The sequence below is a fragment of the Moritella dasanensis ArB 0140 genome (assembly GCF_000276805.1).
Taxonomy (GTDB): Bacteria; Pseudomonadota; Gammaproteobacteria; order Enterobacterales; family Moritellaceae; genus Moritella; species Moritella dasanensis.
This window is the reverse complement of sequence record NZ_AKXQ01000007.1, coordinates 1-115,343: the sequence shown is the minus strand read 5'-3', so window position 1 is coordinate 115,343 and position 115,343 is coordinate 1. Positions and strand designations below refer to the sequence as shown.

The 115,343-nt window shown below is 38.2% G+C and carries 88 protein-coding genes, 2 tRNA genes and 7 pseudogenes (1 of these 97 running past the window's edge); 10 read left to right on the top strand and 87 right to left on the bottom strand.

Going from position 1 to position 115,343, the window contains the following annotated elements; genetic code table 11:
* Positions 1–878, top strand: the 3' portion of a protein-coding gene (locus A923_RS22105; RefSeq protein ID WP_017221084.1) for a glycosyltransferase family 52. The gene continues 196 nt to the left of window position 1, outside the view; only the last 878 of its 1,074 coding nucleotides appear in the window; the start codon falls outside the window, past its left edge; it ends in the stop codon at positions 876–878.
* A gap of 80 nt (positions 879–958) precedes the next feature.
* Here A923_RS22105 and pseI read toward each other — a convergent pair whose 3' ends face one another.
* From pseI to pseF, 9 genes are all read right to left on the bottom strand, one after another.
* Positions 959–2,008 carry a pseudaminic acid synthase gene (gene pseI / locus A923_RS0107670; protein ID WP_017221083.1) on the bottom strand — a complete coding sequence of 350 codons (1,050 nt, stop codon included), beginning with the start codon at positions 2,006–2,008 and terminating at the stop codon, positions 959–961.
* A gap of 14 nt (positions 2,009–2,022) precedes the next feature.
* The gene (gene pseG, locus A923_RS0107665) at positions 2,023–3,540 is read right to left on the bottom strand and encodes a UDP-2,4-diacetamido-2,4,6-trideoxy-beta-L-altropyranose hydrolase (RefSeq protein ID WP_017221082.1); all 1,518 of its coding nucleotides are present in this window, start codon (positions 3,538–3,540) and stop codon (positions 2,023–2,025) included.
* A gap of 62 nt (positions 3,541–3,602) precedes the next feature.
* Positions 3,603–4,889, bottom strand: coding sequence for an aminotransferase class III-fold pyridoxal phosphate-dependent enzyme (locus A923_RS0107660; protein ID WP_017221081.1), 1,287 nt, complete (start codon positions 4,887–4,889; stop codon positions 3,603–3,605).
* A gap of 22 nt (positions 4,890–4,911) precedes the next feature.
* Positions 4,912–5,652 carry a cytidylyltransferase domain-containing protein gene (locus A923_RS0107655; protein WP_017221080.1) on the bottom strand — a complete coding sequence of 247 codons (741 nt, stop codon included), beginning with the start codon at positions 5,650–5,652 and terminating at the stop codon, positions 4,912–4,914.
* 4 nt (positions 5,653–5,656) lie between these two features.
* On the bottom strand, positions 5,657–6,541 hold the full coding sequence (locus tag A923_RS0107650) for an aldo/keto reductase (protein WP_017221079.1): 885 nt from the start codon (positions 6,539–6,541) through the stop codon (positions 5,657–5,659).
* A 130-nt stretch (positions 6,542–6,671) separates the two neighbouring features.
* Complete coding sequence (pseC, locus tag A923_RS0107645; RefSeq protein ID WP_017221078.1) at positions 6,672–7,832, bottom strand: UDP-4-amino-4,6-dideoxy-N-acetyl-beta-L-altrosamine transaminase; 1,161 nt, start codon at positions 7,830–7,832, stop codon at positions 6,672–6,674.
* Positions 7,833–7,839: 7 nt separating this feature from the next.
* Complete coding sequence (pseB, locus tag A923_RS0107640; RefSeq protein WP_017221077.1) at positions 7,840–8,853, bottom strand: UDP-N-acetylglucosamine 4,6-dehydratase (inverting); 1,014 nt, start codon at positions 8,851–8,853, stop codon at positions 7,840–7,842.
* Positions 8,854–9,038: 185 nt separating this feature from the next.
* Positions 9,039–10,061, bottom strand: a complete 1,023-nt coding sequence (locus A923_RS22625) for a FemAB family protein (RefSeq protein WP_017221076.1) — start codon at positions 10,059–10,061, stop codon at positions 9,039–9,041.
* Positions 10,062–10,177: 116 nt separating this feature from the next.
* Positions 10,178–10,858 (bottom strand): pseudaminic acid cytidylyltransferase, encoded by a 681-nt coding sequence (pseF, locus tag A923_RS0107630; RefSeq protein WP_017221075.1) that lies wholly within the window; start codon positions 10,856–10,858, stop codon positions 10,178–10,180.
* 273 nt (positions 10,859–11,131) lie between these two features.
* On the opposite strand from pseF, the gene A923_RS0107625 reads away from it, so the two are divergent.
* Positions 11,132–12,385: an O-antigen ligase family protein gene (locus A923_RS0107625; RefSeq protein ID WP_083849966.1), complete on the top strand. Its 1,254-nt coding sequence runs from the start codon at positions 11,132–11,134 to the stop codon at positions 12,383–12,385.
* Positions 12,386–12,468: 83 nt separating this feature from the next.
* Here A923_RS0107625 and A923_RS0107620 read toward each other — a convergent pair whose 3' ends face one another.
* The 17 genes and pseudogenes from A923_RS0107620 to A923_RS23220 all read right to left on the bottom strand — a co-directional run.
* Positions 12,469–14,412, bottom strand: coding sequence for an acyltransferase family protein (locus A923_RS0107620; RefSeq protein WP_017221073.1), 1,944 nt, complete (start codon positions 14,410–14,412; stop codon positions 12,469–12,471).
* A 117-nt stretch (positions 14,413–14,529) separates the two neighbouring features.
* On the bottom strand, positions 14,530–15,957 hold the full coding sequence (locus A923_RS0107615) for an MBL fold metallo-hydrolase RNA specificity domain-containing protein (protein ID WP_017221072.1): 1,428 nt from the start codon (positions 15,955–15,957) through the stop codon (positions 14,530–14,532).
* Positions 15,958–16,085: 128 nt separating this feature from the next.
* Positions 16,086–17,080, bottom strand: a pseudogene (gene galE, locus A923_RS22510) (UDP-glucose 4-epimerase GalE).
* A 90-nt stretch (positions 17,081–17,170) separates the two neighbouring features.
* Positions 17,171–17,566, bottom strand: coding sequence for a hypothetical protein (locus tag A923_RS0107605; protein WP_017221071.1), 396 nt, complete (start codon positions 17,564–17,566; stop codon positions 17,171–17,173).
* Positions 17,567–17,594: 28 nt separating this feature from the next.
* Positions 17,595–18,551: a hypothetical protein gene (locus A923_RS0107600; protein ID WP_017221070.1), complete on the bottom strand. Its 957-nt coding sequence runs from the start codon at positions 18,549–18,551 to the stop codon at positions 17,595–17,597.
* A gap of 165 nt (positions 18,552–18,716) precedes the next feature.
* Positions 18,717–20,126 carry a sulfate adenylyltransferase subunit CysN gene (gene cysN, locus A923_RS0107595; protein ID WP_017221069.1) on the bottom strand — a complete coding sequence of 470 codons (1,410 nt, stop codon included), beginning with the start codon at positions 20,124–20,126 and terminating at the stop codon, positions 18,717–18,719.
* Positions 20,127–20,138: 12 nt separating this feature from the next.
* Positions 20,139–20,768, bottom strand: a complete 630-nt coding sequence (cysC, locus tag A923_RS0107590) for an adenylyl-sulfate kinase (RefSeq protein ID WP_017221068.1) — start codon at positions 20,766–20,768, stop codon at positions 20,139–20,141.
* A 19-nt stretch (positions 20,769–20,787) separates the two neighbouring features.
* Positions 20,788–21,702: a sulfate adenylyltransferase subunit CysD gene (gene cysD / locus A923_RS0107585; RefSeq protein WP_017221067.1), complete on the bottom strand. Its 915-nt coding sequence runs from the start codon at positions 21,700–21,702 to the stop codon at positions 20,788–20,790.
* A 123-nt stretch (positions 21,703–21,825) separates the two neighbouring features.
* Positions 21,826–23,541 carry an SLC13 family permease gene (locus A923_RS0107580; protein WP_017221066.1) on the bottom strand — a complete coding sequence of 572 codons (1,716 nt, stop codon included), beginning with the start codon at positions 23,539–23,541 and terminating at the stop codon, positions 21,826–21,828.
* A gap of 310 nt (positions 23,542–23,851) precedes the next feature.
* Positions 23,852–25,294 carry an MBL fold metallo-hydrolase RNA specificity domain-containing protein gene (locus A923_RS0107575; protein WP_017221065.1) on the bottom strand — a complete coding sequence of 481 codons (1,443 nt, stop codon included), beginning with the start codon at positions 25,292–25,294 and terminating at the stop codon, positions 23,852–23,854.
* A gap of 151 nt (positions 25,295–25,445) precedes the next feature.
* Positions 25,446–26,453 carry a UDP-glucose 4-epimerase GalE gene (gene galE / locus A923_RS0107570; RefSeq protein ID WP_017221064.1) on the bottom strand — a complete coding sequence of 336 codons (1,008 nt, stop codon included), beginning with the start codon at positions 26,451–26,453 and terminating at the stop codon, positions 25,446–25,448.
* Between the two features lie 52 nt (positions 26,454–26,505).
* Positions 26,506–27,576 carry a UDP-N-acetylglucosamine--undecaprenyl-phosphate N-acetylglucosaminephosphotransferase gene (wecA, locus tag A923_RS0107565; RefSeq protein ID WP_017221063.1) on the bottom strand — a complete coding sequence of 357 codons (1,071 nt, stop codon included), beginning with the start codon at positions 27,574–27,576 and terminating at the stop codon, positions 26,506–26,508.
* 156 nt (positions 27,577–27,732) lie between these two features.
* Entirely contained in the window at positions 27,733–28,605 is an 873-nt protein-coding gene (gene galU, locus A923_RS0107560) for a UTP--glucose-1-phosphate uridylyltransferase GalU (protein ID WP_017221062.1), read from the bottom strand.
* A gap of 37 nt (positions 28,606–28,642) precedes the next feature.
* Positions 28,643–29,650, bottom strand: coding sequence for an NAD-dependent epimerase (locus A923_RS0107555; RefSeq protein WP_017221061.1), 1,008 nt, complete (start codon positions 29,648–29,650; stop codon positions 28,643–28,645).
* 136 nt (positions 29,651–29,786) lie between these two features.
* Positions 29,787–30,953 (bottom strand): nucleotide sugar dehydrogenase, encoded by a 1,167-nt coding sequence (locus A923_RS0107550; RefSeq protein ID WP_017221060.1) that lies wholly within the window; start codon positions 30,951–30,953, stop codon positions 29,787–29,789.
* A 114-nt stretch (positions 30,954–31,067) separates the two neighbouring features.
* Positions 31,068–31,248: pseudogene (locus A923_RS22965) on the bottom strand (IS5-like element ISVa1 family transposase); the annotation flags it as partial.
* A gap of 21 nt (positions 31,249–31,269) precedes the next feature.
* Positions 31,270–31,467 (bottom strand): annotated as a pseudogene (locus A923_RS23220) (transposase); the annotation flags it as partial.
* A gap of 103 nt (positions 31,468–31,570) precedes the next feature.
* Here A923_RS23220 and tnpC point away from each other — a divergent pair.
* A pseudogene (gene tnpC / locus A923_RS22505) lies at positions 31,571–32,997 on the top strand (IS66 family transposase).
* 28 nt (positions 32,998–33,025) lie between these two features.
* Here the strand turns inward: tnpC and A923_RS0107530 are convergent.
* From A923_RS0107530 to A923_RS0107465, 14 genes and pseudogenes are all read right to left on the bottom strand, one after another.
* A complete protein-coding gene (locus A923_RS0107530; protein ID WP_017221055.1) occupies positions 33,026–34,294 on the bottom strand; it encodes an O-antigen ligase family protein in 1,269 nt (422 codons plus the stop codon).
* The gene (locus tag A923_RS0107525) at positions 34,295–35,347 is read right to left on the bottom strand and encodes a glycosyltransferase family 4 protein (protein WP_017221054.1); all 1,053 of its coding nucleotides are present in this window, start codon (positions 35,345–35,347) and stop codon (positions 34,295–34,297) included.
* The gene (locus tag A923_RS0107520) at positions 35,322–36,341 is read right to left on the bottom strand and encodes an ATP-grasp domain-containing protein (RefSeq protein WP_017221053.1); all 1,020 of its coding nucleotides are present in this window, start codon (positions 36,339–36,341) and stop codon (positions 35,322–35,324) included. Before A923_RS0107520 ends, A923_RS0107525 begins: the two co-directional genes overlap by 26 nt.
* Positions 36,313–37,527 carry a lipopolysaccharide biosynthesis protein gene (locus A923_RS0107515; RefSeq protein WP_017221052.1) on the bottom strand — a complete coding sequence of 405 codons (1,215 nt, stop codon included), beginning with the start codon at positions 37,525–37,527 and terminating at the stop codon, positions 36,313–36,315. Before A923_RS0107515 ends, A923_RS0107520 begins: the two co-directional genes overlap by 29 nt.
* The gene (locus A923_RS0107510) at positions 37,499–38,287 is read right to left on the bottom strand and encodes a glycosyltransferase family protein (RefSeq protein ID WP_017221051.1); all 789 of its coding nucleotides are present in this window, start codon (positions 38,285–38,287) and stop codon (positions 37,499–37,501) included. The genes A923_RS0107515 and A923_RS0107510 overlap by 29 nt, the downstream gene beginning before the upstream one ends.
* Positions 38,280–39,329 carry a glycosyltransferase gene (locus A923_RS0107505; protein ID WP_017221050.1) on the bottom strand — a complete coding sequence of 350 codons (1,050 nt, stop codon included), beginning with the start codon at positions 39,327–39,329 and terminating at the stop codon, positions 38,280–38,282. The genes A923_RS0107510 and A923_RS0107505 overlap by 8 nt, the downstream gene beginning before the upstream one ends.
* Before the next feature lie 13 nt (positions 39,330–39,342).
* The gene (locus A923_RS22085) at positions 39,343–40,254 is read right to left on the bottom strand and encodes a glycosyltransferase family 2 protein (protein WP_017221049.1); all 912 of its coding nucleotides are present in this window, start codon (positions 40,252–40,254) and stop codon (positions 39,343–39,345) included.
* Complete coding sequence (gene rfbC / locus A923_RS0107495; RefSeq protein ID WP_017221048.1) at positions 40,251–40,793, bottom strand: dTDP-4-dehydrorhamnose 3,5-epimerase; 543 nt, start codon at positions 40,791–40,793, stop codon at positions 40,251–40,253. The genes A923_RS22085 and rfbC (A923_RS0107495) overlap by 4 nt, the downstream gene beginning before the upstream one ends.
* A 24-nt stretch (positions 40,794–40,817) precedes the next feature.
* Entirely contained in the window at positions 40,818–41,696 is an 879-nt protein-coding gene (rfbD, locus tag A923_RS0107490; RefSeq protein WP_017221047.1) for a dTDP-4-dehydrorhamnose reductase, read from the bottom strand.
* An 18-nt stretch (positions 41,697–41,714) separates the two neighbouring features.
* A pseudogene (gene rfbA, locus A923_RS22500) lies at positions 41,715–42,594 on the bottom strand (glucose-1-phosphate thymidylyltransferase RfbA).
* 1 nt (position 42,595) lies between these two features.
* A complete protein-coding gene (gene rfbB / locus A923_RS0107480; RefSeq protein WP_017221045.1) occupies positions 42,596–43,675 on the bottom strand; it encodes a dTDP-glucose 4,6-dehydratase in 1,080 nt (359 codons plus the stop codon).
* 212 nt (positions 43,676–43,887) lie between these two features.
* Positions 43,888–46,095 (bottom strand): polysaccharide biosynthesis tyrosine autokinase, encoded by a 2,208-nt coding sequence (locus A923_RS0107475; protein ID WP_017221044.1) that lies wholly within the window; start codon positions 46,093–46,095, stop codon positions 43,888–43,890.
* A gap of 102 nt (positions 46,096–46,197) precedes the next feature.
* Complete coding sequence (locus A923_RS0107470) at positions 46,198–46,629, bottom strand: arsenate reductase/protein-tyrosine-phosphatase family protein (RefSeq protein WP_017221043.1); 432 nt, start codon at positions 46,627–46,629, stop codon at positions 46,198–46,200.
* A gap of 56 nt (positions 46,630–46,685) precedes the next feature.
* The gene (locus tag A923_RS0107465) at positions 46,686–47,870 is read right to left on the bottom strand and encodes a polysaccharide export protein (RefSeq protein WP_017221042.1); all 1,185 of its coding nucleotides are present in this window, start codon (positions 47,868–47,870) and stop codon (positions 46,686–46,688) included.
* A 204-nt stretch (positions 47,871–48,074) separates the two neighbouring features.
* Between A923_RS0107465 and A923_RS22960 the strand changes: the two genes are divergently transcribed.
* The gene (locus tag A923_RS22960; protein WP_033197568.1) at positions 48,075–48,290 is read left to right on the top strand and encodes a hypothetical protein; all 216 of its coding nucleotides are present in this window, start codon (positions 48,075–48,077) and stop codon (positions 48,288–48,290) included.
* A gap of 483 nt (positions 48,291–48,773) precedes the next feature.
* Here the strand turns inward: A923_RS22960 and trmB are convergent, their stop codons facing one another.
* The 4 genes from trmB to hpt form a co-directional block, all read right to left on the bottom strand.
* On the bottom strand, positions 48,774–49,463 hold the full coding sequence (gene trmB, locus A923_RS0107455; RefSeq protein ID WP_017221040.1) for a tRNA (guanine(46)-N(7))-methyltransferase TrmB: 690 nt from the start codon (positions 49,461–49,463) through the stop codon (positions 48,774–48,776).
* 125 nt (positions 49,464–49,588) lie between these two features.
* Positions 49,589–50,359 (bottom strand): ABC transporter permease, encoded by a 771-nt coding sequence (locus A923_RS0107450; protein WP_017221039.1) that lies wholly within the window; start codon positions 50,357–50,359, stop codon positions 49,589–49,591.
* Positions 50,360–50,549: 190 nt separating this feature from the next.
* Positions 50,550–51,476 carry an ABC transporter ATP-binding protein gene (locus A923_RS0107445; RefSeq protein WP_017221038.1) on the bottom strand — a complete coding sequence of 309 codons (927 nt, stop codon included), beginning with the start codon at positions 51,474–51,476 and terminating at the stop codon, positions 50,550–50,552.
* 253 nt (positions 51,477–51,729) lie between these two features.
* Positions 51,730–52,263 (bottom strand): hypoxanthine phosphoribosyltransferase, encoded by a 534-nt coding sequence (gene hpt, locus A923_RS0107440; protein ID WP_017221037.1) that lies wholly within the window; start codon positions 52,261–52,263, stop codon positions 51,730–51,732.
* A gap of 286 nt (positions 52,264–52,549) precedes the next feature.
* Here hpt and A923_RS0107435 point away from each other — a divergent pair, with 286 nt between their 5' ends.
* Positions 52,550–53,197: a TetR/AcrR family transcriptional regulator gene (locus A923_RS0107435; protein WP_017221036.1), complete on the top strand. Its 648-nt coding sequence runs from the start codon at positions 52,550–52,552 to the stop codon at positions 53,195–53,197.
* A 178-nt stretch (positions 53,198–53,375) separates the two neighbouring features.
* Here A923_RS0107435 and A923_RS0107430 read toward each other — a convergent pair whose 3' ends face one another.
* The 3 genes from A923_RS0107430 to A923_RS0107420 all read right to left on the bottom strand — a co-directional run bounded on the left by A923_RS0107430 (position 53,376) and on the right by A923_RS0107420 (position 56,208).
* Complete coding sequence (locus A923_RS0107430) at positions 53,376–54,014, bottom strand: flavin prenyltransferase UbiX (RefSeq protein ID WP_017221035.1); 639 nt, start codon at positions 54,012–54,014, stop codon at positions 53,376–53,378.
* 66 nt (positions 54,015–54,080) lie between these two features.
* Positions 54,081–55,484, bottom strand: coding sequence for a UDP-N-acetylmuramate:L-alanyl-gamma-D-glutamyl-meso-diaminopimelate ligase (mpl, locus tag A923_RS0107425; protein WP_017221034.1), 1,404 nt, complete (start codon positions 55,482–55,484; stop codon positions 54,081–54,083).
* A gap of 4 nt (positions 55,485–55,488) precedes the next feature.
* Positions 55,489–56,208, bottom strand: coding sequence for a hypothetical protein (locus tag A923_RS0107420; protein WP_237716188.1), 720 nt, complete (start codon positions 56,206–56,208; stop codon positions 55,489–55,491).
* A 111-nt stretch (positions 56,209–56,319) separates the two neighbouring features.
* On the opposite strand from A923_RS0107420, the gene serB reads away from it, so the two are divergent.
* Entirely contained in the window at positions 56,320–57,522 is a 1,203-nt protein-coding gene (gene serB / locus A923_RS0107415) for a phosphoserine phosphatase SerB (protein ID WP_017221032.1), read from the top strand.
* A 79-nt stretch (positions 57,523–57,601) separates the two neighbouring features.
* Here the strand turns inward: serB and A923_RS0107410 are convergent, their stop codons facing one another.
* From A923_RS0107410 to A923_RS0107385, 5 genes are all read right to left on the bottom strand, one after another.
* Positions 57,602–59,962, bottom strand: a complete 2,361-nt coding sequence (locus A923_RS0107410; protein WP_017221031.1) for a PilZ domain-containing protein — start codon at positions 59,960–59,962, stop codon at positions 57,602–57,604.
* Positions 59,963–60,107: 145 nt separating this feature from the next.
* Positions 60,108–61,703 carry a GGDEF domain-containing protein gene (locus tag A923_RS0107405; RefSeq protein WP_017221030.1) on the bottom strand — a complete coding sequence of 532 codons (1,596 nt, stop codon included), beginning with the start codon at positions 61,701–61,703 and terminating at the stop codon, positions 60,108–60,110.
* Between the two features lie 180 nt (positions 61,704–61,883).
* Positions 61,884–63,554, bottom strand: a complete 1,671-nt coding sequence (gene ettA, locus A923_RS0107400) for an energy-dependent translational throttle protein EttA (protein ID WP_017221029.1) — start codon at positions 63,552–63,554, stop codon at positions 61,884–61,886.
* A gap of 166 nt (positions 63,555–63,720) precedes the next feature.
* Entirely contained in the window at positions 63,721–64,269 is a 549-nt protein-coding gene (locus A923_RS0107390; protein ID WP_017221027.1) for a sugar transferase, read from the bottom strand.
* Entirely contained in the window at positions 64,262–65,230 is a 969-nt protein-coding gene (locus tag A923_RS0107385; protein ID WP_026006130.1) for a UDP-glucose 4-epimerase family protein, read from the bottom strand. The genes A923_RS0107390 and A923_RS0107385 overlap by 8 nt, the downstream gene beginning before the upstream one ends.
* Before the next feature lie 295 nt (positions 65,231–65,525).
* Here A923_RS0107385 and A923_RS0107380 point away from each other — a divergent pair, with 295 nt between their 5' ends.
* Positions 65,526–67,394, top strand: coding sequence for a polysaccharide biosynthesis protein (locus A923_RS0107380; protein WP_017221025.1), 1,869 nt, complete (start codon positions 65,526–65,528; stop codon positions 67,392–67,394).
* Here A923_RS0107380 and A923_RS0107375 read toward each other — a convergent pair.
* The gene (locus A923_RS0107375; RefSeq protein WP_033197571.1) at positions 67,391–68,521 is read right to left on the bottom strand and encodes a glycosyltransferase family 4 protein; all 1,131 of its coding nucleotides are present in this window, start codon (positions 68,519–68,521) and stop codon (positions 67,391–67,393) included. The genes A923_RS0107380 and A923_RS0107375 overlap by 4 nt on opposite strands.
* A complete protein-coding gene (locus A923_RS0107370; RefSeq protein WP_017221023.1) occupies positions 68,514–69,419 on the bottom strand; it encodes a glycosyltransferase family 2 protein in 906 nt (301 codons plus the stop codon). Before A923_RS0107370 ends, A923_RS0107375 begins: the two co-directional genes overlap by 8 nt.
* Before the next feature lie 173 nt (positions 69,420–69,592).
* Between A923_RS0107370 and A923_RS22495 the strand changes: the two are divergent.
* Positions 69,593–70,302, top strand: a pseudogene (locus A923_RS22495) (IS5 family transposase).
* Positions 70,303–70,336: 34 nt separating this feature from the next.
* Here A923_RS22495 and A923_RS23215 read toward each other — a convergent pair.
* The 24 genes and pseudogenes from A923_RS23215 to A923_RS0107245 all read right to left on the bottom strand — a co-directional run.
* Positions 70,337–71,118: pseudogene (locus A923_RS23215) on the bottom strand (IS5 family transposase); the annotation flags it as partial.
* A gap of 119 nt (positions 71,119–71,237) precedes the next feature.
* Positions 71,238–73,703, bottom strand: a complete 2,466-nt coding sequence (locus A923_RS0107355; protein ID WP_017221022.1) for a hypothetical protein — start codon at positions 73,701–73,703, stop codon at positions 71,238–71,240.
* Positions 73,704–73,789: 86 nt separating this feature from the next.
* Positions 73,790–76,414, bottom strand: coding sequence for a hypothetical protein (locus A923_RS0107350; RefSeq protein ID WP_017221021.1), 2,625 nt, complete (start codon positions 76,412–76,414; stop codon positions 73,790–73,792).
* Complete coding sequence (locus tag A923_RS0107345) at positions 76,404–77,192, bottom strand: glycosyltransferase family 2 protein (protein ID WP_017221020.1); 789 nt, start codon at positions 77,190–77,192, stop codon at positions 76,404–76,406. The genes A923_RS0107350 and A923_RS0107345 overlap by 11 nt, the downstream gene beginning before the upstream one ends.
* Entirely contained in the window at positions 77,189–78,193 is a 1,005-nt protein-coding gene (locus tag A923_RS0107340) for a glycosyltransferase (protein ID WP_017221019.1), read from the bottom strand. Before A923_RS0107340 ends, A923_RS0107345 begins: the two co-directional genes overlap by 4 nt.
* The gene (locus tag A923_RS0107335; RefSeq protein ID WP_017221018.1) at positions 78,190–79,314 is read right to left on the bottom strand and encodes an FAD-dependent oxidoreductase; all 1,125 of its coding nucleotides are present in this window, start codon (positions 79,312–79,314) and stop codon (positions 78,190–78,192) included. The genes A923_RS0107340 and A923_RS0107335 overlap by 4 nt, the downstream gene beginning before the upstream one ends.
* 8 nt (positions 79,315–79,322) lie before the next feature.
* On the bottom strand, positions 79,323–79,673 hold the full coding sequence (locus A923_RS0107330; protein WP_017221017.1) for a DMT family transporter: 351 nt from the start codon (positions 79,671–79,673) through the stop codon (positions 79,323–79,325).
* Positions 79,670–80,497, bottom strand: a complete 828-nt coding sequence (locus tag A923_RS0107325; protein WP_017221016.1) for a sugar phosphate isomerase/epimerase family protein — start codon at positions 80,495–80,497, stop codon at positions 79,670–79,672. The genes A923_RS0107330 and A923_RS0107325 overlap by 4 nt, the downstream gene beginning before the upstream one ends.
* Positions 80,494–81,273, bottom strand: a complete 780-nt coding sequence (locus A923_RS0107320) for an NAD-dependent epimerase/dehydratase family protein (RefSeq protein ID WP_017221015.1) — start codon at positions 81,271–81,273, stop codon at positions 80,494–80,496. Before A923_RS0107320 ends, A923_RS0107325 begins: the two co-directional genes overlap by 4 nt.
* A gap of 141 nt (positions 81,274–81,414) precedes the next feature.
* Positions 81,415–83,199, bottom strand: a complete 1,785-nt coding sequence (locus A923_RS22060) for an HAD family hydrolase (RefSeq protein WP_017221014.1) — start codon at positions 83,197–83,199, stop codon at positions 81,415–81,417.
* Positions 83,200–83,213: 14 nt separating this feature from the next.
* A complete protein-coding gene (locus A923_RS22620; RefSeq protein ID WP_017221013.1) occupies positions 83,214–86,273 on the bottom strand; it encodes a glycosyltransferase in 3,060 nt (1,019 codons plus the stop codon).
* A 111-nt stretch (positions 86,274–86,384) separates the two neighbouring features.
* Complete coding sequence (locus A923_RS0107305) at positions 86,385–87,698, bottom strand: ABC transporter ATP-binding protein (RefSeq protein ID WP_017221012.1); 1,314 nt, start codon at positions 87,696–87,698, stop codon at positions 86,385–86,387.
* Positions 87,699–87,708: 10 nt separating this feature from the next.
* Positions 87,709–88,455 (bottom strand): ABC transporter permease, encoded by a 747-nt coding sequence (locus tag A923_RS0107300; protein WP_157532785.1) that lies wholly within the window; start codon positions 88,453–88,455, stop codon positions 87,709–87,711.
* A 151-nt stretch (positions 88,456–88,606) separates the two neighbouring features.
* Positions 88,607–89,155 (bottom strand): dTDP-4-dehydrorhamnose 3,5-epimerase, encoded by a 549-nt coding sequence (gene rfbC, locus A923_RS0107295; RefSeq protein ID WP_017221010.1) that lies wholly within the window; start codon positions 89,153–89,155, stop codon positions 88,607–88,609.
* A 14-nt stretch (positions 89,156–89,169) separates the two neighbouring features.
* Positions 89,170–90,042, bottom strand: coding sequence for a dTDP-4-dehydrorhamnose reductase (rfbD, locus tag A923_RS0107290; protein WP_017221009.1), 873 nt, complete (start codon positions 90,040–90,042; stop codon positions 89,170–89,172).
* Positions 90,042–90,926: a glucose-1-phosphate thymidylyltransferase RfbA gene (gene rfbA / locus A923_RS0107285; RefSeq protein ID WP_017221008.1), complete on the bottom strand. Its 885-nt coding sequence runs from the start codon at positions 90,924–90,926 to the stop codon at positions 90,042–90,044. Before rfbA (A923_RS0107285) ends, rfbD (A923_RS0107290) begins: the two co-directional genes overlap by 1 nt.
* The gene (rfbB, locus tag A923_RS0107280; RefSeq protein ID WP_017221007.1) at positions 90,927–92,006 is read right to left on the bottom strand and encodes a dTDP-glucose 4,6-dehydratase; all 1,080 of its coding nucleotides are present in this window, start codon (positions 92,004–92,006) and stop codon (positions 90,927–90,929) included.
* A gap of 366 nt (positions 92,007–92,372) precedes the next feature.
* The gene (deoD, locus tag A923_RS0107275) at positions 92,373–93,086 is read right to left on the bottom strand and encodes a purine-nucleoside phosphorylase (RefSeq protein ID WP_017221006.1); all 714 of its coding nucleotides are present in this window, start codon (positions 93,084–93,086) and stop codon (positions 92,373–92,375) included.
* A 114-nt stretch (positions 93,087–93,200) separates the two neighbouring features.
* A complete protein-coding gene (locus A923_RS0107270; RefSeq protein WP_017221005.1) occupies positions 93,201–94,415 on the bottom strand; it encodes a phosphopentomutase in 1,215 nt (404 codons plus the stop codon).
* A 115-nt stretch (positions 94,416–94,530) separates the two neighbouring features.
* Entirely contained in the window at positions 94,531–95,862 is a 1,332-nt protein-coding gene (gene deoA, locus A923_RS0107265) for a thymidine phosphorylase (RefSeq protein ID WP_026006128.1), read from the bottom strand.
* Positions 95,863–96,051: 189 nt separating this feature from the next.
* Positions 96,052–96,825 carry a deoxyribose-phosphate aldolase gene (deoC, locus tag A923_RS0107260; RefSeq protein ID WP_017221003.1) on the bottom strand — a complete coding sequence of 258 codons (774 nt, stop codon included), beginning with the start codon at positions 96,823–96,825 and terminating at the stop codon, positions 96,052–96,054.
* Positions 96,826–97,426: 601 nt separating this feature from the next.
* Positions 97,427–98,650: a NupC/NupG family nucleoside CNT transporter gene (locus A923_RS0107255; RefSeq protein WP_017221002.1), complete on the bottom strand. Its 1,224-nt coding sequence runs from the start codon at positions 98,648–98,650 to the stop codon at positions 97,427–97,429.
* A 760-nt stretch (positions 98,651–99,410) separates the two neighbouring features.
* Positions 99,411–100,634 carry a NupC/NupG family nucleoside CNT transporter gene (locus A923_RS0107250; protein ID WP_017221001.1) on the bottom strand — a complete coding sequence of 408 codons (1,224 nt, stop codon included), beginning with the start codon at positions 100,632–100,634 and terminating at the stop codon, positions 99,411–99,413.
* A 219-nt stretch (positions 100,635–100,853) separates the two neighbouring features.
* A complete protein-coding gene (locus tag A923_RS0107245) occupies positions 100,854–101,621 on the bottom strand; it encodes a TatD family hydrolase (RefSeq protein WP_017221000.1) in 768 nt (255 codons plus the stop codon).
* 145 nt (positions 101,622–101,766) lie between these two features.
* Here A923_RS0107245 and A923_RS0107240 point away from each other — a divergent pair, with 145 nt between their 5' ends.
* Positions 101,767–102,798 (top strand): GGDEF domain-containing protein, encoded by a 1,032-nt coding sequence (locus tag A923_RS0107240; protein WP_017220999.1) that lies wholly within the window; start codon positions 101,767–101,769, stop codon positions 102,796–102,798.
* 66 nt (positions 102,799–102,864) lie between these two features.
* Here A923_RS0107240 and A923_RS0107235 read toward each other — a convergent pair whose 3' ends face one another.
* The 4 genes from A923_RS0107235 to dauA all read right to left on the bottom strand — a co-directional run bounded on the left by A923_RS0107235 (position 102,865) and on the right by dauA (position 110,747).
* Entirely contained in the window at positions 102,865–104,931 is a 2,067-nt protein-coding gene (locus A923_RS0107235) for a S9 family peptidase (protein WP_017220998.1), read from the bottom strand.
* A gap of 202 nt (positions 104,932–105,133) precedes the next feature.
* Entirely contained in the window at positions 105,134–107,011 is a 1,878-nt protein-coding gene (locus A923_RS0107230) for a DEAD/DEAH box helicase (RefSeq protein ID WP_017220997.1), read from the bottom strand.
* Positions 107,012–107,355: 344 nt separating this feature from the next.
* Positions 107,356–108,942, bottom strand: coding sequence for a peptide chain release factor 3 (gene prfC / locus A923_RS0107225; protein ID WP_017220996.1), 1,587 nt, complete (start codon positions 108,940–108,942; stop codon positions 107,356–107,358).
* Positions 108,943–109,022: 80 nt separating this feature from the next.
* Positions 109,023–110,747, bottom strand: coding sequence for a C4-dicarboxylic acid transporter DauA (gene dauA, locus A923_RS0107220; RefSeq protein ID WP_017220995.1), 1,725 nt, complete (start codon positions 110,745–110,747; stop codon positions 109,023–109,025).
* A gap of 317 nt (positions 110,748–111,064) precedes the next feature.
* Between dauA and A923_RS0107215 the strand changes: the two genes are divergently transcribed.
* Complete coding sequence (locus tag A923_RS0107215; RefSeq protein WP_017220994.1) at positions 111,065–111,982, top strand: manganese-dependent inorganic pyrophosphatase; 918 nt, start codon at positions 111,065–111,067, stop codon at positions 111,980–111,982.
* A gap of 137 nt (positions 111,983–112,119) precedes the next feature.
* Here the strand turns inward: A923_RS0107215 and A923_RS0107210 are convergent, their stop codons facing one another.
* From A923_RS0107210 to A923_RS0107190, 5 genes are all read right to left on the bottom strand, one after another.
* Complete coding sequence (locus A923_RS0107210) at positions 112,120–113,907, bottom strand: AMP-dependent synthetase/ligase (RefSeq protein ID WP_017220993.1); 1,788 nt, start codon at positions 113,905–113,907, stop codon at positions 112,120–112,122.
* Between the two features lie 168 nt (positions 113,908–114,075).
* Positions 114,076–114,516, bottom strand: coding sequence for a ribosomal protein S18-alanine N-acetyltransferase (gene rimI, locus A923_RS0107205; RefSeq protein WP_017220992.1), 441 nt, complete (start codon positions 114,514–114,516; stop codon positions 114,076–114,078).
* Positions 114,517–114,540: 24 nt separating this feature from the next.
* On the bottom strand, positions 114,541–114,939 hold the full coding sequence (locus tag A923_RS0107200) for a DNA polymerase III subunit psi (protein WP_017220991.1): 399 nt from the start codon (positions 114,937–114,939) through the stop codon (positions 114,541–114,543).
* Positions 114,940–114,974: 35 nt separating this feature from the next.
* Positions 114,975–115,050: transfer RNA gene (locus tag A923_RS0107195), tRNA-Trp, on the bottom strand.
* Between the two features lie 77 nt (positions 115,051–115,127).
* A tRNA-Trp gene (locus tag A923_RS0107190) sits at positions 115,128–115,203 on the bottom strand.
* Positions 115,204–115,343: the final 140 nt, after the last annotated feature.

Sequence of the window (115,343 nt, the reverse complement as noted above, 5' to 3'; positions counted from 1 at the left end):
TTTATAAAGGTTTCTTTGGTAGCGTAATGAAATTAATGGCGACCAGAAATGTTAAGACTTCGCCTACGATACAAAGATATATACACAATGCTTTATTCAACAGAGTGTTAGGTTTAGATATTAAATTTTCATCACAAAATACATTATTTCTTTATAATGAAAGAAATAAAATGTCGCGATTATTTCGTCTTGCCTTTGCCAACTACTCGATAATAGAAGAAGGTGTCGGTAACTATGGCAGCGTTAAGCTGAAACCTGCAGAACAATTCATGAATATACTCACAGGTAGCAAACGTCAATTCCGACACTTTGGAGATGATTCTCGTTGTACAAACATATATCTACTAAATCCGGATAAAGGGCCTAGCGCAATTCAACATAAAATCAAAGCAATTGACTTTGTGGATGATAAAATAATTACTCAATATGGTTACAAATTCTTTAAATATGATGCCCAGCATAAATACAATGTCATTATTGCAACTCAACCCCATGTAATTGAAGAGTTTGATTTAGTTATCTACAAAAAATTCATACAAGCATTAAATGACAACAAAATTCCATTTGCAATCAAAGTACACCCTAGAGAAGATGTTGAATATTATAAGCAAGTATTTCCCGGTGTCGAATTGATCGATAGCAAAATACCACTTGAATTAATTATATTTGGTTCGTTGGATAAATGTCGGATACTCTCAATTTGCACATCGGCAGGTACCGGATTTGAAAAATACTGCACAAGACTTAATTTATTGAAAGATAACGAACTGGATTCGTTATATGAAATATTTGATGATTTAGTTAAAAATAATAACTTAATTGATCAACGTATTAGAGGGTTATTCTCGAACGATCCTATCCTTAACCCAAAAAGCTAATCGAAAGTATATAGCAACGTAAAGTATCTGAATGCGATAGCTAATCGAATAGCGCCTTACTTTACGTTACTAATTCATTGTTATTTTATTAGCTCAAAACTCAACGCTGTACCTTTGGGGATTGCTCGCTTTGATGTTTTGCCTAATACCGTTTCATAGTGCTTAGGTGCCAAACCAAAACCGGGACGAATACTTCTCACATTAGCAGCTGTAAGCTCTTCTCCTTCCGCAATATCTTTAGTCACATACAGCGAACGTCTAAATTTAACATTGCCTTGCTCTGCTTCCGTTCTTTCATAGTTAACTTGCCCCATAGCGAGCCAAGCTGTTTTTGCATCGGCACATAGTTGGGCAAGTTCTAGTGGTTCCAATGAAAAACTATCATCAGCACCACCGCCATTACGATCTAAAGTAACGTGTTTTTCAATCAAGCACGCACCCAAAGCGACAGCTGCCACTGACGTCGCATTATCGATAGTATGATCTGATAACCCAGAAAGAACATCAAAACGCTGTGCTATATCTGCGATTGTTCTTAAATTATATTGCTCTGCTGGTGCAGGGTAACCACTAACACAATGCAACACGACCAATTCCTCACAGCCATTCTCTCGAGCGGTTGTGATAGCATCTTGGATCTCTGCTTTATTCGCCATGCCAGTTGAAATAATCATCGGTTTACCCGTTTGTGCTACACGTTTTATCAACGGTAAATCAATCACTTCAAATGAAGCTATTTTATAAGCCGGTGCATCTAGTTTTTCCAGTAAATCAACAGCGGAAAAATCAAACGGAGAGCTAAATATCGTGATATCGAGTTGTCTTGCTTTTTCAAACAACTTTTGATGCCACTCCCAAGGCATATGTGCGCCTTTATATAACTCATATAATGTTTGCCCATCCCATAGTCCACCATGGATTTGAAATTCTTCTGAATCACAATCCATCGTGATTGTGTCGTGGGTATATGTTTGTAATTTTATTGCATCAGCGCCCGCTTTCTTTGCTTCTTCCATAATTTTAAACGCACGATTAATGTCACCGTTATGATTTGCTGAAAGTTCAGCAATAATATAAGGAGGATGTTCAGAGCCAATTTTACGGCCATTTATGGTGATATATGATTTCATTATAATCTCAATGTTCAAATAATAGGATGACGAACAAAGCTATCCGCGGCAACACGCTGATAATTTGCTGTAATAAATAGTTTTTGAGAGGCGACATTAGCCTCAAGTACTGTTGCATGGATCATAATATTAGGGTGTATAAAGTCAATATAGGCCAGAGCTTGTGTTGCAATCCCTTTACCGTAATGAACTGGATCAATAAAAATAGAAATGAGATATTCACTCTGCTTAATACGATCAAGTCTAACAACTCCGACACGATCCAACGTTACAGGGCACTCTATAATATAAAAATAATCCTGATAACGATCTAATTTTTTATGCATCCAAAGCTGATGATTTTTCCATGTTGGTACATCCGTATTTAAAGCATACTGGCGGGTTTCTTGATGACACTGCCATTCATATACTTTATCTACATCTAGAGACGTTGCTCGACGCATACCGACTCTAACAAGATCAGCATCAAACAATGACTGGATATGGTACAGGATCCTCTGCAGTCCCAATCCGTCACACAATGCTAAGTTAGTATCTCTAAATGTATGCCATTGCGAAAGTAAAGTATTGTATGACACCAACAGTTTCGATGATATATCATTTATATTCACTCTAATAGCAGCTTCGGCGGTAACCAAATTTTGACTGATTTCATGCTGATTTTCAGCTAAAGGAACAATAATACTCGGAATTCCAAGGCAAGCACGTTCCCAAGAAGTAGTACCAGGTGCGCCAATCGCAATACTCTGCTCTAGCATCAATTCAGCCATATTATCAACAAAATCAATATGGTGAATCCAATGAGAGTTGACAACACAAAACGCTTTAACCTTCACATAATGAGGGGCTTTAGGTCCAAGTAATACAGTAACATGAGGTCTTGCCGAGGGGTGTGCAGATAGTGCCTCTAATACGCGTAATGTCGCGTTCGGTTGATCAATGCCCCCCATCGAGATCAATACCTTTACTTCCTTTGGTAATGAATCACAATCCAAAGCTTGTTCACGATAACGTGAAAAAAAAGGATTCAACAAGGCGAACTCACAACCTGCTAGTATTTTCGCCGATGGGTTATTGACTTGATACTCGCTGGCCGAACGCATTAATGTTTGATCTAAAATCAAATCAGCTGAATGAGTACGAACTAAATCATCAATAGCGAATATTTTACAGGCTAATTGATCTTTAACTACCGTTTGCCAGTCTTTATTCAAAGCATAATGATCAACTATCAATAAATCTGCATGACGTACCTGCGCTAAGAAACTTTGAGCATCAACAGTCCATGGAACCTGCAACCAAGCTTGATAATCACCACTGTCTTTAGGCTCAATTGCTATCTTAGCTTTAATCAATTCGTAAACATGAAAACCTTTATTACGTACAAATTGAATAAGATCACCTGTTTGCGGGCGACAAGCAAAGCTAACCTCATGCCCTTTTGATGCAAGAGCCTGCGCAAGCACTAAGCAACGCATTACATGACCGCTGCCAATATGAATAGATGCGTCTGTACGAATAACGATTTTCATTAGTTCACCTTAACTGATTTTATCGAGTTGCAACCTCTAGCATGCTCGGCTTAGCTAACCGTCTAGCGAACTTTAAATAAAGGCACTAAAGGTTCACATTCTAATTTTGATAATAAGTCTTTATTTTCTAACGCCACTTTCAAAATAGGTAACACTTCTTTATAACAGTTAATTAAAGTATCTATATCTTTCCGGCTATGTGAATAACTAATGTTATGAGTACCCAAAGTCAATATTCCGCGCTTCAACATTTCTTGCATAAAGAGTGTTTTTATCTCATAGCTGGTATAATTAGCTGCATCCGCGATGAGTAAAAATGACCAAGAAGGATGCCCTGCTGTAGATAAAAAGAATTCACATGCTAATTCTTTAATCAAAGCATTTAATTCCTCTAAGAGATATTCACCAGTTGCAGACAATACTGCCGGTACATTTAGTTTATCAACCTTATCCAATACAACTTTTGCCGCAGCTAAAGACGCAGTCTCACCACCAAAAGTGCCTGAAAAGAAAATGTCTTCCATCAGGTCCATAATTTCCGTTTTACCGACGACGGCAGATAAAGGAAAACCATTTGCAAGACCTTTACCAAATGTTGCTAGGTCAGGTGTTATACCAAAATATTCTTGTGCGCCACCTTTGGCGAATCGACAACCAGTAATAGTCTCATCAAAAATAAAGACAGCACCTTCTTCTTTCGCTATCTGTTGTACAGCTTTTAAATAACCAGGAGCCGGGAATGCAACGTTCATTGGTTCCATAATAATGGCAGCGATCTTTCCTTGATGCGCTTTAACCAAATCAGACAAAGAATCTATATCATTATATTTAAAGACTTTGGTTAATTCTGCTGTTGATTTTGGCACACCTAAACTACGTGTTGTCGAACCTATATACCAATCCTGCCACCCATGGTAACCACAAACCAAAACCATATCTTTGTTGGTATAAGCTCGCGCTAAACGTATAGCGGCAGAGGTAGCATCACTGCCATTTTTACCAAACCTTACTTTTTCAGCACATGGGATCAAATCAACTAATTGTTCTGCAACTTCCATTTCCAGTCGGTGTGGTAATGAAAAGCTAACACCTGTCTTAATTTGATCACATACAGCGTTGGTCACATCTTCATCCGCATAACCAATTGACACACATAATAATGCGCTCATAAAATCTAAGTATTCATTACCATCAACATCCCAAACTTTAGAGCCTGCACCTTTTTCTAAAAATAAAGGCGCAGCACCGACTGGAAATTGCACGGTACTCTTAGAGAAGGTCTGTGAAGCGAGTGGAATTGTTTCTAGCGCTCTTGCAAGTAATTGTTCCGAAACCTTATAACGTGTCATTCTATTCTTCCTATAATATGGTTCACAACTCAGATTTTATAAAACCTTCGTTGCGTTGAATACCTGTATTTATCTCTTGCAATGCAGGTTGCGCTAAAAGCAATTTGTAAATTGCATTTGCATCAAAGTATTGCTCTTCGGCACCTAGAATTGAATATATTTTTGTTACAAATTCAAAATCTTGAGGCTCATCAACAGTCCAGCGATAAGCTGAATAATCAATATCAGAAACAACAGCCCCTTTAACCAGTGTTGCTTGATTGCGAATATAAGGTGTTACGTGTTCCAAATCTGTTTTTGATTCAGCATTTAGCCAAGCGTTTTGTAACGCGCTAAAACTCATCACTTCAACATCAAGGCCATCAGGAAAAGTCTCTGGATCAACGTTTGAGGTATAGTCATTATTGCCAGAGATATGTTTTGCAATTACGCTATCAATAATAGCAGGATCGCAAAGGGGACAGTCACCCGTTAAACGCACAACAATATCGGCATTCGCTTGCAAAGCGGCTTGATAAAAACGGTCGAGTACATTGTCTAGATCGCCAGCAAAACATGGAATATTGATTGATTCACATAACTGTATAAGCGCAGTATCACTACTTTGATTCGATGTCGCGACAACGAGTTCATTAATAAGCTTACTGTGTAATGTTCTTTCTATCTGTCTTTGTAGCATCGGCTTACCTAAAATAGGTAAAAGTACTTTGTTAGGCAGTCGACGAGAGCTGCACCTTGCTTGTAAAATAGCGACCACTTTCATAATGTTATTTCCATAACGACGGGTTAATTAACTGATCAGATGACGACGCCAGTCCGCTTAAATCTAATTGTTCTTTGAACTTTTGGCTATTTAACATTTTCTGCACGTAATTATAGGCTTTGGTAATCTCAATAAGTTGATGAGGATTTACACATCCAACAACACCGTAGTCCATTGATTTATTACTGATTAAATACAGTAAAGCTAACTGCAATGGTTCCAAATTCAATTCTTTAGCCATGTTAAAATAAGACGCTAACTCAGGTTTAAATGGCTGTAAACATAGCGGTAATCTAGCATTTTCTTTTAACAGCAATCCCTGTAAAAATAGCGAGCGAACATGAATTTCAACACCTCTACTTTTCGCTTCATCTAATAAACCAGACTGCTCAAAACGTTGATCTAAGCAATTTGCTGGGATTTGAATAATATCAAGGTTATGCAGAGAGAGTGCAGATTCAAGAGCTTCAGGGGTATAAAAAGACGCGCCTATTTTAGCTACTTTTTGCTCGTCTTTAAGTTGTGCCAATATAGCCATGTTTTGTCGAGACTGAGCATTGGTTATGTCGTGCTGGTCATGGAACAAAATAGCGTGTAGCTTATCCACTTGTAATCGATTTAAAGAATCATTAACTGAAGTCTTTATATCCATAACATGTGTTTTTGAAGAAGGGATTTTTGAAATAATAGCAAATTCATTGCGGCTGTGACAAAGCCTGCCTAATACAGCTTCACTATCGCCATACGCAGCAGCAGTATCCAATAGGTGTATATTAGCCTGATTTGCAACGTCAAGAATATCGAGAGCTGTTGCCGTATTTACTTTACCGTTGTCATTAGTAATACCATAATCCAGACCAAACTGAACAGTACCTAATATTAAATTCATGATTTTTTACTTAATCTAATGTTTTAAATAAATATAAGCCATAAAAAATAACAACTAGCGAAGTTTGAGAGGGTTAAAAATATACCCTCTCAAACTATAGATGTGCATTTATAAAATCAAATGAGCAACACTAAGCTATTATTTTTGTAATCGAATCTACAACTTGTAACTGCTGTGATTCCGTCATATGGTGATAAAGAGGGATACTAATCGCTTGGGTATAATAAGATTCAGACTCAACAAATTGGCCTTTCCTAAAACCTAAATCCTGATAATAAGGTTGTAGGTGTACCGGAATATAATGTAAATTAACACCAATCCCCGCCTCTCTCAATGCAGTGAAAACTTCACTGTGCGTCAACGTTATATCATCCAGTTTTAATCGAATAACATACAAGTGACGTCCAGAATAGGATGCCTCAATCTGCTTTGGCAGAATTAAAGGCAAATCACGCAATAACTCATCATATCGTGCTGCAAGTGCATTACGTTTGGCGACAAAATCAGCCAACCGCGTCATTTGGCTTACACCTAATGCAGCCTGCATCTCGGTCATGCGGTAATTGTAACCCAAGGCTATTTGCTGATAATACCAATCACCATGTGCAGGCTCGGTCATTAGCGCTGCGTCACGCGTAATACCATGGCTGCGTAATAGCGCCATCTTATCCGCTAATTTAGTATTATTCGTGGTCGCTGCGCCACCTTCTGCTGTCGTCACAATTTTAACCGGGTGAAAACTAAATACAGTAATATCACTGTATTTACAGTTCCCTATTGGTTGATCTTGGTAGCGCCCGCCAATTGCATGCGAAGCATCTTCAATAATGGCAAAACCATACTCGACGCTAAGACGATGAATCTCTTCCATCTCACACGGTTGACCGCATAAATGCACAGGGATCACAACCTTAGGTAAAGGTAAACCATGATTTTTTGCGTGAGCCAACTTATCCGCTAATTTTGATGGACTTAAATTATAAGTCTCAGGATCAATATCAACAAAATCAATCTCTGCACCGCAATAAAGTGCACAGTTTGATGACGCCACAAACGTAATTGGCGTAGTCCAGACGACATCGCCGTGACCAACCCCAAGGGCTAAGCAAGCTAAATGTAATGCTGACGTTGCTGAATTAACCGCTAACGCATAACTTGCACTAGTCGCATCCTTGATTGCAGCCTCAAATAATGGGACTTGAGGACCTTGCGTCAAAAAATCAGATTGTAATACATTCACTACAGCATCAATATCCTGCGGTGTTATCTCTTGCTTGCCGTAGGGGATCATATGCTACTCACACTTCAAAGTTAGCATCAACATGCTCTTTAATTAAGTCACGTAAACTCTCAACCGTTTCCCACTCTGTATTAGTACCAGAAGTGTATTTAAACCCGAATGGTACTTTTTCAGCTTTGTGATGAGAAAGATAATCTTGTTCAGTATAAGTAAATGACACTGAAGGTAAAATGGCGTAATAAGGGCCAAGATCAATGGTATTCAAAGAGTCGGTATCAGTCAGCATTTCCTCATGTAGTTTTTCACCAGGACGAATACCAACAATTCTCGTTGTACATTCAGGTGCAATTGCTTTTGCCACATCAAGAATTTTATAAGATGGGATTTTTGGAATAAAAATTTCACCACCAAGATGATTTGCCAATGCAAACATCACTAAATTCACACCATCTTGCAAAGAAATATTAAAACGAGTCATCTCTTCATGCGTGATCGGTAATACACCGTCTTTTTTCTTAGCCATGAAAAATGGGATAACCGAGCCGCGAGATCCCATCACATTACCGTAACGCACAACACTGAATTTAATATCTTTAGAACCGCGGATATTATTTGCAGCAGCAAACAGTTTATCTGATGTTAACTTGGTCGCGCCGTATAAATTAATCGGTGCACAAGCTTTATCAGTAGAAAGCGCAACAACGTCTTTAACGCCGCAAGCTAATGCTGCATGGATAACATTTTCTGCACCATCAACATTCGTTCTAATGCATTCAGTCGGATTATATTCAGCGGTATCGACTTGCTTAATAGCGGCTGCATGAATAATAATATCAACACCTTCACATGCTTGTGTTAAACGCGCTTTATCTCGAACATCACCAATAAAAAAGCGTAGTTGTGGATAATCAAAATCTGGGTATTGTTGTTTAATAACCGACTGCTTTAATTCATCACGAGAATAAATGATGATTTTCTTTACGTCTGGGTAACGATCTAAGATCGTCTCGATAAATTGTTTACCAAATGATCCTGTGCCGCCAGTGATAAGAACTGATTTATTATTAAACATTATTTCACCATGTTTTATTTAAATTATAACCATTTTAATTATAACTATTTAAAATTATTGAGTTAAACACGAACTAAGCATCATGTTTAAGCAAGGTATTATTATATATATCCACATTTTATACGATCATTATATTCTTCTCGACCATAAAAAAATAGTGCAGATAAATCAAATCTTAACTCCATCTATTCACCAAAGATAAATGCAGGGTACATATGGGTTGCAAACCCTTCTTTAAAGTAACCGATTTGAACTTCTTTATCTGTAGGTTGACTGTATTCGTGTGAATAAGGTCTCTGACCAATGCAATAGGTTGTCAAACCTAGCGACTTCATATGTTCGATTGCTTTATATTGCACCGCATGTCCTAAGGGTTGATCAAATAGCTCTCGCTTATATACCCCGACGCCATATAGCGCTTGCTGTTGATTAACTAAAAAATAGCCAGCGCCAACTAACGCTTGCTCATCATCTCTAAGCGTAACAAGGAAAGCATGGCCTGTTTCTATCGCTGCATACTGCTTATCCCAGCTAGATTTAGGACGAGTCTCACGCCCGGCAACCGCTATATGCAACAGTCTCACTTCTTCAAAGACAGCCGCGCAATCTTCAGTGATGACTTCAATATCCCAACTACGCAGCCCTTTCGTTACTAATGGTCGAAAACTTTTTCTGAACCCGCCTTTAATAACGTCTAAATCTAATCTTAAATCGATATACAGATAATGCGTCACATCAAGCAACTTATGTTTTTCTTGTAACGATTTATACCACGGTGAGCAGCCACTACTAAGCATGTTACATTTAAACGTGCAGCTAGCAGAGGTCGCACTTTTAATATCATCCAATATGGCGTGGGCAGCACTAATGACTTTTTTAGTTACTTTTTCAGCTAAATTAGGCAGTAATAATGGGGGTAATAATTCAGTACCATTACTTCCTATACTCACCTTACTGTTTACTTGAGAAGTGCTCAATGGCCATACTGCAACCGGCTTACCACTGGCATAAAAAATAATGGATTGTTGCTTAAATTCAAGCGCAGACGAAAAATATAAATCATGATAGTCGATGGTATCAAGATCATAATCAACCATATAATCTTGCACTGTGGATAAAACACTATTCCAATCATCTCGAGACTCGTGAATATGTTTAACCGTCAATCCACTCTTTTCAATTAACACTTTAAATCTATCAATATTCATATATTTTTTAACCTAATTAAATATAAATTTTAGAGCTATCTTACACTTTATGAATCATTACTTTTAAGACACAACGTAATATCATTTACCTTGTATACAGCTCTATTGAAGTCGCGCTATCGCTGTAATAGTTCATACAAAAATTCAGCTTTATTCCAATCATCTAATGTATCAATATCCTGCACTTGAGATGCATTTAAGACAACCGGTTTTACATTGTTTGAGAATATAACTTTACCTGAAGAGAATGCCTGACAAGTCCCCCAATAAAATTGCCCTGCATCATGATAAGCCGGTTCAAGATCTTGAGATCGCACCTTATAATTCTCAGGCTGAAACATTTCAACTCGCCCTGTATCATTAAGTCTAAAAGCCCGTTGAATTGGAAAACTAAATTCGGTCGCACTAAAACAATAATCGAGATTCTCGGCCACTAACATTTCACGACCGACAGCTAGACTTGTAGATGTAACAAAAGGCGCAGTCGCATAAATACAGCAAATTAACGTCGGCTCTTCTAATGACAACGCCATTATAGCATGCTGTACTACTTCGATCGTCGTCGCAAAGTCACCTGCTATATGCGCTGGGCGTAAAAAAGGAACTTCAGCACCGTATTTCAACGCTATATCAGCGATCTCTTGGTTATCTGTCGAAACGATTACTCGATCAAAGCACCCGCTTGTTAAAGCCGCTTCAATTGAATATGCAATGATCGGTTTACCACAAAATATTTTAATATTCTTTTGTGGTATTCTTTTACTGCCGCCGCGAGCTGGAATGATAGCTATATTCATACTTAAAGCTCCTTTAATATCAGTCAATTAAAAATCCAGACACTGTTATGGTACATTACTATGAAAGCCCTTAAGCATAAAATGTTAAGATTGACACTTAGAATCAGGCGGACCCGTAAAAAGTGTTATTACTTTAACTCAGTTCGAGTTTACTTTCATATCCGAGAGTGTGAAAATAAACAGTTCAAAACGTAATCTAAAAACGAGGTTAAGAATTTTTCCATCTTAGCTAATAGATTACTCCTAACTAAATTAATATAAAAGTAAAGCATAATGAGCTCTAGTTTAAAAAGCACCCAAAATAATGTTACACAAGATATATCATCAAGATGGATAACAGTATCCACAATTGGCGTTATGTTCTATGCGATTCTTCTTTTTTTATATCCGAAAGGATATATTTTAGGTAGTGTCATATTACTCGTGCTATCCATTGCTGCAGGATGGTGTAAAAAATTAACTTGGCATAAAAACCTAACATTATTAGCGATTGCCTTTGTCATGTTTACAATACCGCATATTATCAGTTTCTTGCAAGAAACTGGGGATATGTCCAGCATAAAAAAGGCCGCTAGAGGTATCCCCTTGTTATTGGCCGCTGCATTATTAATCCGTTTCAAGCCAAAACAGCAAGCCATCTACGCTAGCTTTGCCATCAGTCTTATTATTGCTTTCATAATCATGATTAATGAACAGGTTATAGGGTTTGAGCGCGGTGATTATGCTGGGTTTAATCTAAACCCTCTCATGACTGCCATCGTTGCTGTCATTGCTTTTATTTTACCAAGTATCCATACCAACAGTATTAAGCTACGTATTTTAGCTTACACAGGAATATGCTTAGGTGTTTTAACCGTAATAATGTCAGGCTCTAAAGGGCCATTTTTAGGGCTGTTAATCGTAATTTTAGTTTTTATCTTTATGCCCTCAAGAGATAAGCCATCTTCAAATAAAAAGTATATTCGTTTTATTATATTATCATTGATGGGGCTGATAATGGTTGCATCTATGGGGACTAATAACGAGCTATTTTCAAGAACATCGATGGCAATACATAATTTAACATCTCATTTTGAAAACCCAAGCTCAGAAAGCCAAATATCCTCAACCGCAATACGTCTCGAACTATGGAAGGGTGCCTTAGTATTAGCTACTGAAAAACCTATTTTTGGCTACGGCATGACTCAAGCACAAGAACGAATGGGTGAGCTATACGAACAGGGTTATTTAGCTAAATACATGGGTACGTTTACTAAAACGCACTTCCATTCTATGTACTTTCAAGCACTCGGAAACCGAGGCTTATTTGGTCTATTTACAGTATTATTTTTATTAATAATTCCAACCTATATTCTATTAAAAAATAAATTGGTAAATCCTACCTACTCACTCAGTGGTTTACTCGTAATAATCAGTTATATAATAACCGGTATTGCTGATGTATCTCTTTCTAGTACTTTAGCTTCTAGTACTTATTTTATATTAATCATTATAGGCGTGTCACAAGTCTCAATTTATAAAAAATAACAATGATTAATTAGTCTACGGGTAAAATCTATGAACGACAGGATTAATTACATCAACATGTAACTAATTCTGTCGTTCATAGATTAAAAATTTACTGCATTTATTAACTGCGGTAGTAAATACATGGCACCAGACTCTGCGAGATGATCTTTATCAAAGTAGTATGAAACAGTGGCGGTTCCCACGATACAAGACTTTCTATTACAAAACGTATCCACGGGATCGACAATCGTTAACGCATAATCATCACTCTCAGCAAGCTCCTTAAATACGTTATTAACCCGTTGTTGTAATGCACGATGATCTTGAATGGAAATACTATTTTTAGCCAATGAATGTAACGGGATATCTTGTAAATAAGCCGTATAATATAATTTTTCTGGTCTCAATTTCTGCTGGGGCACTTGCAATATCACAACAGGAGATACGCCTATATCATTATAACGTTTTATAGTTTCTTTCACGCCGGTCTGGAAGGTTTCAAAAGAGTTACGTTGATCTTTACGTCCCACTTTTTTAGCGCTTAAATAAACCATATCACCAGTCCCGTTATAACCAAACTCAGTATAGTAAGACCATCTTGCCGATAGGAATACGCGATTTATGGCGTTATCTTTTACATAATCATATAATTTATTATTAAGTTTAAAGCAATTTTTTTCCACTTGATCTGAGCGCTGAGGATAAACGCCAAGTAAAGGAGGACACCCAGAAAAACCAGTATATTGGCCTTTTAAATGATACCGACTTGCTAAGGCATTAAAAGCGGGGAGTTGCGAATACATGTGTGAATCGCCCATCACAATAAAGCGAGTATCAGACGCACTGTCATCACCCAAAGAGCATAGCCATGTTTGACTTGTTAATGCGTCTTTGTTATCAAAGCAAGCTGCAGGGGCTCTCTTAATTGATGCTTTGACACTATTAGGGATAGAAAAATTTATTTCATTGGCTAAATACTTACTGCTAATTGAAGAAAAGGTGATACTAAAAACACCTAGGTATAATAAAATGAACACTACATTCATTCCTTTATACTTAGCAGCACGCTTCTCAATCAGGGTGTAAGATAACCACCCCATGAATATTGATGCACTGATACCGGAAGCAATATGTAATAGTGAAAGTTCAATATAGTAATAACTCAACGCAACAAATATTGGCCAATGCCATAAGTAAGTCGAGTAAGAGGTACGGCCTAACAATTGCACAGTCGAATTATTGCTTAATAAATTATTGCCTTGATTTGCCATAATAACAGCTATCGTGCCTAATACCGGCACAGCAGCAAGGTAACCCGGCCACATGTTAGCGCTATCTAGCAGGATATAACTAGCGATGATCATCATAATACCGATTCGAAATAGCCATTTCTGCGAGTTGGCTGATAATTTTCTCGGATATAAAAAGGCAAGACCACCTAATAACATTTCCCATGCTCGAGTCGGCAATAAATAAAAGGCTGAATTTGGCCAATACCAAGACACATAAACACAAGCGATAAAACTAATCGCGCTGCAAGCTATAATAACGCGAGGAATAAGGATATTTTTGACAAGCTGCTTAACCATTAACAATAGTAATGGATAAACAATATAAAATTGCCATTCGACCGATAATGACCAAGTATGTAGCAACCATTTTAGCTCTGCGTCGACATCAAAATACCCACTTTCTTGCCAATACGTTATATTAGATAAAAAATTTAAACTCTTATGTACATGTTTAGTTAGCGCTTGAAAGTCTGGTGGAATAACAAACATCCAACCAAATAATAACAGTGCACAACACAATATGAGCAGTGGCGGAATAATACGTTTTGCACGGGCGAGATAAAATACAGGTAACGAGAAGATATCATTAGTTAAGTCACGAAAAATAATACTTGTCATTAAAAAACCAGATATAACAAAAAAAACATCTACACCAGCAAAGCCTCCTGGTAAAATATTCGCATTAAAGTGATACAGAATAACGCCAATTACAGCAATTGCCCTTAACCCGTTAATATCTCTTCGGAAGTCCATATAAAAATAACAGCCTATTAGTATTGAGCACAAAATATAAAATTGTAACAATATAAATTGATTCTGCCTAGGTGCAATCCACCTATAACTTAAACTCCAAAGATCAACACCTTAAATTTATTTAGTTGGCCGCAGTATCCGCGCCCCCAACCCTAACTCCCCTAACTTATCAGCAAACGCCGCTTTAGCCCCCTCATCGCCATGCACAATACGTATTTCGCGTGGCTGATGTTTGATGTGTTTAACAAAGTTAAGTAAATCTTGCTGATCAGCATGGGCTGAATAACCACTGATGGTATGAATACCCGCATTAATACTAATACGTTTACCATTCAATTCAACATAACCTCCCCTTGGTCCATACTGCTGAATATCTCGACCAGGTGTTCCCTTGGCCTGATAACCAACAAAAATCACATCGGCTTTACTATCCGGTAGAAATTCGGTGAGGTAATTGACGATACGTCCACCGCTACACATGCCACTGGCGGCGATGACAATAGCGGGTTTGTTGCGTTTAGATAAGTATTTAACCACGCTAAGGTGATCTTGATGGCTATCGATGGTGTGCAGTTGCTCGAAATCCAGCGGGTGACGACCTTGTTTTAATATACCCTGCGCCTCTTTATCCCAGAGTTCTTTAAAGTCGCGGTACTTAGTGGTGAAATTAGCGGCCATGGGTGAGTCGACGATTATTTCGATGTTTTTCCATAAACTGCCTTCTGGTGCAGCGTGAATAAACTGTTCGATTTCGTAGAGTAACTCTTGGGTACGACCAATGCTGAATGCTGGGATCAAGACCACGCCATTATCGCTGACTGCGTGTTCAATCACGCCTTGTAACTTTTGACTACGTTGGTTGCGGTGTTCGTGACGTTTATCACCATAGGTACTTTCGATAATTAGGGTGTCAGCACGATACGGTGCACGAGGGGCGGATAATAACGGACTGTAAGACGCACCAAGATCACCGGAGAAAACCAGTCTATGGCGATGAATGGGTTTATCGGTGGCGAGTTCAATTTCGACATAAGCAGAGCCAAGGATATGCCCTGCGGGACAAAAACGGATCTTTTGGCGTTGATAGCAGATCTCCCCTTCACTTATATCTTCCTGCGGTATTTGCAGCACATCAATCGTACGCCATTTATGATAAGGCACAGGTATTAGTTGGTTGTTTAATAATGATAGGCAAGCTTGGATAAGTTTATGATCGCGGGTGACGCCAACTTTAAGGGCATCTTCAATAACTAGGGGGAGTAATGCTGCGGTGGCCTGGGTCGCGTATATTGGTCCGGTATAACCAGCGGCTAATAAATAGGGGATGCGACCAACGTGGTCAATATGGCAGTGGGTGATGATGAGCGCTTTAATGGTGCGGACATTAAAGTCGATAGAGAGTTGGTCTTTATTACTGTTATTACTGTTAGCTTCAGTGCCTTGAAATAGACCGCAATCAATTAATACTGAGTTGTAGTCATTCATATACAATTGATGGCAAGAGCCAGTCACGCCATTAACAGCACCGTGATGTAATATACGCATTGTTCCGTCCTTGGAAAGCAAGTTAAACGATTAATAGATCTATTTACACTCTATTTATACATAGGGCTATTAGTTTAAAGCTTGAGTCCAAGGAAGGTAATAGGTCAATACGCTTATTTTAGTACGGCTTAATAACCATATGGGTTATTTGCTTGCCAGCGGTCATATCGCTAATACTACGCTCAGCTTTCCAACCTAATTCACGTTCTGCTAGATCTGTAGCAGCGTAACACTGGGCAATATCACCTTCACGACGTGGAGCGATTTGATAAGCGACAGGTTTTCCTGATGCGAGTTCAAAGGCTTTCACCATCTCTAAGACACTGTAACCTTGGCCTGTGCCTAAGTTATACGTGACTAAGCCAGGATTAGTCATTAGCTTGTCTAAGGCTTTTAAATGGCCTAGGGCTAAGTCAACCACGTGGATGTAATCACGTACGCCTGTACCATCAACTGTTGCGTAGTCATCACCAAATACATTCAGTTGCTTTAACTTACCAACAGCTACTTGTGAGATGTAAGGCATTAAGTTATTAGGAATATCATTTGGATCTTCACCAATCAAACCACTCTCGTGTGAGCCGACTGGATTGAAGTAACGTAAACGGGCAATGTTCCAGCTGTTGTCGGATTTATATAAGTCAGCAAGAATTTCTTCGACCATTAACTTAGAACGACCATAAGGGTTAGTCGCAGATGTAGGGAAGCTTTCATCAATCGGCACAGATGCCGGATCGCCATACACAGTAGCAGATGAGCTAAATACAAAGTTCTTTACATTGTGTACTGTCATCGCTTCTAACACATTAACCGTAGCAGCAATATTATTACGATAATACGTTAACGGGATCTGATTAGACTCACCCACCGCTTTTAAACCCGCAAAGTGGATCACCGCTTTAATCGCATGCGTGGTAAAAATCTGCGTAAGTAATTCGCTATCGAGTACATCACCTTGATGAAACATCACTGACTTACCAGTGATCGATTTAACACGCGTTAATGATTCTTCACTTGAGTTACATAAATTATCAATCACAACCACGTCTTGATTGTGGTTTAATAATTCTAAGACGGTGTGGCTACCGATATAACCGGCACCGCCGGTGACTAAAATTGTTATGCTATTTTCCTGTGCTGTGCTTTTAATTACATTACATTTAATTTATTAATACTAATTAGCACTTAGTTAAAATCATTAATACTGTATTTGCTACACGCGGCAATTATCTTTAGAATAAAATGAAGTGCCATTTTCACAGATTAATTTGAAATCTGACGTTTGTTGACCCCCAGCCATCAGCTCAAGCGTACAAGTGAACGAGTTATTAACTTCGTCCTGCAGATTAAATGCTAGCCGCCAATATAACGCACATCGAGATATTTGCTCAGCTGTCATCACGTAACCAATGTTAGCCGTCATAGGAAAGGCAAAATCTATATGACAGAGCTCTATCATTAGATTATCAATGAAATCTTGATAAAACGTGACAGGGAGCACTTTATGATGAGCTTGTATTTCAATGCTTTGCTGATAATAATACTGATAATGCGTGCTAATTAAATCTATCAATATTTGTGTTTGGTCTGCTATAGGGTTGTTATTCATCACGTCAATTCGCTCTGGTACTGCTGCATTAGCTATATTTTTGTATTAATAGGTCAACAAATTGATTGATTTCATTTTCAGGTAATTGATTAATACCTGCAGCGGCTTTACGACCACCACCAGTAGCAAATTGCACACATACTTCGTCAGCGCCTGTACGATTATTTAATGGCGCGCGAACACTGACCATATAACTGCAGTCGCTATTTAATGTTAAAACTGCATGGGCTTTATTTGGGTTACGGTTCGCTAATTCATTACCAAATACACCACTGATTCGTCTTGCCCAAGCTTCGCAAGGTAACAAGTATATTTCACAAATATCATTGTTGATATATGGCACTAATTCGGTGACATTCAGATGATCAGCTTGGTAACCTGTTTGCAATGTATAGAATACTGAGTTTTTATCGGATTCCACATCAAAAGGGCTATTATAAGCTAATAATGCTTGATACAAGACAGCAGGATCAAAATGTAAATCATTAAGTGATGCGCCATAACCGTTATAATTGATTAGTGTACCTAGTTCACATAAAAATTCACGTTGTGGTTTAGTCAAACCTTGCTTTAATGCTAATTCATTCGCAGTGCTTACTAGGTTATCACCATAAGCAGCAGTAATTGCCCAATCAATGTATTTGTTATCAAGTAAGCCATTAATCAATAAACTGGTACATACTTCTGGTGATGTATCAACGAGTACGGTTAGCTTACCCGACTGTGGCACGTCACCGGTTCTATGGTGATCACAATAAAATACCTCAATACCATTCGCTAATATCGCAGTCAATGCGGCTGTATTTTTTTCCATGGAAATATCAAGCGCAACAACTGATGCTGCTTTTTCAATATCAACATGCTTAAGTAAGTTATTGTCACGTTTAACACCTGTAACCAACAACGCCGATTTAGGTTCATTTAAGCGTAATTGCAATAGTGCCATAATGCCATCGGCATCACCGTTAAAAACATCGTAGTTCATGATAATCCTTGTAAGAATGAACACTTAGTCCTGTCGTTAATCAGACTTGATTTAAGGTCAGGTTCAGATATAAAAAAAGCTAAGATTAAATAAACCTTAGCTTTTAGTTTCAAATGTAATTGTAAATTTATTAACGCATTATAAATAGCATACTAACGCTATAAATTAAACCCTTGCACAACCCCATTCAGGGAAGTGTTTACGTACGTAAGCATTTAGCTCTTTTTCAGCTTCAGAGTAGCTACGTGCAACATTATCGTCACCGGAATGCACATGGCTAACCATACCAGCACCAACAGTTACGTTAGTATGGCGGTCAATCACGACAAAAGCACCGGTTTGCGGTAGTGCTTGGTATTCATCAATTACCACTTTTTCAGCTAGACTGATGGTCGCCGAAGCGATCTCATTCAATGCTAGCGCATCACTATTTTCAGCGTGTTGTTGCAGCGTATTCACATCTACTTTATGCAGAATGGCTGATACTTTACCAATTGACGACTTAGTCGCAAATTTAAAGGTATACTCTTTGTGTGTTCGTAATGGGTTTTCATCCATCCATACAATATGCGCATCAAGTTTATTTGTTGTGCTTGGCTCTAGGCCTTTATGCACTAACATATCACCACGAGATACATCAATTTCATCTTCAAGGGTGATCGTAATAGCTTGGCCAGGCTGGGCAGTATCCAAGTCACCATCAAACGTATAAATTGATTTTATTTTCGATGATTTACCTGAAGGTAATGCCGTTACTTCATCACCCACTTGTACAATGCCTGACGCTAACGTCCCACAGAAACCACGGAAATCTAAATTTGGACGATTCACATATTGCACCGGGAATCTCATATGTTCTAGGTCTTTATCTTGATCAATTTTAACCGTTTCTAACAACTTCATTAACGTCGCGCCAGGGTACCAATCCATCGTTTCACTTTGCTTAACAACATTGTCGCCATTAAGTGCTGAAATCGGCACAAAGCGAATATCATCAATGTTTAAGTGAGTTGCTAGTTCACGATAATCAGCTTTAATCTGTTGATATACTTCTTGGCTGTAATCCACAAGATCCATTTTGTTAATAGCAACAATTACATGCTTAATACCTAGCAGGCTACAGATATAACTGTGACGACGAGTTTGGGTTTGAATACCGCGACGCGCATCAATCATAACAATGGCTAAATCACACGTTGAAGCACCCGTTACCATGTTACGCGTGTACTGCTCATGCCCTGGTGTATCACCAATAATGAATTTACGTTTATCTGTCGAGAAATATCGGTAAGCAACATCAATGGTGATGCCTTGCTCACGTTCAGATTGCAAACCATCAACCAGCAGCGCTAAATCGAAATCACCATCTGTGGTATTAAATTTTTGTGAATCTTTTTCAATTGCAGCCATTTGATCTTCATAGATCAATTTACTATCAAACAGTAAACGACCGATTAAGGTAGATTTACCATCATCCACGTTACCGCAAGTTAAAAAACGTAATAGATCTTTATTTTCATGTACTTTTAAATACGCTTCGATATCCGTTGCGATCAATTCAGAACTATGAGACATAATTCAATATCCTTAAATATATTCTTTGTTGATTAATGCGCTGACAATCTGTTCAGCACATTGATCTATTGAGTAGTTTGCCGTAGCCACGTGAATATCCGGATTAATTGGCGCTTGATATTCAGAGTCTATACCAGTGAAATGCTTGATCTCACCCGCGCGCGCTTTTTTGTATAAGCCTTTCGGATCACGTTGCTCACACACTGCAAGTGGCGTATCAATAAAGACTTCTAAAAATTGACCGTCAGCCAATAATTCACGCACTTGTATTCGGTCGACAATAAAAGGCGAAATAAACGCGGTTAATACAATCGACCCCGCATCCACAAACAACTTAGCGACTTCACCGATGCGACGAATATTTTCAATACGATCGTTATCACTGAAACCTAAATCTTTATTTAAGCCATGACGAACATTGTCACCATCAAGTAAATAACTGTGCTTACCTAAACTTAATAGCTTACTTTCAACTGCATTCGCAACTGTTGATTTACCCGAACCACTCAGGCCAGTAAACCAAAGCACCACAGGTTTTTGATTTTTCTGTTTTATCCGATCATCATGGGTCACAGTAGAATTGTGCCACACTACATCATTGCTGACCGAGTCATTCTCTTTGTTCACATAAGGAGAATTCATACGTCAAATCCTCATTTATTTAGAAATAGCCTTCACGTTTCTTCTTCTCCATCGAACCAGAACTATCATGGTCGATAGCACGGCCTTGACGTTCAGAAGTCGTGGTTAGCAACATTTCTTGAATTATTTCCGGTAACGTCGTCGCTTCAGATTCAACAGCGCCCGTTAATGGATAACAACCAAGCGTACGGAAACGAACCATTTTATGCTCTAACACTTCGCCTTCTTTAAGCTTCATACGCTCGTCATCAGCCATGATCAGCATACCGTCACGTTCAACAACAGGGCGAAGCTTAGATAAATACAGTTCTGGGATCTCGATGCTTTCTAAATAAATGTACTGCCAAATATCCAGTTCCGTCCAGTTTGATAATGGGAACACACGAATACTTTCGCCTTTGTTCACTTTACCGTTATAAATATTCCATAACTCAGGACGTTGGTTTTTCGGATCCCAACGATGATGTTCATCACGGAAGGAATATACGCGTTCTTTAGCACGCGATTTTTCTTCATCACGGCGAGCGCCGCCAAAAGCTGCATCAAAGCCATGCATATCTAAGGCTTGCTTCAGACCTTGGGTTTTCATCATATCGGTATGCTTAGCACTGCCATGTACGAATGGGTCAATGCCCATAGCCACACCTTCAGGATTTTTATGCACAATTAAATTCATACCGACTTTCTTCGCCATGTAATCACGAAACTCAATCATTTCTTTAAATTTCCATGTGGTATCAACATGCATTAAAGAAAATGGTGGAATTCCCGGTGCAAAGGCTTTTTTAGCCAAGTGCAGCATCACCGACGAATCTTTACCTACTGAATACAGCATTACTGGATTATCAAATTCAGCGACGACTTCACGCATAATGTGAATAGATTCAGCTTCTAACTGTTTCAGGTGCGTTAAACGCTCTGGAGAGATACTCATATAACTTCATCCTGTAATTACAATTTTGTGGTTTAGCTATTTTTTAACTATGGCTTAAATTCTTATATAAACTTTTACTTAAATTGTTATTTTAACTACTAATGTTATTTTTAAAGCATTAATTTACAAACCGAATACGACGATAATTGCACTTAACGCCACGACTCCATAAACGATACTGATCGGTAAACCAATCTTAATAAAGTCTGTTAAACGATAACGACCGGCATTAAATACCATCAAATTAGTCTGATAACCATAAGGGCTCACAAAGCTAGCACTGGCGCCAAAAGCAACGGCCATCACAAACGCCATTGGGTTTGCCTCTAGACTCGTTGCCAAGCCAAACGCTACCGGAAATAATAACGCCGCCGCAGCATTATTGGTCACTAACTCCGTTAACCACCACGTCAGTACATAAACAATAATCAATGCTAACAAAGGTGATAACCCTTGATCAAATAAATTGTTGAGTTGATCTAAATACAACATTAAACCGCTGTTGGTTAATCCATGGGATAACAATAACGCCGAGGCAATAATAAGCCACAAATTAGTCGGAAGACGGCGGATCACTTCACTACTGCTTAAACACCCTGTCAGTAACAAACCGCCAAACAGTAATACCAAGCCTTTAAATAACGATACAATGCCTAAGGCGGATAACAAAATAGTACCGAAGAAACCAAGCACGGATAGCCACTCTTTATAACCAGACAACATAACATCGGGTTCGACACCGCTTAATATAATGAAGTTTTTACTAATGTTTTTTCGGTTTTTAAAGTCTTCACCTACGGCGAGTACTAAACTGTCACCCGCTTGAATTTGGGCGTCGCCTAATTTACCCGAAATCGGCGCACCATCACGTTTGATTGCCACTACAGCAGCATCGAATAAGGCACGAAACCCGGTATTTTTTAAGGTTTGATTTAATAACATGCTTTCAGACCGCACAATCACTTCGGTTAAGTTATCTAACGGTAAACCATTTTCATGGGCAAACAGCGACAAACCATCAAAATGATTAAGTTGCATCACTTTAGCTATATCACCACTAAAGATTAGTCGGTCATGCGCGCGGATCATTTCTGTTGGGGCTACCGGGGTTAATAATTGGCCATCGCGCAATATTTCTACCAAGAACAAAGATTCTAAATGTCGCAAGCCATTTTGATCAATGGACTTACCTATTAATGACGAGCCTGATTGTACCTTGGTATCAATCAAGTATTGCTGTGCATTTTCGACTTCAACGTCATGTTCGGGTAACCAGCGACAAAGTATAAACAGCGTGACTCCACAAGCTAATACCACGCACATACCCACCAAGGTAAAATCAAAAAAGGCTAATGCTGGAAGCCCTGCGCCTACCACTAAACTATTCACGATCAAGTTAGTTGATGTACCAACGAGCGTTAATGTGCCGCCCAGAATAGCGGCATACGAAAGCGGTAATAATAATTTACTGGCGGCGTGATGGGGGTTGTTACGAATAGGGGCTAACATGGTCGATACCACGGCGGTATTATTTAAAAAAGCCGAGGATAATACCGTAAACCCAAATAAGCGTAACCAGGTGGAAATGTAACTTTCTTTGATCACTAAAGTCGCCACAATACGCAATAATCGGGTTTTTTCTAACGCTAACGAACACAGCATGAGTAGTATTAGAGTTAACAATCCCTCGTTAGCAACACTGTTAATCAATTGATCTGTCGATACGAACGAAAAACCATACAGTAATAATAGTGTCACACCAAACACATACGCGGGACGATTTTGAAAACAGATCAAACCAGTAATGGTAAACACAAAAATAGCCAGAACAAACCACATAAAAAACCTATGTCATTAATTTAATCAGAGCTGAACAGGCTTCGAGTATACACTTTATCTACGACATCCCCCAACTCAATTACCATATGGTTCGACACGACAATATTTGATGCTGTTTTACATTAATGTAAATATTTCATAGCCACTAAGGGAAAAATTCAAGCTAGTTAAGTACGGCTCATAAATTACAACGTCCACACTTCAGGCGGTCAATAATACCTTTAAATTCAATCATTACAGTTGAAGTCCCTTATTCATCAGCCTTACTGATGCGCTATCATCATTTTTAATTTAGCGTCAGTAATCACAACTACTCACTCGGCCTTAATATCCGCGCATCCGGCACTAACTCCCCTAACTTTTCAGCAAACGCCGCTTTAGCCCCCTCATCGCCATGCACTATACGTATTTCTTGTGGTTTATGTTTGATGTGCTTGACAAAGTTAAGCAGATCTTGCTGATCAGCATGAGCTGAATAGCCACTGATGGTATGAATACTGGCATTAATGCTAATCCGTTGACCATTCAATTCAACATAACCTCCCCTTGGCCCATATTTCTGAATATCTCGACCAGGTGTTCCTTTAGCCTGATAACCAACAAAAATCACATCGGCTTTGCTATCCGGTAGAAACGCGGTGAGGTAATTGACGATGCGTCCACCGCTGCACATGCCACTGGCGGCGATGACGATAGCGGGTTTATTGCGTTTAGATAAGTATTTCACTACGCTAAGGTGGTCTTGATGGCTATCGATGGTGTGCAGTTGCTCGAAGTTAAGCGGATGACGGCCTTGTTTTAATATACCCTGCGCCTCTCTATCCCAGAGTTCTTTAAAGTCGCGGTACTTAGTGGTGAAATTAGCGGCCATGGGTGAGTCGACGATGATTTCGATGTTTTTCCATAAGCTGTCTTCTGGTGCAGCGTGAATAAACTGTTCGATTTCGTAGAGTAACTCTTGGGTACGACCAATGCTGAATGCTGGGATCAAGACCACGCCATTATCGCTGACTGCGTGTTCAATCACGCCTTGTAGCTTTTGACTACGTTGGTTGCGGTGTTCGTGACGTTTATCACCATAGGTACTTTCGATAATCAGGGTGTCAGCACGATACGGTGCACGAGGGGCGGATAATAACGGACTGTAAGACGCACCAAGATCACCGGAGAAAACCAGTCTATGGCGATGAATGGGTTTATCGGTGGCTAGTTCAATTTCGACATAAGCAGAGCCAAGGATATGCCCTGCGGGACAAAAACGGATCTTTTGACGTTGATAGCAGATCTCCCCTTCACTTATATCTTCCTGCGGTATTTGCAGCACATCAATAAAGCACCATTTATGATAAGGCACAGGAATAAGTTGGTTGTTTAATAATGATAGGCAAGCTTGGATGAGTTTGTGATCGCGGGTGACGCCAACTTTAAGGGCATCTTCAATTACCAGGGGGAGTAATGCTGCGGTAGCTTCAGTCGCGTATATTGGACCGGTATAACCTGCGGCTAATAAATAGGGGATGCGACCAACATGGTCGATATGGCAGTGGGTGATGATGAGCGCTTTAATGGTGCGGACATTAAAGTCGATAGAGAGTTGGTCTTTATTACTGTTATTACCAATATTTTTATTATTAGCAGCTTCAGAGCCTTGAAATAGACCGCAATCAATTAATACTGAGTTGTAGTCATTCATATACAATTGATGGCAAGAGCCAGTCACGCCATTAACAGCACCGTGATGTAATATACGCATTGTTCCGTCCTTGGAAAGCAAGTTAAACGATTAATAGATCTATTTACACTCTATTTATACATAGGGCTATTAGTTTAAAGCTTGAGTCCAAGGAAGGTAATAGGTCAATACGCTTATTTTAGTACGGTTAAACGCTAAAATACGCTTATGCTTAATAACCATCCGGGTTATTTGCTTGCCAGCGCCAAGTATCAGCCGTCATATCGCTAATACTACGTTGTGCTTTCCAGCCTAACTCGCGCTCAGCTAAATCAGTTGCAGCATAACACTGGGCAATATCACCGTCACGACGTGGGGCGATTTGATAAGCAACTGTTTTACCTGATGCGAGTTCAAAGGCTTTCACCATTTCTAGTACACTGTAACCTTGGCCTGTGCCTAAGTTATAGGTTACTAAGCCAGGGTTAGTCATTAGCTTGTCTAAGGCTTTTAAATGGCCTAAGGCTAAATCAACGACGTGGATGTAATCACGTACACCAGTGCCATCCACAGTTGCATAATCATCACCAAATACACTCAGTTGCTTTAGTTTACCCACAGCCACTTGTGAGATGTATGGCATGAGGTTATTTGGAATGTCATTCGGATCTTCACCAATCAAGCCACTTTCGTGTGAACCCACTGGATTGAAGTAGCGTAAACGGGCAATGTTCCAGCTATTGTCAGATTTGTACAGATCGGCAAGGATTTCTTCGACCATTAGCTTAGAACGACCATAAGGGTTAGTCGCAGATGTAGGGAAGCTTTCATCAATCGGCACAGACGCCGGATCGCCATACACAGTAGCTGACGAACTAAACACAAAGTTCTTCACATTGTGCACTGTCATCGCTTCTAAGATGTTTATCGTCGTGGCAATGTTATTACGGTAATACGTTAGCGGGATCTGATTCGACTCCCCTACCGCTTTTAAACCAGCAAAGTGGATCACAGCATCAATCGCATGTGTGGTAAATATTTGCGTGAGTAATGCACTATCGAGTACGTCACCTTGATAAAACGTCACTGACTTACCAGTGATCGATTTAACACGCGTTAATGATTCTTCACTTGAGTTACATAAATTATCAATCACAACCACATCTTGATTGCTGTTTAATAATTCTAATACGGTGTGGCTACCGATATAACCCGCACCGCCTGTGACTAAAATTGTCATGGTATTTTCCTGTAAGTAGTCCTTTAAATTATCTTGTAAATAGTCCTGTAAATTATTCCTGTAATCTATTTTCTTTTGACTCTATACGCCAAGCGCGGATCTTAGCCGTGATCACCCATACTTTAGATAACAATAACTGGTAGATAAAGAAACACAGCAAGAATAATGCAAGCATGATGTATTCTGGGATCTCGACTATTTCAGCATAGATACCAAAAGCAGCGTAGGCGATGGCAATAGAACAGATTGCACATAGATTTTGGGTATTGTTCAGCCCTAAGCGTTGGAAAATATGGTGTAAATGTTCACGATCGGGTTTAAACGGTGAGTCACCGCGACGAATACGACGGATCATGATCGCGGCCATGTCCATTAACGGCACGGCTATTAACCAAAGTGCAGTGACAGGACGTAATAGCGCCTCACCTTTTTGTGACGATAATAATAAGAACCAGATCACGGTAAAGCCGATTAACATACTACCGGCATCACCCATAAATACTTTACGCTCACGACCTAATAAGCCAAGATTGAAGAGTACATAAGGTAAGATGATGACGATTAGCACCAGGCATAAGTAAGCCAAATTAGCTTGCGCATCAATACTCAACACAAAACCTAAACCACCTAGGGTAACGATGGATAGACCACCAAGCAGTCCATCAATACCATCAACCATATTAAATGCGTTAATTGCACCGACCACGGCTAGTACTGTAATTAAGTAACCTACCAAGCCTAAGCTAATATCACCAAAGCCAAGCATGTTGCCTAACGTATGTAACTGGATATCAGCAACAAGCATCATGACAATAGATAAACCAGCTTGTACCACGAAGCGGATTTTAAAGCTCAAGTCATATTTATCATCCAATGCACCGACCACGGTGAGGATAAAAATAGACAGCATGAACAAACGGTAGTTCGGTAACAATTCGGGATTATTGAATAAGAAGTACATAAACGAAATACAAATCGTGATACCACCGACTAATGGAATTGCGCCACTGTGGTGTTTACGTGCATTTGGTTTATCAACTAAACCGATATTTTTCGCTATTTTACGCATGGTAAATAGCGTCACTAAAGAGAAAAAGAAAACAAAACCGAGTTCAATGAGCATACTAATTATAACCTTGATTAGTTTAGAGTTTATTGGATTAGCTTGATGAATATAAAGGGATTAATCTAGACGTGAAGATAACATATTAATTTACAATTAAATAACCAAAACTGAACTATTTAGCTACAGCTCAGATTTATAGCCAAGAGGAAGAGATTAAGCTGATTTATTTTCTGTTTTAGCTTTATCTAATTCTGCTTTGTAGTCTTTTAAATAGACATTGTCGTAACAGTAGTTGATCGCATCGATATAACCTTCTACCGAACCACAGTCAAAACGTTTACCTTTAAATTTATAAGCAATAACACAACCTTGTTGCGCTTGTTTTAACAAGGCATCGGTAATTTGGATCTCGCCGCCTTTACCTGGTGCTGTGTTTTCGATAAATTCAAAAATATCAGGGGTTAAGATATAACGGCCAATAATAGCAAGGTTACTTGGTTCAGTACCCGGCGCTGGTTTTTCTACCATGTTAGTCACACGGAATAGATCATCACGGATTTCATCACCGGCGATCACACCGTATTTATGGGTTTCACCTGCAGGCACTTCTTCAACGGCTACGATAGAACAACGGAACTGGTTGTATAAAGCAACCATTTGCTCAAGTACGCCTTTTTCTTCGTTAACACACAAGTCATCAGCAAGCACGACTGCAAATGGTTCATCACCGACTAACTCACGACCGGTTAGAATTGCATGGCCTAGACCTTTCATTTCACGTTGGCGAATATAAGTAAACTGCGCTGCATCGATAATACTACGGATATCATCTAACAAGTCTTCTTTGTTAGTACCTTGAATTTGATCTTCAAGTTCGTAGTTTTTATCAAAGTGATCCATTAGCGAGTGCTTACCACGACCAGTAACAATACACATACCGGTCATACCTGCACTGATTGCTTCTTCAACACCGTATTCAATCAACGGTTTGTTTACCACTGGCATCATTTCTTTTGGCATAGATTTAGTTGCAGGTAGAAAACGCGTACCGTAACCAGCTGCAGGGAATAGACATTTTTTAATCATTGGTATTACCTAATTTGTTAAATTGCTATTTATTATACTACTTGTTGTAAAAGGCTTTATACCAATCAACAAATGCTTTCACACCTTCTTTAACGCCTACTTTTGCTTTATAGCCAGTCGCTGCAAATAAATCACTTGTATCGGCATATGTTTTGTATACGTCACCAGCTTGCATTTCACGGAAATTCTTCTTCGCTTCAATGCCTAAAGCTTCTTCAATCGCTCCAATGAAATCCATTAAGCTAATCGGGCTACCGTGGCCGATGTTATAGACACTGTATGGTGCTGAGCTTGTTGCTGGTGAACCAGTTTCAACTTTCCAATCTGCATCGACAGTTGGAATAACATCTTGAATACGAATGATACCTTCAACAATATCGTCAATATAAGTGAAGTCACGCCACATATCACCGTTGTTATTAATATCGATAGTTTCGCCATCTAATATCTTTTTAGTAAAGATAAAGGGGGCCATATCAGGACGACCAGCAGGACCATACACAGTGAAGAAACGTAAACCAGTGGTTGGCATATTGTATAAATGAGAATAAGAATGTGCCATCAACTCATTTGATTTTTTCGTAGCTGCATATAAAGACACAGGGTGATCAACACTGTCACTGGTTTCAAATGGTGTTTTGCTGTTTAAGCCATAAACAGAGCTTGATGATGCATAGACAAGGTGTTTAACCTTATTATGGCGGCAACCTTCTAAAATGGTTAGATGACCAATAAGATTAGAGTCAGCGTATGCCATCGGATTTTCGATAGAGTAACGTACTCCAGCTTGTGCTGCTAAGTGAATCACTTTATCAAATTGTTGTTCTTTAAATAATGCAGCAATACCATCACGGTCCGCTAAATCCATTTCGATAAATTGAAATGTTGTTAGTGGTTTAATTTCATCTAAACGCGCTAGTTTTAAATTAACATCGTAATAATCATTCAGGTTATCAATACCGATGACTTGATGACCTAAAGCGCACAAACGAACTGCCACTTGCGAACCAATAAAACCAGCAACGCCGGTAACTAAATATTTCATGATGATAACCTTAAAAGATTGAAAAGAGATGCGCTATTGTAGAAATAAGAATGACAAATTTGCAAAACACTAAAGGACTTCTTTAGTGCTTTGTAGAAACGTAAAGTAGACTACTTAAAGATCCAGTTAAAGGTAATTAATCAGAATTAAATAAGTCGCGGGTATAAACCTTATCTACAACTGATATTAACGCATCTTCCATACGGTTCGACACAATCACATCTGACATCTGCTTAAATTCTTCGAAGTCAGTTATTACACGAGAGTTAAAGAATGACTCTTCTTTTAACACTGGCTCATAAATAACGACTTCAATACCCTTGGCTTTGATACGCTTCATGATTCCTTGGATAGACGATGCACGGAAGTTATCAGAGCCCGTTTTCATGATCAAACGATAGATACCAACCACTTTAGGCTGTCTATTGATGATCGAGAATGCAATATGATCTTTACGTACCGTATTCGAATCAACAATAGAGCTGATTAACGAGTTAGGTACATCTTCGAAGTTGGCACGTAATTGTTTGGTGTCTTTTGGTAAGCAATAGCCACCATAACCAAATGAAGGGTTATTGTAATGACTGCCAATACGCGGGTCTAGTCCTACACCTTCGATGATTTGACGAGAATCTAAACCATGCGTTTCAGCATATGTATCCAATTCATTAAAATAAGATACACGCATAGCAAGGTAAGTATTTGAGAATAACTTAACCGCTTCTGCTTCTGTTGAATCTGTAAATAAAATATCAATGTTTTCTTTAATCGCACCTTGTGCTAATAAATTAGCGAATACTTTTGCTCGCTCCGATTTTTCACCAACAATAATACGTGAAGGATGTAAGTTATCGTATAGCGCCTTACCTTCACGTAAAAACTCCGGTGAGAATATAATATTACTACAGCATAATTTTTGCTTGATACGCTTAGTATAACCGACAGGTACTGTCGACTTAATCACCATTACTGCAGTAGGGTTAATTTCCATAACATCTTTAATCACAGCTTCCACAGATGATGTATTAAAGTAGTTATTAACACTATCGTAATCTGTTGGTGTTGCGATAATAACAAAGTCAGCATCTTTATATGCCGATACTTTATCAAGTGTCGCTATAAAATTTAATTCTTTATTTTGTAAAAAATCTTCAATCTCAGTATCTGAAATTGGTGAGATACATTTGTTTAATTGATTTATTTTTTCTTCGATGATATCAAACGCAATTACTTCATTATGTTGCGCAAGAAGCATTGCATTTGATAGACCCACATAGCCAGTTCCGGCGATTGCTATTTTCATTTATATTTTACCTGATATTTTTATAAGCGATTCTAAATGATATTAAAAATTATTAATAACAACGTTATTGATCAAGTCAGTTAGAGGTTTGATCATCCCCTTTGTTATAAAATTCTAAATACTTGTGTTTCTTTCAGGCATACCTAGTCTAATGACTTTATTGATCGCTTTAACATTGGCATAGACTTCACCGACTTGAGCATTGTGATAGCGTTCCGCTTGTGAGCGTTTTATATCGATACATCGCCGTTTCCGATAACGATCTATAGTGATAACCAGTATCAACTTTCCACTCACGGAAAAATCATGAAGAACCCTATGTACTAAGGCTTGCGAGAACAACTAAAAGATAGCTTTCATTCATCGCACACTTCATTCTTTTTCTTTTCACGCTCGCTTTAAAACTTTTTTCATTTTTTAGCAGGTTTAAACTCATTTGCCTGATCCTTGCAAAACTTTCTGCTCGTTCATCTATTCTTATTCGTGAATTATCTTATCTAAATGCTGTATCCAACGTAAGCGTTCACCAGACCCCACTTGAAAAATAAAATGAGACGATCATCTCTTGATCCGTGTTTAGCATTTGCATGATTGTTTTTATCACTGATAATTCAGATATGAAAAATAAAACATATCAAACAGAGCCGCCTGAAGTCGTTAACCTTAACGAGGCTAATAAATTAATTCAGGAATTATGGCAACAGCTAAGAGAATATGAAGACAGGTTGGCGACATCCTCACGGAACTCATCGTTATCACCGTCATCGGACACTCCCCCGGCAAAGGCCGAGCGAAAAAGGCTCAAGCGCCTCGTAGTGGAAATAAGATTGGCGCTCAGCCAAACCACACGAGGCATAAGCGACCAATAACAGAGCTTAAAGCGTCTGATATTGTTGTATCTTGCACACCTGAAACTCAGTGTAAAAGCTGTGCTTGTACCGTTGAATCTTACGAAAAACCGAGTTATAGACATCAAGTGTTCGAGTTACCAAGACAAGCTCTCGATATTACTGACTATCAAATTTATCATGGAAAATGCACTGGTTGTGGCTCCGTGAGTAAAGGAAAACTCCCTGTCACCGCATCTGCGAGTCAAATGGGACCTAATTTACTCAGTTACATCAGCGTATTGACTGGCCAATATCACCTTAGTATCCGAAAAGTTCAAAGCTTGTTGAAATCTCAATTTTGTACTACATTTTTAACCGCTGCAATATCTGAGGAGCAAGGCCGAGTCAGTAATATGCTCACACCACTGCATCAAGCATTACATGGCGCCATCAAATAATCGCCGATTGTGCATGTTGATGAAACATCACATCACCGAAATACATTAGAACAAACGCAGTGGCTCTGGCTTGCATCAGGTGATGATGTTGTATTCCAAAAAATAATGAGTTCACGCCGACAATAATGTGCTCAATATATATTAGGCCAAAAATTTAAAGGTATTATGATAACAGACCAGTGTGCTAGTTATAATTGGATCGATAATCAGAAGCATCAATTTTGTTGGGCGCACATTGTGCGTAATCTTCAAAAAATGGCAGACTACAGTGGTAAAGGGCTGACGGCTCACATTGGTCAGAAATTAGTGTTAACTTGCCAAAGTGTTTTTAGAACTCAGCATCGATATGAAGATAATCAGTTAGCTGCCCATCAATATCAAAAACTAATGCGTAGATTACGGCAAAGTTTCAATTTGTTATTACAAAAAGGAATGAGAACACCTTGTAAACGTTACGTTGGTCGATGTAAATTCATCTTAAAACATGAGCCTAGTTTATGGGTGTTTTTATCATCACCAGGCATACCACTCACAAATAATGAAGCTGAGCGGTGTATTCGAGGTAGCGTTATTTTACGTAAAATTAGTTACGGCACGAGTTCTGAGCGCGGCGACCAATTTCGTTCGCGTGTATTAACAGTTGTAGAAACCTGCAAGAAGCGAAAGCTGTCGGCATTAAGCGTGATCTCAACGATCGTGGGTGCAGTCATACGACGAGAACTTTATCCTGATGTCTTCGATTTTGCTAAAACCTAAATACAACCTACCTCTGGTGAACGCTTACTTAGCGAATAGGGTTCTTCATGATTTGTCCGCGGGTTCGGTGGTAATCAGATACCTCTATGTAAAAATAAAAATACCAAAAATAGAAACTAAATGGCATATTTCGATGAAAGTCATTACCCATAGAAAAACACAAAAAAGTTAACAAAAAAGCCAATAAAGATAGATCGCCACTACTGCGATAAAACCTAAACGATAGGAAAAAAAACCTTAAAAAAATACATAAGTAAATTAAAAGACCAAATAAACCTAAGTCAATAAATATGGAAGTAAAGGTGTTTTCTACAATAATAGAACCTAAATTTTCCATATACTCTTTAGAGGGGTTAGATGAACCAAAACCTAGCCCAAATAAAATTAAAAATAAAGAATCCATTCTATCAAAGGCAGAAAACCAATTTAAAACTCTAGTATTCTCTTCATAGGTAGACACGTTAAATATACTTAACATTCTAGACATATAATCTAAATTTACATCTACATAAGACAACGAAAAAAACAAAAAAATAATAATAAAGAAAGATAAACATAAGAATAAAACTAAGTTTTTATTATAAAAAATAAAGCTTAAAATTAACAAAAAAACAATAATTGACAATCTACTAAGCGTAAAAAAAACAACAAATGTACAGACTAATATTAGAATACATTTTTTCAAGTTGTCACCGCTAGCAATAAACCAACTTGATTTAAAGGCTAAAGATACAACAACAAATGCCCCTAGATTTATGGGATTTCCAATTAAAGAAATAAGTCTCTGCGCAGAGAAATAGCTTATATGTTGAATCTCATCCAATGGCATATTATATATAATAGTTAATATACTTTGATTGAAATACTCAACAACACCAAAAAAAAGCACTAAAAGAAGCTGAAAATTAAAAATACGCTTCAGTACAGCCAAGTTCAAAAATACATTTTCTTTAGAAACTAGAGCCAAAAAAAAGCAATAAATAAAAATAATAAGCTGTAACTTTACAGCATCTAGCTTTAAAGTTATGTCATTAGAGCTTAACAATAGAGAGAATACACATAGTAATAAAAATATAAGAGGAAAAATAAAATAAAATCTTTTAATTACCCTTCCTTTTTGAAGGGCTAAGATAATCGACAAAAATATGAAAGTAAACATGACCTCATATCTAATAGGCCCTACAATATAAAAAAGACTCATTGTAAATCTTGTAAAAAATGGTACAAAAACATCATAAAATGGTAAAATTAAAAATAAAAAATACGAAGATATTTTTATAGAATGACTTACTTTCATTTACGATTTACCTGCTAAGTTTTTGTAGATCAAAAGAGTCTTATGTGCAACTACACTAAAGCTTTTATTTAATCTAACTTCATTATACCCTTGAATATTAAATCCTTTATAGTCATCAATAAAAAAATTTTTATTTGAATCTATATTGAAGCCACTAATACCATCAATAAACAACTCTTCAGCTAGTGAATCCATGTCCCTTGTGATAGGGTAGCACCCATAAGATAAAGCTTCTAAGACAATATTTGGCATCCCTTCAGATTCTGACAAGTGTATAAGAAACTGAGTCTGCCTAAGATAAATTTCAACGTCAGAAAAATCAACCTCACCTAAATATGAGATGTCATTTGTTAACTTAGCCTTGAACATCTGGTGGTATTTCTTATCAAACCCCGATAATGAAGAATCGTTAGGTCCAATAACTATCAGTTTGTAACCTTGATCTTGTAAGTTATCAACAAAAAAGTTTATTCCCTCTATTACTCTTTTTCTTGGGATAATTGCTGATACTATCAAAGCTATCTTTTTTTTATCAGCAAATGGTATCTCTGGTATATTAACGCCATTAGGTATAGTGACTAACTTTTTTTCTTTTAAAAATTGGCTATTAACTTTTCTCATTTGCAATGTTAGAGTGTTATTTTTATCAATTAGTTTAATTATAAGCTTCTTTAACCAGCCATTTTTTATTGAAACCAATGATAATAAGTCATCAGATTTATATAAAGTACTTTTCCAATATACTTTTGCTCCATAACTCTTAGCAAGCAATAATAATAAAAAGTCTGCACCATGAAAATGAATAATATCTGGCTTTACTTTTAATAGAGTTCTATAAAAAGTAACAAATCGACTACGAAAGCCTGTACGACAACTATAAATTAAGAAATTGTCCTTTTCATGGACGAATTGATTAGAATTAGAAAAAGTGAAAAAACTTTGAGTTAAATCATTGTCTTTGTACTCCCTACGAATAGCCATAGCTAAGCTATATGCTTGCTTAGAAGCTCCACTGAAACCAAAAAAGCTATGAACTACATGTAAGACTATCATTTAGGTACCTAATTAATGAAGTGGAAAACTCAGTTTCTAAATTAGCTGTAGCATAATGTTTTACCCACTCATTATCAGAGAAAGAGAAATGGTACTCAGAGTCAATGAGTGTAATAGGACCGACATGTGTAAACTGAAATTCAATAACATGAACTTGATCATTATAAATACATAAATCTAAAGAATATATATGCGATTTAAATTTATTTTTTATTTCTTTAGCTTTATCTAGTATTTTTACAGCATCATCAAAACAAATATCTCTAGAATGAATCCCACTACCACTAGCTCTGAAATCATTCTTTTGCGTGTATCTTTTTAGTAAGTAATACTTGTCTCCAAAAATAAGTACTTTAAAATCACTATCCATACCGGGTAAAAATTTCTGAAGGACAAATCGAGAAGGGGCAAAAGAAATGTATTCTTCCCACTTATGGTTATATCTAGATTTTAGAAAGTATTTTTTTACATTTTTTTTCAAAAAATCCTTATCTATTTTCCAATTACTCGTAACTATTTTTTTAATATCCTCTATATTTTTAACAATTTCAACACCAATTGAAGATGCTCCATTTGCTGGTTTATAAACACATGGAAAAACTTGAGAATCAGCATTAACTTCTGAAACATCACAGTAATATTGACTTTCAATCAAACCAAGATCATATTTATAATTAAACAGAACTTGATAGCCTTTATTATCATGTGCTTTGAGAGATTCTAAATTAGGGATCAATATATTATCTTCATCAAAAAAAGATATTAAGTCAGAAATATAATTTTTATGTTCATTTCTTTGTGAACTAGTATAAATAATAATAGAATTTCGAAGTGTATTAATATTATCTTCAAGGAATTTAAATGTCACTATCCGGACTTCAAAATTGTATTTCATTAAATTTTTTTTTATTTCTTGAATATTCATTGAACTCCAAGGCATAACTCCCTGAGCAAAAAATCCATTTTCAGTTGTTACTATATAAACTATTTTCATTTTTAACCAACCATACAGCATAAATTATTATAAATAAATTAAAAAGCATTCCAGATAAGGCATAATACTTAAGAAATAACCAAAATTCTATATTAAAAATATATGACGAGATTGCAATAAATACTCTTACTATAAGTAGAACGCCATCATAGAAAAGAAGTTCTTTAAACTTGGCATACACAGTCATATAGCAAGTTGCAATTAAATTAGAAAACGCAGTAAAAATCCAGATTGATAAAATGGATGCGATTTCACCAGATATGCGCCACTCTTCTCCAGCATAAATAGTAAAAAATGCTTCTGCGAAAAGATTAATAAAGACACAACCAATACCAGCAAGAACTAAGAGACCTAAGCTGCCTAGCATTAATATTTTTTCTGTTCTAGCTCTATCAACTTTATTTCTGTTAAGTTCCCCTAAAACAAACGGCCTTAAAGCATTTGAAAAAAAAGTAATTGGGATGTATGTTAGGCGCAATGCCATACTATAGTAACCCATCATTTCAAAGCCAAATTTAATAGGTATAAATAAAGTCGGTATTTGTGATGAAAATGAGTTGAAAAATGACTGCAATGAACTCAATAAAGCATTTTTTCTATTTATATTCGAAAAATTAAGTTCAAATCGTGTCCATCTATATGTAATTACCGCCATATAACAGACTTGAGTAAGTTGCCCAAGGCAAAGACCTATAATTAGAGCATGATTAGTTGATAAATAACCTAACGTATATTGACATGAAAATACTGTCACAACTTTAATTATTATGCTATAAGTTATATGAGTATATTTATTGTAAACACTTAAAATAGAGCTATACAATTGACATAGTGAGAATGAGAGGAATATTAAAGGAAATAAATAAAATCCTGAATATAGATCGTATTTTTCAATACCTATAATACAAATAAATAGAGCAAGAAAACTATTTATTACTGTAGATAAAAGACCCGCGGAATAGCATTTATTCCAATCACTTTTATTATCATAGTTAAAAATTAACTGATCATACCTAAAACAACCTACAACACCAAAAATCAATAATACACCATTGATCATGCCTAGTTGACCAAAGTCTATCGGACTATATACCCTTGTTAATATTGGCAATGTTAATATTACAAATATTTGAGCAAAAGCATTACCTGATAGAATCTTAATCAATAATTTTTTTCTTGAAGTCATTGAATGCCTTATAGAAGATAAATCTCATTGCACTTTTTATATGCCAGAAAAAATGTTTTGAACACAGTTTTCTATTTTCATGTTTAGCTAGATGTATTGCCTTCACATCAGGATAGTAAACTAGTGAATGTCCTACTATATAAGATCTATAACAGATATCAATATCTTCACAATACATAAAGTACTTTTCATTAAAACCCTTTAACAATTTGTAATGTGAAGTTCTAAATGCTAAAAAAGAACCGGCACCCCACTCAACATCACTCCTATTATTAATATCTAACTTATTATAAGTTGTATTATTTTTAGAAAATACCAACGATGAAAAAAAACTGTAAAAAGAAGGAAACTTCCTTATTGAGTTATCATATGTTTTTTCTTCAAAATCTTTAAAAAGGTTTATTGCTACAAATTTATCATTAAAAAAAATCATTTTATCAACAAGAGATTTTAAAGAATGCTCTGTAATATATACATCAGGGTTTAGAACAATGAAAATATCATCATTCATCATATTTAATTTGTCAATGCAATAATTAAATATGATATTATTGTTCTCACCAAACCCTTTACCAAGTAGATCTGAATTATTAATGTAATTTACTGATATTGACTTGTAGTACGCATAATTATCATCTCTAGTATTTTCTTTAACTACAATTTCTATACTTTTATCGTTTGATAGTTGCTTTAAACAATTTAGCTTTTTAATTATTTCAATATGATTATGTGATACAATTGATATGAAAATTTTATTCATCACTTAATATTACCTTATAGAAATTTATATGGGATATTGCCATAGCATCAAGGCTAAAATGATTACAGAAAGTTATTTCAGAACCTTTTTTATATTTATTTTCATGCAATTTAACGTCTTCAAAACTAGAGACCAAACTCGGAATATCATCTAACTCAAAACTAACGATATATTCTTCTTTAAAATACTCTCTGTAAATTGGCAAGTTGCAACATACAAGAGGAATATTTAGAGATAATGCATCTAACATTGCTAATCCAAAGCCTTCGGAATATGAGGCCATACAATAACAATCAAAATACTGATAGTATTTCTTAGAATTCTGCTGAAAACCCAAAAATAAAACTCTATCCGATACGCCTTCATTTATGGCTAATTTTTTTAAATCTTCAAGTTCACTCCCACTTCCAATTAAAACCAAAGCATGATTGGGAAGTTCCTTCAAAGCATATATAATTTGCTTAAAACCTTTCCTTTTTATTAAAAGTCCGACTGCACCAATTATAAAATATTTTTCAGCCAAACTTTTCAATTCCACTTCATAATTAATAAAACCGAGAACACTATTTTCCTTTGGGACACCATAAGGAATTACTTTGTATTTATTTACTAGCAGTTTAGATTGATAATATTGAGTCATATCATTTGAAGAGAAAACAATACCATCAAATAATTTCAAAGAAAATAGCCAAACACTGGATATCAATGAACCTTTAAATCCGCCATAATTATATACCATATCTTCTTTTATATAATTATGGATTCCACATACTATTTTGGTATCTTTAAGCTTCCATTTATTGAGTGCTAACATAACATCAGGTCGAAACATTGTAGAATGCACAATATCATACTTACTAAAATCGATATCTGAAACACTATTAATGAGGTGAGTGTCACAATTAAACTCTAACTCTCTCTTATCATCAAGGAAATAAACTTTAATATCTAACCCATTATTTATTAAACCTTCTACTAAGTTTTTAGTGAATACATTGGGACCTCTATTTAGCATTGAGGGGATTAAAAATGCAATTTTCATAAATTATTGCTCTTTATTTTATTTTATTTTTATATAGTGAAAGTTTTAAACGACGATATAGATAGCGAAATTGGTATGTTGATAAAAGGGAGGAAATAATAAATAGAATTCCAGCCTGAATCTTATAGCCTTTCTTTAACTTTAAGCTTCCTATCATCATGATTTTATATGACTTGGTATATAAAGAAGCTTGTACTAGCGAGATAAACCTATCTTCTTTAAGGCTAGGTAATTCTTTACCTGTTTGAAAATTAGCATATGAAGCTTCAAATGCTTTTAGCTGTTTATAACCATAAAGATCTACAGTATTTCCACTTCTTAATCTAACTTTATAAAGCTTATCGTTTAAATTTCCTAGTCTATACCCTTTTTTAATACATCGAAGTAGAAAATCATAATCTTCAACAGGAGGGTATCTATAGTTCCCAACCTTTTCATATAGTTCTTTCTTACAAATCCAAATATGCAGTAGTGGTGAACTAAGACCAATGGTAGCAACTAGGTCATCATGTTCAACAATTGTTTCATATGAACCAATTTCATCGCCATTTTCATTAATTGTAATAGTAGAAGTACCTAATATATCAATATCTGAATCATTAATTTTTGTTAATAACAATTCAAATCTATTTGGTAGTGAAATATCATCAGAATCCATCCTGATGATATACTTCCCAGATGCCATCTTTAAGGCTTTATTAAGAGTTTCCGCAATACCCAAATTTTCAGAGTTACAATGAAATTGAATTCGATTATCAATATTTTTCTTTTTGATAATTTCTTTTCGTGTGTTATCAGTGGAACAATCATCAATAATAATTAATTCAAAGTCTGTAAACGTTTGTGAAAGTACACTGTCAATAGCTTCACCAATAAATTTATCGACATTATAAGCTGGCATTATCACACTGACTTGAGGATTCATAAGTTTACCTCATGAAAAGCTATCCCTTTACTATCACGAGGTGAAGTGATTACATTTTTATTATCAGGCCATTTTATATTTAAAATCTCATCATCCCATTTAATAGTAATTTCTGCGGTAGGGTTATAATAATCTGTACATTTATATACAAACTCAGCTTCTTCACTTGTCACATAAAAGCCATGCGCAAATCCTTCTGGAATCCAAAGTTGCCTTTTATTTACAGCTGAAAGGTAAACTCCAACCCATTGACCAAATGTAGGTGAATCTTTACGTACATCAACAGCTACATCAAATACTTCACCCGATACAACACGCACTAACTTACCTTGTGTGTTTTCTGTTTGATAATGTAAACCACGCAAAATTCCTTTTGAAGATTTTGAATGGTTATCTTGTACAAATTGAGTAGGTTTACCAGTCACTAATTCTTCAAATTTCTTTTGCTGCCAGGTTTCCATAAAAAAACCTCGTTCATCACCAAATACACTTGGCTCAATTATTTTCACATCAGGAATATTGGTTTCAATTACATTCATTTTAGCTACTCTCAAAAATTATAATTACGCGTAGTACTTAACGTCATTTAATGCAGTTTTCCAGTCACTTGCAGTAATACCAAAATTATCCATAATCTTATCTGTGGATAACTTTGAATTCGCGGGACGTTTAGCCGGTGTTGGATAATCACTGGTAGGAATGCAATTTAAAACTGGAACATTATTCAATACCTGTTGCGTTTTTGCTTCACTAAAAATAGATTCTGCAAATTCAAACCAACTGACATGTGGAAATCCAGAAAAGTGGTAAATACCATACTCGATATTCTTACCGATCTCGATTTGAATTGCGATCTCAATTAAGGCCGTGGCAATATCTCCCGCATAGGTAGGTCCACCAAATTGGTCACCAACAATACTTAATGAATCTCTACTTTTCCCAAGACGTAGCATTGTTTTTACAAAGTTATTACCATGTTCACCAAATACCCAAGCCGTTCTTAGGATTATATGTTTATCACAGGCTGCTATTACAGCCAGTTCACCTGCAAGTTTACTTTCTCCGTAAACACCCTGTGGCATGGTTAGATCTTCTGGATGGTACTGACCATCTTTATCTCCAGAAAACACATAATCTGTCGAAATATGTAACATAGCAGCATCGATCTTGTTCGCGGCTTCAGCAAGATACTGAGGACCATTACAATTTATCTGATAAGACAAATCAGCTTCTTTTTCTGCATTATCAACGGCAGTATACGCAGCCGCATTAATTATAATATGAGGATTAAACTTTAAGACTATTTTTTCGACTGCATTAGCATCTGAGATATCTAAGTCATCTCGAGTTAAAGCGAGTATGACCATGTCTTCTTTTTTCTTTAACTGCTTAGTTAAACAATGTCCAACCTGCCCGTTGCAACCTGTAATCAATACTCGCATGTTTATTATTTACCTTTATTAGAAATTTTTATTAGCGCTATCTATTAGACGTTTTAAATATTGTCCATACTCATTTTTCATCATAGGCTTAGCTATTTCAAGCACTTGATCGTTAGTTAACCAGCCATTGTGCCATGAAATCTCTTCTAAGCAAGCAACCTTTAAACCCTGCACATGCTCAATGGTTTGAACAAATGAAGATGCTTCATGCAAGCTTTCATGAGTTCCTGTATCCAACCAAGCAAACCCACGGCCTAGTAATTCAACGTTTAGAGAACCATCTTCAAGGTACATTTGATTAATACTGGTAATTTCTAACTCACCACGTTCAGATGGTTTTACTTTTTTAGCAAAGTCTACAACTCGATTATCGTAAAAGTATAATCCTGTGACTGCATAATTTGATTTAGGTTTCGCTGGCTTTTCTTCAATAGAAAGCGCGCGCATATTATCATCAAAATCTACACCCCCGAAACGCTCTGGATCTTTCACTTGATATCCAAAAACAGTTGCACCGATTTCACGAGATACTGCATTTTTCAATATTTCAGAAAACGATTGCCCATAAAAAATATTATCACCGAGCACTAAGCAGACATTATCATCCCCAATGAATTCTTCACCAATTAAAAATGCTTGTGCTAAACCATCGGGACTTTCTTGAATTGCATACTCAATATTAATACCAAAATCACTACCATCACCTAATAAGCGTTTGAAATCCGCATTATCTTCAGGCGTTGTAATGATTAACACATCTCGAATTCCAGCTAACATTAATACTGATAATGGGTAAAAATCATTGGTTTATCATAAATAGGGAGTAACTGCTTTGATACACACGTGTTAACGGATAAAGACGTGAACCAGAACCGCCCGCAAGAATAATTCCTTTCATCTTATTTCCCCTCATTACTTTCTGATGTGCCTAGACGTTCAAGACTATACGAACCATTTAATACACGAGACCACCATGTTTTATTATTTAAATACCATTCAACAGTACTTCGAATACCTGATTCGAAAGTTTCCTTTGGTGTCCAGTCAAGTTCACGCTCAATCTTTGACGCGTCGATTGCGTAACGAACATCATGTCCAGGTCGATCTGTTACGTAGGTAATCAAATCTTGATAATTAGAAACACCATCAGGCTTATTTGGAACTAACTCTTCAAGTAAAGTGCAAATGGTTTTCACAACTTCAATGTTTGCTTTCTCGTTATGACCACCAATATTATAGGTTTCACCGACCTCACCTTCAGTCACTACTTTATATAACGCACGTGCGTGGTCTTCTACATATAACCAATCACGAATTTGCATTCCGTTACCATAAACAGGTAACGGTTTTCCCTCAACCGCATTTAAAATAACTAATGGGATCAGTTTTTCTGGGAAATGATAAGGACCGTAGTTATTAGAACAATTAGTTACCAACGTTGGTAGACCGTATGTTCGCTGCCAAGCGCGAACTAAATGATCACTTGATGCCTTTGATGCTGAATAAGGGCTACTGGGCTCATATGACGTTGTTTCGGTAAATAAGTAATCAGTTCCTTCTAAATCACCATATACTTCATCTGTAGAAATATGGTGGAAGCGAAATGCCTCTTTACGCTTTGCCTCAAGTTGATTCCAGTAAAAACGGGTCGCTTCGAGTAACGTATACGTGCCAACAATGTTGGTTTCAATAAATGCAGCGGGACCATCAATTGAACGGTCTACATGCGACTCTGCAGCCAAGTGCATAACTGCATCAGGTTGACACTCTGAGAACACTCGATCAAGTTCTGCTCGGTTGCAAATATCGACTTGTTCAAACGCGTAGCGTTCGTTATTTTCAATTTCAGCTAGTGATTCTAAATTACCGGCGTAAGTTAATTTATCTACATTGATGATGCTATCATTAGTATTATTGATGACATGACGAATAACAGCAGAGCCGATAAAACCAGCACCGCCAGTAACGAGGATTCTCATAGTTTTCTCTTGTATTGAATTCTAAAATTAACTCACGAAAGCGAGAATATAAATGAAGGTTAACTGATATTGTTCATTTTTATATCTCAGCGATGTTTACACCACTGAGACATACTTTATCTATTTTGAGACATTCCATGTCGGGCAATCCGTTGTGCAGCCTAGCTATTACGGGTGTTTAGTAACAGGCCCCAATAGGTCCCGGAAATAACCTAAGACTTATCACTCTCATAGCTATAGTTATAATAACCATACCCATAAGACGCACTAGCCTTCTTCTCGACAGCATTCAGAATAAAGCCTTTAACTTCAATCCCGGCCATTTCAAAGCGATGACGTGCGACTTCAATTTCTTTCACTGTATTTTGACCAAAGCGACCAACCATCAAAGTAGTTCCCGCCAGAGCACCGACAATACTTGGATCTGTTACCGCAAGTACCGGTGGCGTATCGATGATTACTAAATCATATTGGCTTGATGCCCATTCAACAAAATCGCTAAAGCGTGGGTGCATTAATAATTCAGAAGGGTTTGGTGGGATTTGACCGCGGGTAATTACATCCAGGTTTTCAATACCAGATATTTTAATTACGTCTTTAGTTTCTAACTTACCAGAGAGCATTTCTGACAAACCGTGATCCCAATCAAGATTGAAATGACGTTGTAAATAACCTTTACGCATATCACCATCGACAATCAACACTTTTTGTCCAGTCTTAGCAATAACAGCGGCAAAGTTAACAGATACAAACGATTTACCAATACCAGGGGCTGGACCAGAGATCATCACTACGTTGTTCTTCGCTTCCATCATGGCAAAATGCATGCTGGTACGTAGACCACGTAATGCTTCAATTGCTAGATCCGCAGGGTTTGATTCTGCTAATAATGTTTCATGTAACTCGAGCTTTTTCTTACGCTTATTTTGTTTAACCTTGCTGTCCATCTTTGCCTGCCAATCAGACATGGGGATGCTGGCATAAACCGGTAAACCTAATGCTTCAATTTCATCCGGATTCTCAACGCCCTTATGTAATGCCGCACGTACTAGCACAACTGCAACCGAAAGCATGCAACCTAATAATGTAGCCAATATCACAATCAGTGATTTCTTCGGTTTAACCGCGTTGCTATAGGCTTGTGCTGTATCTAAAATACGTACATTACCAACCGTTCCGGCTTTCAAAATACTGAGTTCTTGCACCTTGTTAAGCAATTGAATATAAATCTGTTGATTCACTTCAACATCACGAGTCATACGCAGTACCGCACGTTGGGTTTTCGGTAGTTTTTGCACTTGTTTGTTTAAACGTTCTTTCTCACCAAATAATACCTGACGTTTATCTAATAACGATTTGTAAGCGGGATGGTCTTTGGTGAATTTTTGGCTAATATCACTTTCTTTAAAGGTTAATTGATTTAACTGGGCTTCTAATGCGACCATTACTTTCAAAGTAGATTGCGCTTCTAAACCCAAATCGATAGAGTCATTGTCTTGACGGAAACGATTCAACCGATCTTCAGCAGCCGTCAATTCAATTTTAATATTCGGTAGATGACCTTGTAAAAATTCTAAGCTTTTTTCTGCTTCTGCAGAGTTACGTTCTACATTTTGTAAGAAGTAGTTTTGGCTTACGTCATTCAAAATAGCTTGGATTAAGACTTTATCTTCGCCACTGAATGACAATTCTAAAATACCAGTTTGCTTACCACGTTCACTTACCGATAAATTTTGTTGTAACCACTGGATAGCATCGAATGAAGATCGTTTAACAACGGCGAATTCATCTGCATTGTTACCCACTAACGCTTGTACAAATAAACGGTAATCATTGTTCTGCGCTAACTCACCTACTACACCGGATAATACTTTACGTTCATCTGCATCATATAACGAATAAGCACCTTTACTGGCATCATCAATAATTAAGTTAAATGCCGATTGAGTATAAGCAGAAGCGTAACTTGGAATGTCAAAACGACTAATAGCAATGTCATTTTGTTGACCGCTCATGCGTGCGAAACCTTTACCAATAACTGGTAAGTATTTAGGCACAGCAAGTGTGGTTAAATTTAGCTTTTCAACCGTTTTACTTAAGACCATACGTGATTTTATGATCTCAACTTCAGTCGTTGCAGACGATTCACTTGAAAACATGTCGCCCATGTCACCAACCAATGCCGACATGCCACTGCTTTTTTGTTCAACTTGGATCAACGCATCCGCTTTGTAAACAGGTGTTGCTAATAACGCATAGCTGACACCAAATATCGCAAAGATAAACGTAACAGCGATAATGCTCCAACGCGCATCGAGTAAGATACCGAATAGTTTACCGAGATCGATTTCATCTCCGTCACTGTTTGATTGCTGTGACTGCTGCGGTTTGTTCGTTTGATTAAGAGTATTACTGCTCATAATTATTATCTAATTCCAATATTTAAATTTAGCTTTTGTCTATTTACCAAACTGCTTTTAGCTTAGCTCTATCAACTTAATTGCTCTTAGCTGTTGCTGCTTTTAACTTAACTTCAGCGCCCAAGCCTTAGCTGAAGCTTCAATGAGTTTATAAGCATGGTCGAACGCTTCTTTACTTTGGCGATACGGATCAGGTATATCTTGTTTTTGTAACCAATGACTAAACAGCATGGTTTTACCACGGGCTTCAGGGGCAATATTAGTCACCGCGTTGATATGACCTTGTTCCATAACTAAGATCAAATCAAATTCTCGACACAAGGCAGACGTTAACTGACGACCTTGATGACCCGCTAAGCTAATGCCGTGTTCTTCTGCGACCTGACAAGCTTGTTTATCTGCAGGTTTACCGACTAATGCACCAACGCCCGCTGATTCGATATTTTTATTCGGTAATAACGACTTAAGTAAATACTCGCCCGAGGGTGAGCGACAAATATTACCCACGCATACCACTAAAATATTATTAAACATAGCAAACCCTTTTAATTCATAGCCTTCAATTCATTCTTTAATGCCAACGCGATTAATTACCAAGCACGAACACGGTTAACGCCTTCAGTTAGCTCGTTAAAGCCTGAAATTGTTGGTAATATTTGACCGATAACACGATTCCAACGGGTAATTGGCGCCGCTGTTACGTAAACGATATCGTAAGGTTGTAATTCAAATTCTGTACCAATTACCAAGGCTGCAGCATTACTGATATCGAGTTGATAAATGTCAGCAATAGTATTGTTAGATTCTTTTGACTCAGTCGTCGATTCAGCATTGTCTATATCAACAGCGCGGTTAGCACGTACAACGAAGATACCGGTCGCATCGGCTGCTAACTGGTTAATACCGCCAACACTGCTTAATGCTTCCGTTAGGCTCATACCTGCACGATCAATTTTTAATAACTTAGGCTCGTTAACTTCACCCATGACAAATACTTTTTGACCATCATTACGTGGTACATGAACAATATCACCCGGCATTAATAACCGGTTTTGCGTTAAATCACCACGTTGCATTAATGCATGTAGCGACAACGCTTGTTCAGAACCTTGACGTGTGAGAGTGACATTACGCCAATCAGCTTCTTCCGCTAAACCACCAGCATCGTTAATCGCATCTAGCAGTGTTAACGGCACGTTGGTAATAAACTGCTGACCAGGTTTATCCACTTCACCTGTGATGTAAGTTTTTTTAGAGCGGAATGCCGCCACATTCACGTCTACTTGTGGTGTTTCGATAAACTTGGCTAGTTTTTTAGTTAACATGGCGCGAATTTCAACTACCGTTTTATCTGCAACTTGAACAAAGCCGATATAAGGATAGAAAATAGTACCGTCTGCGTGTACCCAGTTACCTGATTCACTGGCACTACGGTAAGAACCGGCTGGAATAGTTAGTTCTGGATGGTCCCAAATAGTGACATTTAAAATATCACCAGCACCAACGCGGTATTCATACGCCGCTAACTTGGCATCTAACGCGGGGTTAATCTGGGCACTTTGGCGCGGCGCTTTATAGGTCGCCATTTTGTCTGCTGTTAATGGATATAAATTAACGCGATCTAAAATATCAACATTTTCTGAACGATTACCGTCACGATCATCATTGGCACTTGTAGTTTTATCATCTACATTTAAGTATGAGCCAGGTACAGTACAACCCGCGAGTATTATAGGTAAGGCCGCAGCCACCAATAATTTTTTATAATGATTCATAGGTTCCAGAGTTACATCTTTTAAAGTGGCGGGATTATACCCCGATGATGGGGAAATAACTAAAATGAACAAGGCAACAAGATACCGGTCACATATTTAGGCGTTAATTTCTAATTTTAATTTATTCTGTACGATGTAGATATGTTAGGTTAGGTTAACTACATACATATTTTCGTATATATAACGACAGAGTAAAACATTATCATGTTCAGACGTTATGCCATTTTTACTAACGATCATCCTAGGCTACACAATCTCAATCTGATGGTTGTTATCTTGGTGATACTAGTTAGCCTTTATCAGTTAATCGAAAACGAAGAACTCATTTATGCAAACGGCATCGCTTTCACGCTAGTCTCTGTGGTGATATTTGCACGTGCATCTGAATATAAACGTAAATATTTAACCAAAAATAAATAATTTACAGACACAACAAACACGCTACCGCCCTAGGGTTGCAGTACCCCAAGACCGATAACTAATTAAATTATAAAGCATAATAAATCACCGCTAACAATTCTGTAAAGTATTATAAACAGTGATTTATTATCTTATTAATTTTCTATTAACACTCAAAAATGGGGCCATATTCGCATAATCCCTTACCTTAATCAAGCATTTAAGCTACTCCATAATGGATAACCAATTGTTAGTAATATAATATAATTTAATTTAATTTAATTTAATTTAATAGTATTGGTATTAATACCTAACATCTCACCAACCAATGAAATTAAACCAATAACCATGACTAAGCATTAAACACAACCACTTAAAAAACATGCTTAATATGACTAACTATCCCCTAGTTATCCCCAAGCATAAAAAAAGCGCAGTGTATAAATTAAAATACCAAACTGCGCTTTTTAAAACTGTAAGCAAATGTAAGATGGGGCTAATTAATTACAAATTAGCGACCAATTGCCATGAGGTTTGACCACTTGCCCAATATTTACGCTCGAACGGTGTTGTCGCTTCTTCAGCGGCATAAGTCTGCAATACACTATCCACTTTAGCCAATTCCAACGCACGCTGAAACTCTTGTAAATAGAGTGGCCAGTTACTACGTAACTCCAACTCTCCACCCAAGGCAATAATAGACGGAAATACTGCAGCACCATGCCAACGACGTTGCAGGTGTTTGGCTTTTGGCCAAGGATTTGGATACAAAATATAATGCTTGTGTAACTGCCAACCCGCATCAACCGCTAAACGCCACAGATCGTTTAAATCAACTTGGAATAAGTGATAAACCTGCCCGTCCACTTGATGAGCATGACGATGTTGATCGTTACGGTCTAAGCGGTCTGCCGACTTATCCATACCAAACACTAAACAGTCTGGGTGAAGCTGCGCGATCTTAGCCGTACTCTCACCGACACCACAGCAAGAATCAAAGATAATAGGACGCGGATCCTCAGCGACAATCGCTTGCATCTGCTCAAACGCTTCAACCGTATGTTTACGGTATGGTTTACGGAATTTGTGGGCGAGATGCTTTAATACCACTTCGTCGAGGTGCTCGTTCAAGCCAGCTTGGTTGGTGGTGATCTCGCGAGAGTTACCCATAGCGTCATCTTGTTCTGTGTTCATGTTTTTTACCAGTTTTAAATAATTTAGTGATGACCCCCCCTAGCCCCCCCTTAAAGTAAAGGGGGGAATAAGACAGCTCCTCCCCTTATCTTTAGGGGGAGGTTGGGAGGGGGTCTTGTTTATTCTTAACTTCTTAAACCTACACCTTTACTGATCAAGCGATATACCAGTGTATATAACACGGCAATGAAACCAATGATGACAGCAAATGAGTAGAATAATGGAATATTTTCAATACCTAAGAAACCATTACGGAATGCACTGACCATATAAATGATTGGATTGGCGTGTGAAATAGTTTCCCATACTGGCGGGAGTAATGATGTTGAATAAAATACCCCCCCGAGATAGGTTAATGGCGTTAATATAAACGTCGGGATAATTGAAATATCATCAAAGCTTTTCGCAAAGATGGCATTTAATAAACCCGCTAACGCGAATAAAATAGAAGTCAGCAATAACGTAGTGACGATCACCAATACACTGTGGATCTGTAATGGCACAAAGAACAGCGATACGCAGGTAACAATAAAGCCCACCAGCACGCCACGAGCCACACCACCGCCGACATAACCCGCAATAATGATATACGTAGGTACAGGTGATACTAATAGCTCTTCAATATTACCCTGAAACTTAGCGCTGTAAAACGACGACGCGACATTAGAATACGAATTGGTGATCACCGACATCATGATCAAACCAGGCACGATAAATGCCATATAACTAAAGCCATCCATCTGACCGACACGAGAACCAATCAGGTTACCGAATATTACAAAGTACAACGACATAGTGATCGCAGGCGGTACTAATGTTTGCACCCAAATACGGGTAAAACGGGTGATTTCTTTATTTAAAATACTGTTAAACGCGATTAAATAATTTTGTTTCATTTTAACTAACCTACTCAAATATCGGTGAAAACTAACTCTTAATACGATGCAGACAGCCTAGCACTATCTCCACAAATAACGAATTCATTAAAGAAAGAGAGCTGTTGTTGGCAGGGATGCCAACGCAAGCCCCCATGGATGGGTTTACGGCGAGCTCTCGTCTTTAATCAATTCGTGGAACAAACAAGTATTACGCTTGTTTTCCCCGCCCCTGCTCCACTATATCCATAAACAACGCTTCTAAACGATTCTCTTTATTACGGATACCTTGTACTTGAATATTCATCGCCGCTAATTGCGCAAACAACGAATTCAAACCTCGACCCTTAGCCACATCAACTTCTAAAGTATGGTCATCCAATAATCGGCAGCTGTAACCGTCTAATTCAGGTTTAATTAATTGGCTGTTCACATCCAGTAGGTAGGATTCACTATTGAGCTTCGATAACAGCGTCTTCATTGAGGTATTCTCAATCAACAGACCTTTATCAATAATACCAATATTACGGCACAGCATTTCCGCTTCTTCTAAATAATGGGTCGTCAGGATAATGGTAATGCCCTGCTCATTCTTACGTTGCAAGAATTCCCACATAGTACGGCGTAACTCAATATCAACACCCGCGGTCGGTTCATCTAAAATAAGTAGTTGAGGATTATGTACTAATGCGCGCGCGATCATTAATCGACGCTTCATACCACCCGATAAATTACGCGCCGCTTCATGGCGTTTATCCCATAATTCCAGTTGTTTTAATAACGCTTCACAACGCACTAACGCTTCTTTACGTGGTACGCCGTAATAACCCGCTTGATTGACGATAATGTTTTCAATTTTCTCAAACGGATTAAAATTAAATTCTTGTGGTACTAAACCAATATGGCTCTTTGCCGCTTCAAGGTCTGTATCAATATCGTAACCGAAGATCTTAACTTGCCCGGCGGTTTTATTTACCAGTGAGCTCATCACGCCGATCGTGGTCGACTTACCCGCACCGTTAGGCCCTAATAGCGCATAGAAGTCACCTTTGGCTACGGTAAGATTTATATCTTTAACCGCTTGAACTCCGCCAGAATAGGTCTTCTGGAGCCCTGTTATTTCAAGTGCTAATGTCATGTGATGAACAAACCTAATCAAGAATGGGAGCTGAATTATACTGGAATAACGTAGAAATGCGAGAGGGAAGTAGTGACTCTTCATTAAACAAGCTATGAAAGGCTAGAGTCTGTTGTAGCTAAAAGGGGGATAATAAAAAGAGTCGCTTAAAGTAAGATCAGCTGTTGCTGGCAGGGATGCCAGCCCAAGCCTACATAGATGTATTAACGGCGAGCTGAACGTCTTTAAACGACTCTGGATGATTAAGTGAAACTTAACCTTCTAGCGGTACCACTTTACCTACGTAAGGTAAGTTACGGTATTTTTGACCGTAATCGATACCATAACCAACCACGAATTCATCAGGGATCTCAAAACCAACCCAATCAACCGGTACAGCCACTTCACGACGAGAAGGCTTATCTAGTAACGTTGTAATAGTGATTGATTTAGGATCACGCAGTTCTAACATCGTTTTAATCTTGCTTAACGTGAACCCCGTATCAATGATGTCTTCAACGATAAGTACGTCTTTACCTTTAATGTCGCTATCTAAATCTTTTAAGATACGTACATCACGGTTACTTTCCATTGAATTACCGTAGCTTGATGCGGTCATGAAATCTAATTCAACCGGCAAGTTAATGTGGCGACACAGATCCGACATATAAATAACCGAACCACGTAATAAGCAAACAATGATTAGCGTCTCGGTATCTTTATAATGTGTTTCAATTTGTGCCGCTAACTCTTTTACTTTTGCTTGAATATCAGCTTCAGTGATCATCACTTCAACAGTGTGTTTCATGTTAATTCTCCAAACGATTTCAGTACTGCAGGCAGTAATTGAAATCAAAAATAGGGTTATCTTATAATTCAAGAATGGTATCTCAAATATAGCTGCGCATAGTTTAACAGTCCTGCGGCAATAATCTAAACAGTTTCATAAAAACGACCTTATTTTAGTTATAAAACCATCACCAACATGGCTGTAAAAATACGATTAGTTTCGCATTACAGTTGAACTGAGTGTAACCCTAGTGATAACCTTAACAATAATTTAACATTTATATACTCTCACCTGGATGCAACATATGGAAATGCCTGCAGTAATCAGACGGCGTACCCGTCTATCCCCCGAAGCACGTCGGCAACAATTGATGCTGTGTGCCATTGAAGTATTCTCCAAACGCGGCCTGGGTCGTGCAGGTCATGCCGAAATAGCAGCATTAGCGCAGGTCTCAGTTGCCACGGTATTTAACTACTTCAGTAGCAGAGAACAACTGGTTGATCATGTATTAATACAAATTGAAGATTTTTTCAGTGACATGGTGCGAAAGAACTTTATTGATATAACCGGGCAAGAAAACAACAGTTCCCATTCAAGTAAAAGTGCCCATCAAGCCATTCATGATTATTTAGCCGATTTTGTCGATGCTGCAATCAACAATCCACAATTTACCTATATCTGGCTGGAGTGGAGTTCATCGATTCGTGAGGATACCTGGCCACGTTACTTGGCCTTACTCGATAGTAATATTGCGATTATCAGTAACAAAATAGCACCCGCGATCGCATCTGGTGAAATAAACACTTATTTAACCACCACGGAGTTTGCCCGCAGTTTGTCAAATCAAGGCTATATGATCTTGCAGCTGGTTAATCAACCAAAGCCGATGAGTAGAGAAGATATTATTGCGTTTTTAGAGAAGTACGTGACGTCGGCATTGGCGAAAGCTTAAGAGAAGCCCCCCTCCCGGCCAAAGAACGACTCCACCCTAACCCTCCCCTTAAAAAAAGGGAGGGAACTAAAATAGCGCCAAGCCAAATAGGCAACGAAGCCTTTATCTTGTCCTTGCTCCTCCCCTTACTTCACTAATAAAAAGTAGGGGGAGGTTGGGAGGGGGTCGTATTTATCCTTTAACGCCCCCACCCCGCATAAATATCCTGGTCCACATCTAAATGATCCAAAATACGTGCAACCATCAAATCAATAAGATCATCCAGTGTTTTAGGCTTACGGTAGAACCCCGGTGCAGCAGGCATGATGGTTACCCCTAAGCGCGATAACTTCAGCATGTTTTCTAAGTGGATCGGCGACAGTGGTGTCTCACGTGGGATCAAGACTAACTGTCCGCGTTCTTTTAATACAACATCAGCAGCGCGTTGTAACAAGTTAGTCGATATGCCTTGGGCGACGGCCGCGACAGTCCCCATACTACACGGACAGACCACCATTTGTTTTGGTGCGCCAGAACCCGATGCCACGGGTGAGAACCAATCTTTACTACTTGGTACTAATAACTGCCCTGCTTTGGCTTGGTATTTATCGGTTAAAAATAGCTGCAGTGATTTATTGTCCGCAGGCCATTGTTCATCAGTTTCGGTAGCCATGACTACCTTGGCAGCATCCGACATCAACAAATGCACTTGTACATTGGCCGCTAATAATAACTCTAATAAACGTACTGCGTATTGTGAGCCTGATGCCCCGCTAATACCTAAGGTAATACGCTTACTGAATTCTGCTTTAGTGCTAGTCACCGCGTTAGTTTGCATCGTATCTATAACCCTTATTCATATTAATTATTATTTGAACGCTATTCTTATAAATTCTTTTGTAAGCTATAGCTTAGCGAGCAACTTATCATGAATACCAGCAAAACCACCATTACTCATAATCAGTACATGGCATGGACCTGACTGTGCATGTGCGCGTTTGCTGATCTCATTAATCAAACCATCGATGTGCTGATGGATAGCCGCTTTGTTATTATTGTCCGCCCCTGATTCATCCGATGCACACAACTCGTCAGCGATCGGTTGTAGATTCCAGTCTAAGCCTTCAGGTTGGTATAACAATACATCATCAGCCACAGCTAACGATTGCGCTAACGCTTGCTGATGCGTGCCCATACGCATAGTGTTAGAACGTGGTTCCAATACTGCAATAATACGTTCATCACCCACAGCAGCACGTAAGCCAGCTAATGTCGTCGTAATAGCTGTAGGATGATGGGCAAAGTCATCGTATACACGAATACCTTGAACCTCACCTTTGACTTCCATACGGCGTTTCGGGGTTTTAAACTCACCGAGTCCGGTAATCGCTTGGCTTAATTCAACGCCGGCATAATGCGCCGCCGCGATCGCCATCATGCCATTTTGTAAATTATGCTCACCAATTAAATTCCACTTCACCACTCCAGCTAACTCGCCTTTGCAGTAAACTTCAAATTCACTCGCATCTGCACGTAACGTCTTCGCTTGCCAATGGCTATTATGCTCATCACCCAAGCACTGCACAGGGGTCCAACAACCTTGGGCTTTGACTTCATCTAATGCAGGTACGTTATCAGGCATTAAGATCAGACCATTACCCGGTACTGTTCTTACTACATGATGAAATTGACGTTGAATAGCCGCTAAGTCTGGGAAAATATCGGCATGATCATATTCCAAGTTATTCATGATCAGGGTATTGGGCTGATAATGCACAAACTTAGAACGCTTATCAAAAAAGGCGGTATCGTATTCATCGGCTTCGATGACAAAGAAATAACCGCCACCCAAACGGGCTGATTCAGTGAAATTCTGTGGTACACCACCAATTAAGAAACCCGGCTCTAATCCGGCATATTCTAAGATCCAAGCCACCATCGCAGCCGTGGTGGTTTTACCATGCGTACCAGAAGCGGCAATCACATAGCGGTGTTGCAATAAATGTTCAGATAACCACTGTGGACCAGAGGTATAGGGTAACTTACGATTTAACAGGTACTCAACACAAGGATTGCCTCGTGACATAGCATTACCGACAATGACCATGTCTGGCGCGGGATCCAGTTGGCTAGGATCATACCCTTCAATCAGTTCGATACCTTGTTCTTCTAACTGAGTGCTCATTGGCGGATACACATTGGCATCCGAACCCGTGACTTTATACCCTAGCTGTTTAGCCAGAACCGCAATGCCACCCATGAAGGTGCCACAAATACCCAGAATATGTATATGTATATGTTTAGACATCAGATTACCCTTTTGAACGAAACTTATGATGTACGCGGTTGATCGTCACACCGATAATGACACCAAACAGCAATAACAACAGAAACAAAATTAAAATAGACTTAGTGGCATCAAACTGGAAAATAGTGAAGGTTTTCAGCATGTCTTGATAACCAAAATGCAGCTGTAAAAAACCCACTGGTTTCTTATTTCCTAATGAATCGTCTGCTAATATCGGTTTCAAATATACCCGCACACCCGTTGGTGCCACATACTCTTTTTGCGCCACTAACGCGGCGATATAATCTTCTTGTGAAGAACTTAATAACTTACCATTTTCGGAAAAAATATGCAGGCTAGTCACATACTGATTTTCGCTTACTTCATCCACCAGCTGTTGTAGTTGTTTTTTACTGCTAATACGGAGCTCACGATCCTTTGAGCTACGTGCGACAATCAGGTTAGCCGCCATTTTAGTCGGATAATCCAATAATGAATGCACCAACATATCCACCTGCTGATAACGCGACGCCGTGACATTGTTATATAACGAGATGGCAATGAAAATGAAAAATGTACTCAAACTTAATGCGATAAGTAATGAAGTTTGCCCTTTCAGAAATCTATTTCGACGCTTAGACCAACTGTCTTTACTGTTCTGGCTATCTTTGCCCGCCTGCTGAGTCGCTAAATGCGGTTCATGTGGCACAAGCGCGCGGTCTACGGGCTTGTCATTATTCTTCATTTTAACCACAGCAAGATCCTTTCTGCATAGCGTAATTACGAATCGCAATTTTAAGTCGAATGCGTTATCTTTACTAGTAGTAACCTATCGTTTACAAGGATTAGTAGCAAAATGACGCAACTCGCTGAGACTTTATTTCGTAATACCCCGCCAATAGCATGGCGACAATTGTTAAGCTTGCAGCACTTTCAACAAAGCACGCAAAATAGCACGAATATAAAACAAGTCACATATTGCCAAGGTAAATTTAATATTTCTGCACAACAGCAGCAAGTTATGAACAAGCCTAATTGCGGTAGTAGTAGCGGCAGTGACAATAATAGCTATTATCTCACGTTAATCGGCCCTACTGTAGCCAGTGACGCCTTACTCACTTTATTGTCCGCTTTAAGCACACTGCAACCGTCTGCTGATATTATCATTTATCCACCAGCGACTTATCCGCTCGCCATGGAGCCATTGGTAACCGACCCGCGAACAACGGATCCATTAATAAACAGCAATGCCACGCAGGGTAATATCGTGGTGTTAGGATTTACTGAACTATTCACCGAACTCTCAGCTGAATTACGCCAGCAGTTTAACGCGAGGTTATCGAGTTGGAGCAATGATTACCATGTGGATTATGCGTTTAGCCAAACACTACCAAGCTTAAGTCAGCCGGGTGTCGTGTTGATGGATATGGATTCAACGACTATTCAAATTGAATGTATTGATGAAATAGCCAAACTAGCCGGCGTTGGTGAGCAAGTTGCAGCTGTGACAGCAAAGGCAATGAATGGCGAGTTAGATTTTTCAGAAAGCTTACGTTCACGTGTTGCGACATTAACCAACTGCCCAGAAGCGGTGTTGACCCAAGTGGCGGATGCAATGCCATTGATGCCAGGGCTAGAATTATTGATTGCGACGTTACATCGAGCTAATTGGAAAGTCGCTATCGCTTCTGGTGGTTTTACTTACTTTGCCGAACGCTTGCAAGCCGATTTAGGCTTTGATGCCGTTTATGCCAATGAGTTAGAGATAGTCGATGGACTCTTAACCGGTAAGGTCATTGGCGATATAGTCGATGCCCAAGTAAAAGCAGATACACTACAAGCGCTAGCAACACAGTATCAGATAGCGCCGCAACAAACGGTGGCGATAGGTGATGGTGCTAATGATTTAATTATGCTGAAAAGCGCGGCATTAGGCGTGGCGATCCATGCGAAACCGATTGTCCAGCAACAAGCCCAGGTAGCGTTGAATCATCATGATTTAGAAGGTTTGGTAGGATTATTATACGCGGCAACTTGTGTCGAAGCGAGTTGGTCTTAGTATTGTATTGTATTGTATAGTAACCGCATCACACTATATATGCCCACGTTAGCGACACGTGGGCATTATTAATAACGCATTAACGTCCGCGTCGTAAACCCAGTCGATACAGCAGTTCATCCAATACATCAATCAAATCAACCACACCACGTACGCTCCACAATTCATCTTCCAACTTCTTCGCTCTGTGCACCGCATAATGACTGACGTAATTCAGCTCTTTTTCAATGAATTCCATATCCGGTCGGCCAGTACGCGATAACATCACTTGAATAGCAAAGAAAGCACCTTTTTGTAATCCATGGGAAACAAACTGGCGGCGTTCATGTTCATCGGTAAAGTCCAGCTCAAATTTGGTTGTCACCGTTGAATCACTAGAGGCAATAGCAATATAAAGTACCCGTTGCCAAGGTCGATAAGTTGACTGTAAACTCTCTAATGCGTCATCAAACACCTGCTTAATACCGTTGTCAGACAGTAACGGAAACAGATTATAAGGCGCTTCAGCTTGCCCAAAAAATTCGAATAACGGTAATAAGCTATTTTCATTCGGGCTAATGCCTATTCTATCCATCTGGTAATTGTTACCTACCTTATGGATATACAAGGGCATCGTCGCCAGATTCTGGCAATACATGTTGCGCAATACCGCCGTCACTCCCGGAGATTGACTCGGCTCAGGCATACTCTTTAATTTATCTTTATTACTGCTAATCAACAGGCTAAAAAATTGACAGCCAATATGGGTATCTTTATCACCGGATATCTGCAAATGTAAAATGGTCTTGGCTTTATTACAGCCAACCACACTGTAAGCTAAGTTCGCCAGCGCGACTTTCTTTGACAGTTTTTGCAGCATAGGTAGTTCAAGGTAAACACGATGACCAATCTGCACATCTAATGGCGCTTCTAATTCGATCTGTAGCCCTTCGGTGGAAAAGTCATTACTCCAACCTTTAATACTAAGCTCGGTATTACTCACTACAATTGCAGTTTTATAACTGAATCGCGCTTCTTTACGTAATTGCACATACTTAAACTGGCTTAATTGCGCGCGTTGTTCAGCTGCCGGTAAGCGATATTGATGTAACTGATTAAAATCACTGCCCTGCTGGGCATAGGCTTTATAATCGCTGAGAATATGTTCATTGGTTATATCTTGTAATAACCCCACCCAACGAATATCTTGCAGCGCCGCTAGCGTTGTCATGCCAATCGGCTGTTGGTTACTTGCAGATGCCAGTAAATGCTTATTTTCATCAAATTTTGATGGATTTAATGACAGTTTAAATACCCGAAAATTAGGTCGTTGACAGGCAAACGATAAAAACAGCGCTTTTGAACCGGACTTAGCCAAACTAGCCGCATCTGCGGCATAAAAATACAAACGGCCATTCTGGGTATAATAAAAACTGTAAATCGTCGTGTCGATAGCTTGCTTCGCTTGTAACAAGGCTTGCATCCAAGGCATCTGCCAGCATGCTTCTAACTGACTCTTCGATTCTTCATTAACCCAATAATCATATACACCACGGTTATTTTCATTCAATAATAAATGACTTAATACCGGTTTCCCATCATTCGAGACATATAACGGTAGACCAGACATCCGGGGTAAAAAGAATTGCTCGTAGCCTTTAACAACGACATTCTCTTCTTGATAGCGTACGTTGACTTTATACTTGCTCTTGTTCTGCGCGATCAACTTAGAGATGAACGTATCTAATTCGTTGTTATCATCAATACGCATCAAGCGTAAATAGTCACACTTTTCTTCTTCATCGACGCCCATCAGCTTGTAAGCAAAAAAATCACGCAACAAATGATTGGCATATTCTTGACGTAAACTAGAAAAATTGACATTAACTAAACTGCCAGCGGCAATATTATGGTTTTTATCTATTTTAACTTTTATGCCACTGGTTGATATATCTGACGTCATCGCATCAACAACACGATCACCAACACGTAGCTTTATACCCGAGCTATAATGCATACGCTCTTCGTTACGAATAAAATAAGACGCATATTGAACCGCTTCCACAGTAAATAGGGCAACAGGATCCATGACGACAACATCTCGCTCAGCGGGAGGCTTAGTGCGTTCACTTTGGTGATAAGCCAATACTTCTTCGTAAATACCTAAGGTATATTTACCTTGGTGTTGTGCTAGCAGTGCTTCTAATAATTTAATTTCGGTCGGGGTGAGGTGATGTAAAATACCGCCATATTCATAGCCGATCACGCCATTGTCACCGCGTTGACGAAAATCTAAGATCCGGCGAGTTGGGGCTGAAAGACGGTTCACTTCCATCTTAATTAAAAAACGGGTACTGTTGCTTTCCCCCTCAGTCAGCTGCTCGACTAAGCGGCTGAAATCAGGCTCATGATACAAGGTCGTTAATTTTTTAATTACATCTGCGTAATGAGATAATTCCATGCTGGCGATCACTGCTTAAATTTGAAAATGAATACAACTATTACGCTTAGCTTGAAAGCTATAACGATTAACCATAATACGACTAAATGCCGACGAAAAATGTCACTAATAGATAATAACCCTAACTAAGCAAGATGAATGCCATTTAACAGACTATTTTCTTTCTTTGTTGGTGATGCTCACTTTTTATCGCATACATTTCATTATCGGCACCCGTCAATAGCTCATCAGCGCTTATATTGGGCTGATAAACACTATAACCAATACTAATACCGATAGAGACATTACACACGGATAAGGCAAATGATTGCAATAGGGTTCGTTCAATTTTGTCACTTAGCTGACCAGCATAAGTCAAATTAGAATTCGATAATAAGATCACAAACTCATCGCCACCTAAGCGGGTTAACAGTTCCCCCGGCCCGCCCAGTAGACGAGATATACGTTGCGCAGCGGCAATAAGTAGTTCATCGCCTGCCGCATGCCCATAGCGATCGTTGACCTGCTTAAAGCGATCCAGATCCATAAACAATAATACCGGACTAATCTTACCCTTCTTAGCGAGGGGGAATATATGCGCGAGGGTATCCATTAACTGCGCCCGATTGGCTAACCCAGTTAAATTATCATGCATTGCCGCATACCGTACATGCTGCTCTGCGCGTTTTCTTTCCAGTACCTCGCGTTTTAATCGTTGATTAACAATCAACAAATAAAATAACCATAAGCCATTAAAAAACAACGTAGCGACAATCACTTTTATCCAGCCCCCCCACTCCTGCCAGTCTATTTTCGCCCGTGGTGGGATATAAATAAAATCACTGAAATCACTGCCTTTGGCCATTAAATCAAAATCAACCAACTGTTGTTGCATATCCAGTAGATGCTGCTGATTGATATAACCGAGCGGCACAAAATCTGGCAAGATAAAATTCCGAATCGTAATCAACTGGTACTTCAGTTTATTGCGTATTTCATTACGTTCTTCACTACGTTCTACTTGTAAACCGACGAGTACATCGAGGGTTTCTTCAGTGTGGGTTAATGCATATTCCCAGCCTTGTAATACGGCCGTACGCACCGCAGCAACACGTTCAGGGTTTAACCTTGCTTCCTGCTCGTTGGTGAATAAGAAGCCATTGTAAAAGTCGATGCCATAGTCTTTCGGCATAAAAATGACCGGTTCAACGCCCTGACGCACGGCATTATAAGGGCCACTGGTTAAATTAATACTTAAGGCGTCAAATTGATTATTCACCAAGGAGGTTATATCTCGCGTAACCACAGGCGATGATATGTTAATTGATTGGATATGGTATTTACGTAATAAACTGATCACTTCGATATCTCGAGATTTAGGCAGTAGTAATACCCGTTTATCATTTAAATCTGCTAACTTATTAATACCTTTGTTTTTTAATACTAATAGCGCGGCCGGAGAATGCTGAAACAGCACTGCAACAGCCACTAATGCTCGACCGTTGGCTTTTTCAATTAATATATCGGCATTGGTGACGCCGTATTCAACCTCACCCTCATCCACCGTTTGAGTTATTGATTGACGAGTGCGCGTTGCCAATAAGTCGACGTCGATCCCTTGCCGTTTAAAAAAATCTTTATGCTGAGCCATGTAATAACCCGCCGACTGAACCATGGGCGCTGGCGGTAACAGAAGACGCACATGGTCACTGTTATGCTCTGCGTGCGCAGATGAGATAAGTCCAACATGCAGCCATAGCATGATGCTCAAAAAAATATGTTTAATAACTATCACGGGGAATACAACAATCCATTGTTTATATCGACTTTCTATTCTGCCTATTTGTTAAATAGAAAGCAAAAAAAAGCCCGTAATATCATGATTACAGGCTTTTAATCTTAATTAGTCTTTGTTGCTATGTCAGTAATACTGACAACGACATTAGCTAATACGTTTGTACTTGATGCGGTGCGGTTGCGTTGCTTCAGGGCCTAACGTTTTCTTCAACCATGCTTCGTAATCTGTGTAGTTACCTTCGTAGAAGTTCACTTGACCTTCATCACGGTAATCTAAGATATGCGTAGCGATACGATCAAGGAACCAACGGTCATGAGAAATAACCATGGCACAACCAGGGAACTCAAGAATTGCTTCTTCAAGTGCACGCAATGTCTCGATATCCAAGTCATTGGTTGGCTCATCCAGTAGTAATACGTTACCACCAGCTTGTAGCAATTTAGCCAGGTGTAAACGACCACGTTCACCACCCGAAAGATGACCAACACGTTTCTGCTGATCGAGGCCTTTAAAGTTAAAACGGCTGCAATAAGCACGTGATGGCATTTCAAAATTGCCGATCTTGATGATATCAAGACCGTCTGACAATTCCTGCCACACAGTATTTTCGCCGTTCATGTGATCACGGAACTGATCAACACTGGCAATTTTTACTGATTCACCAACCGAGATAGAACCCTTGTCTGGAGTCTCACTACCATCGAGCATTTTAAATAGCGTCGATTTACCTGCCCCATTGGGACCGATGATACCGACGATTGCACCTTTTGGCATAGAGAATGATAAGTCGTCAATTAATACGCGACCATCATAGGCTTTACCTAGGTTTTCAACTTCAATTACTTTGTCGCCTAAACGCTCACCCGGTGGGATAAACAGTTCGTTAGTTTCGTTACGACGTTGGTAATCTGATTGGTTAAGCTCTTCAAAACGCGACATACGGGCTTTGCTTTTCGCTTGACGACCTTTTGGATTTGAACGTACCCATTCCAATTCTTTTTCAATCGATTTTTTGCGCGCGCTTTCTTTTGATGACTCTTGTGCTAAACGCTCATCTTTTTGTTCTAACCAAGAAGAGTAGTTACCTTCCCATGGAATACCTTCACCACGGTCAAGCTCTAAGATCCAACCGGCTACATTATCAAGGAAATATCTATCATGCGTAATAGCAACAACAGTACCTTCATAATCAAGTAGGTAACGTTCTAACCAAGCTACAGATTCAGCATCCAAATGGTTGGTTGGTTCGTCAAGTAGTAACATGTCTGGTTTTTCGAGTAACAAACGACAGATAGCAACACGGCGACGTTCACCACCAGAAAGGACTTTAATTTTAGTGTCCCAGTCTGGTAAACGTAATGCATTAGCAGCACGCTCTAGTTGGTTTTCGATGTTGTGACCATCTTGCGCTTGAATGATAGCTTCAAATCTTTCTTGTTTCTTCGCTAGCTTATCAAAGTCTGCATCTGGTTCTGCGTAATCAGCATAAACTTGGTCAAGACCAGCCATTGCATCTTTCAGTTCTGAAATCGCTTCTTCAACAACTTCACGGACTGTTTTTTCTAGATCCAGTACTGGTTCTTGCGGTAAGTAACCAATTTTAGTACCCGCTAATGGACGCGCTTCACCTTCGAAGTCTTTGTCTACGCCAGCCATGATACGTAATAAGCTTGATTTACCTGAGCCGTTTAGACCTAATACGCCGATTTTGGCACCCGGGTAGAAACTAAGCGAGATATCTTTAAGAATGTGACGCTTCGGTGGCACAATTTTGCCAACACGATGCATCGAATAAATAAACTGAGGACCAGCCATTATGTTCTCTTTTAACAAGGAATAAGGAATGTGGGATAAGTTTAAACCTTGGCTGCGGTTGATACAAGGAAAAGAGCGGCTTCAGCCACCCCTCTTCGTTGGCGTCAATCGAACTAGCAATAAAAGCCCAACGTGAGAACCCTAGATTTAAACGATATAAAAAAGATTATTTTACCGCATCACCTGAACCGCTGCCGGTTGCTGTCATGATGATATACTTGAAGTAGTCTTTGATGGTTAAGCTATCGATCATTTGCTTATCTGTTTTAGCAAGTAACTGCGGCGTCGACATATCAATGTTTTGTACCTGAGCTAAACCAGTCACCCCAGGAAGCACCGAATATACCCCTAATGCATCACGCTGTTTTATCAATTCGTGTTGATTAAATAAATTTGGACGAGGGCCAACTAAGCTCATCTCACCTTTTACCACATTAATTAATTGCGGTAATTCATCAATTTTGGTTTTCCGTAAAAAACCACCTAACTTGGTAACAGCGCTAGCGGCAACTAAGTGAGTAGCAACTGACTCTGTTGCTACTGGCATAGTACGAAATTTAATAAGGGTGAATGGTTTTTTATTTTTACCGACACGCGTTTGCATGAATACCGGTGAGCCTGTATCAAAAAAACCTATCACATATACAACTAATAATATCGGCCATAAAAAGAGCAGGCCAACAAAAGCCAATATAAAATCTAATAATCTAATCACAACTATTCACCACAAAACTATCAACGGTTTTCTTAATCCCCACTTCAAAGCTGACAGGAGGAGTCCAATTTAATCTATTTTTTGTATCACTGATATCCACTTGCAGATTCCCACACAGACGTTGGAAAATTTGCGGTTTGGCAATTAATGTCGTAGCAAGCTTAATCCAAGACATAGGTGTAGGTAATAAACGAGATGACTTGTTCATCGCCATTGCAACTGTATTCAATAACTGAGTCGTCGATATATCGTTATCGTCAGAAACCAAAAAAGTACCATTAACCGCATTTCGATGTTCTGCAGCGGTTAAAATAAGATCCACTAAGTTATCAATGAAGACTAAGCTACGCTGATTATTAATCGCTCCTAAAGGTAAAGGGATCCCCTTCTTAACCCAAGACATCATTGATTGAAAATTTGCTTTCACACCCGGCCCATAAACCAAAGGTGGACGAATTATCACCACTTCTAAGCCGGTTTCTTCAGCAATTTTCTTTAAGCCGATCTCTGCATCATATTTACTCTTACCATAAGGGTCTGTAGGAGACTGGTTAGCTTGAACTGAAAAAGGATAACCGGCATCTGTGAACTCACCATTAACTTTGATTGAACTAAGAAAAATAAATCGTTTTACCCCCAATTCAGCGGCCTGATGCGCTAACTGTAAGGTGCCTAAGGTGTTCACGTCACTGTAAGCAACTAACGCATCTGCCTCAGACTCTTTCATTTGATGGACTCGAGCAGCACAATGAACGATACATTCAACACCTTTCAATGCACGCGACCAATCTGTAGCCGCATTAATACTCGGTACGATAACCTTTTCAATAGCCTCTTCAGCAACCGTATTGTTGATCGTCGCGTTACGAACTTGTGCTAAACAATGCCAGCCTTTCGCATTCGCCACGTCTAATACGCGCTTACCTATAAATCCCGAGCTTCCTGTCACTAATATTTTCACATTATTCTCACCACTTTCTCAAAAAATATTTATACGAGTGTTGATACGAACGACAACCTCTAAATTGAATAGACTATAATCATCATGTCAAAACAGAGGTTAAAATGATTAAGAGTACAATCTAAACCATAAGTTTAATCTTAAATATGCTGGTTATTCGAACTTATGTTGAGAAACACTAGCAAGCTAAGCTAAACAAAACTAGAATAGTGCAGATTATACTATATAAATACCTCGTTATTCATAAAATGAGGTACAAGATATCCAGAATCTATTAACAGAGCAGCATTCAAGCATGTTTACACCAATTCAAAAGCTACTTAATACCACACGAAAGAATAAACGCATTATCTCGGTCACTTTCGATATTCTGGCTATTATCACCTCGCTATACTTAGCTATCGCCTTTCGATTAGGTACCATTGATTTCCACGTTAATATCGAAGGTATCGCAAGTCTACTCATCACACTTACGATTACCATTACCGCACTTATAAAACTGGGCATGTATCGAGCGGTACTACGCTACATGATGCTGCCGACGATTGGTAATATCTTCTTTGCAGCCTTCATATCAGCAACGACTCTCGCCATTAGCGGTTTCTTTTTTCACTCCTTCATACCTCGAAGTGTACCGTTTATTTATGCTGGTCTAGCTGTTTTCGCATTAGGTGGGCCGCGTATTCTAGTAAAAACATTCTATTACCAATATTATAAACGCCAAAAACCAAATGTTGTGATTTATGGTGCGGGTTCAACAGGCCGCAATCTTGCTTATGCACTTATTCAGGGAGATGATTACCATCCTGTCGCTATTTTAGATGATGAAAAAACTAAAATAGGCCAGGTTATTTATGGCTTACAAGTACATCACAGTTCAGAGTTTAAACAATTACAATCACTGTATGCACCTGAAAAATTATTAATGGCCATCAATAATATCAACAAAGGCGAACGATTACGTTTAGTTGAAAAATTATCTCACTGGCCAATAGAGGTACTCTCCGTCCCTTCTATTGAAGACATCGCGTCAGGTAAAGCCCGTGAAACAGAAATCCAAGATTTAGATGTTTCAGACTTACTCGGTCGAGCCCCTGTTGCACCCGATAACGAACTGCTGTCGAAAAATATAACCGACCAACGTGTCATGGTAACAGGCGCTGGCGGCTCGATTGGCTCTGAGTTATGTCGTCAAATTTTAGCTCAGAAACCAAAAACATTATTAATGTTTGAGCTTAATGAATACAATCTTTACAAAATAAACCAAGAACTTGAAAGCATAAAAGACAACTTACACATAGAAACACAACTCATTGCTGCACTCGGTTCTGTGCAACGTCAAAACCGTGTAGAAAAATTAATGCAAGCCTACGATATTAATACCGTTTATCATGCAGCAGCTTATAAACACGTACCTCTCGTTGAAGACAACATAGTCGAAGGTATTCGTAATAACGTGTTTGGTACCTTAGCCGTCGCACAAGCCGCTATAAAATGTAACGTGGCTAACTTTACCCTGATCTCTACCGATAAAGCCGTGCGCCCAACCAACATCATGGGCGCAAGTAAACGCATGGCGGAATTAGTATTACAAGCACTGGCAGAAACAGAGAATTGCACAATTTTCACTATGGTGCGCTTTGGTAATGTATTAGGCTCATCAGGCTCTGTAGTACCGCTATTTAAAAAACAAATTAAAAAAGGTGGTCCAGTCACCGTTACACACCCTGATATCATTCGTTACTTCATGTTAATTCCTGAAGCCGCACAACTCGTTATCCAAGCAGGGGCGATGGGGAAAAATGGCCAAGTATTTGTGCTGGATATGGGCGAACCGGTAAAAATCATGGATTTAGCCAAGCGCATGATCCATTTGATGGGTATGAAAGAACACATCAATACCCAAGGTGAAAAAGAGAGTGGCGACATAGAGATTAAATTCACCGGTTTAAGACCAGGTGAAAAATTGTATGAAGAACTGTTAATTGGCGAGCACGTGGAAGGTACAAGTCATCCAAAAATCATGACCGCGCAAGAAGATAAACTAAATTGGTTAGAGATGGGAATACTAATTAGTCAGCTTGATGCTTGTTGCCATGACTTTGATGTGGAGTGTATCAGGCGCATCTTGTTGGATGCGCCTACGGGTTATGCACCAAATTAAACCAATAACAGCTCATCGTATACTTGAAGCGTTTTCTCAAACACCATTTCTTGGGAAAACTCAGCTTCGACTTTTTGTCGCCCATTAACTCCGAATTCTCGACGTTTTTCTTTGCTTTCGAGCAGTTCCTGTAAGCAATTAGCGAGTGAGGCTGAATCATTAGGCGCAGCCAACAGACCATTGAAGCCGTGAGAAACGATCTCGCGACAGCCCGCAACATCTGTCGTGACAATTGGCCTCTGACATGAAGCAGCTTCAATAAGGATACGCGGTACGCCCTCCCCATAAGTCGTAGGTAGACAAACGATATCATTTTGCTTAATTAAGTTTGGCATGTCTTTGATATTACCTAGCCAGTTTATATCTCCATTTTTAGCCCACATCTCGATTTGACATATCGAAATAGCGGATGAAACGTCACTATCAATGATCCCTGCAACATTAAGTGTAAAATCACAACCTCGTTTAACTAATATTTTTTTGGCTTCGATTAAACAGTGAAGGCCTTTGTCTTTTAAAAGACGAGCAGCAAAAAGTACACTTTTATCAGATGGCAAATGTGACGAAGCAAAGCGTTTCAAGTCAATACCCGCACCTTTTATCACGATACTATTACTATTTTTTATAATGCCAACATTTTGAAATAGTGAACAATCTTCACTGTTTTCAAAAATAAATTTTGAGTGATGAACGGATATAGTCTTGTAAAGTGCGATTATTAGACGCCTAAGAATAACAAATTTTAATGATGATGAACTAAAAACAGCCCCGAGCCCGGTAATACTATAAATTATTGGTTTTTTTATAAAAAAACGATTAATAAAACCCGTATAAATATTAGGTTTAATAGTAACGCAATGAATCAAATCGGGTTTAATCATTTTCAACAAGCACTTTAAATGCCAGATGCCCGTAAATTCGCGAAATAAGTTAAGACTCTTACGCTTAACAGAGAACTGGTGGCACGTGAAGCCCATCGCCGTGAGTTCATTTTTTATGGAAGCATCCAAGAAGTTGGTAATAATATGAACGCTATAACCCAAAGATTTGAAATAACTTGCTCGCTCTAACCAGTGAAGACGGAAGTACCAATCAACATTGATAACGAAAACTAATTTTTTACTCATATTTACCATTTTTGTTCATTAGACCGTGGAGAATACCCTTTACAATACATTTGAAATGCTCGAATCGAGGAGAGAGAAAGGACGAAAATACAAAAGCCTGCACCGTCGATTTAATAAAAGTATGCCTTTTCCAACAATAAGGGACATAGGAACGCTTTAATAGCTGATAAAAATTTCGATAGAAATAATAATGGCGTACAGGAGAGTGCGTGGTCAGGTCTCGGCCAAAAAGCTTCAAAGGAGCCTCACCAATTTTGTGATACATTTTCGCATCGAACGCTGCAATACAATGTAAGCCTTTATCCAACGCTCGAAAACCCCATTCGATATCTACGCAATCTATAAAAAGATCATCTTCCATATATCCAACTATATCTAAAGAATCTTTTGATATAAGACAACCTGACGCGATCAAAAAGTCACATTTAGCAAAGTGACGACCCGCTTGTCGGTCACGACTCGGCAAGATCTTTTTTAAGGTTTTATTGCTTGTATCAATGAAAATACTTTCTGAAAAGTTATCTTGGTCAATATGAACTGGACCAACCGCGGCTACATTGACTTCCGCTTCTAAAGCTCGCGTTCGAGTGACAAGAAGGTCTGATATCATAGAGTCGGAAGGTAAACTATCTTGATCAAAAAGTACAAAATCAGTAAAGCCGTTGTTTATTGCCATATTTAGGCCAATGTTTTGGGCATGCGCAATGCCCATGTTACTTGGTAGCAACGTCAAGTTTATTTTTTTTAATTCGCCAAGAGCAAATTTCACAGATCCATTATCAATGATATGTATCAGTGAAACTTGATCAGTTAATTTATCAATCAGATTGAGTAGTTCTTGACGATTTGGATTATGCGTTACAATAATAGCTGCAACATCGTTTCTACATTTCAACATGGAATGGCCTTGTTGATCAAATCAGTTAGAGGTTTGATCATCCCCTTTGTTATAAAATTCTAAATACTTGTGTTTCTTTCAGGCACACATAGGGGCTGTTGATCTTTGGTGAAATTGTAAATATGAGTGGCAACTTCATATAATTCACTTCGCAAAAAAATACAGAGGTTGCCATGGCCCTATTAATGCTCAATGATGAACACTGGTCAAAACTGAAATCTATATTGCTTGAAGACCGTGTCGATGACAAGCCTGAACATCGTAAAACATTAGAATGTATACTTTACCGATTACGAATCGGTTGTGCATGGCGTGATTTACCCAAATATTTTGAGCGATCGAATAACGTTTATCGTCGATTTATTATCTGGTCAAGGAAAGGGCTCCTGTTACGCTTATTTAGAGCTCCTTCTAAAGACAGCGATTGTGAGTGGGAGTTTAATGGAAGCTATATCAAAGCTCATCAGCACAATGCTGGCGCTGCATCTGAGTGTAATCAAGGCATCGGTTTAAGCCATGGTGGTATTTACCCATTGAATTTATCGTCACAAGCGGTGACGTTCATGACAGCAAAGTGGCAAGTGAGATTATCGATAAGCTACCACAAAGTGAATTTGTCATTGCAGATAAAGGTTATGTTAGTGAGCCGATAAGAGAAAATGTGATAAAAAATAACTCAGAGCCAATCATTCCACGTAAACGTAATTCAAAAGAGGGAAATGATGACATTGATTGGTGTTTATACAAATATCGACATCTTGTTGAGAATGCGTTTTCCAGATTAAAACATTTTAGAGTCCTTGCAACGCGATATGATAAGTTGCAAATACACTTTGAAAGCATGCTAGCGTTAGCATGCTCAATAATTTGGCTGCCGATGTGAAAGATCAACAGCCCCCTAGTTTAATGACTTTATTGAGCGTTTTATACCGATACATTGCAGTTTCCGATAACGATCTATCGTGATAACCAGTATCAGCTTTCTACTATTTCAGTTCCCCCGCTTTGAGTGCTATTACAGCTTTATTTATCGCATGACCAGCTTCCCATAATCCAGTACTTTTACGTGGTTGGATAAGTAGTTTAATCTTTTTTCTTCAGTATTTTATGACATTATTTTGTCTCGTACGCACCATCACCTGAGACTTCTGAAATACGTCGACGTAGAGGGTTGAGTAACGAAGGTAGTATTTCACTGTCATTAACATTAACAAGCGTAATTTCAGCTGAAATAATTTCAAGAGTATCAACATCGACCGCCATATGTATTGATGCTGTTCACTGCCGTGCTTCTTAACCTTCCATTCGCCTTCGCCAAACACTTTTAAGCCCTTTGAATGGATGGCGATATGTCGTATAGCACCTCAGGATGGGTTACGATATTTTATTTCACCGTTTTGGCTCGTCTACTTACGCTCTAATAATTGGGACTACGCAATGGAAAATTCATCAGAAATAAAATGGAATCAATAAAGCCTTGTAATAAGCGGAATGGTAGCGAAAATACACGTTTCACTATAAATGCAGTTTCAATCGACACTTCAGAGAATTGAAATCCTCGACCACGCTTTCCATGATGTTTACTGCAAGTCCATGCTTCGATGGCTGATTCGTCTACCCAAAATGTAATTGAGCCACGTTGAGTTAACACACGATTATACTCTGGCCAATTTGTAATGTTGTTCTTCGACTTACAAATCAAGTGAACCTTTTAAAATCCGTGATAATGATCTGCTCACAAAATTTACGAAAGGTTCCCTGATTTAGTCAACAACGCCACATGGAACAATAAGCCTTAACAGTCAATACATTTAAAATTCACAGGTCTTTATTTTTCAAGATTGTAAAAGTATCAGGTCGTCCTGTTTTCTTAAAATCTAATAATTCACCAGAAACAACAATATAAAGATGAGATCCACGATTTATCACATTCTTAATCATACGGCTGTCTCTATCTTTGAATACCACCTCAGAACCCACCTTAAAATTTTGGTTGTTTATTACAGTATTCGGTACAAAAAAACCCACCCAATTACGAGCAATACCTTTTTCCCAATTACGATCAGTAACATAAAACGGCTCTCTATTTTCCAAGACTGTGAAAGTGTCAGGCCGTCCTACTTTTTCATAATCTAACAGTTCATCACCAGAGAGAACAATATGAAGGTAGATCCCACGATTTACCACATCATTAATTATACGGCTACTTCCATCTTTAAATACAACCTCAGAATCTACCTTGAACTTTTGGATGTTGATTGTAGTGTTCTTTACAAAAAATCCCACCCAATTGCGAGCAATTCCTTTTTCCCAATGTCGATCTGTAACGTAAAAAAGATCTGCACTAGGTTTAGTATATGCAACATCAGAATTAAAATAATCATTCATATCAAAGTTAATATGTTGAGCACTGCATTTATAAAATTCTAGATTATAATCCCCACCAATCACAGTAGATGAGAAGGTATTATGATCAAGATCATCCATCAGCACAGGAAACTCAACGTATTGTTGATTATGGTCAACTGCAACATACCCATTCGCATCAGGTGCAAATGAAATATTATTTTGTAACATCATTAAATTACGAGAAAAAATGGATTTTTTTTCAAAAAGATAGTGCAGATTTATTTTATATAATCCAGTATGCTTTGAGTCGATCGTGAATGAGGATTTATTTTCATTTATTGTGCATAATGCATCATCAAAATCCCTTCTATTTCCTTCAACTCTCTTCCAGACAGCAACAGAAGGAGCAAGAAAGTCTAGCTTAAAATTATTTAATATTTCTTTGTAAAACCAAAAATTTTGACTAAAACTCCATGGTTGCCAAAATAACTCTAAGTCAGCCCTAGTAACCACCAGTATATCTGCTTTTTTAATTCGTTCCGTTGCGACTATTCTTATGTCTCCTAACGCATGAATAGCTGAATCAACAGGCAACAAGTGTGCTGCACCTTTAACACCTCCCCATACCCCCCAATACTCTTCAACAACATTTAAACCTTCATGTCTAGATATGTACTCTAGATAAGGAGCCCAACTAATATCCAAGTAACCATCTAAATTATCAACATAAAATTTAGATGAGTCATTTTCTGCTGTTTCTTTTAAATGAGAATAATTAATATAAGAAAGAATAGCTAAAAAAATAATAATTAATAATTTTAGATAAATTAATACTGAACTTAATTTAAGTCTTAAAATAGCCAATTTATAAAAGTAAACAACTGACACAATAATAGACCAAAAATAAAACCCCACAAAGTATCCTCCGATATGCCCTCCAACAGATGATAAAATCCCACCTAAAAAAAGAACAGAACCAATAGAGAATAATAAACAATATTCTAATGATTTATCTTTTATCGAAAAATATAAGCATAAGGCTAAACAAAGTAAAGAGGATGTTAATTTTACATTAAATATATTAAATAGATCTTCAAGAACAAAAACTCTTCTAGATTGCTCATAAGGACCATAATACCACCATTGGTCATTCGCAACGTCAACAAAATTAAATTTTAGAAGTTCGTAATAATGCCCACCAGTAATTAGATATAACAATACAAACCAAAAAAAAAGAGGGAATATAAAAGAAGATATAAAAGAAGATATAAAAGACATTTTACTACCAGACTTTTTAAAAAGTTGGTAGCTAAATATAAACATCGAAAAGTACAAGAAAGTTGGTATAGCTAGATCATTAGACCACAATAAAGAAATAGCTAAAACTACGCCTAATAACAAGTTTTTATAAAATGACGATATTTTTAAGTTAAATATAAGATAGATACTAAATCCAGCTAAATAAGGGATTATCATTCGTATTGGTCGGAGTGAATTCCCTGGAGTCGTTGAGAAAGTAAAAATGTAATTAAATGAAAAATATCCAATCGCTATACATATTAAATATATAATTGAAGCTGTAGAAATCTGTTCTGCTAAACTCATTCGTTTTAAAATAAGACGACAAATGATTACTACTGACAACCATTGAAAAAAATAAACCATCAACTGTGCAGAAAAAACAGAGTCAGAAAGTTCAGCCCCGGAAATAAAGTATATTGGGTAAACTAGAAATGTAGGAGCAATACCAAGATAAGGAAGGAAATCTTTTCCTATAAGTTGCCCATCATTAATTCTAAATAAACTACTCGCAGTTTGGTAATGTCCATCTAAATGTAACGTGGGTATATCAATCGAAACTGATAAAGATAGCACAATAAAAATGAATGCAATGCTAAATAATAAACCCAAGATGGTAATATTTCTTTTAAACAAAATAAATATCCTGTACTCAATATAAAAAATTTAAAAATTAATTTTGATAGATTACTATCACATCAAATGCCGACTTCTATTGATGGTTAATCTCCGTAATCATAGTTATAAAAATTAATCATTTTTATCGTAACCCCCTGCCCTGAGCACTGATCTATATCGAGACGAACACTAGATACACTTTCACTTTTTAACCAATTTAAATTCATCCCCAGAGGAATAATTGCTTTTCCATTACCCAGTTTAAATCGAATACTATTTTCTTCATTGTACACAGAGCCCGCACTCCAAAAAAACTGAGCAGAGCATATAGACTCACTACTTTTTTCTATTTCAAGATATAACAGATCATTTTCTCTACCTCTCATTAGTTGAGATACATCAAAAGTGATATATGGGTCTTTCTTCCCAAGTTTGTAACGAGGGCTTTCTGTTATATCATTTACAGATTTTGCATTTAGCATTACAGGAGTTTTAGCAAGGTTATCTTTTTCATACTTAAATGCTCCGCCCCATTTTAACGGAAGAAGACCAAATTCAACGGTTGTATATTGAGATTTAAAGAAATTCTTTTCTTGTAAATCAAAGCTAACCTTAATTTCATTAAATAATTCAGGGGCAATTAAATAATCTCTATTATTAAAAGTAGTAAACACATAATCTAATGAAGTGAGGTATTTATAGAAGAGGTGATATCGATTAATGCCTGACGATATACGAATTATTTTGACACTCATCTTTTTAACTTTCTTTAACTCAGTACTTTGAGAGTCTAAGCTAGAAACATTTAAGACTGCATGAGACATTGTTGGTACTTTTTTTCCATAAATAGAGTAACGCGCGCTCTGCGTTGTGTACGGGTCAATAATTAAAAATGTCTCGTTTTTTGAAAGCTGATTCATCAGTTTATATTCTGTCAATAAGTCATTATATCTATTGGTATTGATAAACCCCTTACCCAAATTAGGAATAACGCCCTCGTCACTTAGAAGCATATCTCCTGAAATATGATGAGTTTTGAAGGCGTCTAGGCTTTTGAAAGTGACAAGTTTCGGATGAAAACCAATCGTAATTAATATAAGGATTGGGAGAATACATAATACAACTTTTACTTTTTTTCTTAGAATAATATTATTACAAGCAACATAGCTCAATAGTAATATAGATGAGAAAGTAGAATAGCCTAGAGCCCTAAAGAATCCCCCATCTGCCCTTCCTTCCATATAAGATAAAATAGTGAAAGGAAAAACAACAAAAAAAGTAGCCCAAAGTAGATTATTTAAGTTCTTTTCTATTTGTTTGGTATAGAAAAGATAAGAGATAGTAATAGGAATGAAAATCCAAAAATTACTTTGAATAAATTTTATCGAGGAGCCTGGATTTCCCCAATAAAAAAGATTAGAGCTGCTATTTACCAATGAATAATTTAAAGAGCCGATGATATAATCAAATGCATAGATGAAAACACTAAGCCCAATAAAAATAAATATTAATTGTGCCTTATTAGGTTTTTGCTTTAATTTAAAAACCTTGTAAATTTTATATAGCAGAATAGGGATCAAAGAAACAAAAAGGGCTAAAGCAAAGGCGTTGTAATACAGAAAACTTATGAAAAAATAAACTAAAAAAATAATTATAAAATTATAATTATTCTCATTTATTTTTTTATCACTAAGTAAGCATAACCCTATGACGATAGGGTAGTAGATATCAATTCGAAAGTGACCATAGAGTGGAATACCTATTATTAATAACAGACATATAACCCACCTAGAATAATATCTAACTATAATCCCCAAGAGTAAAAATGCTGACAATAAAGAAAATAGCTTTGATGACAAATTTATTGTTACATAATTCCCTGAATATAACTGGTCATTGATAAACCCAACCGCAATATGCATAAAACCTTTGGTTGGTATAAACTCAGAATAAAGAGCTTGACGTAATTCAAAGCTTTGATGAAAGGCTGTAAATAACTCACCTACGTGGTATTCATCTAAAGCATAAACCCTAGAAGCAGAACCTATCACTAAAATAGCTAAAAATATCAATGACGAAAATGCTACTCTATGCTGTTTTTTTACAATATCTATAATAGTTAATGACAATGTTAATATGGCAAGTATAGATAGAAACAGAGTTAAATAGTTCGAGTTTTCAAAATGGATTAACTCCCCGTTATAAACATACTCTTCTTTAAGGTAAAGTAACGGTGATAGTGAGAATAACGATTGTGAAACAAGTAAGGATCTACTTTTGAAAAAAAGAGACAAAGTAGTGAAAACAATAATCAGTAGGTTTCTCCTGAACATTGAATAGTGTTCAACTCCTACTAATATAAAAATCAGTTTTGTAGTTACATAAGCAATCAAAATAATAATTAAAAATTCAACTGATTTTTTAATTATTATTGCTGTAGAATGAGGAATAGTAAGAGATTTCAATCGATAAAGTGAGTACATTTTTTCTAATACTGCACTTTTTTCACAAGCGATAAAACTTATCATTAAAAGGGATAAGAATAGAGGAATAACTCGGTAATCAGTTGTTTTACTATAAAATTGATTTATGGTATCTCCATTTATAAATGAAGCATAGGTATCAAGCGTATTTATATTCGATATATAATATAAGTACGAAAAAAAAAAAGCAATCAACAATGAAAAACACAAATTAGTTAGTGTAAAACGATCACTCCTACTTAACATTAAAACCTCCGATGCAAGTAAATATTAATGTTTTTATTACATTTAAATTCCCCTTAATCGGGCTTATTTTTGTAGGTACTTTACCTTTAGGGTATACCCTTGTTACCGGTACCTCTACACACTTAAACCCTAATTTTGCAGCATTAATCGCTAAGTAATAATGTAATTCATACCCTGTAAAAACATCTCTGAATATAGACATTTTATTATCCATTAATAGTTTAGAACTATAAGCTCTGAACCCATTTGTTGTATCTGTATATTTAAAACCTGAAGCTAAACGAATAAGAGGGACATGTAACACTTTAAGACCCAGTAAACGTGATTTAGGTGTATTGATAGCTTGCCCGCCAGGTATGAATCGAGAACCTTGAATATGGTCATATCCAGCCTCCATTTTATTGACGAAATCATTAATATTTTCAACACTATCCTTGTTATTTCCGTCAATAACGACAATGCCTTTATACCCGCGCTCTAACGCCCATGAAAATGCGATTCTCATTTGAGAGCCAAGCTTACCAAACTCTTTTTTGACAAGAAGAGTATTTACTCCCTTTTCTTTTAATAACTTGGTATCAGTTGAGCCATCATTGCTATCACCATCGGAGATAATGATATCGGCATTAATATTAATATCTTGCATTCGATCTAATTGCATATGAAGTTTTTCACCTTCATTTATTACAAATATTGCAACGCAATAATCATGCTTTTTTTCTAAAGAAAAACGCTCTTCGTATTTTGGGACATTGTAGTTATTAAGTGAGGAAATCATTTATCTCTTCTTGTTTTAGTTAAGTTAGTCTCATCGCTAAGAGAAGAAAATAGAACATTTTGACGCTTTTCATCTAACATCACAGAACTATTTTTTTCAAAAACTACATTATATTCTTTATGTTCACTTCTATCATTTAGAAGTCGAGCAAGATACTCCCCAAAAAAAGACAGCATCATAAATAAAATAGCGAACAAAATAGACATAAATAAAATAGTAGTCGTCCAACCTTCCGTTACATGATTATTAAACAAATTTATAATCAAAGTGTACATTGAAAATATGAATGCCATTATACTACCAATTACGCCTAAGCCACTCATCCAGCGCAATGGTTTAGTTGAATTAAAGACCATGTGATGAAGCGTTTCTTGAATGCCCGTGATTATTTTTTTCTTCTCTTTTTTAGATGATAAATCATAAGATAGTGCTTTCACTACATAACCTATGTTAGCCATTCTCATATGTAATTTACAATAGAAGCGTCCTGATTCCGTTATAGCATTTACAGATCTTCTGCTTAAACACAATGAGCCTGTTGAATTGGCTGGTAGTGTATAACCAATAGTGTGAATTAATTTCTCAGATAAATGACGAACCAATTTATACAGTTTACTGGTCGTATTTTCGGATACGCCAATAACGATATCGCTACCATTTTTACCTTCAGATACAAATGAATTAACAAGAGTAATAGCGTCAAATTCTATACTCATGTTTATAACAAAATCACCAATAGCATTTTCAATTCCGGCGGCAAGCGCAACATCATGAGGTACACCATGCGCCAACTTTAAATAACGAATTGATTGATATGTAGTTAGTAATTTATCGAGCATACTTTCTGTGGCATCAGTTGAATTCTGATCAATAATAACTATTTCGTAATCTGAATATTGCTCTCTTAAATATGGTTCTAACTTGACTAAAAATTTCGTGAGTATTTCAGCCTGGTTTTCAACGACCAAAACAACAGAAACAAAGGTATCTTGCTTATTCATCTATCCAATCCTAAATTATTAATAGTTTCAATTGCATCATATACATTATCAATTTTCCCACCCATTACACAGTGGAAACCTGGTAATGCATAATTGGCACGGAATAAAATTGGTCGAGAATCATCAGAGTCACTGCGAGGCAATATAGTTTTAACCTCCCACAAAGATTCTTTGTATTTTAAATCACTTAATATTGGTATGTAACGTTGAGCATCATATTTCATTTTTTTCCATGCAGATGCTTTTATTGCTTCTTTATAATGTTTATGGGCATCCATATACCCCCCCTCATTATCATTCCATTCATAATGTGGTGTATATCTGACATGGCTAAGAGAATGTGCGTTCTTCGATGGAAATGGCATAACAGAAAAGAAAGGCCCACACATGACAGTAATCCCAACATTTTTAAGTTCATTTGGGACATCAACAATACACATTTCTGTCATTTCATGGCGCAATGGAATTAATTCAATTTTTGATTGTGACAGAACTGAATTCAACATGGAGTAAGTGCAATTGAACACTTGTTTTGCAGAAATATGAAGCAGATCTTCTTCAGTAGAAACAGTAAGGTTCAATCTTGAGATCTTTTCATCATAAACAATGCGTTCAACACTATGATTACACAAAATTTCAACACCTGCATTTTGAATTCTATCTAACATAGTCGATTTAAGGATCGTAGAGTCAAAGGCAAATTCTTTAGTTGAGAATACTGCATCGATCATTTTTGGATTCGTCAATTTTTTTATATGATCAGGTGCTGGATTACAAGGAGCACCAATTCGGTCACAAAATTTATGAAATTGATTTGGACTAACCTTCCCCAACCTATTTGCAATCATGTAATATTTATCAAATTCATCATCTATACATTCTTTAAACTCATCAACGAATCGAGGAAAGGACATGCGAGATCTTAAAGCGGTTAAAATACTACGCGGATAATGATAACCATTGTGCACTCTTGCCTGATTGGCATACGATGCACGCTGCATCGCATCTTTTTCTTTTTCGATGATAACAACGCTTTTTCCTATTCGTGCAAAATATTCAGCAATATATAACCCAAAAAAACCACCACCTATAATTGCAATATCTTTCTTAATTTCATTCATATTAATCACTAATTTAAAGTCAATGCGGCAACACCAGCCATGATCAGGCCAATACCAAGGAGATTTATTGTTGATAATTGTTCACCAAAAATAAACACTGAAAACATAGCCACGACAGCAATAGAGCCACTCGTTAGTATTGGATGCGCAACATTTAATGGTAATCGAGTTAATGCAAGTGCATATAAAATAAAAGCCATTCCATACAGAAATAAGCCTAACCATAATGGCCAGTTTTGCAATAAAGACATTGGCTCAGAGAGAGAGGGAAGTTTTCTTGGTGGAGTCATTGCAACTTTAATCAATGCACTTGCAGAGGCATTAGATAAAACCCCTAAAATAAGTATGATCCATTTCATTGACTTGTCTTCTTCATATAAGTTTCTGATACAAATTTAATACTCTGCTCGATCTCATCTAAAGAACTATTTTGATTGGATGTCAGCATCTCAATCGTAATGTCTTTGTCAGGTAAATATTGACGTAACAAAAGCGAAACAACATGATGATATTTATTATCAATATTAATTGAAGCCAATTGTGGTTCACTGATATGAATATGCCCAACTAAATGTGCTATTTTTGGAATAATAACCTCAGGATCTTCATCATTAATCATCATTGCCCCAACATCAAGCTGCATCTTAATATTAGAATGATTAATCAGCTCAACCATAGAAGCGGTTTCAAGGCTATTAACCATGAAGTTAGCATTGTAACAAATAGGATTAGGTTCTAAGCAAATAATAACACCATGTTCTTTGGCTATATCACCAAGGCGAACAAAAAAATCTTTCGCAATACCACGAGCTTCCTCGTCGTCAAAACCAGAGCGGTCTCGATTACGTGGAGAGCCGAATACTAACTTAATCGCTCCTAGTAGCTTACCTATATGGCAAATATGGGATAAATGTTCGAGCATCAAGGATTGGCTCTTAGCACTGCCGAATACATTTAAACCTTGCGTACCAAAAAGAAGTGACTGCATACCAATGATGCTTATATTTTTATCTTCCCAATATTTTTTAATTAACTGAATATCAGATTCACTTGCATCACTCACTCTAGGGAAGTATTTTGGCGGAGCTACATCAATAGCATCTACTTGATATTTATTTAAAACCGCTGCCACATCTTCATCGATTGAAATTTCCCAAGCAATATTAGAAATAGAAAGCTTCATAGCCCAGCCTTTAGTGGTTCAGATTGTGCGTAAGCACGTATCGCTAGCAATGTTTCTTTGACGCTATACTGGTAGCAGGAAGCCCCTGAAAAAATACCAGCATAACGAGTTTTAAAATTATAGCTTGCAGGCGACTCTAATATTTCGTTTTTAAAGTCAATCCCAAATCCTTTACAAGCAATAGTACTGACTGAAACAGGCGCTGCGGTAAAGTGCACTAACTTTAGGTTTTCTTTTTCTGCTAGCTGAATATCAGCCCAAAGGTTAACCATTGGATAAAACTGAAATACTCCACGGCTTTCGATTGCGTCTAAATTATTATTATTTAAAAAATCAAAAATTACATTTTTCTTTAAACCAGGACCAACTAAACCTGGAAGTCTAATAATTAAATAATCGTCAAAATTATCTTCAACAAATTTTTCTAACTGGCGGCGATGCAAACCATATGCATGTAAACCAGCTTCATCAACAGAAGTTAATTCATCAATGTCTGTTGGATCAATAAAAACATCAACCGTGCTGATTAATATAAATTTTTTGCATTTTATAGTCGCTAAATGGCCGATTAAGGTATCTATAATCGCTTTATCTTCTTGCGGTTCTTTATTTGCTAGCCACTTTTGAGCAGGAGCACCTGCACAAACGACAGTATCAAACTCGTTATTTTGAATCTGTTCGATATTGGTCGAACGATATAGATATTTAAAGCTTGCCTGTTTTAATAAAGTACTACCGACAAAACCTGAATATCCTATTAATGCATTATTATTCATTATTTTCCTTTTTAATCTTTGCGGTCGAGTAAAGTAAAAACTATCTTCTACTCATTCTAATTCATTAAATTTATAATTTAAATAAATTCAATCTGCTCTGATTGATGCTGTAGTTTTTTTCCTATAACTACAGCATTAATGCTATAGCCTAGGATGCTCTATCTTTGATATATTTTTAGAGCTACCCCAAGCATCAAAACCCTGCATATTATCTGAAGAGAACAAGACGCTATTATCTTTATTTTTTATATGATGAATAATACTGCGAGATAAATCGTAACCATCGATGTTCAGCTCAAGTTTGTTAATGAAACCTAAATAATCATGAAAAAACTTAGATGCACCATCAATTATATCGACGCTTATAGTATTATGGTCATTTACTCGACCTCTACCTTTATCTTTGATAGCATTTAATTTTCCTTTCTTATCGAGGCTTAAACCAATTATTGATTCATGAGGTGCTGAAAACAATAACTCAACTAAAACTCGTGAATCAAATAACTCTCCAATAAAATTTTCTGATTCTATATTAGGGTCAAACATAGCTTTCATATCAAGACTCTGTCTACGTTCGACACATTCAGTTTGATTAGTTAATCCTATATAATAACCTGATAATGTCGCACCAAAGTTATCACGAAGAAATGCATCAAGATATTTTTGCATAGTCCCATTCCAACCAACATCAACCATGGCAACCTTCATTCCAGGTTTAATCTCCAATTGCTGAACCTGTTCATAAAGTGCACTTAGATTTCTTCTACAAACCTTCAGAATTTCCCAGCGCATAGCAAATATAAATTGGGCAACGGTAGAATACAGTTCAGGCGTGATTATTAAGTTGTCATCAAGCCCCAGATCAGCCATTACCTCTTTTGATGGTGATGCGACACCAATTCGTTCCAAAATTTCAAAGGCTGATAAGCCGTCACTCCCAGATAGAAAATATGGAATAAACTCATGAAAATTTTGATCATTTATCATTGAAGTTATCAGTAAAACTCGTGATGACAAGAAGTATTTATGCGCAGGTAAATCAAATTGATTAGGGTATAAATTTGATAAATGCTCTAATATATACCCATCACGAGAAACAAATAGCAACAAGTCAATATCGTCTTTCTTAGATTGTTCATGAATCCACTGTAAATAGCCAATCGCTAATGGACCTGCAAAATCATACCCTATTTTTTTTAACTTTTCATTTACATTATTAATTGAATTAAGTCGCTGAACACCATAAGCAATTGATGTCGAAAGTTCCACGTTACCTATATCAGTTTCTTTAATATCCCAAAAAGGGTGGTAATGATGTGCAATTAACCCTCTTTCTTCAGCTTTAACAACGTCAGCATGGTAATTATCACCAATATGGAAAATATTTCTTGGTTCAATATTTGTATTCTTGACAACAAGATCAAATAGGTGTCCACAATCCCGTTTAGTTGCATTTTCATCACAAGAAACATATAAATCCACTTCTGGAAAACCATTGCTTTTCAATACATTAATAAAGAAATCTTTAGAAATATACATATCAGAGACAATTACTACTTTTTTTCCTTGAGCTATACAGTATTCAAATACAGGTAACATTTCTGGATTTGGCTTTACAATAAGCTCCTCTACTTCTTGTTCACTTTGTTGTAATTTAATTTTTTTTTCTTTATCGACATCAAAACATTTATAAATATCATCAAAAGTAATTTCATTCCTCCCTTCGTTATGCATCAACTGAAACCCTTTAATCTGGGATTCTTTGCGTACACGTTTAAAATCAGGGAAGTCACACTTATTTGCAACAAGATGAAACACATCTTCAGGGTCAATACACGCTCTTGTGAACAATGTGTCAAAAAAATCAAATGAAACAATTCCAGCTTCGTCTATTTTGTTCTTTAGTGTTATTAATAAATTACTCATGACTTTCTCTCTGTTTACATTTCTTGAGCGATTTCAAATTTTGTACCATTTGGGTGAAAGTTAGGATTAAAATAAGGATCATGGCCTTTTTGTAAGTGGCTATATTTTGCATTTAACCTTCCTAGCTCTTTCTTAAGACGTAGCTGCTTCTCTTTACACTGATCATCATTTCCTCTTGATATTGATTCATAGTGAATTAATTCGACAGCAGGAATGACAACATTATAAAATTCTCGGTCATGCAAGCGATAACAAAGTTCAACATCGTTGTAAGCAATAGGAAAAGACTCATCAAATTGACCAATAGCATCAAATTTGTTTTTTTCGATCATTAAACAAGCGCCAGTTACTGCTAGCCAGTTATATTCGATACTGTTTCTTAAAAAATAACCCGGCTCATTTTTATCAACCCCCATTAAAGCATGTGCAGGGCCTGCATATATCGAAGTTAAACCTGAGTGTTGAATGGTCTGGTTTGGATATAACAATTTAGCACCGACAGCCCCGATGTGCTTTAATCGTGCATACCCCAGTAATCGTTCTAGCCAGTCAGGAGTTAAAACTTCAGTATCATCATTTAAAAACAGTAAGTAATCGCCTTTGGAGTGATTCGCTCCAACATTGCATAATTCAGAAAAGTTGAAAGGATAATCATGACGGATCACTTCACACTGTGAATAATTTGAAATTTCCTTGTAATAATTTAATGATACTGATTTCTCAGATCCGTTATCAACTAAGATTATTTCAAAATTTTTCAATGTTGTTTTTTCTAAAATAGAGTCAATACATCGCTTTAATACGTCGATATTATCTCGACTCGGAATGATAATTGAAATGAGCTCATTTCCTTCGGGTAGATAATTCACACGAAAAAAACCAGGGACATGTGGCAATGGTTCTACCTCGGCATTTAGTCCTCGGCGTTGTATTGCCGCTTCTCGCACCTTTTTAGATGCCTCAATCGCATAAGGTTTAGCCTCAATATTCGAAGCTATTGATTCAGGTAATATACGCCAATGATATAGAACCTTTGGGATATGACTAATAATTTTTGCTTGTTCAGACACCCTTAAAATATAATCCCAATCTTGCGCGCCATTAAAGTCAGAGTTCAATTCTCCTACCTTTTCGATAAGGCTTCGGCGAACACATGTAACATGGCAAACATACATCAAGCTCATCATTGTCTCAGGAGACCAATCAGGTTTAAAATGAGGCTGAGTAAAACGACCTTGCTCATCAATTTTATCTTCATCTGAATAAATAAAATCAGAGTTTTCTTCATTTATACAGCAAGCTAATTCATACAAACAGTCTGTTGTTAATTCATCATCATGGTCCATGAATACAACATAATCTCCATTTGCTTCATGCAGACCTATATTTGTAGCAGTTGAGATTCCACCATTACTTTTAGAGTAAAGTACGCTAATACGTTCATCCGAGATCGTTTCGAGAGCCTCTCTTACTTTTTCATCAGGGCTAGCATCATCAATTAAAATTAACTCCCAATTTTCATACCATTGTGATTGCACTGAATCAATAGCCTTCTCCAACATATCAAGTGGCGTATTGTACACAGGCATGACAATAGAGAATTTAAGATCATCAATTTCATTAATTTTATCTTTAAAATAAGGAGGTTTACGCAAAGGCAGATAAGTGTAAGTCACCTTTTTTTCAGTTAAGCTATATTTTTTTGTTAGCTCATCGAATGCGATATTACCGCCTGTCGCTTGGATTACTTCCAGAATATCATTTTGTTGTACTAACCGTTCCTTAATCTGCTTAATAAGGGAGGAAAGTCCTGTTCGTTTTATTTTTCTGAATGCTTTAGTTGCATTGATAGAAAAGCCACCATGGCGTTGACTTATATCATTCAATATTTTAATTTTACGTATGATTTTTATATTGTAAAAAGGTGCGATTGCAGTTCCCCACTCTCCCCGTATACAACGAGTAATCCAACGAAGGGGCTTTGTAAGTTTCCAGCTGGTCGATTGATATAGAAGATTAAGTTTATCTCCTGAGCTGTTGAGAGCTATTTCTAAGGTATTAACTCTGTTTAGATGATCACTTTCTAAGGTATTAACTCTGTTTAGATGATCACTTTCTAGTTTATTACAATGGATGCCCAACAAGTTTTTTTCATGGAGTAGTTTCCAGTATTTTTCATATAAATCCAGTTTTTCCCAGTAACTTTCATGTATAGGAAGCAATAAGTCTGATAAAATGTCGCTTTGACTCATCTCGAATTCCGTAACAAGTTCGGCAAAATTATTTTTAGTGTTTAAGCCCTTAACTTCATCAATATTTAAACTAGCATTAAGCAGCGCTGTATATGCCTTTAATAATAAGTCATTAGAATCTTTGCTTGTGATAAGGTCTGATAGATTGCTGCTACTATGACATAAAGAGGAATCTAAGTGGTTTTCACTAAATTGAGACAAAAGCTTTTCATTAACCGGAAGGTTTAATCTTTCTGCAATATAGTTCATAGTTTTCTCAGGCTCTGCTAACAACGAGGAAAAATCTACAATTGCAGAATCAAATTCAGTTAATGCCTCTAGATTAGGAATAACATGTAACAGCCACAAGTGGAATGAGTGTAAGCGACTAAATTTATCTCTTTTTTCTAATGAAAAAGCTACATCTAAGGGATTTCTAATAGCTAATATAAATTTAGGCTTGATTTCAGCACGTTTAAACACTGCTAACCAAAAAGGTAATAGTCGAGAAGATCTAGGTTCTTTGAAACCCCATAATAGATGCTCTGATAGTTTTCTGTTCAGTAAAGACGTTGCTTTATCGATTAGATCCAGGCAAAAAGGTTCTGCAAGTTTATCAATTGGAAACGGAGAAGGCGAATACCATTCTAGCCCTGCATAATGGAGTAGTTTTTCATTAATTGATAAAACCTCTAAATCCTCCCAGTATCCTTTTTTATTCGCTTCACTCTCAGGTAGTACATTTTCACTTAGCGATACGCCCAGTGTTTCCAACCCTTTGGTAATAGCACTTGTGCCACTACGGTGCATCCCAAGAACCATTACTATTGTTTTTTCTGTCATTTAAATTGCCTACAAAATTAAAAAAAACTTCTATAATTACCTTAAAACAAAGCAAAACAAAGCCTGAAGTACATTGTCTGCACTTAGTTGTTACTAAGACTAAGTAAACTATTATGAATGTATATGCTGTTTAAGTTGTGAAAATTGTGGTGAAAAATCGACAACGCCCGTACTAAGTTTGTTTTCTCCTACCACAGAAAACATTAAAACATCAACGCCTCGGTGCAGAAACTCTAGAGTACCTTCAACCATCCCGACACAACCACAGTTCATAAAATAGGTCCCATTTCTAACGTTACAATTAAATTGTATCGTAACGGTAAAGCGATCACCTTTTTTTGCAAAATCAATAGCGACATGATCATTAAGATGCGACGTAGCCCCGCCAATTTCATAACCTGAAATCGTCTTAACGAGCATGCCGAATCCCAATTGAAATACAGGTTCACTCAGCTCTACATCGTAACAAAATGAATACTTTCGTCCAGACTGAAGTACGTTAACTCTATTTCCTTCAGCATTTAAGAGTCTTGGTTTGGTTATTTTTGCTCCTCTCTGCTCATACCAAATCGTAGTGCTTGGCTCTAAATCAGGGGAGTAGAGAGAGCTATCAATTGGCTCGGATTGGTCTTCCTTTGTTTTTTTATCCTGTTCGAGATTACCCAGTTTTATTTTCTCTCGGTACACCAGCTTTTTACTTGCCTCCATATGAATAAGCTTATGGTAGCAATTAATAATATCTTTGGGGTCACCTTCGGCGAGAAGTTCACCATGGTCAAGTAAAATGGCTCGGTCACAAAGTTCGACAACGCTACCAGCGCTATGAGAAACTAACAAAATAGTGACGCCATTATCTTGAAGCTGTTTAATTCTTGAAAAACATTTTCTTTGAAAGGCGTCATCGCCTACAGAAAGTGCTTCGTCAACAATTAATATATCGGGTTCGATATTAATAACGACTGCAAATGCTAGACGCAACATCATACCTGAAGAATAAGTTTTGACTGGACGCTCAATGAACTCTCCAATATTCGCAAAATCCACAATATCTTGAAAACGACTCGCGATTTCTTCTTTACTGAGCCCTAGAATTGATGCATTGAAGCACACATTTTCTCGACCTGTGAATTCTGGGTTAAACCCAGAACCAAGTTCTAACAACGCAGCAACACGTCCATTTACATTGACGCTACCCGATGTAGCTTGTAATACGCCAGTAATAATTTGTAATAATGTTGATTTCCCAGAGCCATTATGCCCAACAATCCCTAGTGTTTCACCTTTATTGGCTGTAAAAGAGATCCCCTTTAAGGCCGAGAATTCTTTTTTAACACGATTGGGAAATAAATATGTTTTTAACAGGTCAAGTGGTGAATCATATAATAAATAGTTTTTTTTAAGATCATTAACCGTAATCGCAGTCATTATATCTCTCTTACAGTACGTCGGGGAAAAGCGGACTTAGCTTTCTAAACATATAAAAGCTAAAACATGCAAATACAAGGCTTAAGCAAGTAAATAAAAAAAGATCACCTAGAGAAGACAAGCCATTAAACAAAACAAAGTCCCTAAAGGCTTCCACAGGGATAGTTAATGGGTTCATTTTTATAAAGGGTTGAATAATTTCTGGGACATTTCGTATTGAAAAGAAAATGGTACTAGTAAAAAGCAGAATTGTAACAAATGACTGAATGAACTGCTCCAAATCCTTAATAAATAAACCTAGTGCAGCAAAGAAGTAAGCACAACCAATTAACATGATAGAAAAAGGGAAAATAGCCAGTGGAAATAGTAATATGTGAGAGCCGATTTCCGCGCCTTCAAACAGCATAAACCCGAGCAGAACAACAAGAGCAGTTAAAAACTGAATACAAGATGCAATCAAAACAACCCAAGGAAGGACCTCTAGCGGAAAAACCACTTTTTTTACAAAATTAGCATTCGACGAAATTAAAGATACAGATCTCGTCGCTACTTCTGCAAACCACATATGTAAAATCAGACCAGAAAAAAGAATCACGGCATAACCGACGGGGTTATCAACTTCAACACCCCACTTAGCTTTAAATATATATTGAAAAACGAAAGTATAAATACCAAGCATCAGTAATGGATTAAAAAAACTCCATAGGACCCCCATGACAGATCCTTTATACCGAATAGCTAAATCACGTTTAGCCATAGTCCAAATCAAACCTTTATGCTTGAAAAGAGGGGAGAAGAAATTAATTTTCGACAACATCACTTAACCTTAGGGGGATAAATACAATAGCCCTACTTTAGGGACTTAATTCATTACTCACTTCACAGTCGTAACTTATTTACTCTTATATTTAAAAGTACGGGGCGTTTTTAAATAGTAAGCCTTCAGTATCTTTAGCAGATAACTCAACGTCATTAGTACCTATAGGCCATTCAATACCAATTTCAGGATCATTCCAAAGGATTGAAACCTCACTACTGGGATCATAATAGTTTGTACACTTATAAACAAACTCAGCTTCATCACTCATTACATAAAAGCCATGCGCAAAGCCTTCGGGAACCCAAAGCTGACGTTTATTTTCCGCAGATAAATACACACCAACCCATTGGCCAAATGTCGATGAATCTTTACGAATATCAACCGCAACATCAAAAACTTCACCAGAAACAATACGTACTAATTTACCTTGCGTATTTTCAGTTTGATAATGTAAACCACGCAAAATACCTTGTTTTGATTTTGAATGGTTATCTTGTACAAATGCGGTCGGTTTTCCAGTCACTAATTCTTCAAATTTAGCTTGATTCCATGTTTCCATAAAAAAGCCTCGTTCATCACCATACACTGCAGGTTCAATAATTTTTACATCAGGAATATTTGTTTCAATAATTTTCATAATAAACTCAATTTCTACGTATATGCTTTAATATTACTAAGTGCTAATTTCCAATCACTCGCATTAATCTCGAATGCCTCAGTAATTAACGCTGTATCTAATTTAGAATTAGCAGGACGCTTAGCAGGTGTCGGGTATTCTGCGGTCGTAATAGCATTAACCGTTAACGATTGTTGAATGACATTTTGCTCTACGGCCTCATCAAAAATACTTTCTGCGAACTGACTCCAACTCACATGTGGTAAACCAGAAAAATGATAAATACCGAATTTATCGTTTTCACCATTGTAAATGGCCTTGGTAATAACAACGAGTGCTGCAGCTATATCACCAGCATAAGTAGGCCCGCCCATTTGATCTCCTACAACACCTAACGTATCGTAAGTTTTAGCCAGACGAAGCATCGTTTTAACAAAATTATTCCCCTCTTCACCAAATACCCAGGCCGTACGGAGTACAATATGCTTTTGACAAGCATTTATAACCGCAATCTCACCAGCTAACTTACTTTCACCATAAACTCCTTGTGGTGACGTCAGGTCTGACTCAGTGTAAATACCGTCTTTATCACCCGAGAACACATAATCCGTTGATATATGCAATATAGAAGCATTTACGCTATTAGCCGCTTCAGCTAAAAACCTTGGTCCATCAGAGTTGATTGCATAAGATAAACCAATTTCATCTTCAGCTTTATCTACCGCGGTATGTGCGGCCGCATTAATGATGACATCTGGTTTAAATGCTTTGACCACATTTTTAACAGCAACTTCATCGGTAATATCTAATTCAGCACGTCCGACAGCAAGAATATTAGCAATCGGTTGTAACTGCTCAACCAAACTGCGACCAACTTGTCCATAACAGCCTGTGATCATAACTCTCATCACAGTTTTCCTTCTGATTTATCTTTAATTAGTCGAGCAAGGTATTGACCATATTCATTTTTCATCATTGGCTTCGCTAGATGAGTTAATGCCTCGTCGGTTAACCAACCATTTCGCCATGATATCTCTTCAAGACAAGCAACTTTAAGCCCTTGTACATGCTCAATTGTTTGTACGAATGAAGATGCCTCATGCAAACTCTCATGCGTACCAGTATCTAACCAAGCAAAACCACGCCCTAGTAGCTCGACATTTAACGAATCATCTTCAAGGTACATCTGATTTATTGAGGTAATTTCAAGTTCACCACGCTCTGATGGTTCTACTTTTTTTGCAAAGTCTACAACTCGATTATCATAAAAATATAGACCTGTAACTGCATAATTTGATTTTGGATTTACAGGTTTTTCTTCAATTGATAATGCACGCATATTTTCGTCAAAATCAACGACACCAAAACGCTCAGGGTCTTTTACTTGATAACCAAACACTGTTGCACCATTTTCTCTAGATGCTGCATTTTTGAGGGTTTGACTAAAAGAGTGACCATAGAAAATATTGTCGCCAAGCACTAAGCAAACATTATCATCACCAATAAACTCTTCACCGATAATAAATGCTTGAGCAAGCCCATCGGGAGAAGGTTGTATGGCAAACTCTAGGTTAATACCAAAATCAGAACCATCACCTAATAAACGACGGAATCCAGCATTATCTTCAGGAGTTGTGATAACTAAAATATCTTTGATACCAGCTAACATCAGCGCGGATAGCGGATAGAAGATCATCGGTTTGTCATAGATTGGTAATAATTGTTTAGATACGCCACGGGTCAACGGATAAAGGCGAGTACCTGAACCGCCTGCTAATACAATACCTTTCATTTATTTTGTCTCACTTTTGCTTGATGTGCCTAAACGTTCAAAACTGTATGAACCATCAAGAACACGGCTCCACCATTGTTTATTATTCAAGTACCATTCCACTGTTTTACGAATACCAGATTCAAACGTTTCAGCTGGTGTCCAGCCCAATTCACGTTCAATTTTCGATGCATCAATGGCATAACGTACATCATGTCCTGGACGGTCTGTTACGTAGGTAATTAGATCTTGATATTGAACCACACCTTCGGGTTTACTCGGCACTAACTCATCAAGCAAAGAACAAATAGTTTTGACGACGTCAATATTTGCTTTTTCATTATGACCACCAATATTATAAGTTTCACCGATTTTACCTTTAGTCGCGACGGTATAAAGCGCGGTGGCATGGTCTTCCACATACAGCCAATCCCGAATTTGCATTCCGTTACCGTAAACAGGCAAAGGCTTTCCATCCAGTGCATTTAATATCATTAGCGGGATCAATTTTTCCGGGAAATGGAATGGACCATAATTATTCGAACAGTTCGTCACTACAGTTGGAAAACCGTAAGTACGTAGCCAAGCACGAACTAAATGATCGCTTGATGCTTTAGAGGCTGAATATGGGCTTGATGGTTCGTAAGATGTCATTTCAGTAAACAGATCATCGGTACCTTCAAGATCGCCATACACTTCGTCCGTTGAAATATGATGAAAACGGAATGCATCTTTACGAGAAGATGCTAGCTGGTTCCAATATTGACGGGCAGCCTCTAGCATTGTATATGTACCAATAATATTGGTTTCAATAAATTCAGCTGGGCCATCTATTGAGCGATCCACATGACTTTCTGCCGCTAAATGCATGACAAGATCGGGTTGATGCTCTGCAAAAATCAAATCAAGACTTGTTCGATCACAAATATCTGCTTGTACAAACTTATAACGCTCATTTTTTTCAATTGATTTTAGAGATTCTAGATTACCAGCATAAGTTAGCTTATCTAAATTAATAACACTATCATTGGTATGCTCAATGATGTACCGAACAACAGCAGAACCAATAAATCCCGCACCACCAGTAACTAACAATTTCATTTTTATACCTTAATGATTAAATCTTTATTTGCCTAAGCGAGTATTTCAAGCCTTAGGCATTCATAATTATTATTAAGTTCTTTTAGAAAAATTTATAATTCAGTTTTCTAAAAAAACTTACCTTTGCCCTAATTTAAATACGCTACCGCCCTAGGGTTGCAGTACCCCAAGACTGATAAGTCATCTTATTTTAAGTTTTTATAGTGTGAAAACGCCGCTATAATCGCATAAAAGCCTATATTCGGCAACCTAACCATTAAGAGTTGATAACTGGTGTTGTTATATCGAAAACTTCACAGACAATCCGGTAAACAAAAAATGCCCACCAATTTTCATTAGTGGGCATATTTTAACTACCAAGTTATATTAATCTTCAATCAATACAGACTCTAATGCCATCACGATCATGTCATTGAACGTTAATTGACGTTCTTCAGCAGTCGTTACTTCACCTGTACGGATGTGATCAGATACAGTACAGATACAGATAGCATTTGCGCCGAATTCAGCGGCAACGCCGTATAGACCAGCTGCTTCCATTTCTACGCCTAGTACACCTAGTTTTTCCATCGTATCAAATAGTTCTGGTTTTGGTGTATAGAATAAATCGGCAGAGAAGATGTTACCTACTTTTGCATCGATGCCACATGCTTTAGCAGCGCGTGTTACTTTGCTTAGTAGTTCCCATGATGCGATAGCAGCAAAATCATAACCGTCGAAACGTGCGCGGTTAACAGCAGAGTCTGTACATGCACCCATGCCGATCACGACGTCACGTACTTTAACGTCAGTGCTGATCGCGCCACAGCTACCAACACGGATAAGGTTTTTAACACCGTATTCAGTGATTAGCTCTTTTGCATAGATAGAACAAGATGGAATACCCATACCTGAACCCATTACAGAAACGCGTGTACCTTTGTAAGTACCAGTGAAACCGAACATGTTACGTACGTCATTCACTTGTTTCACATCGTCTAGGAATGTTTCTGCGATGTATTTAGCGCGTAGTGGATCACCTGGGAATAATACCGTTTCAGCGAAATCACCTTTTTCTGCATTAATATGTGGAGTAGCCATTGTATTGTTACCTTCTTTGTTTGAATTGTATCCAGCATTCGTAGCAGGATACTATTATTTATGATTTGTTCGTTTATAACTTATTTTTACAAACAGTTATTTATAAACCGTTAGTTATAAAAAGCTCGTACCGTATTCTAGTTTTGGCAAACTATGATAAGCCGCAATTGACTGACCAATATCTGCAAACGTATCACGTAAACCTAATGGTCCTTTTGGTACATTGTGACCATAAAAGATCACTGGAATATGCTCACGTGTATGATCTGTGCCAAGTGCTGTTGGGTCACAACCATGATCAGCAGTTAACACCACAACATCACCTTCATCTAATATTGCTAGCAGCTCAGGTAACCGAGTATCGAAATACTCTAGCCCTTTCGCATAACCAGCGACATCGCGACGATGACCCCAAGACGAGTCAAAATCAACAAAGTTAGTGAAGACGATTGTATGGTCGCCCGCTTGCTTAACTTGCTCTAATGTTAGATCAAATAGTGCTTCAAGACCGGTCGCTTTGACTTTCTTGGTGATACCTTGCTGTGCGTAGATGTCAGCAATTTTACCAACACTAACAACTTCACCACCAGATTCTGCCATGCGATCTAGTAATGTTGGTGCTGGCGGTAACAGTGAATAATCACGGCGGTTACCAGTACGGGCAAAATCACTCTTATCATTACCGATGAATGGACGCGCAATAACACGACCAATATTGTACGGTTCTAATAATTCACGGGCTAATTCACACAACTTCAATAAGCGTTCTAAACCAAAGCTTTCTTCGTGACAAGCAATTTGGAATACACTGTCTGCTGAAGTATAGAAAATTGGTTTGCCAGAAGCCATGTGCTCCTCGCCCATCAAGTCTAAGATCTCAGTACCAGAAGAATGGCAGTTACCTAAATAACCCGGTAAGTCTGCTTGTTCTACTAGTTGGTCTAGTAATTCTTGTGGGAAACTGTTTTCCAGATCAGAGAAATACCCCCAATCAAACAACACGGGTACACCCGCGATTTCCCAATGGCCACTTGGCGTATCTTTACCCGTTGATAGCTCTTGTGCATAACCGTATGCGCCAATTACCTCTGCACTTGCATCCAAACCAGCAGGGAATGAACCCACACTGTCGGCACAAGCATGCGCAAGGCCTAGTTTGGTTAAGTTAGGAATATGTAAAGGCCCTTCACGACCGATATCCGCTTTACCTTCAGCACACCACTGCGCGATATGCCCAAACGTATTGCTGCCTACATCACCAAATTTATCCGCATCGGCCGAAGCACCAATACCCAATGAATCCAACATTAATATAATTGTACGTTTCATCACACTGACCTATTTCCATTAACTATTCTTTATAAACAGTACTATTCATTATAAACAGTACTATTCATTATAAACAATACTGTTCGTTATCGACGTTAGCGTCTTGTACTAAACCTTAGACATCAGAAAGTCGAATTTGTTGATAAACATCTGCGCTTGCTGCAGGTTGCGTATCGCCGATGTGTATTGATTGCAAAATTTCTGCTTGTGCCGCATCAAACTGTGCCTCACTGCGCGCATGTACCATGGCTACAGGTGTGTGAGCATCAAGCTGCTGACCCAGTGCAGCAATATCAGATAAACCAACCGCATAGTCGATTTGATCGGTAGCAACACGACGACCGCCGCCCATCGCGACAACAGCCATACCAAAACCACGGGTATCCATTTTTGTTAGGTAACCGCTTTGTGTGGCAAATACCGGACGAATTATGTCTGTTTTTGGTAAGTGTAGGTCATAGTTGTCAACGAAATCTGCTGGACCGCCTAAACCTGTCACCATAGTGCCAAATAATTCAGCTGCTTTACCGTTATCGAGTACGGTTTGTAATTTATGACGGGCATCATCAGCATCTGTTGCTAGATTTGCCGATAATAACATTTCTACACACAATGCCATCGTCACCGCGAATAAACGTGGATTACGGTATTCACCTGTTAAGAAACGCACTGCTTCACGCACTTCAACGGCATTACCCGCACTGCTGGCTAATACTTGGTTCATATCCGTAATCAGTGCCGATGTTTTACAGCCGGCACCATTCGCCACTGATACGATACTTTTAGCTAATTCAATAGATTGCTCATGGGTTGGCATGAACGCGCCACTGCCCGATTTCACATCCATCACTAACGCATCAAGACCAGCTGCTAATTTTTTCGATAAAATAGATGCCGTGATCAACGAGATAGACTCTACCGTCGCGGTAATATCACGCACACCATATAAACGTTTATCAGCAGGCGCTAAATTTGCTGATTGACCAACAATCGCCACACCGCTATCTTTTACTACTTGACGGAATTGCGCGTTATCAACCGTAGTTTGGTAACCCGGAATAGCATCGAGTTTATCTAATGTGCCACCGGTATGGCCTAGACCACGACCAGAGATCATTGGTACAAAGCCACCACAAGCCGCAACCATAGGACCAAGCATCAGTGAAATAACATCACCCACGCCGCCGGTTGAGTGCTTATCAACGATAGGACCATTGAGTTGCATCGCATCCCAATTTAATACATCACCGGAATCGCGCATTGCCGATGTGATCGCAATACGTTCTTCCATGTTCATGTCATTAAAATAAACGGCCATGGCAAAGGCACCAATCTGGCCTTCCGAGATACTATTATCAGTAATTCCATTAACAAAATATTCAATTTCAGCACGACTTAATTCTTCACCATTACGTTTACGGCGAATGATTTCTTGCGGTATAAACATAATCATCTACTCCTTGAATCAGAAAAGCGACGCCTTAAAACGGCAAGCGCTTCGTTTAAATACAGAAAATGAGGATCGAATAAGCACATATCGGATTGATTAAGTCGTCGTTATGACTAACATGCAACGTAATCAATACTAAATATTTTGTTTGTGGATATTGCTCTATCGAACCAGAGAGTTAGATAATTAGTAACCGCTACTGTCAGCTGGTTTGTCGGCTAATTCAAGCTCAGCTAATAAGTTAGCAAGTAAGCTTGATGCGCCGAAACGGAATTTTGCTGGAGAAACCCAGTCTTTACCTAGAATTGATTCAGCTAATGCAAGGTATTCACCTGCTTGCTCTGCATTTTTAACGCCACCAGCTGGTTTGAAACCAACATCCGTGTTTTTCTCACTGATCACGGTAAGCATGATTTTAGCGAATTCGAGCGTTGCATTAACAGGTACTTTACCTGTTGATGTTTTAATGAAGTCAGCACCTGCATCAATTGAGATTTCGCTCGCTTGACGGATTAATGCTTCTGTTTTAAGTTCGCCTGTTTCAACGATCACTTTAAGTTGAACGTTAGCAGGACAAGCCGCTTTACAGGCTTTCACTAATTCGAAACCAACTTCCGCATTACCAGCCATGAGTGCACGGTATGGGAATACTACGTCAACTTCATCTGCGCCGTAGGCAACAGCTGCTTTCGTTTCAGCAACGGCGATAGCAACGTCATCGTTACCGTGGGGGAAATTCGTTACCGTCGCGATTTTTACCGTTTCAGCACCAATTGCATTCAGCGTTTTACGGGCGATAGGAACAAAGCGAGGATAAATACAAACAGCGGCGGTATTACCTGCAGCACTTTTTGCCTTATGACACAGTTCAATGACTTTTGCATCTGTATCGTCATCATTAAGTGTCGTTAGATCCATCATGCTTAATGCACGTTGCGCTGCTACTTTAAAGTTACTCATATTAAGTCTCCAGATTACATCTAAAAATATAGAGTGTAAAAACCAATAAAAAAAATCGCAGTAATTAGCCGTTAATCATGATTAATCGACATTACTACCGGTAGCGATTCTGGATGGGTATGAATAAAGACGTGCTTACCTTAATATGACTAAGGTAAATAGATGACGTATAACTGATTAATATTGACTATTAATCTAACGATCAACATAACTATCTTTAAGATAAATATCCATGAAGAATAACTATGCGGACTTGGTTCCGTGAAGACTTGATATGACTATCAATTAATATCCCTATAACCGCGCTAATACCACTAACCTAAACGCTATCTTAAGCTTAAAAGGCTAGGTGTATTTAACGAAAAACACCAAAAGTACTTCATGTACGATTAGCTTAAACTACAAGTCTAAAGTTACGCTAAGTGACAAGGAAATCAAGCAATAAATGCCCTCATAACCTACCTACCTCTCACTCCGAGCAAATAAACAGCAATAAAACAATGCATTAAATTTATAACCAAATCACTTCAAGATACCCAGCCAGATAATAGAAAAATACCCCCAAACCATCATGGACACAGTGTGGGGGTATCGAGTTGCATTAGACTAAGAATAAACCCGCTAATGTCGCACTCATTAAGTTAGCTAAAGACGCAGCCAATACTGCTTTAATTCCCATGCTCGCAATGTCCGCACGGCGTGACGGAGCCAAGCTACCTAAACCACCGAGTAAAATTGCAATTGATGAGAAGTTAGCAAAACCACATAACGCAAACGAGATAATAATTTGAGTATGCTCAGAGAGCTCGTTATTTTTAATGTAGTTAACGAAATCTAAGAAAGCAACAAACTCATTCACCACCAGTTTTTGACCGATGAAACTACCCGCGGCAACGGCTTCGTGCCATGGCACACCGATGACGAATGCCAATGGTGAGAAGATCCAACCTAAGATCATTTGGATTGTCAGCTCCGGCATATCGAACCAAGAACCAATACCACCAGTAATACCATTCGCTAACGCAATGAGACCAACGAACGCGATTAACATAGCACCCACATTAAGCGCTAACATCATGCCTGAAGAGGCACCTGAAGCCGCAGCGTCTAATACGTTAGCTGGTTTGTCATCATCATTGTCTTCAAGATCATCCAGTGATACTTTTGGCGTTTCTGTTTCTGGTTTAATGATCTTAGCCATTAATAGACCACCCGGCGCCGCCATGAATGACGCAGCAACCAAGTATTCAATTTTAATACCAAGACCCGCATAACCCGCTAGTACTGAACCAGCGATAGACGCAAGACCACCCACCATCACCGCGAACAACTCTGATTTAGTCATTGATTTAATGAAAGGACGCACTACAAGCGGTGCTTCAGTTTGGCCAACAAAAATATTGGCTGTTGCAGAAAGTGATTCCGCACGACTGGTGCCGAGTAATTTCTGTAAACCACCACCGATAAAGTTAATCACCACGCTCATTACACCGATATAGTATAAAACAGCGATTAATGATGAGAAGAACACGATTACTGGCAATACGTTAATAGCAAAGATGAAACCAACTTTGAATCTGGCCAAGTCACCAAATAAGAATTGAATACCCTCATTACCATAAGCAATGACGTTAGCAACACCAGTAGAAAGACCTTGTAACATATCTTTACCGACAGGCACGTACAAAATGAAAGCGCCAATAACAACCTGGATCGCAAATGCGCCAACAACGGTGCGTACGTTAATTGCTTTTCTGTTATCCGATAACAGCAGCGCTAAACCAAGCAGTACGAAAATACCGACAATACCCATTAAGAAATTCATCAGCAATCATCTCCAGTTTTCACTGCTACGTTAATGTTACTCATATTAAGTCTCCGAATTTATTGAAATTTTTATAAACCAATAGTGAAATCATAGTAATTAAGGTTAATTACTAGCGGTAGCTATTCTGGAATTTTTCAAATAAAGACGTGTTTACCTTGAGTTAGTACCTAAGGTAAATAAATGACGAATTAATGATTAACACGAATATAAAAATAAGCACTAATCTAACTATCGACATAACTATCTTTAAGATAAATAATCTATTAAGAATAACTATGCGGACTTGGTTCCGTGAAGACTTGATATGACTATCAATCAACATCCTTGTAACCGCGCTAATACGACTTATCCTTGCCCTGATAACTAGGTTCAAAGAGTCCGTGGTATTAAACGAAAAACACCAAAAGCACTTCATGTACAATCAGCTAAAATACCTAATTGAGGTTACTCTCCGTGACCAGGAAATCAAGCCATAAATCCCGTCAAAACAGACCTACCTCTCACAACGAAAAAAAGCTAAGGATAAATCAGCAGATGAAATACATGTCTGAGTAGGGATGAGATTGATTGCCTCAATGTGATAAGCGAAGTGGGCAATATAATCCGTTATTACACGCAAAAAAAATGCCCCCAAACTGTCGATTAAACAATTTGGAGGCATCTATTAATTTATAACCGTCATGAAAACGGGTTATAAACTATCACAGTACTGTTGAAGTACTATCACGGCACTATCGCGGTATTATCGCGAATAACATTAAGCTAGGAATAGACCCGCTAATGTCGCACTCATTAAGTTAGCTAAAGAAGCAGCAAGTACCGCTTTAATACCCATGCTTGCAATGTCTGCACGGCGTGTAGGCGCTAAGCTACCTAAACCACCAAGCAAGATTGCAATCGATGAGAAGTTAGCAAAACCACATAGTGCAAATGAGATGATGATTTGAGTATGATCCGACAATTCGTTATTTTTAATGTAGTTAACGAAATCTAGGAAAGCAACAAACTCATTCACAACCAGTTTTTGACCGATGAAGCTACCAGCAGCAACCGCTTCGTGCCATGGCACACCGATGACGAATGCAAGTGGTGAGAACACCCAACCTAAGATCATTTGGATTGTTAGTTCAGGCATATCGAACCAAGCACCGATACCACCAGTGATACCATTTGCTAATGCAATTAGACCAACGAAGGCAATTAACATTGCACCAACGTTAAGTGCTAACATCATACCTGAAGATGCACCCGCAGCTGCCGCATCTAGTACGTTTGCTGGTTTCTCTTCATCAGTATCATCAAGATCATCAAGTGATACCTTAGGCGTTTCAGTTTCTGGTTTGATGATTTTAGCCATTAATAGACCACCCGGTGCAGCCATAAATGACGCAGCAACCAAGTACTCAATTTTAATACCAAGACCCGCATAACCCGCTAGTACTGAACCAGCGATAGAAGCAAGACCACCCACCATCACAGCGAATAGCTCTGATTTAGTCATTGATTTAATAAACGGACGCACAACAAGTGGTGCTTCAGTTTGACCAACAAAGATATTTGCAGTTGCAGAAAGTGATTCTGAACGACTTGTACCAAGTAACTTCTGTAAGCCACCACCGATAAAGTTAATTACCACGCTCATTACACCGATATAGTATAAAACAGCGATTAATGATGAGAAGAACACGATTACTGGCAATACGTTAATAGCAAAGATGAAACCAACTTTGAATTTTGCCAAGTCACCAAATAAGAATTGAATACCTTCATTACCATAAGCAATGACGTTAGCAACACCAGTAGAAAGACCTTGTAGCATATCTTTACCGACTGGCACGTACAAAATGAAAGCACCAATAACAACCTGGATAGCGAATGCGCCACCAACAGTGCGAAGGTTAATCGCCTTTCTGTTATCCGATAACAGAAGTGCTAAACCAAGTAGGACAAAAATGCCTACAATACCCATTACAAAATTCATCAGGAATAATCTCCAACTTTCGCTTCAGAAGTGTTTTTGTTTATTTATGCTATAACCAAAATAGTCGATTAAAGTGTAATGAATAGTAAATTTACGATTTAATCATTGATTATAACAATCGGCGCGATTATAACTGTTATTAGCGACTTGTTAAGTGCTTGAGATCAGACCTCTCAAAAAAGTTTCAAAAAAGTTCATTTATTAAAGTAAACTGTCAAATTACGACAGGAATAGTTCACAAAACGTACTAACATTGGCTTTTGCAATTAATTCTTCCGACTCTCCTCTCAATTTTGTCAGTGTCTGTAACACTTCTGTAATGTTAGCGGGCTCATTTCGCTGCCCTTGATAACCCAATATAGGCATATCTGGCGAGTCTGTTTCTAATAATAACGAAGACAGAGGCAATTCACTCACCGCTTGTCGCGTTTTTGCTGCTCTTGGATAGGTAATTACCCCACCGATACCCAATTTGAACCCCAGTTTTATATATTGCATACCCACCTGACTGCTGCCACTAAAACCGTGGATCACGCCACCACGCGATAATTTTACCTGTTGTAATAACTGGATCAGTTCGTTGTGCGCTTTACGACAATGCAAAATAACCGGTAAGTTATGCTGTTTAGCTAACAAGAGTTGTTGCTTACAGATCTGCAGTTGTTGCTCGAACGGAAAATCGACCATTTTATCTAGACCAAACTCACCAACGGCGACAACCCCCTTTTCTGTTGTTAAATAGTAATCAAGTAACTGTAAATGACTGTCATCGAAATTTGCGAGAAAATAAGGGTGGATACCTAATGCCGCATAAACGCCTTGGTGTTGACTTGCTAATGCTAATACCGCTTGCCAATTGTGCGCACCAATACTGGGCACTAAAAAATGTGTTACCCCTTTCGCTTTTGCTCTGGCTAATACCTCAAGTCGATCCGGTGCAAAATCCGCAAAGTCTAAATGACAATGACTGTCGATGAGTTCTATCACGAAATAGGCCGCCTTTTGATCGGGTATAAACAAGAGTAAAAATAAGAATGAAATAAAGAGTAAAATAAAGAGATAGTGTAACTTGGAGCATAATTTGATTTAATAGCGTAGTTAATCATAATTAAGAACCTCTATGGAACGGTACATGTCTAAAAAACTCTTTGCTTTATCTGCTCAATATCTAAAAAAAGCCATGCCGTTGATGATCCAATATCAAATTCCAACAACGCCAACCAACTATGCGCTGTGGTATCACTATGTTTCTGATAATAATAGTGCATTACAGAAACAGCTGGATGACAAAATTGCTCAGCACGGGACATGTACACCGGCAGCAAGTGAAGAGCTTTACCAACGTTTCATCGTTGACAAGCGCGAGCAAGAGATCACCCAATTACGTTGTGAACTCGACTCCATGACCAATGAATTAAGCAGCTCGTTACACGATACGCTCAATGATACCAATGAATTTGATCGTATGCTGAATAAATGTTTGAACGAATTATCGAGTGTTGAAGAAGATGGTTTCTCGATTGAAAAAACCCTTTCGGCAGTACGTGAGTTGGTTAAAGAGTCTCATGATGTACGCTCATCAACACGGCATTTCAAAAGCCAGTTGCACGAAGCGCAGGCTGAGATTGCCCAATTACGTGAAACCTTAATCGAAACACAGCATGATGCGATGCATGACGGTTTAACCGGACTACTCAATCGCCGCGTATTTGCGAAAGAGATCGAGACCTTCTGTAGTAACCCGAGTTTGAATCGTAATTTTTCTATCTTAATGATCGACATTGATAACTTTAAAGCATTCAACGATGACTTCGGCCATCAACTCGGTGATCAAGTATTAAAAGCGATAGCTAAACGTATTTCAGATAGCTGCCAAGAAGGTGAACAAGTATTCCGTTATGGTGGCGAAGAGTTCGTGCTTATTTTACCGCACAAAACCTTTACCGTTGCCCGTCAAAATGCCGAGTCTATTCGTCGTGCCATTGAACGACTCAGTATTCGTGACAAACGCTCAGGTAAAGTCATTGATAACATCACCGTATCGATTGGGGTCAGTGAGAATAAACCTCGCGATACCAGTCATGAAATTTTAACCCGCGCCGACTTACAGTTGTATGAAGCAAAACGTCTTGGTCGAAATAGAGTGATGCCGTTACCCCGTTAAAGACCTTGAAACGGTCTTAATCAGCGCAATGCCCTATACAATAACAAGGCATTGTCCCTGTTTATTTTATAACGAGGTACTTTCTGCAAGATCAAGCATGAACGCATATTCTTGCGCAGTATCATGATAATGCTGGAAGCGCCCTGACTTACCGCCGTGACCGGTTTCCATATCGGTATGTAGCAACAATACATTTTCATCAGTTTTTAATTCACGCAATTTAGCAACCCATTTGGCAGGCTCCCAATATTGCACTTGTGAATCATGTAACCCGGTTGTCACCAACATATGTGGATAAGCTTGTGTCGTCACTTGATCGTAAGGACTGTAAGACAACATATAATGATAATATTCAGCTTCATTAGGATTACCCCACTCGTCATATTCACCCGTTGTCAGTGGTATTGATTCATCAAGCATGGTACTGACTACGTCAACAAAAGGTACTGCCGCAACGACACCATGATAAAGCTCAGGTGCGATGTTTATCACTGTTCCCATCAATAGCCCGCCAGCAGAGCCGCCCATGGCATAAACACGCTTAGGGTCAGCATAACCTTGAGCCAAAAGACCTTTGGTTACAGCAGTGAAATCGGTAAAGGTATTCATTTTTTTCAGTAGTTTACCGTCTTCGTACCAATCACGACCGAGTTCTTCACCACCGCGAACATGGGCAATGGCATATACAAACCCGCGATCAAGTAAACTCAATAGCGATGCACTAAAATACGGGTCAATACTTGAACCGTAAGAACCATAAGCGTATTGCAGTATGGGATTAGCGTTGGTTTTAGAGAACAGTGCCGTTTTATAGACTAGCGATACCGGTACCTTGACGCCATCTTCAGCAGCAATCCAAACCCGTTCACTCTGGTAATCTTGCGCGCAGAAGTCACCGACAACAGCTTGCTGTTTTAATACTTCACGCTCACCGCTATCAAGATTTAATTGATAGGTTGTCGCTGGCGTCGTTAAGCTAGAATAACCATAACGTAGTTTGTCGGTATCAGGATCAGGATTTGTACCTAGCCACGCGGTATAAGTGGGATCATCAAACTTAATGATTTTCTCGGCATTGGTCTGCCAATTAATTTGACGTAAAAATGTTAACCCTTGCGAGCGCTCTTCAACCACTAACCAATCACGCAGCAATTCATAACTTTCTAATAACACATCATCACGTGCAGGGATGATTGTTTGCCATTGTTGGGTATCTGCTATTGTCGCAGAAGTTGCCGACATCAAGGCAAAGTTTTTACCGGTTTTATTACTGCGAATGTAAAACTGCTGACGATAATGATCCACGCTATATTCATGACCGCGTTCACGACCTCGTAATAACGTAAATGCCTCCGTCGGATTATCTGCAGATAACGCATGTACCTCAGTCGTCATGGTGCTACTTAACGACAACATGATGTAATCATCTGAGGTAGATTTATAGATGTCAGTGTAAAACGTATCGTCGAGTTCTTCATATATCAATACGTCGGTACTGATATCAGTGCCCAGTTGATGACGATAAACCTGATAAGGTAATAAGGTTGTTGGGTGTTTTTTGACATAGAAAAAAGTCTGACTGTCATTCGCCCAAACTACAGATTCGGTATCTTCTATTTCTTCTGGGTACGCTTCACCAGTATCAAGGTTCAGGAAACGTAAACGATATTGGCGGCGACTCACCGTGTCTTCAGAAAATGCTAAGACTTGATGATTGGGGCTTATTGCTAATTCACCTAACTGATAATATTGGTGGTCTTTGGCACGCTCGTTGGCATCAAGTAATACCAGCCATTCGGCATCTGCATCATCTTTACGCCAGCTGTAGACCGGATACTCTTTGCCTTCAGAAAAACTCGTTTGATACCAATAGCCTTTTTCTAGGTAAGGTACTGAAGCATCGTCTTGTTTAACGCGGGCAACCATTTCATCATACAATTGAGTTTGCAGTGACGCTAAGGGTGACAATACTGCTTGAGTATAATTGTTCTCTTGTTCTAGGTAGCTTAATACTTGTTTATTTTTACGTTCATCATCACGTAACCAAAAATAGTCATCTTGGCGTGTATGCTGATGAATGGTCATTGAATGCGCTTGCTTCATCGCAACTGGCGCGTTGGTAGAGAGGTCCATTTTCACAAGAAGAATTCCTATAAATTAACTGAAGAAGTATGATCTATTTATCTCTAAATGTTGATAACTAAATACTCATTACATTAAATAAACGCTCATTTAGCTAATGTGATAAGTATTAATAATATCCCAGATGCAAAAAAGGAGCGCAAGCGCTCCTTTTTTATATTTAACTATTAACGATTAATTGTTAACGAGTTAATTAGTCACGACGTGGACGACGTGGACGACGTTCTTCGCCACCAGTAGATTCACGACGTTCACCACCAGTAGTATCACGGCGTTGACCACGATGACCATCACGTGCTGGACGATCGTTATCACGTGGAGCACTGCTACGTTCTTGACGACCTTCAGCTGCAACACCTTCAAGTTTGCTCATGCGTAATGCTTTGTTACAAACATAAACTTGTTGTAGTTGTTGTAACTGCTCGCTTGGCATACCTTTTGGTAATTCAATTGTAGAGTAGTCATCATGTAGACGGATACCGCCAATGTTACGGCTGTTGATGTTTGCTTCATTAGCAATAGCGCCAACAATGTTCTTAACTTGAACACCATCAGTACGACCAACTTCGATACGGAAAACTTCCATTTCAGCAGCTGGACGACGCTCACCACGTTCGCCACGGTCAGGACGTTCGCCACGTTCTGGACGGTCACCACGATCACGGCCACGATCACCACCACGGTCATTGCGGTCGTTACGACCACGATCTTCTTCACGGAAACTACGTTCACGACGTGGCGCTTCAGGTGGTAATACTAATGGTTTTTCTTTCTGTGCCATAAATAATAACGCAGAAGCAAGGTCTAGTTCGCTAACTTCTAACTCTTCAGACAATTGCGCTGTTAAGTTTTTGTAGAAATCTAGGTTTTCGTCACCAGCAAGCATTTTAACAATGTCATCACGGAAAGATGCGATACGTTTTTTCGTAACATCATCACGTGAAGGTAATTCCATCATTGTTAATGGCTGACGTGTAGCACGTTCGATCGCTTTTAACAAACGACGCTCGCGTGGTGCTGCGAATAAAATTGCAGTACCTTTACGACCAGCACGGCCTGTACGACCAATACGGTGAACGTATGATTCTGTATCAGTTGGGATATCGTAGTTGATTACTAAATCAATACGCGGAACATCAAGACCACGTGCCGCAACGTCTGTTGCGATAACGATATCTAACTGGCCACTTTTCAAACGGCTTACAGTGCGTTCACGCATTGCTTGGTTTAAATCGCCGTTTAGTGCAGCAGCAGAATAACCGCGAGCTTCTAATTTCTCAGCAAGTTCAACAGTCATTGTTTTAGTACGAGCAAAGATGATCACACCATCGTAGTCTTCAGTTTCAAGAATACGTGTTAGGCCGTCAAGTTTTGCTTGTAAACCACCAATGATTAGACATTTTTGTTCAATGTTTTCAACAGTTGATGTTTTAGTTGCAATTTTAACTGCAGTTGGATCAGTCATGAAACGTTTAGTAATACGACGGATTTCATCTGGCATAGTTGCAGAGAATAACGCCATTTGACGTTTTTCAGGTGTTTTAGACAGAATTGATTCAACATCATCAATAAAGCCCATGCGTAACATTTCATCAGCTTCATCAAGTACTAATGCTTTAATACCAGAAAGATCAAGCGTACCACGGTTAATGTGATCAATCACACGACCAGGTGTACCAACAATTACTTGTGGGTTACGTTTCAGTGCTTTTAACTGAATCGGGTAGCTTTGACCGCCGTAGATAGGTAGTACATGGAATCCACGCATATGACGTGAGTACGCTTGGAATGCTTCAGCAACTTGAATAGCTAACTCACGAGTTGGTGCTAGCACCAATATTTGTGGTTTAGTCAATGCAGTATCAATGTTACTCAATAATGGTAATGCAAACGCAGCTGTTTTACCCGTACCAGTCTGTGCCATACCTAGCACATCACCACCGTTTTGTAGTAACGGAATACATTCTGCTTGAATTGGTGAAGGTGTTTCATAACCTAGATCATTCAACGCTTTTAAGATTGGTTCAGGTAAATTTAAATCAGTAAATTGTACGGGTGATGTATCAGACATTCACGGGCCTCAGGTAGACGGGTCTTTGAATAAAGCTATATCAATTATAGCTCCACATATAATATTTCGTGCGCAAAATTAGTGGTCTTTTGCTCAAAGTCTCTTGATGAGCGAAGCCACATAAAAAGGCTGACGTAGTGTACATCATTTAAAAATAAAAATCCCAATATATGGGACCTAAATCACAAAAAATCACGAAAAGTTTAAAAACTAAAAAACTATGACTATAAATCAATAGCTTAAATTCAACAAAAAAAACAGTTCACAAATAGAAATAACTATCCCGAAAAAACTTCACCTCTTTAGAGGTAAAGTTTTTTACTTGCTTCACTGCCTAATATTAATTAATGTTCACGCGTTTCGCGGAAAGTAACATCAGGATAACGTTCTTGTGCTAAACGTAAATTAACCATAGTCGGCGCAATATACGTTAAGTTATTACCACCATCTAAGGCGATATTGTCCCAAGCTTTCTTTTTAAATTCTTCTAGCTTGCGTGGGTCAGCGCAATCAACCCAACGTGCAGTCGCTACGCTGATGCCTTCATAAATTGCATCCACTTTATACTCACTACGTAAACGATGTACCACTACATCAAACTGTAGCACACCAACCGCACCAACGATTAAATCATTTGAGCGTTGCGGACGGAACACCTGCACAGCACCTTCTTCAGATAATTGAATCAAGCCTTTTTGCAGTTGCTTTTGTTTAAGTGGATCTTTCAAACGAATACGACGGAACATTTCTGGTGCGAAGTTAGGGATACCAGAGAATTTAAGTGACTCACCTTGGGTAAAGGTATCGCCAATTTGGATCGTACCATGGTTATGTAAACCAATAATATCACCAGGATAGGCTTCTTCCGTTTGAGTTCGGTCACCCGCCATAAAGGTCACGGCATCAGAAATACTCACGTCTTTATTTAGACGCACGTGTTTCATTTTCATGCCTTTACTGTATTTTCCAGAGCAAACACGCATAAAAGCAATACGGTCACGATGCTTTGGATCCATATTAGCTTGGATCTTAAACACGAAACCAGAGAAGTTTTCATCATTTGGCTCCACCGTACGTACATCAGACTCACGAGATTGTGGCGTTGGCGCCCATTCTGCTAAACCATCAAGAACATGATCAACACCAAAGTTACCCAATGCGGTACCAAAGAATACTGGTGTTAATTCGCCCGCCATGAATAAGTCGTAATCGAATTCATTCGCAGCGCCCTTAACAAGCTCCATATCGTCACGTAATTCCTGGGCATAATCACCCAGTGCTTCATCAATTTCAGGGTTGTTAATGCCTTTAATCACACGGCTATCTTGGATCATGTGACCCTGGCCAATGTTATACATGACCACTTCGTCACGTAAAATATGGTAAATACCTTTTAGTTCTTTACCCATGCCGATCGGCCAAGTAATGGGTGCACATGCAATTTTTAATACTTCTTCAACTTCATCCATCAAATCAATTGGATCGCGAATATCACGGTCAATTTTATTCATGAAAGTAATAATTGGCGTATCACGTAGACGTGTCACTTCCATTAACTTAACAGTACGTGCTTCTACACCTTTTGCACAGTCAATGACCATTAAGCATGAATCGACAGCCGTTAGGGTACGGTAGGTATCTTCCGAGAAATCTTCATGTCCTGGTGTATCCAGTAAGTTAACCAGACAGTCGCGGTACGGGAACTGCATTACCGATGTTGTCACCGAAATACCACGTTCTTTTTCCATTTCCATCCAGTCAGATTTAGCATGCTGACCCGATTTTTTACCTTTTACGGTACCGGCTTTTTGTAATGCGTTCCCGAATAAAAGTACTTTTTCGGTAATGGTTGTTTTACCAGCATCGGGATGCGAGATAATCGCAAAAGTACGTCTTTTCGACACCTCTTGCGCAAGAATGCTATTTGACATGAATGAGTCTTCTCATTGGGTTAAATCTAATGGGCGCTATTTTCGCTGAAATAACGATAAGACACAAGGTCAGGCTGCAATTAATAGTTGGCAATTTCAGTTAATGCTTCATGCAATGTCGGACTAAAAGATGTCACGCCACCAATAGGCTGCACACCCGCTCTTGCTAAGGTTTTTAATGGTTGAAATTGCAGGTCACAGAATATCACTTGGGTATTATAAATTTGGCATTCTTTAATAAACTGCTCCATTGCCGCTAAACCACCGGCATCAAGTAAAGGCACTGCATCTAAATACAGTACAAAACCATCGACCTCACTGGTTTTATCTGCTAATTCAGAAAATACTCGGTCGGCCGCGGCAAAAAAAAGTGGGCCATTAATCTTAAAGACCCGCCAACCTGCTGGAATATCCGCAGTGATCATGCGCTTATTATCAGTAATGTCGGTCACTTTAACCATTTCAGCAATTTCTTTCATGAACAATACTGCTGCTAATAAGATGCCTGCCGTAATGGCGAGTACCATATCAAACAAGATAGTAAACGAAAAACAAATGACAAAAACCCAAAGGTCGCTTTTTGGCGCCGTTTTTAATAAGTGTAGCGCTTTACCTGCTTCACTCATATTCCAAGCAACGACGAGTAATAATGCCGCCATCGAAGCCATTGGTAGATACGCTAATAATGGTGCTAACAACACTAAACTAGCCAGCACGACTAAACCATGGATGACGGCAGATATCGGCGTTTGCGCGCCAGCTTTTACATTCGCAGCAGAACGCGCGATAGCCGCAGTAGCGGTAATACCACCGAAAAATGGCACCACGATATTACCTATACCTTGCCCCAACAATTCACTATTAGCACTATGGCGTTTGCCGGTCATGCCATCAAGCACCACTGCACACAGTAATGATTCAATAGCGCCTAACATGGCAATCGCAAATGCAGCCGGTAATAAATCAGACAAGAGTTTCCAGCTTAAGACTAATGACTGGCCATCCGCGCCAGCTTGTAACCAAGGCCATTCGAAAGTAGGCAAATACGGTGGGATACCCGCACCTTGAGTACCATCAGGTAATAAGTAATGGAAGCGGCTGCCGATAGTCGCAATGTCCATTCCAAAATCATTTAATATTACCGCTAATAAACTACCAAGGATAACCGCAGGTAAATGCGCCGGTACCACGGTTTTTAATTTCGGCCAAAGCAGCATGATAACAAGCGTAAAAGCCGCAACGGCAAAGCTTGGTAAATGTAATTGTGGTAGGGCATTTACTAATACCGCCAATTTATCCCAGTAGTGTTCCGGTAACGTCTCAATAGACAGACCAAAAAAATCTTTAAACTGTAATGTCGCAATAACAACCGCAATACCACCGGTAAAACCGAGGGTAACAGCTTCAGGAATATACTCAATAAAGCGACCAAGACGTAATACCGCCATGATAACTAAGATCAGTCCCGACATGATTGTGGCTAATAATAAACCGCCAAAACCGTACTGCTGGACAATGGGGTAGAGAATAACCACAAAAGCAGCAGTGGGTCCTGAAATGCTATAACGACTACCACCTGATATTGCAATGACAATACCACCAATAATAGCCGTATAAAGTCCGTACTGGGGTGCAACACCACTGGCAATCGCAAGCGCCATGGCCAAAGGAATAGCAATGATACCAACCGTGATACCTGCTAATAAATCTTTTCCGAATTTAGTCGAATTATAGTCAGAACGACTAAACGACTCACGTAAAGCGTGTGCAATACGTAACGAAAAAAGATGAGCCCTGTGCTGCATTATACCGCCTTAAAGTGTTAATTAGATCACGCAATTATAATCGTCTTAGTAACAGATACAATCAAGGTCACGTCATTTCGAAACAAAATAGTCGTTTGCTTGATTCACATCAGAATTACCGACTAATCGCCTTAATATGTGTTCATGATCACATTTAAAATTCGATGTTATACTTAAATAATGGTTAATAGTCGATAGAAAAAGGCAAATAATCCGTGGAAATAATCCCGAGATCGAGTAGATAAGGTTGCACAGCTTAACCGAGATCACTATTATGTTCGTTAATCCATAAACCTATAATAAATTTGGAAGCAATGATGTTAGTACTAGGACACACAAACCCTGATTGTGACAGCTTAGCAGGCTCAATCTCTCTATCTGCATTTTTAACAAAACGCGATGGCAAAACCGTAACACCAATTATGCAAGGCGAACCGAATGCAGAAGGTCTTTTCCTGCTTGAACAAGCTGGTCTAACGTGCCCTGAAATCCGTACATCAATTGCTGGTGAAGAAGTTTGGATCATTGATTATTCTGATTTCAACCAAGCACCAAAAGATGCTCGCCAAGCGACAATTCGCGGTATCGTTGATCATCACAAACTAGGTGATGTTGAAACTGACGAACAACTTGAAGCATGGATCTGGCCTTGCGGCTGTTCAAACACGATTGTGTACAACATGTATAAGATCCATAACATCGAAATCGATCAAAAAGTAGCGGTAATGATGTTAGGTGCAATCTTAAGTGACACCGTTCACTTCAACTCGCCGACATGTACACAAATCGATATTGATGCAGCACACGAGCTAGCTAAAATCGCTGGTATTGATGATATTAATGCATTCGTAACAGCACAGTTTGCAGCGAAATCTGACATTGCAGCAGTACCTTCTGAAGAATTAATTCTACGTGACCTTAAAGTTTACACTATCGGTGAAAAAGACTTTTCAATAGCACAAGTAGAGATCACGAACATCGATGCTGCGCTATCACGTAAAGAAGAACTACAAGCTGAACTTGTTAAGTATAAAGCGGAATTTGGTTACCACACAGCCTTAGTATTATTAACAGATATTACTAACCTGAACTCTATCGCGTTAATCGAAAGTGAAGAGAGTACCTTAGTGGCAGAAACACTAGGCGGTACGTTCGTTGGCGAACTGATCGACTTACCTAATGTTGTAAGCCGTAAAAAACAAGTATTACCACCGCTACAAACACAGTTTAAATAAGTCTTAATAGACTGCGACTTATTGTTGATAGCAAATACGGCTAGTAACAAATTGTAAGTGTAGATACTAAAAAGGGAGCTAATTAGCTCCCTTTTCTATTTCTTATTTCTATTCTTACTCTTATTTTTTAACAGTAATTACTTTTTATCACTGTTATACATTTCATCAATGTCTTTTTTATATTCACTTTCAATCACTTTACGACGTAGTTTCATAGTCGGCGTGATTTCACCCTTTTTCATACAAAATTCACGATTAAGTAATTTGAATTTTTTTACTTTTTCAAAATTAGCCAATTCACTTTGTAACTCTTGCAAGCGTTTCTCAAACATAGTCACAATATGGCTATGGCGTAATAGCTCAGCTTTACTTGAGAACTGTAGGTTAATCGAATTGGCGTATTCTTCTAGCGCTTCAAATGACGGCACTATTAAGGCGCTAACAAAATGACGGGAATCGGCAACAATAGCGACCTGATCGATAAAATGATCTTTGTTCAATGTGCCTTCAACCAACTGTGGAGCAATATATTTGCCATTCGAGGTCTTCATTAACTCTTTAATACGTTCCGTCATAACGACTTCACCATTAGCTAAAACTTTACCCGCATCACCGGTTTTCAACCAACCATCGATAAAGTTCTTTTCGGTTTCTTCAGGCATCTTGTAATAGCCCTTCATTACCGTATCACTACGCACTAATATTTCTTTATCAGCACCTATTTTCACTTCCATATCTGGTAATGGTAAGCCAATTGAGCCAAAGTCATAACCAGTATCACGATGACAACAAACCGTTGCAGTTGTTTCCGTCATGCCATAACCCGCTTGAATCTGAATACCGATAGATTGAAAAAACAGATTTATATCCGCATCAACCTTAGCGCCACCACAAGGTAAAAAACGGGTATTACCACCCAGAATCCCTCGTAGTTTAGAGAAGATTAGCCTGTCAGCTAATTTATGCTGGCTTGCTAACAAAAACGATGGTTGTTGGTCATTATGAATAAGTTTAAAGTGTGCTAAACCGACTTTAGTCGCCCAGTTAAACAATGCCTTTTTAACTTTAGATGCAGACTCTAAACGACTGTGGATCGTGCTGTATATTTTTTCATATAAACGTGGCACAGCAACGAGTAATGTCGGTTTAACCTCAGCAATCACATCAATAATTAATTTTGGATTCTCGAGATGGACATTTTGCGCACCACAATGCATCAGATAAAAAGACCAACTGCGCTCTAGTACATGGCTTAACGGTAGAAACGCAATGGAAGTATCGGTTTCCGACACATCGATCATCTTGTCATGGCTTTTAAATGCGGCGGCAAAGTTAGTGTAATCAAGCATGACACCTTTTGGCTGTCCCGTTGTGCCGGATGTATAGATGAGCGTAACAAGGTCATCCATATTGGCATCAATGAGTCGCTGTTCAAACTCTACATCGGATACGTCATCACCTTGCTTAATGAAATCAGAGAAGTACATCGCATTGGACTCACCTTTTAAATCGATGGCATCCGTCAGCGCAATGATCAACTTTAAGTCATTCTTTGCTAATAGTTCAAGGGCTTTATCAAACTGCTCTTGAGCACCAACAAATAGATAATCAATATCAGCATTATTAACAATATAACGGGTTTGTTCGGTCGTATTGGTAGGATAAATAGGAACAGTAACACAACGTGCAGCTAAAATACCTAAATCTGCAAAGCTCCACTCTGGGCGATTGTTTGCAAAGATACCGACTTTAGTTTGTACTTCACAGCCAAGAAATAATAATGCTTTCGCAACACGATCTGAATTATCAAGTAACGCAGACCAAGTGATATGTTGCCATTCGCCTTGCTCTTTAAAGCGAATCGCGGTTGTGGTTTTACGTGCTGCAAATTTAGTTCTAAAACTGTTTACTAAGTGTTGTGTCATTAGCTTCTCTGATTATCCATAAATAGAATTAAACGCATCAAATACCCAAACCACCTTCAGCGTGCTTGAATATTTAATTCACGGATAGTAATAATTAATCAGGAATAAGTATACAGTTAATAGGCCTTACCTATAGCAAAAACAACAAAGAATCACCCTGTCTTGTTTCTAAATAATACAGCACATCATAATGGCATCTTCTCTACCTGTCGCAGCAGGATAATAGTTGATCCGGCGATCAACTTCATTAAAACCAGCATTTAGATAGAGGTGATAAGCACCATGATTAGACTCACGAACCTCTAACCATAACTGAAACAATGCTTGCTGTTGGCACTCTTGAATTAGATGGTTAATCAGCTGTTTACCGTAACCTTTACCTTGATACTCAGGCGCGACGGTAATATTAAGCAGACTTGCTTCTCCGGCCACTTGGTTAGCAAAGTAATAACCTAATACTTGCTCATCTTTAACTAATAAGAAATTAAAGTATCGCGCACCAAAATTACTGGCGAAGACTTTATCTGACCAAGGAAAGGCATGACTTGCGGCTTCTATTTTTTGGATTAAAGGTAAGTGTTCAAGTGTTAGAGGAATAATTTTTGGCATTCAAGATCCCGTTAATATAACAGATTACATATAACCGACGATTTGTTGCCAAAGCTGCTTTTTAGCTTGAGCAGAATGTAACAGTACATCTAGATGAGGTGATGAGAGTTGTTTTTTGGCGGCCAGTTCAGATTGTTTACAGCCAATTGTCCAAATCCACTCGGGGGTTTGGTAATAATACTTTAATTGTTCTTCTGAGATAATATGACTTTGATTCAATTCTAATTGTAGGGTACGCAAGATCTGTTTAATAAATTGATTATGCGGGGCAAGTTTATCATTAACGACAATTAAAATTTGGCAATGTTTTGGCAGTGCTATTTTTTCAGCTTGACTAGCGAGATGAGGAAATTGTTCAGGCTTATGACATTGCCATAATGTGATACCCATTTGCTGCAAGTAATAACGTGAAAAATTACTCATTGGATAACCATATCATGAAGATTTACAGAAGAAATTGGCAGGGGTGGAGAGATTCGAACTCCCATCACGCGGATTTGGAATCCGCTGCTCTGCCGTTGGAGCTACACCCCTACAAGATGAACAGGATTATAACTTATTTTTTAATTAAAGTTAAATCTGTTTCTTTGATTTGATATTTTTCTAAAAATTGGCAGGGGTGGAGAGATTCGAACTCCCATCACGCGGATTTGGAATCCGCTGCTCTGCCGTTGGAGCTACACCCCTATCATTGGTCAATAACCTGATGGTTAATGAACCTATATATCTAAATAATTAGATATATTTTCTACCCAAGGCTTTACCTTGAATAACTTTTTACCCAAGGCAAAGCCTTGAATTAAAGTTGGCGCTTGGCGATGCCCTAC

Bases quoted from the DNA above. Each gene is read 5' to 3' on its own strand.
- cysN (WP_017221069.1), bottom strand. From the start codon at position 20,126: ATGTCTCATAGTTCTGAATTGATCGCAACGGATATCGAAGCGTATTTA.
- A923_RS0107615 (WP_017221072.1), bottom strand. From the start codon at position 15,957: ATGCGTATATTACATCACGGTGCTGTTAATGGCGTGACTGGCTCTTGC.
- wecA (WP_017221063.1), bottom strand. From the start codon at position 27,576: ATGCTCATTGAACTCGGTTTTGTTTTCTTTTTCTCTTTAGTGACGCTA.
- deoC (WP_017221003.1), bottom strand. From the start codon at position 96,825: ATGAGTAACTTTAAAGTAGCAGCGCAACGTGCATTAAGCATGATGGAT.
- A923_RS0107435 (WP_017221036.1), top strand. From the start codon at position 52,550: ATGGAAATGCCTGCAGTAATCAGACGGCGTACCCGTCTATCCCCCGAA.
- A923_RS22085 (WP_017221049.1), bottom strand. From the start codon at position 40,254: ATGAATCCTCAAGTCAGTGTGATAATGCCAGCTTATAATGTCGATAAA.
- A923_RS0107405 (WP_017221030.1), bottom strand. From the start codon at position 61,703: ATGCTATGGCTGCATGTTGGACTTATCTCATCTGCGCACGCAGAGCAT.
- galU (WP_017221062.1), bottom strand. From the start codon at position 28,605: ATGATTAAAAAATGTCTATTCCCTGCAGCTGGTTACGGTACGCGTTTT.
- A923_RS0107620 (WP_017221073.1), bottom strand. From the start codon at position 14,412: ATGGACTTCCGAAGAGATATTAACGGGTTAAGGGCAATTGCTGTAATT.
- A923_RS0107240 (WP_017220999.1), top strand. From the start codon at position 101,767: ATGTCTAAAAAACTCTTTGCTTTATCTGCTCAATATCTAAAAAAAGCC.
- A923_RS0107550 (WP_017221060.1), bottom strand. From the start codon at position 30,953: ATGAAAATAGCAATCGCCGGAACTGGCTATGTGGGTCTATCAAATGCA.
- A923_RS0107410 (WP_017221031.1), bottom strand. From the start codon at position 59,962: ATGGAATTATCTCATTACGCAGATGTAATTAAAAAATTAACGACCTTG.
- A923_RS22620 (WP_017221013.1), bottom strand. From the start codon at position 86,273: ATGACAGAAAAAACAATAGTAATGGTTCTTGGGATGCACCGTAGTGGC.
- A923_RS0107335 (WP_017221018.1), bottom strand. From the start codon at position 79,314: ATGAATGAAATTAAGAAAGATATTGCAATTATAGGTGGTGGTTTTTTT.
- A923_RS0107515 (WP_017221052.1), bottom strand. From the start codon at position 37,527: ATGACTTCAAGAAAAAAATTATTGATTAAGATTCTATCAGGTAATGCT.
- A923_RS0107625 (WP_083849966.1), top strand. From the start codon at position 11,132: ATGAGCTCTAGTTTAAAAAGCACCCAAAATAATGTTACACAAGATATA.
- A923_RS0107580 (WP_017221066.1), bottom strand. From the start codon at position 23,541: ATGTGGTTTGTTCTGGCTATTTTTGTGTTTACCATTACTGGTTTGATC.
- A923_RS0107255 (WP_017221002.1), bottom strand. From the start codon at position 98,650: ATGAATTTCTTAATGGGTATTGTCGGTATTTTCGTACTGCTTGGTTTA.
- A923_RS0107530 (WP_017221055.1), bottom strand. From the start codon at position 34,294: ATGAAAGTAAGTCATTCTATAAAAATATCTTCGTATTTTTTATTTTTA.
- A923_RS0107650 (WP_017221079.1), bottom strand. From the start codon at position 6,541: ATGAATTTAATATTAGGTACTGTTCAGTTTGGTCTGGATTATGGTATT.
- rfbB (WP_017221007.1), bottom strand. From the start codon at position 92,006: ATGAAATTGTTAGTTACTGGTGGTGCGGGATTTATTGGTTCTGCTGTT.
- A923_RS0107270 (WP_017221005.1), bottom strand. From the start codon at position 94,415: ATGAAACGTACAATTATATTAATGTTGGATTCATTGGGTATTGGTGCT.
- A923_RS0107655 (WP_017221080.1), bottom strand. From the start codon at position 5,652: ATGAAAGTGGTCGCTATTTTACAAGCAAGGTGCAGCTCTCGTCGACTG.
- A923_RS0107510 (WP_017221051.1), bottom strand. From the start codon at position 38,287: ATGAATAAAATTTTCATATCAATTGTATCACATAATCATATTGAAATA.
- pseI (WP_017221083.1), bottom strand. From the start codon at position 2,008: ATGAAATCATATATCACCATAAATGGCCGTAAAATTGGCTCTGAACAT.
- A923_RS0107470 (WP_017221043.1), bottom strand. From the start codon at position 46,629: ATGTTTAATAATATTTTAGTGGTATGCGTGGGTAATATTTGTCGCTCA.
- A923_RS0107230 (WP_017220997.1), bottom strand. From the start codon at position 107,011: ATGTCTGATACATCACCCGTACAATTTACTGATTTAAATTTACCTGAA.
- A923_RS0107300 (WP_157532785.1), bottom strand. From the start codon at position 88,455: ATGGCTAAACGTGATTTAGCTATTCGGTATAAAGGATCTGTCATGGGG.
- A923_RS0107380 (WP_017221025.1), top strand. From the start codon at position 65,526: ATGTTTACACCAATTCAAAAGCTACTTAATACCACACGAAAGAATAAA.
- A923_RS0107235 (WP_017220998.1), bottom strand. From the start codon at position 104,931: ATGGACCTCTCTACCAACGCGCCAGTTGCGATGAAGCAAGCGCATTCA.
- A923_RS0107210 (WP_017220993.1), bottom strand. From the start codon at position 113,907: ATGACACAACACTTAGTAAACAGTTTTAGAACTAAATTTGCAGCACGT.
- rfbC (WP_017221048.1), bottom strand. From the start codon at position 40,793: ATGAATGTAATTGAAACCAATATTCCTGATGTGAAAATAATTGAGCCA.
- trmB (WP_017221040.1), bottom strand. From the start codon at position 49,463: ATGAACACAGAACAAGATGACGCTATGGGTAACTCTCGCGAGATCACC.
- cysD (WP_017221067.1), bottom strand. From the start codon at position 21,702: ATGAGTATCTCTCCAGAGCGTTTAACGCACCTGAAACAGTTAGAAGCT.
- A923_RS0107340 (WP_017221019.1), bottom strand. From the start codon at position 78,193: ATGAATAAGCAAGATACCTTTGTTTCTGTTGTTTTGGTCGTTGAAAAC.
- dauA (WP_017220995.1), bottom strand. From the start codon at position 110,747: ATGCAGCACAGGGCTCATCTTTTTTCGTTACGTATTGCACACGCTTTA.
- A923_RS0107505 (WP_017221050.1), bottom strand. From the start codon at position 39,329: ATGAAAATTGCATTTTTAATCCCCTCAATGCTAAATAGAGGTCCCAAT.
- pseG (WP_017221082.1), bottom strand. From the start codon at position 3,540: ATGAAAATCGTTATTCGTACAGACGCATCTATTCATATTGGCAGCGGT.
- A923_RS0107200 (WP_017220991.1), bottom strand. From the start codon at position 114,939: ATGAGTAATTTTTCACGTTATTACTTGCAGCAAATGGGTATCACATTA.
- A923_RS0107430 (WP_017221035.1), bottom strand. From the start codon at position 54,014: ATGCAAACTAACGCGGTGACTAGCACTAAAGCAGAATTCAGTAAGCGT.
- A923_RS0107250 (WP_017221001.1), bottom strand. From the start codon at position 100,634: ATGAATTTTGTAATGGGTATTGTAGGCATTTTTGTCCTACTTGGTTTA.
- rfbB (WP_017221045.1), bottom strand. From the start codon at position 43,675: ATGAGAATCCTCGTTACTGGCGGTGCTGGTTTTATCGGCTCTGCTGTT.
- A923_RS0107520 (WP_017221053.1), bottom strand. From the start codon at position 36,341: ATGAAAATAGTTTATATAGTAACAACTGAAAATGGATTTTTTGCTCAG.
- cysC (WP_017221068.1), bottom strand. From the start codon at position 20,768: ATGAATTCTCCTTATGTGAACAAAGAGAATGACTCGGTCAGCAATGAT.
- deoD (WP_017221006.1), bottom strand. From the start codon at position 93,086: ATGGCTACTCCACATATTAATGCAGAAAAAGGTGATTTCGCTGAAACG.
- deoA (WP_026006128.1), bottom strand. From the start codon at position 95,862: ATGTTTATACCGCAAGAAATCATTCGCCGTAAACGTAATGGTGAAGAA.
- A923_RS0107525 (WP_017221054.1), bottom strand. From the start codon at position 35,347: ATGATAGTCTTACATGTAGTTCATAGCTTTTTTGGTTTCAGTGGAGCT.
- A923_RS0107475 (WP_017221044.1), bottom strand. From the start codon at position 46,095: ATGAGCAGTAATACTCTTAATCAAACGAACAAACCGCAGCAGTCACAG.
- A923_RS0107325 (WP_017221016.1), bottom strand. From the start codon at position 80,497: ATGAAGCTTTCTATTTCTAATATTGCTTGGGAAATTTCAATCGATGAA.
- A923_RS22060 (WP_017221014.1), bottom strand. From the start codon at position 83,199: ATGAGTAATTTATTAATAACACTAAAGAACAAAATAGACGAAGCTGGA.
- mpl (WP_017221034.1), bottom strand. From the start codon at position 55,484: ATGTCTAAACATATACATATACATATTCTGGGTATTTGTGGCACCTTC.
- A923_RS0107330 (WP_017221017.1), bottom strand. From the start codon at position 79,673: ATGAAATGGATCATACTTATTTTAGGGGTTTTATCTAATGCCTCTGCA.
- rfbD (WP_017221047.1), bottom strand. From the start codon at position 41,696: ATGCGAGTATTGATTACAGGTTGCAACGGGCAGGTTGGACATTGTTTA.
- hpt (WP_017221037.1), bottom strand. From the start codon at position 52,263: ATGAAACACACTGTTGAAGTGATGATCACTGAAGCTGATATTCAAGCA.
- serB (WP_017221032.1), top strand. From the start codon at position 56,320: ATGACGCAACTCGCTGAGACTTTATTTCGTAATACCCCGCCAATAGCA.
- rimI (WP_017220992.1), bottom strand. From the start codon at position 114,516: ATGCCAAAAATTATTCCTCTAACACTTGAACACTTACCTTTAATCCAA.
- A923_RS0107345 (WP_017221020.1), bottom strand. From the start codon at position 77,192: ATGATTTCCTCACTTAATAACTACAATGTCCCAAAATACGAAGAGCGT.
- A923_RS0107600 (WP_017221070.1), bottom strand. From the start codon at position 18,551: ATGAACTACGATGTTTTTAACGGTGATGCCGATGGCATTATGGCACTA.
- A923_RS0107450 (WP_017221039.1), bottom strand. From the start codon at position 50,359: ATGAAACAAAATTATTTAATCGCGTTTAACAGTATTTTAAATAAAGAA.
- prfC (WP_017220996.1), bottom strand. From the start codon at position 108,942: ATGTCAAATAGCATTCTTGCGCAAGAGGTGTCGAAAAGACGTACTTTT.
- A923_RS0107370 (WP_017221023.1), bottom strand. From the start codon at position 69,419: ATGTTGAAATGTAGAAACGATGTTGCAGCTATTATTGTAACGCATAAT.
- A923_RS0107320 (WP_017221015.1), bottom strand. From the start codon at position 81,273: ATGAATAATAATGCATTAATAGGATATTCAGGTTTTGTCGGTAGTACT.
- A923_RS0107555 (WP_017221061.1), bottom strand. From the start codon at position 29,650: ATGAAATATTTAGTTACCGGCGTTGCTGGTTTTATTGGTTCGCAAGTG.
- rfbA (WP_017221008.1), bottom strand. From the start codon at position 90,926: ATGAAAGGTATTGTATTAGCAGGCGGTTCAGGTACTCGCCTTTATCCG.
- A923_RS0107215 (WP_017220994.1), top strand. From the start codon at position 111,065: ATGTTAGTACTAGGACACACAAACCCTGATTGTGACAGCTTAGCAGGC.
- A923_RS0107305 (WP_017221012.1), bottom strand. From the start codon at position 87,698: ATGACTGCGATTACGGTTAATGATCTTAAAAAAAACTATTTATTATAT.
- A923_RS0107465 (WP_017221042.1), bottom strand. From the start codon at position 47,870: ATGAATCATTATAAAAAATTATTGGTGGCTGCGGCCTTACCTATAATA.
- A923_RS22625 (WP_017221076.1), bottom strand. From the start codon at position 10,061: ATGAATATTGATAGATTTAAAGTGTTAATTGAAAAGAGTGGATTGACG.
- rfbD (WP_017221009.1), bottom strand. From the start codon at position 90,042: ATGAGAGTTATGATCACAGGCTGTTATGGACAAGTTGGTCGCAGTTTG.
- A923_RS0107575 (WP_017221065.1), bottom strand. From the start codon at position 25,294: ATGCGTATATTACATCACGGTGCTGTTAATGGCGTGACTGGCTCTTGC.
- rfbC (WP_017221010.1), bottom strand. From the start codon at position 89,155: ATGAAAATTATTGAAACAAATATTCCTGATGTAAAAATTATTGAACCT.
- A923_RS22960 (WP_033197568.1), top strand. From the start codon at position 48,075: ATGTTCAGACGTTATGCCATTTTTACTAACGATCATCCTAGGCTACAC.
- ettA (WP_017221029.1), bottom strand. From the start codon at position 63,554: ATGGCTGGTCCTCAGTTTATTTATTCGATGCATCGTGTTGGCAAAATT.
- A923_RS0107375 (WP_033197571.1), bottom strand. From the start codon at position 68,521: ATGAGTAAAAAATTAGTTTTCGTTATCAATGTTGATTGGTACTTCCGT.
- pseB (WP_017221077.1), bottom strand. From the start codon at position 8,853: ATGTTTAATAATAAATCAGTTCTTATCACTGGCGGCACAGGATCATTT.
- A923_RS0107660 (WP_017221081.1), bottom strand. From the start codon at position 4,889: ATGACACGTTATAAGGTTTCGGAACAATTACTTGCAAGAGCGCTAGAA.
- A923_RS0107605 (WP_017221071.1), bottom strand. From the start codon at position 17,566: ATGAATAACAACCCTATAGCAGACCAAACACAAATATTGATAGATTTA.
- pseC (WP_017221078.1), bottom strand. From the start codon at position 7,832: ATGATCCCCTACGGCAAGCAAGAGATAACACCGCAGGATATTGATGCT.
- A923_RS0107420 (WP_237716188.1), bottom strand. From the start codon at position 56,208: ATGAAGAATAATGACAAGCCCGTAGACCGCGCGCTTGTGCCACATGAA.
- A923_RS0107350 (WP_017221021.1), bottom strand. From the start codon at position 76,414: ATGTTAAGTAGGAGTGATCGTTTTACACTAACTAATTTGTGTTTTTCA.
- pseF (WP_017221075.1), bottom strand. From the start codon at position 10,858: ATGAATATAGCTATCATTCCAGCTCGCGGCGGCAGTAAAAGAATACCA.
- galE (WP_017221064.1), bottom strand. From the start codon at position 26,453: ATGACAATTTTAGTCACAGGCGGTGCGGGTTATATCGGTAGCCACACC.
- A923_RS0107445 (WP_017221038.1), bottom strand. From the start codon at position 51,476: ATGACATTAGCACTTGAAATAACAGGGCTCCAGAAGACCTATTCTGGC.